The 115,343-nt window shown below is 67.5% G+C and carries 86 protein-coding genes and 2 pseudogenes (2 of these 88 only partly in view); 39 read left to right on the top strand and 49 right to left on the bottom strand.

The window, feature by feature from the left end; all coding sequences use genetic code 11:
• From AC6CR5_RS06765 to AC6CR5_RS06720, 10 genes are all read left to right on the top strand, one after another.
• Positions 1-7,776: the 3' portion of a retention module-containing protein gene (locus AC6CR5_RS06765; RefSeq protein ID WP_498085385.1), read on the top strand. 816 nt of this gene lie to the left of the window's left edge; the window shows 7,776 of its 8,592 coding nt (coding positions 817-8,592); the start codon falls outside the window, past its left edge; the stop codon is at positions 7,774-7,776.
• Positions 7,777-8,654: 878 nt separating this feature from the next.
• Complete coding sequence (locus AC6CR5_RS06760) at positions 8,655-12,542, top strand: autotransporter domain-containing protein (RefSeq protein ID WP_498085384.1); 3,888 nt, start codon at positions 8,655-8,657, stop codon at positions 12,540-12,542.
• Positions 12,543-12,747: 205 nt separating this feature from the next.
• Positions 12,748-13,077: a hypothetical protein gene (locus AC6CR5_RS06755; RefSeq protein ID WP_200221368.1), complete on the top strand. Its 330-nt coding sequence runs from the start codon at positions 12,748-12,750 to the stop codon at positions 13,075-13,077.
• Positions 13,078-13,196: 119 nt separating this feature from the next.
• Complete coding sequence (locus tag AC6CR5_RS06750) at positions 13,197-13,877, top strand: RraA family protein (RefSeq protein WP_049054531.1); 681 nt, start codon at positions 13,197-13,199, stop codon at positions 13,875-13,877.
• A gap of 83 nt (positions 13,878-13,960) precedes the next feature.
• Entirely contained in the window at positions 13,961-15,157 is a 1,197-nt protein-coding gene (locus AC6CR5_RS06745) for an aminotransferase class I/II-fold pyridoxal phosphate-dependent enzyme (RefSeq protein ID WP_498085734.1), read from the top strand.
• Positions 15,158-15,229: 72 nt separating this feature from the next.
• Positions 15,230-16,051, top strand: coding sequence for an ABC transporter substrate-binding protein (locus AC6CR5_RS06740; protein ID WP_049054530.1), 822 nt, complete (start codon positions 15,230-15,232; stop codon positions 16,049-16,051).
• Between the two features lie 16 nt (positions 16,052-16,067).
• The gene (locus AC6CR5_RS06735) at positions 16,068-16,757 is read left to right on the top strand and encodes an amino acid ABC transporter permease (RefSeq protein WP_006386293.1); all 690 of its coding nucleotides are present in this window, start codon (positions 16,068-16,070) and stop codon (positions 16,755-16,757) included.
• Positions 16,750-17,439, top strand: a complete 690-nt coding sequence (locus AC6CR5_RS06730; RefSeq protein WP_006386294.1) for an amino acid ABC transporter permease — start codon at positions 16,750-16,752, stop codon at positions 17,437-17,439. Before AC6CR5_RS06735 ends, AC6CR5_RS06730 begins: the two co-directional genes overlap by 8 nt.
• A gap of 62 nt (positions 17,440-17,501) precedes the next feature.
• The gene (locus tag AC6CR5_RS06725; protein ID WP_498085383.1) at positions 17,502-18,236 is read left to right on the top strand and encodes an amino acid ABC transporter ATP-binding protein; all 735 of its coding nucleotides are present in this window, start codon (positions 17,502-17,504) and stop codon (positions 18,234-18,236) included.
• A 92-nt stretch (positions 18,237-18,328) separates the two neighbouring features.
• Complete coding sequence (locus AC6CR5_RS06720; RefSeq protein WP_498085382.1) at positions 18,329-19,294, top strand: LysR family transcriptional regulator; 966 nt, start codon at positions 18,329-18,331, stop codon at positions 19,292-19,294.
• A 90-nt stretch (positions 19,295-19,384) separates the two neighbouring features.
• Here AC6CR5_RS06720 and AC6CR5_RS06715 read toward each other — a convergent pair whose 3' ends face one another.
• The 6 genes from AC6CR5_RS06715 to AC6CR5_RS06690 form a co-directional block, all read right to left on the bottom strand.
• Positions 19,385-20,125, bottom strand: coding sequence for an RES domain-containing protein (locus AC6CR5_RS06715; protein ID WP_498085381.1), 741 nt, complete (start codon positions 20,123-20,125; stop codon positions 19,385-19,387).
• Positions 20,126-20,138: 13 nt separating this feature from the next.
• Complete coding sequence (locus tag AC6CR5_RS06710) at positions 20,139-20,795, bottom strand: hypothetical protein (RefSeq protein WP_241044544.1); 657 nt, start codon at positions 20,793-20,795, stop codon at positions 20,139-20,141.
• 115 nt (positions 20,796-20,910) lie between these two features.
• Positions 20,911-22,605, bottom strand: coding sequence for a nicotinate phosphoribosyltransferase (locus AC6CR5_RS06705; protein ID WP_498085380.1), 1,695 nt, complete (start codon positions 22,603-22,605; stop codon positions 20,911-20,913).
• Positions 22,606-22,627: 22 nt separating this feature from the next.
• Complete coding sequence (prs, locus tag AC6CR5_RS06700) at positions 22,628-23,500, bottom strand: ribose-phosphate diphosphokinase (RefSeq protein ID WP_054514431.1); 873 nt, start codon at positions 23,498-23,500, stop codon at positions 22,628-22,630.
• Between the two features lie 91 nt (positions 23,501-23,591).
• Entirely contained in the window at positions 23,592-24,242 is a 651-nt protein-coding gene (locus AC6CR5_RS06695; protein WP_054517761.1) for an NUDIX hydrolase, read from the bottom strand.
• 73 nt (positions 24,243-24,315) lie between these two features.
• The gene (locus AC6CR5_RS06690) at positions 24,316-25,188 is read right to left on the bottom strand and encodes an aldo/keto reductase family oxidoreductase (RefSeq protein WP_448685058.1); all 873 of its coding nucleotides are present in this window, start codon (positions 25,186-25,188) and stop codon (positions 24,316-24,318) included.
• A 108-nt stretch (positions 25,189-25,296) separates the two neighbouring features.
• On the opposite strand from AC6CR5_RS06690, the gene AC6CR5_RS06685 reads away from it, so the two are divergent.
• Positions 25,297-26,196 (top strand): LysR family transcriptional regulator, encoded by a 900-nt coding sequence (locus AC6CR5_RS06685; protein ID WP_448685056.1) that lies wholly within the window; start codon positions 25,297-25,299, stop codon positions 26,194-26,196.
• 84 nt (positions 26,197-26,280) lie between these two features.
• On the opposite strand, the gene AC6CR5_RS06680 is transcribed toward AC6CR5_RS06685, so the two are convergent.
• From AC6CR5_RS06680 to imuA, 5 genes are all read right to left on the bottom strand, one after another.
• Entirely contained in the window at positions 26,281-27,309 is a 1,029-nt protein-coding gene (locus AC6CR5_RS06680; RefSeq protein WP_498085379.1) for a MerR family transcriptional regulator, read from the bottom strand.
• A gap of 302 nt (positions 27,310-27,611) precedes the next feature.
• On the bottom strand, positions 27,612-27,992 hold the full coding sequence (locus tag AC6CR5_RS06675; RefSeq protein WP_006386303.1) for an I78 family peptidase inhibitor: 381 nt from the start codon (positions 27,990-27,992) through the stop codon (positions 27,612-27,614).
• Between the two features lie 154 nt (positions 27,993-28,146).
• Positions 28,147-31,374: an error-prone DNA polymerase gene (locus tag AC6CR5_RS06670; protein ID WP_498085378.1), complete on the bottom strand. Its 3,228-nt coding sequence runs from the start codon at positions 31,372-31,374 to the stop codon at positions 28,147-28,149.
• A 7-nt stretch (positions 31,375-31,381) separates the two neighbouring features.
• Positions 31,382-32,851, bottom strand: coding sequence for a Y-family DNA polymerase (locus AC6CR5_RS06665; RefSeq protein WP_070781532.1), 1,470 nt, complete (start codon positions 32,849-32,851; stop codon positions 31,382-31,384).
• Complete coding sequence (gene imuA, locus AC6CR5_RS06660) at positions 32,781-33,479, bottom strand: translesion DNA synthesis-associated protein ImuA (RefSeq protein WP_047990928.1); 699 nt, start codon at positions 33,477-33,479, stop codon at positions 32,781-32,783. The genes AC6CR5_RS06665 and imuA overlap by 71 nt, the downstream gene beginning before the upstream one ends.
• Before the next feature lie 315 nt (positions 33,480-33,794).
• Here imuA and AC6CR5_RS06655 point away from each other — a divergent pair, with 315 nt between their 5' ends.
• The gene (locus AC6CR5_RS06655) at positions 33,795-34,856 is read left to right on the top strand and encodes a methyl-accepting chemotaxis protein (RefSeq protein WP_006384566.1); all 1,062 of its coding nucleotides are present in this window, start codon (positions 33,795-33,797) and stop codon (positions 34,854-34,856) included.
• A 65-nt stretch (positions 34,857-34,921) separates the two neighbouring features.
• Here AC6CR5_RS06655 and AC6CR5_RS06650 read toward each other — a convergent pair whose 3' ends face one another.
• Positions 34,922-36,463: an amino acid permease gene (locus AC6CR5_RS06650; protein WP_045953172.1), complete on the bottom strand. Its 1,542-nt coding sequence runs from the start codon at positions 36,461-36,463 to the stop codon at positions 34,922-34,924.
• A gap of 161 nt (positions 36,464-36,624) precedes the next feature.
• On the opposite strand from AC6CR5_RS06650, the gene ypfH reads away from it, so the two are divergent.
• Together ypfH and AC6CR5_RS06640 are read left to right on the top strand one after the other, a co-directional pair.
• Positions 36,625-37,344 carry an esterase gene (gene ypfH, locus AC6CR5_RS06645; RefSeq protein WP_026383785.1) on the top strand — a complete coding sequence of 240 codons (720 nt, stop codon included), beginning with the start codon at positions 36,625-36,627 and terminating at the stop codon, positions 37,342-37,344.
• Positions 37,345-37,354: 10 nt separating this feature from the next.
• Positions 37,355-38,161 (top strand): IclR family transcriptional regulator, encoded by an 807-nt coding sequence (locus tag AC6CR5_RS06640; RefSeq protein ID WP_020927921.1) that lies wholly within the window; start codon positions 37,355-37,357, stop codon positions 38,159-38,161.
• Between the two features lie 30 nt (positions 38,162-38,191).
• Here AC6CR5_RS06640 and AC6CR5_RS06635 read toward each other — a convergent pair whose 3' ends face one another.
• From AC6CR5_RS06635 to AC6CR5_RS06575, 13 genes are all read right to left on the bottom strand, one after another.
• A complete protein-coding gene (locus tag AC6CR5_RS06635) occupies positions 38,192-38,986 on the bottom strand; it encodes an SDR family NAD(P)-dependent oxidoreductase (protein WP_047990923.1) in 795 nt (264 codons plus the stop codon).
• Position 38,987: 1 nt separating this feature from the next.
• The gene (locus AC6CR5_RS06630) at positions 38,988-39,965 is read right to left on the bottom strand and encodes a Bug family tripartite tricarboxylate transporter substrate binding protein (RefSeq protein WP_006385003.1); all 978 of its coding nucleotides are present in this window, start codon (positions 39,963-39,965) and stop codon (positions 38,988-38,990) included.
• 43 nt (positions 39,966-40,008) lie between these two features.
• Positions 40,009-41,742 (bottom strand): thiamine pyrophosphate-binding protein, encoded by a 1,734-nt coding sequence (locus AC6CR5_RS06625; protein ID WP_006385004.1) that lies wholly within the window; start codon positions 41,740-41,742, stop codon positions 40,009-40,011.
• The gene (locus AC6CR5_RS06620; RefSeq protein ID WP_200221361.1) at positions 41,726-42,589 is read right to left on the bottom strand and encodes a hypothetical protein; all 864 of its coding nucleotides are present in this window, start codon (positions 42,587-42,589) and stop codon (positions 41,726-41,728) included. The genes AC6CR5_RS06625 and AC6CR5_RS06620 overlap by 17 nt, the downstream gene beginning before the upstream one ends.
• A gap of 388 nt (positions 42,590-42,977) precedes the next feature.
• Positions 42,978-44,399: an efflux transporter outer membrane subunit gene (locus tag AC6CR5_RS06615; RefSeq protein WP_269887885.1), complete on the bottom strand. Its 1,422-nt coding sequence runs from the start codon at positions 44,397-44,399 to the stop codon at positions 42,978-42,980.
• 55 nt (positions 44,400-44,454) lie between these two features.
• Positions 44,455-45,375, bottom strand: a complete 921-nt coding sequence (locus tag AC6CR5_RS06610) for an efflux RND transporter periplasmic adaptor subunit (RefSeq protein ID WP_024069026.1) — start codon at positions 45,373-45,375, stop codon at positions 44,455-44,457.
• A 2-nt stretch (positions 45,376-45,377) separates the two neighbouring features.
• Positions 45,378-45,590: a DUF1656 domain-containing protein gene (locus AC6CR5_RS06605; protein WP_020927916.1), complete on the bottom strand. Its 213-nt coding sequence runs from the start codon at positions 45,588-45,590 to the stop codon at positions 45,378-45,380.
• Entirely contained in the window at positions 45,587-47,638 is a 2,052-nt protein-coding gene (locus tag AC6CR5_RS06600; protein ID WP_026383780.1) for an FUSC family protein, read from the bottom strand. Before AC6CR5_RS06600 ends, AC6CR5_RS06605 begins: the two co-directional genes overlap by 4 nt.
• Positions 47,635-48,108 (bottom strand): MarR family winged helix-turn-helix transcriptional regulator, encoded by a 474-nt coding sequence (locus tag AC6CR5_RS06595; protein ID WP_054481537.1) that lies wholly within the window; start codon positions 48,106-48,108, stop codon positions 47,635-47,637. The genes AC6CR5_RS06600 and AC6CR5_RS06595 overlap by 4 nt, the downstream gene beginning before the upstream one ends.
• A 318-nt stretch (positions 48,109-48,426) precedes the next feature.
• Entirely contained in the window at positions 48,427-48,870 is a 444-nt protein-coding gene (queD, locus tag AC6CR5_RS06590) for a 6-carboxytetrahydropterin synthase QueD (RefSeq protein ID WP_047990917.1), read from the bottom strand.
• Positions 48,867-49,499, bottom strand: a complete 633-nt coding sequence (gene queE, locus AC6CR5_RS06585) for a 7-carboxy-7-deazaguanine synthase (RefSeq protein ID WP_006387235.1) — start codon at positions 49,497-49,499, stop codon at positions 48,867-48,869. Before queE ends, queD begins: the two co-directional genes overlap by 4 nt.
• Before the next feature lie 59 nt (positions 49,500-49,558).
• Entirely contained in the window at positions 49,559-50,947 is a 1,389-nt protein-coding gene (gene dbpA, locus AC6CR5_RS06580; RefSeq protein WP_498085377.1) for an ATP-dependent RNA helicase DbpA, read from the bottom strand.
• 131 nt (positions 50,948-51,078) lie between these two features.
• On the bottom strand, positions 51,079-51,840 hold the full coding sequence (locus tag AC6CR5_RS06575; protein WP_020927912.1) for an IclR family transcriptional regulator: 762 nt from the start codon (positions 51,838-51,840) through the stop codon (positions 51,079-51,081).
• Positions 51,841-52,000: 160 nt separating this feature from the next.
• Between AC6CR5_RS06575 and xsc the strand changes: the two genes are divergently transcribed.
• The 10 genes from xsc (at position 52,001) to AC6CR5_RS06525 (ending at position 64,673) form a co-directional block, all read left to right on the top strand.
• Positions 52,001-53,812, top strand: a complete 1,812-nt coding sequence (gene xsc, locus AC6CR5_RS06570) for a sulfoacetaldehyde acetyltransferase (protein ID WP_035182904.1) — start codon at positions 52,001-52,003, stop codon at positions 53,810-53,812.
• A gap of 4 nt (positions 53,813-53,816) precedes the next feature.
• A complete protein-coding gene (locus AC6CR5_RS06565; protein WP_498085376.1) occupies positions 53,817-54,746 on the top strand; it encodes a bifunctional enoyl-CoA hydratase/phosphate acetyltransferase in 930 nt (309 codons plus the stop codon).
• Between the two features lie 98 nt (positions 54,747-54,844).
• Positions 54,845-56,464: an ABC transporter substrate-binding protein gene (locus AC6CR5_RS06560; RefSeq protein ID WP_498085375.1), complete on the top strand. Its 1,620-nt coding sequence runs from the start codon at positions 54,845-54,847 to the stop codon at positions 56,462-56,464.
• A gap of 12 nt (positions 56,465-56,476) precedes the next feature.
• Positions 56,477-57,445 carry an ABC transporter permease gene (locus AC6CR5_RS06555; protein WP_026383775.1) on the top strand — a complete coding sequence of 323 codons (969 nt, stop codon included), beginning with the start codon at positions 56,477-56,479 and terminating at the stop codon, positions 57,443-57,445.
• A complete protein-coding gene (locus AC6CR5_RS06550; RefSeq protein ID WP_026383774.1) occupies positions 57,442-58,344 on the top strand; it encodes an ABC transporter permease in 903 nt (300 codons plus the stop codon). The genes AC6CR5_RS06555 and AC6CR5_RS06550 overlap by 4 nt, the downstream gene beginning before the upstream one ends.
• A complete protein-coding gene (locus AC6CR5_RS06545) occupies positions 58,344-59,975 on the top strand; it encodes a dipeptide ABC transporter ATP-binding protein (protein ID WP_020927905.1) in 1,632 nt (543 codons plus the stop codon). Before AC6CR5_RS06550 ends, AC6CR5_RS06545 begins: the two co-directional genes overlap by 1 nt.
• Positions 59,968-61,644: an amidohydrolase gene (locus AC6CR5_RS06540; protein WP_020927904.1), complete on the top strand. Its 1,677-nt coding sequence runs from the start codon at positions 59,968-59,970 to the stop codon at positions 61,642-61,644. The genes AC6CR5_RS06545 and AC6CR5_RS06540 overlap by 8 nt, the downstream gene beginning before the upstream one ends.
• Position 61,645: 1 nt before the next feature.
• Positions 61,646-62,638, top strand: coding sequence for a CobW family GTP-binding protein (locus AC6CR5_RS06535; RefSeq protein WP_020927903.1), 993 nt, complete (start codon positions 61,646-61,648; stop codon positions 62,636-62,638).
• A gap of 160 nt (positions 62,639-62,798) precedes the next feature.
• Entirely contained in the window at positions 62,799-63,191 is a 393-nt protein-coding gene (locus AC6CR5_RS06530) for a nuclear transport factor 2 family protein (protein ID WP_020927902.1), read from the top strand.
• A 90-nt stretch (positions 63,192-63,281) separates the two neighbouring features.
• Complete coding sequence (locus AC6CR5_RS06525; protein WP_035182932.1) at positions 63,282-64,673, top strand: NAD(P)/FAD-dependent oxidoreductase; 1,392 nt, start codon at positions 63,282-63,284, stop codon at positions 64,671-64,673.
• A gap of 64 nt (positions 64,674-64,737) precedes the next feature.
• On the opposite strand, the gene AC6CR5_RS06520 is transcribed toward AC6CR5_RS06525, so the two are convergent.
• The 4 genes from AC6CR5_RS06520 to pdxR all read right to left on the bottom strand — a co-directional run bounded on the left by AC6CR5_RS06520 (position 64,738) and on the right by pdxR (position 73,796).
• Positions 64,738-65,457 carry a class II aldolase/adducin family protein gene (locus AC6CR5_RS06520; protein ID WP_498085374.1) on the bottom strand — a complete coding sequence of 240 codons (720 nt, stop codon included), beginning with the start codon at positions 65,455-65,457 and terminating at the stop codon, positions 64,738-64,740.
• A 28-nt stretch (positions 65,458-65,485) separates the two neighbouring features.
• The gene (locus AC6CR5_RS06515) at positions 65,486-66,481 is read right to left on the bottom strand and encodes a tripartite tricarboxylate transporter substrate binding protein (protein ID WP_498085373.1); all 996 of its coding nucleotides are present in this window, start codon (positions 66,479-66,481) and stop codon (positions 65,486-65,488) included.
• 169 nt (positions 66,482-66,650) lie between these two features.
• Positions 66,651-72,041, bottom strand: coding sequence for a S6 family peptidase (locus AC6CR5_RS06510; protein WP_498085372.1), 5,391 nt, complete (start codon positions 72,039-72,041; stop codon positions 66,651-66,653).
• A 231-nt stretch (positions 72,042-72,272) separates the two neighbouring features.
• Positions 72,273-73,796 (bottom strand): MocR-like pyridoxine biosynthesis transcription factor PdxR, encoded by a 1,524-nt coding sequence (gene pdxR / locus AC6CR5_RS06505; protein WP_020927898.1) that lies wholly within the window; start codon positions 73,794-73,796, stop codon positions 72,273-72,275.
• Between the two features lie 484 nt (positions 73,797-74,280).
• Between pdxR and AC6CR5_RS06500 the strand changes: the two genes are divergently transcribed.
• Genes AC6CR5_RS06500 through AC6CR5_RS06480 form a run of 5 tightly spaced genes read left to right on the top strand, consistent with a single transcriptional unit; the run spans position 74,281 to position 86,904 of the window.
• Complete coding sequence (locus tag AC6CR5_RS06500) at positions 74,281-74,829, top strand: hypothetical protein (RefSeq protein WP_131726995.1); 549 nt, start codon at positions 74,281-74,283, stop codon at positions 74,827-74,829.
• A complete protein-coding gene (locus tag AC6CR5_RS06495; RefSeq protein ID WP_498085371.1) occupies positions 74,810-81,892 on the top strand; it encodes a calcium-binding protein in 7,083 nt (2,360 codons plus the stop codon). The genes AC6CR5_RS06500 and AC6CR5_RS06495 overlap by 20 nt, the downstream gene beginning before the upstream one ends.
• A gap of 25 nt (positions 81,893-81,917) precedes the next feature.
• A complete protein-coding gene (locus AC6CR5_RS06490; protein ID WP_498085370.1) occupies positions 81,918-84,098 on the top strand; it encodes a type I secretion system permease/ATPase in 2,181 nt (726 codons plus the stop codon).
• 20 nt (positions 84,099-84,118) lie between these two features.
• Positions 84,119-85,525: an HlyD family type I secretion periplasmic adaptor subunit gene (locus AC6CR5_RS06485; protein WP_498085369.1), complete on the top strand. Its 1,407-nt coding sequence runs from the start codon at positions 84,119-84,121 to the stop codon at positions 85,523-85,525.
• An 11-nt stretch (positions 85,526-85,536) separates the two neighbouring features.
• The gene (locus AC6CR5_RS06480; protein ID WP_478220139.1) at positions 85,537-86,904 is read left to right on the top strand and encodes a TolC family outer membrane protein; all 1,368 of its coding nucleotides are present in this window, start codon (positions 85,537-85,539) and stop codon (positions 86,902-86,904) included.
• A 127-nt stretch (positions 86,905-87,031) separates the two neighbouring features.
• Here the strand turns inward: AC6CR5_RS06480 and AC6CR5_RS06475 are convergent, their stop codons facing one another.
• From AC6CR5_RS06475 to AC6CR5_RS06460, 4 genes are all read right to left on the bottom strand, one after another.
• Positions 87,032-87,859 carry an ABC transporter permease subunit gene (locus AC6CR5_RS06475; protein WP_020927893.1) on the bottom strand — a complete coding sequence of 276 codons (828 nt, stop codon included), beginning with the start codon at positions 87,857-87,859 and terminating at the stop codon, positions 87,032-87,034.
• Complete coding sequence (locus AC6CR5_RS06470) at positions 87,852-88,688, bottom strand: taurine ABC transporter ATP-binding protein (RefSeq protein ID WP_020927892.1); 837 nt, start codon at positions 88,686-88,688, stop codon at positions 87,852-87,854. Before AC6CR5_RS06470 ends, AC6CR5_RS06475 begins: the two co-directional genes overlap by 8 nt.
• 93 nt (positions 88,689-88,781) lie before the next feature.
• On the bottom strand, positions 88,782-89,810 hold the full coding sequence (tauA, locus tag AC6CR5_RS06465) for a taurine ABC transporter substrate-binding protein (protein WP_155865989.1): 1,029 nt from the start codon (positions 89,808-89,810) through the stop codon (positions 88,782-88,784).
• Positions 89,811-90,070: 260 nt separating this feature from the next.
• On the bottom strand, positions 90,071-90,922 hold the full coding sequence (locus AC6CR5_RS06460; protein ID WP_498085368.1) for a LysR family transcriptional regulator: 852 nt from the start codon (positions 90,920-90,922) through the stop codon (positions 90,071-90,073).
• A 90-nt stretch (positions 90,923-91,012) separates the two neighbouring features.
• On the opposite strand from AC6CR5_RS06460, the gene AC6CR5_RS06455 reads away from it, so the two are divergent.
• On the top strand, positions 91,013-91,960 hold the full coding sequence (locus tag AC6CR5_RS06455; RefSeq protein WP_316310604.1) for a DMT family transporter: 948 nt from the start codon (positions 91,013-91,015) through the stop codon (positions 91,958-91,960).
• 73 nt (positions 91,961-92,033) lie between these two features.
• Here AC6CR5_RS06455 and folE read toward each other — a convergent pair whose 3' ends face one another.
• The 3 genes from folE to AC6CR5_RS06440 all read right to left on the bottom strand — a co-directional run bounded on the left by folE (position 92,034) and on the right by AC6CR5_RS06440 (position 94,749).
• Complete coding sequence (gene folE / locus AC6CR5_RS06450) at positions 92,034-92,579, bottom strand: GTP cyclohydrolase I FolE (RefSeq protein WP_006387205.1); 546 nt, start codon at positions 92,577-92,579, stop codon at positions 92,034-92,036.
• Between the two features lie 98 nt (positions 92,580-92,677).
• A complete protein-coding gene (locus AC6CR5_RS06445; protein WP_006387204.1) occupies positions 92,678-93,334 on the bottom strand; it encodes a response regulator in 657 nt (218 codons plus the stop codon).
• Positions 93,331-94,749 carry a cache domain-containing protein gene (locus AC6CR5_RS06440; protein ID WP_006387203.1) on the bottom strand — a complete coding sequence of 473 codons (1,419 nt, stop codon included), beginning with the start codon at positions 94,747-94,749 and terminating at the stop codon, positions 93,331-93,333. Before AC6CR5_RS06440 ends, AC6CR5_RS06445 begins: the two co-directional genes overlap by 4 nt.
• 315 nt (positions 94,750-95,064) lie before the next feature.
• On the opposite strand from AC6CR5_RS06440, the gene AC6CR5_RS06435 reads away from it, so the two are divergent.
• Together AC6CR5_RS06435 and AC6CR5_RS06430 are read left to right on the top strand one after the other, a co-directional pair.
• Positions 95,065-97,152, top strand: a complete 2,088-nt coding sequence (locus tag AC6CR5_RS06435) for a carbon starvation CstA family protein (protein WP_020927887.1) — start codon at positions 95,065-95,067, stop codon at positions 97,150-97,152.
• Between the two features lie 17 nt (positions 97,153-97,169).
• Positions 97,170-97,382: a YbdD/YjiX family protein gene (locus AC6CR5_RS06430; RefSeq protein WP_006387201.1), complete on the top strand. Its 213-nt coding sequence runs from the start codon at positions 97,170-97,172 to the stop codon at positions 97,380-97,382.
• Positions 97,383-97,564: 182 nt separating this feature from the next.
• On the opposite strand, the gene AC6CR5_RS06425 is transcribed toward AC6CR5_RS06430, so the two are convergent.
• Positions 97,565-98,428 carry a DMT family transporter gene (locus AC6CR5_RS06425; protein ID WP_020927886.1) on the bottom strand — a complete coding sequence of 288 codons (864 nt, stop codon included), beginning with the start codon at positions 98,426-98,428 and terminating at the stop codon, positions 97,565-97,567.
• A 118-nt stretch (positions 98,429-98,546) separates the two neighbouring features.
• On the opposite strand from AC6CR5_RS06425, the gene AC6CR5_RS06420 reads away from it, so the two are divergent.
• Entirely contained in the window at positions 98,547-99,941 is a 1,395-nt protein-coding gene (locus tag AC6CR5_RS06420) for an aminotransferase-like domain-containing protein (protein ID WP_006387199.1), read from the top strand.
• A gap of 48 nt (positions 99,942-99,989) precedes the next feature.
• Here AC6CR5_RS06420 and AC6CR5_RS06415 read toward each other — a convergent pair whose 3' ends face one another.
• Positions 99,990-101,162 carry an MFS transporter gene (locus tag AC6CR5_RS06415; protein WP_241118280.1) on the bottom strand — a complete coding sequence of 391 codons (1,173 nt, stop codon included), beginning with the start codon at positions 101,160-101,162 and terminating at the stop codon, positions 99,990-99,992.
• A gap of 104 nt (positions 101,163-101,266) precedes the next feature.
• On the bottom strand, positions 101,267-101,968 hold the full coding sequence (locus tag AC6CR5_RS06410) for a DAPG hydrolase family protein (RefSeq protein ID WP_422836812.1): 702 nt from the start codon (positions 101,966-101,968) through the stop codon (positions 101,267-101,269).
• A 113-nt stretch (positions 101,969-102,081) separates the two neighbouring features.
• Here AC6CR5_RS06410 and AC6CR5_RS06405 point away from each other — a divergent pair, with 113 nt between their 5' ends.
• Positions 102,082-102,750, top strand: a complete 669-nt coding sequence (locus AC6CR5_RS06405) for a TetR/AcrR family transcriptional regulator (RefSeq protein WP_498085367.1) — start codon at positions 102,082-102,084, stop codon at positions 102,748-102,750.
• Here the strand turns inward: AC6CR5_RS06405 and AC6CR5_RS06400 are convergent.
• Positions 102,747-103,394 carry a CerR family C-terminal domain-containing protein gene (locus AC6CR5_RS06400; protein ID WP_020927881.1) on the bottom strand — a complete coding sequence of 216 codons (648 nt, stop codon included), beginning with the start codon at positions 103,392-103,394 and terminating at the stop codon, positions 102,747-102,749. The two genes, AC6CR5_RS06405 and AC6CR5_RS06400, sit on opposite strands and share 4 nt — an antisense overlap.
• 111 nt (positions 103,395-103,505) lie before the next feature.
• Positions 103,506-104,762: a M24 family metallopeptidase gene (locus AC6CR5_RS06395; protein WP_498085366.1), complete on the bottom strand. Its 1,257-nt coding sequence runs from the start codon at positions 104,760-104,762 to the stop codon at positions 103,506-103,508.
• Positions 104,763-104,970: 208 nt separating this feature from the next.
• Between AC6CR5_RS06395 and AC6CR5_RS06390 the strand changes: the two genes are divergently transcribed.
• Positions 104,971-105,522 (top strand): Dps family protein, encoded by a 552-nt coding sequence (locus AC6CR5_RS06390; protein ID WP_054444742.1) that lies wholly within the window; start codon positions 104,971-104,973, stop codon positions 105,520-105,522.
• 66 nt (positions 105,523-105,588) lie between these two features.
• On the opposite strand, the gene AC6CR5_RS06385 is transcribed toward AC6CR5_RS06390, so the two are convergent.
• Both AC6CR5_RS06385 and AC6CR5_RS06380 read right to left on the bottom strand, forming a co-directional pair.
• A complete protein-coding gene (locus tag AC6CR5_RS06385) occupies positions 105,589-106,089 on the bottom strand; it encodes a hypothetical protein (RefSeq protein WP_047990898.1) in 501 nt (166 codons plus the stop codon).
• Between the two features lie 164 nt (positions 106,090-106,253).
• Positions 106,254-109,058, bottom strand: coding sequence for an autotransporter family protein (locus tag AC6CR5_RS06380; protein ID WP_498085365.1), 2,805 nt, complete (start codon positions 109,056-109,058; stop codon positions 106,254-106,256).
• Positions 109,059-109,253: 195 nt separating this feature from the next.
• Between AC6CR5_RS06380 and AC6CR5_RS06375 the strand changes: the two genes are divergently transcribed.
• Positions 109,254-109,376, top strand: coding sequence for a hypothetical protein (locus AC6CR5_RS06375; protein ID WP_275255213.1), 123 nt, complete (start codon positions 109,254-109,256; stop codon positions 109,374-109,376).
• A 153-nt stretch (positions 109,377-109,529) separates the two neighbouring features.
• On the opposite strand, the gene msrA is transcribed toward AC6CR5_RS06375, so the two are convergent.
• Both msrA and msrB read right to left on the bottom strand, forming a co-directional pair.
• Entirely contained in the window at positions 109,530-110,216 is a 687-nt protein-coding gene (gene msrA, locus AC6CR5_RS06370) for a peptide-methionine (S)-S-oxide reductase MsrA (RefSeq protein ID WP_058664549.1), read from the bottom strand.
• Positions 110,217-110,249: 33 nt separating this feature from the next.
• Positions 110,250-110,747, bottom strand: a complete 498-nt coding sequence (msrB, locus tag AC6CR5_RS06365; protein ID WP_020927876.1) for a peptide-methionine (R)-S-oxide reductase MsrB — start codon at positions 110,745-110,747, stop codon at positions 110,250-110,252.
• On the opposite strand from msrB, the pseudogene AC6CR5_RS06360 reads away from it, so the two are divergent.
• A pseudogene (locus AC6CR5_RS06360) lies at positions 110,727-111,047 on the top strand (pentapeptide repeat-containing protein); the annotation flags it as partial. The gene msrB and the pseudogene AC6CR5_RS06360 sit on opposite strands and share 21 nt — an antisense overlap.
• On the opposite strand, the pseudogene AC6CR5_RS06355 reads toward AC6CR5_RS06360, so the two are convergent.
• From AC6CR5_RS06355 to AC6CR5_RS06345, 3 genes and pseudogenes are all read right to left on the bottom strand, one after another.
• A pseudogene (locus AC6CR5_RS06355) lies at positions 110,955-111,170 on the bottom strand (pentapeptide MXKDX repeat protein); the annotation flags it as partial. The pseudogenes AC6CR5_RS06360 and AC6CR5_RS06355 overlap by 93 nt on opposite strands.
• Before the next feature lie 42 nt (positions 111,171-111,212).
• Positions 111,213-112,004: a molybdopterin-dependent oxidoreductase gene (locus AC6CR5_RS06350; RefSeq protein ID WP_020927874.1), complete on the bottom strand. Its 792-nt coding sequence runs from the start codon at positions 112,002-112,004 to the stop codon at positions 111,213-111,215.
• A gap of 10 nt (positions 112,005-112,014) precedes the next feature.
• Positions 112,015-112,653, bottom strand: a complete 639-nt coding sequence (locus AC6CR5_RS06345; RefSeq protein ID WP_006387186.1) for a cytochrome b/b6 domain-containing protein — start codon at positions 112,651-112,653, stop codon at positions 112,015-112,017.
• Positions 112,654-112,850: 197 nt separating this feature from the next.
• Here AC6CR5_RS06345 and AC6CR5_RS06340 point away from each other — a divergent pair, with 197 nt between their 5' ends.
• Positions 112,851-113,582: a response regulator transcription factor gene (locus AC6CR5_RS06340; RefSeq protein WP_026383751.1), complete on the top strand. Its 732-nt coding sequence runs from the start codon at positions 112,851-112,853 to the stop codon at positions 113,580-113,582.
• The gene (locus AC6CR5_RS06335) at positions 113,579-115,051 is read left to right on the top strand and encodes a sensor histidine kinase (protein ID WP_498085364.1); all 1,473 of its coding nucleotides are present in this window, start codon (positions 113,579-113,581) and stop codon (positions 115,049-115,051) included. The genes AC6CR5_RS06340 and AC6CR5_RS06335 overlap by 4 nt, the downstream gene beginning before the upstream one ends.
• 28 nt (positions 115,052-115,079) lie before the next feature.
• Here AC6CR5_RS06335 and AC6CR5_RS06330 read toward each other — a convergent pair whose 3' ends face one another.
• Positions 115,080-115,343: the end of a PEP/pyruvate-binding domain-containing protein gene (locus AC6CR5_RS06330; RefSeq protein WP_498085363.1), read on the bottom strand. The gene runs 2,334 nt beyond the window's last position; 264 of the gene's 2,598 nt are visible here — the last part of the coding sequence; its start codon lies beyond the right edge, outside the window; the stop codon is at positions 115,080-115,082.

Below are 115,343 nucleotides of genomic sequence, written 5' to 3'. Positions count from 1 at the left end.
TCCACCGCCACTGTGGAAGTGACCGTGGTCGGGCTCAACGATCCCGCCCAGGTCTCCGCCGCCCAACCGGGGGGCGATGCCGGCCTCGTGATCGAGGATCAAAAGTCCTCTGCCAGCGGCAAGCTCAGCGTGGTCGATGCCGACGATGGCCAGTCCTTCTTCGTGGCCGTGGCCGACCGCCCGGGCCTGTATGGCACGTTCTCGATCGACGCCAGCGGCAACTGGACATACACGCTCAACAACGACGATCCCAAGGTGCAGTCGCTGGCCGTGGGCGAGAAGCTGGTCGAGACCTTCACGGTCACCACCGCCGATGGCACCACCAGCACCGTCACCGTCATGATCGACGGCACCAACGACAAGCCGGATCCAAGCGGCGAGCGCGATGGCGCCGTGGCCGAAGACGGCAGTACCTCCGCCGCCGGCAAGCTGGACGTCGCCGACGTCGACACCAGCGACATCCACACCTGGACTGTCGGCAATGACGGCAAGGGCCAGTACGGCATGTTCGCCGTCGATCAGAACGGCAACTGGAAGTACGAGCTGGATAACGGCAGCGACAAGGTCCAGGCCCTGACCGAAGGCCAGAAAGTCACCGACACCATTACCGTCATGGTTGATGACGGTCATGGTGGCACGGCCACCCAGACCATCACGGTCGCCATCACCGGCACCAACGACGCCGCCGTCATCACGCCGGGCCACCCGGGCGATGACACCGGCAACGTCCAGGGAGACGACCCGCTGAACACTGGCGGGAACGTCGAGGAAGATGGCACCCTGTCCACCGGCGGCAAGCTGGACGTCACCGACAAGGACGCCGGTGAAGCCGCCTTCAAGCCCCAGACCGACGTCAAGGGCGACCATGGCTCGTTCTCGATCGGCGCTGACGGCAACTGGAAGTACGACCTCGACAACGACGATCCCAAGGTCCAGGCCCTGGCCGTGGGCGAGCAGCTGGTCGAGAGCTTCACGGTGACCACCGCCGACGGCACCACCAGCAGCGTCACCGTCACCATTGACGGCACCAACGACGATCCGAAGCTGAGCGGCGAGACCGACGGCGACGTGGCCGAGGACGGCATTACCACCGCCGCCGGCAAGCTGGACGTGACCGACGTCGACGCCAGCGACACCCACACCTGGACCGTCGGCAATCACGGTAAGGGCCAGTACGGCACGTTCACCGTCGATCAGAACGGCAACTGGGAATATGAGTTGGACAACGGCAGCGCCAAGGTCCAGGCATTGACCGAAGGCCAGAAGGTCACCGATACCATCACCGTCACGGTCGACGATGGCCGTGGCGGCACGGCAATCGAGACCATCGCGGTGGGCATCGTCGGCGCCCGTGACGCGGCGGTCATTGCTCCGAGCAAGCCGGGCGACGACCAGGGCGTCGTCCAGGAAGACGCCTTCCAGACCGCCAACGGCAAGCTGGTCGTCACCGACCCGGATGCCGGCGAGGCCATGTTCCGTCCGCAGACCGACTTCGCGGGTCAGTACGGCAAATTCTCGATCGACGCCGACGGCAACTGGGCTTTCAAGCTCGACAACAACGCCGATGCCATCCAGCGGCTGGGCGCCAAGGACAGCCTGACCGAAGCCTTCACGGTGACCACCGCCGACGGCACTACCGGCAAGGTCACCATCACCATCAACGGCACCAACGACGCCCCGACCATCAGCGGCGCGGCCACCGGCGCCGTCAAGGAAGATGGCACCCAGACGGTGACAGGCCAGTTGGCCAAGGCCGACGTCGACGTCACCGACAAGCACGCCTGGTCGCTGAATAATGACGGCAAGGGCCAGTACGGCACCTTCACGCTCGACCAGAGCGGCAAGTGGACCTACGTGCTGGACAACAACAGCGCCAAGGTCCAGGCCCTGGCCGAAGGCCAGAAGGCGACCGACTCCATCGCGGTGATGGTGGACGACGCCAACGGCGCAACGGCGACCAAGACCATTACCGTCGACATCACCGGCACCAACGACGCGCCGACTCTCACCGGTACCCTCATCGGCCAGGTCCAGGAAGGCAGCAACCAGGAACTGACCGGGCAACTGATCGCGCGTGACGTCGACACCAACGACACGCCGGTCTGGTCGCTGGAAAACGATGGTGACGGCCAATACGGCACGTTCACGCTCGATCCGAACGGCAAGTGGACTTACTCACTGGACAATGCCGATCCGAAGGTCAAGGCGCTCAAGGACGGCGAACGCCTGACCGACACCATCACCGTGACCGTCGATGACGGTAACGGCGGCACCGCCACTGAGGTCATCAGCATCACTGTTGTTGGCACGAGCGATGGCGCCATCATCACCCCGAGCAAGCCGGGCGACGACAAGGGCGTCGTCCAGGAAGACGCCTTCCAGACCGCCAACGGCAAGCTGGTCGTCACCGACCCGGATGCCGGCGAGGCCATGTTCCGTCCGCAGACCGACTTCGCGGGTCAGTACGGCAAATTCTCGATCGACGCCGACGGCAACTGGGCTTTCAAGCTCGACAACAACGCCGATGCCATCCAGCGGCTGGGCGCCAAGGACAGCCTGACCGAAGCCTTCACGGTGACCACCGCCGACGGCACTACCGGCAAGGTCACCATCACCATCAACGGCACCAACGACGCCCCGACCATCAGCGGCGTGGCGACAGGTGCCGTCAAGGAAGACGGCACCCAGACGGTGACAGGCCAGTTGGCCAAGGCCGACGTCGACGTCACCGACAAGCACGCCTGGTCGCTGAATAATGACGGCAAGGGCCAGTACGGCACCTTCACGCTCGACCAGAGCGGCAAATGGACCTACGTGCTGGACAACAACAGCGCCAAGGTCCAGGCCCTGGCCGAAGGCCAGAAGGCGACCGACTCCATCGCGGTGATGGTGGACGACGCCAACGGCGCAACGGCGACCAAGACCATTACCGTCGACATCACCGGCACCAACGACGCGCCGACTCTCACCGGTACCCTCATCGGCCAGGTCCAGGAAGGCAGCAACCAGGAACTGACCGGGCAACTGATCGCGCGTGACGTCGACACCAACGACACGCCGGTCTGGTCGCTGGAAAACGATGGTGACGGCCAATACGGCACGTTCACGCTCGATCCGAACGGCAAGTGGACTTACTCACTGGACAATGCCGATCCGAAGGTCAAGGCGCTCAAGGACGGCGAACGCCTGACCGACACCATCACCGTGACCGTCGATGACGGTAACGGCGGCACCGCCACTGAGGTCATCAGCATCACTGTTGTTGGCACGAGCGATGGCGCCCTCATCACCCCGAGCAAGCCGGGCGACGACAAGGGCGTCGTCCAGGAAGACGCCATCCAGACCGCCAACGGCAAGCTCGACGTCACCGACCCGGATGCCGGCGAGGCCGTGTTCCGTCCGCAGACCGGCACCGCGGGGCAGTACGGCACGTTCTCGATCGATGCCAACGGCAACTGGACCTTCAAGCTCGACAACAACGCCAATGCCATCCAGCGGCTGGGCGCCAAGGACAGCCTGACCGAAGCCTTCACGGTGACCTCCGCCGACGGCACCACCGGCAAGGTCACCATCACCATCAACGGCACCAACGACGCCCCGACCATCAGCGGCGCGGCTACCGGCGCCGTCAAGGAAGACGGCACCCAGACGGTGACGGGCCAGTTGGCCAAGGCCGACGTCGACGTCACCGACAAGCACGCCTGGTCGCTGAACAACGACGGCAAGGGCCAGTACGGCACCTTCACGCTCGACCAGAGCGGCAAATGGACCTACGTGCTGGACAACAACAGCGCCAAGGTCCAGGCCCTGGCCGAAGGCCAGAAGGCGACCGACACCATCACCGTGACCGTCGACGACGGCAACGGCGGAACCGCGACCAAGACCATCACGGTCGACATCACCGGCACCAACGACACCGCCGTCATTACCCCACCCAAGCCGGGCGATGACGCCGGAAAGGTCCAGGAAGACGAGATCTACGTGGCCAAGGGCAAGCTGGACGTCACCGACAAGGACGCCGGCCAGGCTTCGTTCACGCCGCAAACCGATTTCGCGGGAAAGTACGGCACGTTCTCCATCGATGCCAATGGCAACTGGAGCTTCAGGCTCGATAACGACGCCAAGGCCGTCCAGCAGTTGGGCGCAAAGGAGCATCTCACCGAAGTCTTCGCGGTCACGACGGCCGACGGAACCGCTGGCAAGGTGGTCATGACTATCGCCGGCACCAACGACGCGCCGACCCTCACCGGCACCGCCACCGGCCAGGTCCAGGAAGGCAGCAACCAGGAACTGACCGGGCAACTGATCGCGCGTGACATCGACGCTAACGACAGGCTTGCTTGGTCATTGAACAATAACGGCAAGGGCCAATACGGCACGTTCACGCTCGATCCGATCGGCAAGTGGACTTACTCACTGGACAATGCCAATCCGAAAGTCACGGCGCTCAAGGACGGCGAACGCCTGACCGACACCATCACCGTGACCGTCGATGACGGCAACGGCGGCACCGCCACCCAGCTCATCAGCATCACTGTCGATGGCACGAGCGATGGCGCCATCATCACCCCGAGCAAACCAGGCGACGACAAAGGAGTCGTCCGGGAAGACGCCATCCAGACCGCCAACGGCAAGCTTGTCGTCACCGACCCGGATGCAGGCGAGGCCGTGTTCCGTCCGCAGACCGGCACCGCGGGGCAGTACGGCACGTTCTCGATCGACGCCGGCGGAAGCTGGACCTTCAAGCTCGACAACAACGCCGATGCCATCCAGCGGCTGGGCGCCAAGGAAAGCCTGACCGAAGCCTTCACGGTGACCACCGCCGACGGCACCACCGGCAAGGTCACCATCACCATCAACGGCACCAACGACGCCCCGACCATCAGCGGCGCGGCCACTGGGGCTGTCAAGGAAGACGGCACCCAGACGGTGACGGGCCAGTTGGCCAAGGCCGACGTCGACGTCAACGACAAGCACACCTGGTCGCTGGACAACGACGGCAAGGGCCAGTACGGCACCTTCACCGTCGACCAGAGCGGCAAGTGGACCTACGTGCTGGACAACAACAGCGCCAAGGTCCAGGCCCTGGCCGACGGCCAGAAGGCGACCGACTCCATCGCGGTAACGGTGGACGACGGCAACGGCGGCAAGGCCACCCAGGTCATCACCATCGACATCACCGGCACCAACGACGCCCCGACCATCGGCGGCACGGCCACTGGCGCGGTCAAGGAAGACGGTACGCTGATCACGACCGGCCAGTTGACCAAGACCGATGCCGACACCAGCGACACGCATATCTGGTCCGTCAGCAACAACGGCAAGGGCCAGTACGGCACCTTCACCGTCGACCAGAACGGCAAGTGGACCTACACGCTGGACAACACCGGCACCAAGGTCCAGGCCCTGAAGGAAGGCGAAACCGTCATCGACACCATCAAGGTCACGGTGGGTGACGGCCATGGCGGCACCGCGTTCAAGGAAATCACGGTCACCGTCACTGGCACCAATGACATCGCCAAGATAACCGGCCAGTCCACCGGCGCCGTGATCGAGGACAAGACGCTGGTCACCACCGGCAAGCTGACGGTCTCGGACGCCGACGCCGGCCAGAGCACGCTGGTCGCCCAGGCCAACGTGGCGGGCAAGTACGGCACGTTCTCGATCGACGCCAACGGCAACTGGACTTACACGCTGAACAACAGCCTGAAGGCCGTCCAGGACCTGCCCGCCGGCAAGGTGCTGAAGGAAACCTTCGAGGTCGTCTCGGCCGATGGCACCGGCAAGCAGCTGATCACGGTCGACGTGGTCGGCACCAATGACGCGCCGGTGGCCGCCGACAACGCTATCAACGTCAAGGGCGGGGGGAGTCACACGTTTACCGCCGCGCAGTTCAACTTCAACGACGGCGCCGAAGGCAACTCGTTTGACAGTGTCATCATCACACGCCTGCCGACCGAGGGCAGTCTGACCCTGAACGGCAAGGCCGTTCTGACCAACGCCGCGGTCTCGGCGGCGGACATCGCCGCAGGCAAGCTGGCCTATGCGGTGTCGGCCGCCGGCCAGGACACCTCGTTCGGCTTCCAGGTGCGCGACAATGGCGGCACTGCCAATGGCGCCAGAGATTCCTCGAGTGATTACAACTTCGCCATCAAGATTAACAACTTCGTCGCGGGAGATAACGATAGCAGTGGTACAGGCACCAAACCACCGTTGAGCGGCGGCGCCGGCGACGATGTCATCCTGGGAGATAGGGGCGGGGCTGTCACCACGGTCGAGCCGGGCAAGAACTACAACATCGCGATCGTGGTCGACACGTCGGGCAGCATGTTGCAAGCATCGGGTACCGCAGGCATGAGTCGGATGGAGCTGACCATCGACGCGCTCAAGAACCTGGCGAACACCCTCAAGGGCCATGATGGCGTCGTCAACGTGGCGCTGATCGGGTTCTCAACGGTTGCCAGCACGAAATACACAATCAACGGCCTCAACGCGAACAATTTCGGCGGCTTGATCAGGGCCATCGAGAAGCTGAGCGCAATCGGGATCACCAACTACGAAGGTGCTTTCGACGAAACCATCAAGTGGTTCAGCAAACAGTCGTCGTCTGGTGGTAAGAAATTCGAAAACCTCACCTATTTTCTGACGGATGGTGATCCGACCGCCAGCAACAGCGGGGCGCACGGCAGCCATGGCTCAGGTCATATAACGACAAATTTCGTCGACATGCAGGATGCTCTCGAAAAGTTCAAGGTCCTGACGGATATGGGCGCGAGGGTGAACGCCATTGGTATTGGCACGGGCATAAACGAGACCTACCTGAAGTTCTTTGATAACTCCAAAGTCACGGGAACGGGGAGCGTTACCTTTGATGTCGGACAGGTCATTGCCGGCGCGACGGGCGAGCCTCAGATTGTCAATACCGCCCAGGAACTTGCTGCCGCGCTGCAAGGCGCCTCGTCCAATACGGACCCGGCCGCCGTGGGCAACGACATCATCAACGGCGGTGCGGGCAACGACATCCTCTTCGGCGATACGCCAAACACTGATGGCAACGTTCTGGACTGGGATTCAGTGGGCGGCCGCCCCGCCAATCTGGCGCCGGGCTCGGGCCTAAAGGCACTGCAGGTGTTCCTGGAGATGCGAGACGGACATGCGCCGTCCAGCGGCGACCTGTATCAGTACATCAAGGACCATCACGCCGACTTCAACCTCGCCGACGACCCGCGTGGCGGCGATGACACGATCCACGGCGACACAGGCGATGACATCATCTATGGCGGCGCCGGCGGCGACAAACTATACGGCGGCGACGGCAATGACGTGTTGCACGGGGGGGCGGGCAACGACGTGCTGGAAGGTGGCAACGGCAACGACCTGCTGATCGGCGGCAGGGGCGACGACACACTGATCGGCGGCGCCGGCAGCGATACTTTCAAATTGGAACTGGGTGACCAGGGCACCACGGCTAAGCCGGCCGTCGATATCATCAAGGACTTCGCGCCGGGCAAGCCCTCCGATGGCGGCGACGTCCTGGATCTGAGGGATCTGCTGGTCGGAGAGAAAGATGGCACGCTTACCGAGTTCCTGAACTTCCACAAGGAAGGCAACAACACGGTCATCGACGTCAACACCCAGGGCAAGCTCGGCTCCCAGGGCGCGGACAAGAAGATCGTGCTGGAGAACGTCGATCTGACGCAGGGCGGCCAACTGAACAACCAGGCCATCATCAATGACCTGTTGCAGAAGGGCAAGCTGAACGTCGACGGCAGCTAGACCGTCTTGGCCGGCCGGGCTGTTCGGCCTGGCCGGTGGAATAGGCGAGCGCGTTCGTAGTCTCCGTCCACGATGGCTTGGGACGGAGACATCCGCCGAGGGTTGTATGACCCGCGCCCGAAAGCCGCGCTTTCTTCCTCGAACTCGTGACGGCGATGAGATACGAGCCAGGAAAGTCCCGCGGTTCACCCATCTCTTAGCGAAATGAATCTCGACGCGCGCCCCGCGTCGGGATGCGCCGTCGCGCGGCGCAGGTTCTCTTCGGCCGGTATGTCGGCCAATTCGATCAAACAGCTCGACCCGCCGCTTGCGCAACGCCGCCGGGGCGGTCGTGGCCAAGAGGGCCAGAGCGCAACGTGGACGTTTGTGCGGGAAATGCGGAACGCGGGCGTGCCGAAAAATGGACGATCAAAAATGCCGCACAGACGATTCTGAAAAGTGACTTCAGGCCTGATCGAAAGCGGCCTGTCCTGGGACAAAATCCGTCGCTTGGGATCGTTCCGACGTTGGCGTGCCCGCGGCTTTTTCAGTGGGCGCGCACGGCGTCAGCCCTGTGCGGGGAAGGCGGCCGCTTCGAATTGACCCGCCCTCCATGCACCGAACCAAACAGGATTGTCGTCCGGGCCCTCGCGCTCGACACGACAGCATAAAAGCTGAACGCCCGGTTGCCGGATATCGCCTGGCCCGAAAGGCGTTGTACTAACCATGGGGAAAGCATGAAAAAAAAGGCGCCACGCCATGAAGTTGGCTCGGTTTCACAACACGCTCGCCTGCGAAGGGTGGCCGCCCACGCCGCAGTGATGGCGCTTGGCCAGGCGGCCGCGGCCCCCTCGTTTGGGCAACCGTATGTTGCCTATGATGGCACCAGGACCCAGAGCATGGATGCGGCGGTCGCGAGTTGGGCGGGCTACCCTGAATTCCGCGCTGACTGGGGGCTCGGCGCGATGAAGGCGCAGTATGCCTACGCCCTTGGCTTGAGCGGCGCGGGCGTGAAGCTGGGAGCGGTGGACTCCGGCTACCTGCCTACGCACCAGGAGTTCGTGGGTAGGGCGGTCACGGGAATTCGCGTGACCGGTACATATCTGAACGACGGCACGCAGATGGATGGATCGGGCCTGGCGTGGCGCGCGGGAGATAGCTTCGACAGAGCTGGAGATTATGTCGGAGGGACGGATCTCTCACGCCTTATCGGCGGAAACGACAACCATGGAAATCACGTCAGCGGGACCATCGCCGCCGCCAAGAACGGCTTGGGGATGATGGGTGTGTCATTCAACAGCAATTACTACACCACCAACTCCAATGGTACCGACGCGTCCGTGTATGGCGCCAACATGGACTACAACTATTTCAAAGCGGCTTACGGCGGCTTGGCGGCGGCCGGAGTTCGTGTCATCAACACAAGCTGGGGCAATCCCCCAAGGGGCGACAACTACGCGACGACGAGCGGCTTTAGCGATGCTTACCGCAGACTCAATGGCGCGGGGAAGAAAACCTGGCTGGACGCCGCGGCAGAGGTATCTCGCGAGAGTGGTGTGCTTCATGTCTGGGCCAATGGAAATGCCGGCGTGGCCAATGCGTCAGTCCGCGCAGGCTTTCCCTATTTTCAACCGGAAATCGAGAAATACTGGATCGCGGTGACGGGCCTGGACCAACGCGGAACTCAGTTGTTCAACCAATGTGGATTGGCGAAATATTGGTGTATCGCGGCCCCGGGTTATGCAATCGCCAGCGCGAACGTGAAGGGCAACGACCAATACAACGAGTCCAGCGGCACGTCGATGGCGGCGCCACACGTGACGGGCGCGTTGGGTGTGCTTATGGAGCGATATCCGTACTTGGGCAACGAAGAGATTCGCACAATCCTTCTGACCACTGCATCGCGTCGCGGCATGGGTTCGCCGGACGTGCCAAACACGAGGTATGGCTGGGGCGTTCCAGATTTGGAGAAAGGCATGAACGGCCCCGCGCAGTTGCTTGGCCGCTTCACCGCAAACCTTTCCGCGGGCGTCTCCGACACATGGACGAATGACATCTCGGAAGCCGCGCTGCTGCAGCGCAGACAAGAAGAGAGTAAGGAAATCTCGGCGTGGCGTTCCGACATGGAAGCGTTGCAAGGGCGCCTCGTCGCGGCCCCTTCGAGCGACCCTGCGGACATGGCCGCTGGCGCGGCGCGGGGACGGGAGTTGCTACGGGAGGTCGCGAAATGGAGTATGCAGGGGAGCTTTGATCGTGCGAAGCGCCAGGCCGCGGTGTTGGCGGCGACAGCGCATCCGTATGGGAAACTCATGCTCAATCTGTATGAGAAGTCCTATCCCAATTCGAAATGGGGCTTGGACGGACCGGCCTATTTCGACAATTTCATTGCGGGGCGCAGCGATGCCGCGCTGGCAAAAGACTACGACAGCGCTCTGCGGGCGGATGTCGTGGAACGCAACGCGCCGCTGCAGGCTGAAATCGATCTGCGTCAAGGCCGAGTCGCCTTGCTGGCCGCCAAGACTGCGGAAAGTTACCGAGGCAGTCTGGTGAAGGCGGGCCAGGGGACGCTCGTGCTAACCGGCAACAACAGCTATTCCGGCGGTACGCAGTTGCGGGAGGGTCCCTTGGGAGTGGGCCACTCAAACGCCGTGGGAAGCGGCCCGCTCGACATCTCGACTGGCGCGACGTTGCTGGCGGTGGCGGACGGCATGGACATGCACAACGCGGTCACCGTGTCTGGATTGGGCAAGGTCGATACGCGCGCCAACACGCTGAGGCTATCGGGCGGCGTTGCCGATGGCGGTTCGGCGGGCGGCCTGGAAAAGCTGGGGACCGGAACGTTGGTGCTTGCCGGCGTCAGTTCATACACCGGGCCGACACTGGTACAGGAAGGGACGCTGCGCGCCGGAGGGGCTAGCGGTTTTTCATCGCGCAGCGCCGTCCTGCTGAATGCCGGCACGCAACTCGAGCTGGCGAACCTGGACCAGGCTGTCGGTTCGCTGGCCGGCAGCGGCGACGTCTCGCTGGGCACGGCGACCCTTACTGTGGGCGCTGACAACCGCCACAGCCTCTATAGCGGACAGATCCGCGGAAGCGGCGGCTTCACAAAAGCCGGCACCGGAATGCTTACCCTTGGAGCGGACAACAGTGCCTATGCCGGCAACGTCAAGCTCGCTGGCGGCGGCCTGTGGCTGTCGGACGGCGCGCAACTGGGCGGCCGCGTATTGGCGCAAAACGGCACCGTCCTGGGCGGTACGGGCACCTTGGGTGCGGCCACCGTCGAGTCCGGCGCCGTGCACATGCCGGGCAATCCCGGTGGCGCCCAGACGATCAACGGCGATTATGCCAACCATGGTTCCCTGCGCATCAGCGGCGCGCCGCCCGCATTCAGCAGCGTGAATGTCATGGGCGGCGTGGATATCACAGGGGGTACGCTGGACCTGGATTTGTCGCCCGGTGACGCAGCCTTCTGGCGGTGGCTCGACGGACCCCACACATTGATCTCCAAGCAAAGCGCGGGCCCCGTGGTCGGAAGCTTCGCGGCCATGAACAACCCGCTGCTCTTCCTGGACGCGCGGGTCAGCACCACGGGCGGCGACGGCAACGACGTTACGTTCGCGCTGGCGCGCAACAACCGCGGGATGAGTAGCCTGGCCGCGACCCCCAACCAGGCCGCAGCGGCTCGGGCGATCGATGGCCTGCCACAGCGTCACGAAGTCTGGCGCGCAATCGCGTTGAGCAACGACGCAGGCGCGCTTCAGTTCGCCTTGAACCGTTTGTCGGGCGACACGCACGCCAACGTTGCTTCCTCGTTGATGGGCATGTTCATGGCGCCCGCGCCACAAAACGGCCTGGCCGCGTTGCGCAATAATCTTTCCGCTCCGATGTTGGCCGGCGCACCCATGGCGGCGGTCGGCAATGGCAGCCCGTCGACCTCTGCCTTGCCGCGCAGCGGCGCTTCTCCCATGTGGGTTCAACTCGGCGGGGAGTGGCGCAACCTCGAAGGCGATGGCAATGCTTCAAGCCTGACGCAACGCAGCACCAATCTGGCGCTGGGCGGGGACGCCGCCATCGGCGACGGCTGGCGCGCCGGCGGCGCTTTTGGCTATACCGACGGACGGTTGAGCGCCGCGCCACGCGACGCCAGCGCCAAGATCCGCAGCTACACCGCCACCGTCTACGGCGGCAAGGGCTATGCGCTTGGCGTCGGCACGCTCAAGCTGATGGCGGGCGGCGCCTATTCGTGGCACCACGTCGACTCGCGCCGGGGCCTGCGCTATGGCAGCCTGGACCAGACCCTCACCGCTGGCTACCGTGGCGCCACCACCCAGCTCTTCACCGAGGCGGGCTACCACGTGGCGCTATCCGACACGGCCATGATCGAACCGTTCATCGGCCTGGCCTGGACCCAGCTGCGCATGCGGGGCTTCTCGGAATCCGGCGGCTCCGCCGCCCTGTCCAGCAACGGGCAGCGCCAGCGCAACGTCAGCAGCCTGGCGGGCTTGCGTGGCAGTTGGCAAGCGCCGGGCTCGGCCATCGCGCTGCGGGGCATGCTGGGATGGCGCCATGTCTATGGCGAGACGCGGCCGACCGTCGCGCTGGCCTTCGACCAGGGCGCCGCCTTCAGCGTGGCTGGCGCTCCCATCGCCCGGGACGCCGCGCGCGTTGAATTGGGCGCGGATCTGATAGCCGTGCGCAACGTGACGGCCGGCCTCAGCTACGGTGGGGAGTTTGGCGGAGGCAATCGCCAGCACACCGGCTCGCTAGATGTGCGTTGGCGCTTTTAAGGCACGCGTGGCGCCGCTTTGAGGCGGCGCCACGCGCACAGGGCCGGGCTGGATACGCGAAATTGTCCTTCCCTCATCCAACACGTCGTCATGGCGCCGTATATTTTATGACTGACACCTCTCCGGTGCCGGTTTGGAAGCCGGAAAGCTATAGGCGGACACCGCAACGATTTGCGGCTTAAATCCCCTATAGGAGGCAGTCCCCATGCTGCACCCCCTCACTCAAAACCCCTGGCAAATCGACACAGACCGCGAATCCGGCCCCGTCTCCCTTTCCCACCTCCATCAACTGGACCGCACCCGCTACGCCATCCAGACCATCGCCCGCATGGTCGGCAACAGCGCGTCCGAACCCGACGCCACCGGCTCCCCACCGCTGGACCCCTGGGCAATCACCGCCCTGATGGGCGGCGTCGAAAGCCTCTGCGAGCACCTCGGCACCCTGACCGAAGCCATGCTCGACCAGGCCCTGCGACCCGACGACGACAGGGAAGCCCCCAACCCCACCCACAACGCTCCCTCCGCGATCCAATAACATCCACGAAAATAATTCCTACATAACCGGGAATTTATATCGTTTTGAGGATTGCCCCGCGAGGCCTTGTAATGCGTGTTCGCTTATTGCCGTTCACGCCTTCAAGAAAATTCCTCGCTATGAATCCCATCGGATACCGCATTCTTCCCCGGCCCGCGCCGGCCGTCGCCGCTGACGTGCTGGCCGGTTTCGCCGCTATCGGCTCGGCCCAGATCAGCGATTGCATGAACCGCCTGTACGGCGTCAGCGGGCTGCGTCCGCTGCACGCCGGCAACCAGCGCACGGTTGGCCTGGCGCTGACCGTGAAGACGCGGCCGGGCGATAACCTGATGATCCACAAGGCGATTTCGCTGGGTGGCGCGGGCGACGTGATCGTGGTCGATGGCGCTGGCGACACCAGCAATGCGCTGGTTGGCGAGTTGATGATGATGGACGCGCAGGGGCGCGGCATTGCCGGGTTCGTGATCGACGGCGCGGTGCGTGACCTGGATGTGTTCGCGCAGGGGCAGTTCGGCTGCTTTGCGCGCGCGGTGTCGCACAAGGGGCCGTACAAGGATGGCCCGGGCGAGATCAATGTGCCGGTGTCGGTGGGCGGCCAGGTGGTCAACCCGGGCGACGTGGTGGTCGGCGATGCCGACGGCGTGGTGGTAATTCCCGCCGAGCATGCGGCGGCGGTGCTGGCGCTGGCGACCAAGAAGGAAGCCGACGAGGCGGTGGCCAAGGAGAAGCTGCGCGCCGGCACCTACACCAAGCCCTGGCTGGAGAAGACGCTGGCCGAGAAGACGGGAGCCGTGAAGTGAACCAAGCCCCGACGCAAACCCCGACCCAAGCCCCGACGCAAACCCCGACCCAGCCGCAAACCCAGCCCCCGCAACCCGCCAGCATCATCGCCGACCGCATCAAGCGCATCAAGCTGTCGCCCAGCGTGGCGGCGCGCGCCATCATCGCCGAACTGCGCGAGCAGGGCCGGCGCATTATCGACCTGACGATCGGCGAGCCGGATTTCTCGACGCCGGAGCATATCCGCCAGGCGGCCACGGCCGCGATGAACCGGGGCGAGACCAAGTATCCGCCGGCCCAGGGCACGGTGGCGCTGCGCAAGGCGGCGCGGACGCATCTGCTGGAAGCGACCGGCGTCGATTACCCGGCGGCGCGCATCATTGTCAGCACGGGCGCCAAGCAGGTGATTTTCAACGGGCTGGCGGCGACGTTGAATGACGGCGACGAGGTGCTGATTCCGGCGCCGTTCTGGGTGTCGTACCCGGACATGGTGCTGGTCAACGGCGGGGTGCCGGTGACGGTGCCGACCACGCCGGCCACGGATTACAAGCTGACGCCCGAGGCGCTGGAGCGCGCCATCACGCCGCGCACCAAGTGGTTGATGATGAACGCGCCCAGCAATCCGACGGGCTCGGTCTACACTGCCGACGAGCTGCGCGGGCTGACCGCGGTGCTCGAGCGCCATCCGCACGTCTGGCTGATGACGGACGATATCTATGCGCGGTTGAACTTCACCGACGAACCGACGGTGCATCCGTTGCAGTTGGCGCCGGCGCTGGCGGCGCGCACGCTGGTGGTCAATGGCGTGTCCAAGGCCTACGCAATGACGGGCTGGCGCATCGGTTACGGCGCCGGGCCGGACGAGCTGATCAAGGCCATGGCGATTCTGCAGTCGCAGAGCACGTCGGGCGCGTCGTCGGTGAGCCAGGCGGCGGCGCTGGAGGCGCTGTCGGGGCCGCAGGACTGCGTGACGGAGTTCGCCCGCGTTTTCCGCGAGCGTCGCGATCTGGCGGTGGCGGAGCTGTCCGGCACGCCGGGGCTGGCGATCGTGGTGCCGCAGGGCGCGTTCTACGTGTTTCCGGATTGCTCGGGGCTGCTGGGCAAGCGCACACCGGCAGGCGTCGAGATCCGCACCGATACCGATCTGACGCATTACCTGCTGCGCGAGGCTGGCGTGGCGGTGATCGACGGCCATGCCTATGGCGCGCCGGGCACGTTCCGGCTGTCGTTCGCGGCGTCGCTGGACGATATCCGGCAGGGCTGCGCGGGCATCCGCGAGGCTTGCGCCAAGCTCGTCTAGTTGTTCCCGGGCCCGCCGACGAGCGGGCCGGTTCCGTTTTTCTGTTCAAACCACAACACAAGGGGAATCACCATGAAACGCCATTCACTTATCGCCGCCTGCCTGGGCCTGGCCGCGTTGTCGCTGGGCGCTGGCGCGCGCGCCGACCAGGTCGCGGACATCAAGGCCCGCGGTGAATTGATCTGCGGCACGCTGGGCACGTCGCAGCCGTTCAGTTTCCAGGACGCGGCGACGCGCCAACTGGTGGGCTATGACGTGGACGTGTGCAAGCTGGTGGCCGACAAGCTGGGCGTGAAGATCAGCTACAAGCTGCTGTCGGTGGCGGCGCGCGTGCCGGAGCTGAACGAGGGCCGCGTCGATATCCTGGCGGCGAACCTGGGCTATTCGCCGGACCGCGCCCAGCAGATCGCTTTCAGCCACGCGTACTACGTCAGCCCGCAGAAGCTGCTGGTGCGCAAGGATTCGGGGCTGGACACGATCGAGTCGCTGAACGGCCGCCGCGTCGGCGCGACCAAGGGTTCCAGTTCGGAGCGCGAGATCAAGCGCATTCTCGACAAGTCGCAGGTGATCGGCTATGGCGACAGCTCGGCCACGTACCTGGCCCTGCAACAGAAGAAGGTGGACGCGCAGTTCGCATCCGAGCTGGTGCTGGTGCGCCTGGTGTTGCAGAGCCCGCCGACGGCGCCGGTCAGCGTGATCGCCAAGTCGGTGTTCGACGAGCCGTGGGGCCTGGGCGTGCGCAAGTCGGAGCCGGGCATGCTGGCGGTAGTGAACCAGGCGCTGGACGAGGCGGAAAGCTCGGGCGTGGCCGCGCAGCTGTTCGACAAATGGTTCGGCGCGCAGACGCCGTACAAGCTCGAGCGCGGTTTCAAAATCGGCCCCATCGCGGGCTGAACGCCGGTACCGCGCAATGAGCCTACTTGACGCTTCGCAATACCAGCTGCTGGCCAGCGGCATGGTGGTGACGCTGCAGTTGTTCCTGGTGTCCTGGGTGATGGCGTTCACGATCGCGGTGACGCTGGTCGTGGTGCGCGCCACCAACCTGGCGCCGTGCCGCTGGCTGGTCGACGCCTATGTGGAATACCACCGCAACGTGCCGCTGCTGGTGCAGGTGCTGTTCTGGTACTTCGGCATGCCCGAGCTGCTGCCGGAGGGTTTCCGGATGTGGCTGTACCAGCACAACGCCGAGATGTCGCTGGCGGCGATCGCGCTGGCGCTGGGGTCGGCCGCCTATATCGCCGAGGACATCCGCAGCGGGCTGCGCGCCATTCCCGGCACGCAGTTCGAGGCGGCCCGGGCGCTGGGCGCCAGCTATCTGCAATGCATGCGCTTCGTGATCGTGCCGCAGGCGGTGCGGATTTCCATCCCGCCGCTGGTGGGCCGCGCCTTGCTGCTGTTCAAGAACACCAGCGTGGCCATGGCCATCGGCGTGATGGAGCTGACCTACCAGGCGCGCGAGATCGAGAACGAGACCTATCGCACCTTCGCCACGTTTGGCGCGGCGACCCTCATGTATCTGTTGGGATCCTTCCTCATCATGCTGATCGGCTCGCGCATCTATGCGCGCTACCGCCTGAACCGGGGAGGCCACGGTGCTTGATCTCCTGTCGCAATACTGGCCGACGCTGCTGGTCGGCCAATACCCCAATGGGCCGCTGGGCGGCCTGGCGCTGACGCTGATCCTGGCGTTGTGCGGCCTGGCGCTGTCGCTGCCGCTGGCGCTGGCCATCGCGCTGGCGCGGGTCAGTCCGTTTGGCTGGCTGCGCGTGGCCAGCAAGACGCTGGTCAATGTGGTGCGCGGCATGCCGCTGCTGATGCTGATCTTCTGGGCCTATTTCGTCATTCCGAAGCTGACGGGGCAGGTGATCAGCGGCTTCTGGACGCTGATCGCGGCGCTGGTGGTGTACGAGAGCGCTTATCTGTCGGAGGTGATCCGCTCGGGCATCGAGGCGGTGCCGCGCGGCCAGATCGAGGCGTCGCGCTCGCTGGGCGTGGGCTACTGGACCACGATGCGCCGGGTGGTGCTGCCGCAGGCGCTGTTCAACGTGCTGCCCAGCATGACCAGCCAGTTTGTCTCGACCATCAAGGAGACCTCGCTGGGGTATGTGATCAGCGTGAACGAACTGACGTTCGCCGCCAACCAGGTCAACAACCTGGTGCTGACCAAGCCGCTGCAGGTGTTCGGCATCCTGGCCATCATCTATTTCCTGGTGTGCTTCAGCCTGAGCCGCGGCCTGTCCTGGCTGGACCTGCGCATCCGCCGCCAGCGCGCCATGGCCTAGGCCTCGTGCGAGGCCCCTTTTAGCAAGAACAGGCCCTGAGCCGGCGCTTATCGGAATTCATCATGATCAAGCTTGAGAAAGTCAACAAATGGTATGGCGCGCATCACGTCCTGAAGGACGTGGACCTGTCGGTCGCGCGCGGCGAGGTGCTGGTGGTGTGCGGGCCGTCGGGCTCGGGCAAGTCCACCATGATCCGCACCATCAACCGCCTGGAACCCATCGAGAAGGGCCGCATCCTGATCGACGACGCCGACATCTACGGCAAGGGCGTCAACCTGAACGCGCTGCGCCAGAAGATCGGTTTCGTGTTCCAGCAGTTCAACCTGTTTCCGCACATGAGCGTGCTGGACAACGTGGTGTTCGCGCCGGTCAACATCCGCAAGCAGCCGCGCAAGCAGGCCACCGAGCTGGCGCGCCAGTTGCTGGCGCGGGTGGGGCTGGAGCACAAGATCGACGCCTATCCCGGTTCGCTGTCGGGCGGCCAGCAGCAGCGCGTGGCGATCGCCCGCGCGCTGGCGCTGCAACCGCCGGTGATGCTGTTCGACGAGCCCACCAGCGCGCTCGACCCCGAGATGGTGGGCGAGGTGCTGCAGGTGATGAAGGGCCTGGCCAAGGACGGCATGACCATGGTCTGCGTGACGCACGAGATGGGCTTCGCGCGGGATGTGTGCGACCGGGTGGTGTTCATGGACGCGGGCGAGATCCTGGAAATGGATACGCCGGAGCGCTTTTTCAGCGCGCCGCGGCATCCGCGGGCGCAGCAGTTTCTGGCGGATATCCTGCATCCGCGCGGGTAGTGCGGGCGCGGAGCCTGCCGTCCGCCCGGCGTTCCTTATGGACCGGACGGCGCGCAGCCGCGCGCCTGTCGACGATAATGCGAGGGTTCTTCATGCATTTCACATCCACCGCCGCGATGTACACCCTCAAACAGTTGGAGGCGTTCTACTGGAGCTCGCAACTGGGCAGCTTCAGCGCGTCCTCGCGCAAGCTGCACACCACCCAGTCGGCGGTCGCCAAGCGGGTAGGGGAACTCGAAGCCTTCGCCGGTGCGCCGCTGTTCGAGCGCCGCGCCAAGAAGCTGGTGCTGACGGCCCAGGGCCGCAAGCTGTTCGAACTGGCGCGCGAGATGCTGGACCTGAACAGCCGCATCGTGCAGAACATGGCCGATCCGGCCAGTTTCGAGGGCGTGGTGCGGCTGGGCGTGACCGAACTGGTCGGCATGACCTGGCTGGCGCGGCTGGTCAGCCAGATCAGCCTGCGCTATCCCAAGGTGCAGCTGATGCCCGAGATCGATGGCGGCATCACGCTGTATGAGCGACTGGAGCAGGACCAGCTGGACCTGGCCATCATGCCGGGACCGTTCTGGAGCTACCAGTACGACTGCGTCCACCTGGGCGCGGTGACCAACGTCTGGATGGCCAGCCCGTCGCTGGACATCGATTTCTCGGCAAGGCTGGCGCCGCAGGACCTGGCGCCGTATCCGGTGATTTCGCAGCCGACCAATTCGGCGCTGTCGCACTTGTACGATGCCTGGTTCGCCGAGCAGGGCCTGTCGGTCAAGCGGGTGCTGACCTGCAACAGCCTGGGCATGATGGCGCAGCTGACCATGCTGGGGCTGGGCATCAGCTACCTGCCGGGGGCGTATTTCGCGCCGCTGGTCGAGCGCGGGGCGTTGTGCCGGCTGGACGTGCGGCCGGATCTGCCGACAATCAATTACTACGCGGTGCACAAGAAGAGCATCGTCAATCCGGTGGTGTCGCGGGTGATCGATATTGCGCGGGAGGAATGCGCGTTCGAGGTGGCGGGGGCGTTTCTGCCGCATGTGCCGCCGGCGGTGGGGGCGGGTGGGGAGTAGGGGGGGCGGCGTTACAACGATCCGTGGCGGCAGTTCCGTTCTGGCAGGCCTGCACGCCTGCCAGAACGGAACGTTCTCCAAGGAACGGGTCTATGTTCCCGCCCTCGGACTCTGCCGTGGCATGGGCCGCGTTGCGCTTGGCGCGGGTTCGTACAGTGCATCGGCGCGCAAGGCTTCATAGGCGGCGCTTTGCCCGAACGGCTCGTGCGTGATCGTTGCGCCGGCCTTGAGATGGGACAGAATGTCGCTTCGGATGGCGATCGCCTGGTGCCCTCGCATCCGTCTGGACGGATAGCAGAAACCATCGGGTATTGCATCCGGTTCACGGCTCATCATAGCTTCGCGAAGACGATGCCCGATCCAATGGCATGCTTCGTAGTCGCTCGATGAAATCGTGTCGTGAATGCCAAGCTTGGCACACGCTTCACCCGACAGGTTCCAAAGGCGGAGATCACGCCCGAAGGCCAGGGTGCCGATGACACCGGTTTCAACGGCCGATGGATGTATATAGAAATGGCCCGCGCGCGTGGCGTCGTGTCGGACCAGTTGGCCTTCCCAGAGAGCGGTGGGGAGGTCCCGAGCGAGGTAGAACCAAGCGTAGGGCAGCGGTTTATCTTCCTGACGCAACGCCATCGGTGGGCCGAACCGATAGGGATTGACCAGGACTTCCGGCAGCAGATATTTTGCGTCGCCGGCCGTGCGGTATAGAACGGTGCCTGCCGCCAGCCGTTCGACGGAATGGGTCAGTGCGGCCAGCAGGGCGGCGGTACTGGGAACTAGTGCCTGTAGGTGAGACGGCGGCTCGTAACGCGCTTGTTCATCGAATTGCATACCACGACCGATTTCAATCAGTCATGCCCCTTCCTGCATACCGTGCAAGCGCCAGAACCCGCTGCAACCGTTCTGCCGTCGACAGCGAAAGCAGTCGCGCCTGTGCGGGCGATACTGCGCCTCGATTTTCAAACGGCAGGCCCGCCAATATTTCCGCGGGCGACAGTTCGTTGAGGTCGTCTTGCTGGGTAACGAAAAAAGCATGAAGCTCGAACTGCAACACTCCACGCAACTCGGTGATGACGTGCGGCAAAAGGCTGGGAACCGGATCAACGAACTGCCAGGCCGGGAACATGCGCCCATTCTGTTTCGCTGACGGCTTCACGCAATAGAGCTTGCCGGCCTTGTCGTATCGATACAGGGTCGTCAACGCGCTCAGCTTTTGCTTCGCAACCACCTCGGCGGGAGACCACATGGTAACTGGCAGAACGGCCGCTTTTTCTTCGGGGAGCGCTACATTTGCGTCACATACCAACCAATCTTCGAGCTGTCGCACAAGGATGTTCAGCAGGTCGTCCGTGCGGCCAGGTTTCTGGAGCGGGGAGAGCTCCTTGGCCAGCGTGGACGCCATGCTTTTGATCACTGCGTGGGGATCGCCTGGATAGCTTCCATTGACAATCGCCCGGACATCTTTGGGAGTTGCCTGGTACTTTCGTGTGGGCAGGCCCATGGTCACCTCCTCAGGCGAACAGTCAGGTTGATTGCCAGCTTAGCCAATTTTTTTCAGTTTTTCCATTTTTCCCAGATTTATCGCGGACGGAGTCCCGGGTGCTTCGTATGCCCCATCAACGCCGTCCCCAATCAATGCTCCCCGGCTCCGGACAAACCCAGGACGCCTGCAACCGTTCCCGGATCTGCGCCAGATCCTGCTCCACCAGCAGAACCCCATCCCGGAACACCGGCACCAGCGCGCCGCCTTCCGCCTGTTCCGGCGTCTGCTGGTCACGCAATACATACCCTGTCGCGGTTTCATCCACCCGCAGCAAGCCCTTGGCCGACCGCTTCACGCCGGAGTCGGTGACCGGGTCCTTGACCAGCTCCTGCGGCTCGCCATTGACCTCGGCATACGTTGCCTTCAATGCCCAGCCGAAGCTGTCGCGGGTCAGGTATTGATAGGTGTACGAGCCGATGCCCAGGACCACGTTGCCCGACGCGAAGCCCTTTCTCTCCAGCCGCACAAGGATGTCGCGGCCACGCGCCAGGGTGATGGAGTCGCCGTAGATCAGGCCGACGTGCGGGTCCAGCAGCTTGTAGCCGCGCTCGGTCACGACGCCGCCGAAGATATTCCACAGGCATTGCACCGCGCCGTTGACTTCGGCCTCGCGCAGCGCCTGGCTGGCGCGGGCGTCGTCGTCCAGGCGCCAGTAGCGGCCAGTCTCGATATCCCGCACCGCTTCGAAGCCGTCGCGGCGGGCGGCGGCCAGGGCTGCGGCGTCTTCCACACTGGGCACGTCGGTGCAGAAGTAGCCAGTCAGGATCTTCACGGGATCGCCGGAGTCCGGGCGGAACACGACCTTGGCGTTGCCGAAGGGATCGGGCTGGCGCGCCAGGATCTCCGGCTTCAGCGCGGCGGCGAAGTCGGTGACCACTTGCCAGAAGTCCCAGGTGTCGGACACCACCGACACGATGCCGGCCGGATAGACCTGCGTGACCAGGCGGCGGATGGTTTCGATTTCGCCTTCCTTGCTGCCCAGGCACATGACCGAGTGTTCGGTGGCGGGCACCGAGCCGCCGACCAGTTCGCGGTCGGAATCGGCGCCGTACAGGTCTTCGAGGTAGTCGATGGCGGGAATGGTGTCGGTGCCGGTGAATGACAGCAGGTGGCCGGCGCCGCTCTTGCGGGCGTCGTACAGGCCGGCCATGCCGCGCATCGAGAAGTCGTGGCCTTGCCAGTTGACGAAGTCCATCGGGCTGCCGGTCACGCGGGCGAAGTAGGTCAGGAGCTTGCGGTACTCGAAGGCGATGGTGGCCACGGTGGACGGCTTCCACGATTCGCAACTGAACAGCGTTTCGATGTAGGTGACCAGCCAGGCGAATTCCGGCCTGGTGTTGACGAAGGTGACGGGCGGCACGCGGATGTCGACGCGGGCGCCTTCGGGCAGGGAACGGATCTCCAGCGGCAGATAGCCCAGTTCGTACAGCGCTTGCAGGTGATCGACGGTGACCGCGCCCTTGCCGAGCGCGTTGTCGACGCGGCGCTGGTACTGGCGCACGGCGGCGCCGGCGGGCTTGCCGAAGAATTCGCGGTTGAACAGGTCGATCAGGATTTCCTTGATGAAGCCTTGCAGGCCGAACCAGACGATCTTGTTGTCGAACAGTTCGGGCAGCACCGGCGCCAGCCGGGCTGAGCGCGGGGTGAAGTTGGCCAGGATCTTGTTGGTGCCCCTGGGGTACTGGAAGGGGTGGCCGGTCTTGTAGAAGTCGGCTTGCAGCAAGGGGTTGATGCCGTTCTTGGTGGCGACGGGGGCGGGGGCATTCATGGTGTGGACTCCTGCTAGATGTTCAGTTGGCCGCGGTGGCGAGCGCGTCGGCGGCTTCGATCGGGTTGACGATGACGGGCGCGCCCGGGCCTTCGGCGGCGGTCCAGTCGTAGGCGGTGTACAGGCCGGCGTAGCGGGCGTTCAGCTCGGCCAGGCCCTTGCTGAAAATGCCGTGGGTGACGTACAGGTAGAGCGGCTGGTCGGTCTTGTCGCGCAAGGCGGCGGCCAGTTCCAGGAAGGTGCGGCCGCCGTCGCAGATGTCGTCCACCACCAGCACCGGTTGCGCGGGGATGTCGTCGGGCACCCGGGTTTCGGTGATGCGGCCGGTCTGCGGGTCGCGGACTTTTTCGGCGTAGCGCACGTCGGCCACGCCCAGCTTTTTGGCCAGGGCCTGCACGCGCTTGCGGGCGCCGGCGTCGGGCGCCATCAGGGTGACGCCGTTGGCGAAGGCGGGGTTGGCCAGCGCGTTCTTCAGGAAGGCGGCGGCGTCGATGACGCGGACGCGTTGCAGCAGGGCGGGGGTGACGTCGCTGTGCGGTTCGACCACGCTGACGGTGGCGTATTGCTGGTCGTTGATGAGCTTGCAGAACACGGCCGCGCCCAGCGCCTCGCCGGGATTGCAGACGCGGTCCTGGCGGGCGTAGGGCACGTAGGGCATGTCCAGGTGCACCGGCGCGGCCGGGTTCAGGCGGCGCAGGGCGTCGGTCAGCATCAGCAGTTGCATGACGTCGTCGGCCGATTTCAGCAGGGCGTGGATGCGGAATTCACTGGCCGCGTCGGCGTGGGCCTGCAGGGCGGCGGGGACCGTGACCTGGCTTTCGCCGCCGGGAAACACGAACGCGCGGGGCGTGTCGGTGTGGCGTTGTCCTTCTACTACCGCTGTGATGGTGAACATGATGCAGCCTTAGTGGCAAAGTAAAACTAAGTGAGGCGAGTATAAGCCTACTTATTGTTTGTTTGCAACTAAGGCGGGATCGGGCGCGGGGTTAGCCGACGCTGCGGTCGAACAGGGCGAAGTCTTTCAGGCGGTACAGGCGGGCGGGACGCTGGGCGCCCAGCGCGTAATCGTCGGTGGCTTCGAGCACGTCCCAGGCTTCCATCTTGCGGCGGAAGTTCGATTTCTCGAGGGTGGTTTGCAGGATGGCTTCGTAGGTGCGCTGCAGCTCGGTCAGGGTGAAGCGTTCGGGCAGCAGGAAGAACGGCAGGGTGGAGTAGCTCGACTTGCCGCGCAGGCGGGTCACGGCGGCGGCGACGATATCGGCGTGGTCGAAGGCCAGCGGCGGCAGCGCGTCCACGCTGACGAAGCGAAAGGCGGCGGGGGCGGCTTCCAGCTCGGCGGCCGGCACCAGCGCCACGTAGGAAACGGACAGCGACCATTTGCGCGGGTCGCGGCCGGGGCCGGAGAAGACCTGCAACTGCTCCAGGTAGCGCGGCTCGAAGCCGGTCTTGTCGCGCAGCACGCGGCGGATGCTGGCCTCGGTGCTGGCGTCTTCGTCCACGTGCACCACGCCGCCGGGCAAGGCCATGGCGCCCTTGAACGGCGCGCGGTCGCGCGGGTGCAGGGCGATTTCCAGGCCGGTCTCGCGCAGGGTGAGCAGGACGGCGTCGACGGTGACGAGGGGTTGTGGGTGGTCCAAGTGGGGGTTCCGGGCGTGGCACTTCGGGGTAAGGTGCCACTATGCGGCGGATTGGTCAACCGCGCCCATAGAACTAGCCCGCGGTGCCGATCCCGTCCAGCTCGGCCACCGCCCGCGGCGACAGCGCCAGGCTGGCCGCGGCCGCGTTCTGCCGCAGGTGCTCGACCGACGAGGTGCCCGGGATCAGCAGGATGTTGGGCGAGCGTTGCAGCAGCCAGGCCAGCGCGGTCTGCATCGGCGTGGCCTGGCACTCGGCGGCCACGCGCTCCAGCGTGGCCGATTGCAGCGGCGAGAAGCCGCCCAGCGGGAAGAACGGCACATAGGCGATGCCGTCTTGCGCCAGTTGCCCGATCAGCGCGTCGTCGGCGCGGTGGGCGATGTTGTACTGGTTCTGCACGCAGACGATGTCGGCGATGCCGCGCGCCTGCGCCACCTGGCGCGCGGTGGCGTTGCTCAGGCCCAGGTGGCGTATCAGGCCCTTGCGCTGCAATTCGGCCAGGGTGGTGAAGGACTGTTCGATGTCGCCTTCGGCGGGGCCGGCCACGTCGAACATGAGGCGCAGGTTGACCACGTCCAGCACGTCCAGGCCCAGGTTGCGCAGGTTGTCGTGCACGGCCGATTCGAGTTCGGCGGGGGAATTGGCCAGCAGCCACGAGGCATCGTCGCCCCGGCGCGCGCCGACCTTGGTGACGATGACCAGATCGTCGCGGTAGGGGCGCAGCGCTTCGCGGATCAGCTGGTTGGTGATGTGCGGGCCGTAGAAGTCGCTGGTGTCGATGTGGTTGATGCCGAGTTCGAGCGCTTCCCGCAGGACCGCCAGGGCTTGCGCCTTGTCCTTGGGCGGGCCGAATACGTGCGGGCCGGCCAGTTGCATGGCGCCGTAGCCCAGGCGGTTGACGGTCAGGTCGCCCAGCGCATAGGCGCCGGCTTGTTGAATCGAGGTCATGACGTGCTCCAGGGAGGGAATGACAGCGAGTCTAGGGCGGCGCGGGGCGTGCGACAATCCCTGGTAATCGCACAGCTTGTGCGGAATATCGAACAATCGGGACCCGCCATGTCCAATCTTCAAGACATCAGTGCCTTTGTCGCGGTGGCCACGCATGGGGGCTTTCGCGGCGCGGCGCGCCAGACGGGGACCAGCGCGTCGCAGCTGAGCGAAGCGGTGCGCCGGCTGGAAGCCCGGCTGGGCCTGCGGCTGCTGAACCGCACCACGCGCAGCGTGGCGACCACGGCGGCCGGGCAGCGCCTGCTGGAGCAACTGGCGCCCGCGCTGGACGCGGTCGAGTCGGCGCTGGACGTGGCCAACAGTTTCCGTGACCGGCCGGCGGGCCGGCTGCGGTTGAATGTGCCGCTGGCGGCATCCCGGCTGGTGCTGCCGCGCATCGTGCCGCCGTTCCTGGCGCAGTATCCGGAGATCCGGCTGGAGGTGATCGTTGACGATCGTTTTGTCGAGCTGCTGCAGTCGGGCTGCGATGCGGGCATCCGCTACGAGGAAAGCATGGACCAGGACATGGTGGCCATCCCGATCGGGCCGCGGCGCCAGCGGATGGCGGCGGCGGCCGCGCCGGGGTATCTGGCCCGGCATGGACGGCCGCAACATCCGCAGGACCTGCGCCAGCACCTGTGCCTGCGCGGCCGTTTCACCAGCGGCGCGATGCCGGCGTGGGCGTTTGAACGCGACGGCCAGTCCGTCACGGTGGAGGTGGATGGTCCGCTGATCGTCAGCCTGGGGGCGGCGGTGGACCTGGCGGTCGATGCGGCGGTGGCGGGCGCCGGAGTGGTCTATCTGTTCGAGGACTGGCTGCAGCCGTACCTGGATCGGGGCGAACTGGAGCCGGTGCTGGCGGACTGGTGGCCCAGTTTCACCGGCCCCTTGCTGTATTTTCCGGGCCGGCATTATCTGCCGGCGCCGCTGCGCGCCTTCGTGGATTTCGTCCAGGCGGCGCGCTGGTAGCGCGGTCGCGGCCGCGACTGTCGCCGCGACCTCGACCGTAACCTCGTCGGCGTCGGCGTCCGTGTCCGCGGACGCCGACGCCGCTTAGCGCGCCGCCGTCAATGCGCCCATCGCCTGGCGCATGAAAGCCAGCGTGGCGTCATCGGCCCAGGTGCCGGCGGTCAGTTCGGGTTCGGTCATCAGGGCGTGGCGGAATTTCGCGTGGGTCGCGGGGTCGTTGCCGGCGTAGCTGCAAAACAGTTCCAGCCATTGCCGCGCGAGCTCGCGGCCGGCGGCCGAGTCGGGGGCCTGCCCGGCATCGATCGCGTCGCGCACCCGCGCCATCAGGGCCGGCCATTCGCCGGCGCGGTCGTGATAATGCGCCCGCATGAACCGGGCCTCGTCCGGCGTCAGGTGTTTTTCGTAGAGGCGCAGCTTGCTTTCGGAGAACGCCCGCACGATGTAGTCGCGCATGGCCGGCGAGATACCGATGTGTTCCTGCATGGCCGGTTCCCGTTCGTGCATCTGGTTCAGCTTCACGAGCAGGCGCGGATCGCCGTTGGTGTCGCGCTGCAGCAGCGTCATCCAGCGCAGGGCCAGCGCCTGCGAACGCGGGTCCTCGGGCGGGGCGCCGTCGTCCATCTGCCGGCGCACGTCGGCGATCAGCGCAAGCCAGCCGGCGTCGTCGTTCGGGCCTCGGCGGTACATGGGCAGACGCGCCAGTTCTTCCTGGGAGAAATATTTGTCGTACATGTTCATCAGTTCCAGAGTGGTCAGCCAATCGGCCAGCTCCGGCTCCGTTCCCATCGCCAACTGGCCTTGCAACTGCGCGAGGCGTTCGCGCAGCCGGGTGGCGTGTTGGATCTGGCTGTCGAGCATCGCGATCTGTCTGGCGATGATCTCGTCCAGCGGTGTGCCGGGCTGGTCCAGGTAGGCGCCGATCTCGGCCAGCGGCAATCCGAAGCGACGCAATGCCTGGATCTGGTGCAGTCGGGCGATGTCGTCGCGGCCGTAGAGCCGGTAGCCGTTGTCGGCGCGCGCCGAAGGCGTCAGCAGGCCGATCGCGTGATAGTGGTGCAGCGTGCGGACGGTCAGTCCGCTGCGCTTGGCCAGTTCTCCTACTTTCAGTCGCATGGGGTTCCTTCGTTGATGGCGCAGGCCGAACTTTTGGGCATGACGTTACGTAAGGGTCAAGCGTTGGCGGATCGATTTGTGGATCGGGCTTGCAGGAAGGCGATCGCGACAGGGAAAGTGTTGCGCGCCAGGCCGGTCCTGGCTGTCGAGCCGGCCGGTCGTTCTCCGGGGGATGGATGTCCGCGTGCGGGGCGGCCGCGGGGAGAATTCCGTGGACGACGCGGGCCGCCGCGCCGTCTGGAAAAAAGCGGGCGCGGGGCGGGTGTGCCCGTTGCGCCCGTCGCGCCGTGAATGGCGGGATTTCAGCCGCAGCGGATCGCCGTCATCACGTCCTTGTCGTCGACGATCAGGTTCAGGCGGGTGTCGTTGTATTCCATGGTGACCAACTGGCCCGGACGCAGGATGCGGGCGGTGGCGGCGCCGCTGCGGGTGCGCAGGTCTTCCAGGACGGACTGGGTGGCTTTCTGGCCGATCTGGGATTGCAGCGGGGCGGCGTCGCAGGTCTTGCGGGCGCCGGCCTGGGTGGAGGGCGATCCGTACGACGCGCCGGAGGAGCTGTCGGACGTGGCGGGCGAGCTGGCGGAACTGGAGGCGGCGGATGAGGATGAGGAACGCGGGGCTCCGGTGTTGGCGCAGGCGCTCAGCGTGGCTACCAGCAGAACGGGAATCAGCTTGCGGATCATGATCACTCCTGAAAAAGAAAACGTTTCCACGGCGCGGCCGGCGCGGGGGCGGGCGGGCGGCGCGGAAAATCCATCATAGACCAGCCGCCCGCGCGGCGCTTGGCCGTGGCGTCCGGTCGATTCCCGGAGCGTCGCCGGCCGCCGCGCACTGCCGTCAGTGGAAATTGCGGCTGGGCATGCTCAAACCACCCAGCAATTCGGACAGGTCCACCAGCCGCTGCGCGATCAGGTGGCGCACGCCGTCCACGCTCTGCCAGGTGCCGTAGACGCCCAGCAGGGTGGAACCGAGCAGTTCGCGACGCTGGCGCTCGATCAGTTCGGGGCGCACCACCACGTTGACCGGGCCGGTTTCGTCTTCCAGGGTGACGAAGATCACGCCCTTGGAGGTCTGCGGCCGCTGGCGCACGGTGACGATGCCACAGGCGCGGGCCACGCGCTTGTCGGGGTAGCCGTTGAGCGCGCTGGCGGGCTGGAAATTGCGCGCCGCCAGTTGCGGCCGCAAGAGTTCGACGGGGTGGCGCCGCAGGGTCAGGCCGACGCTGCGGTAATCGGCCGCCACGGTCTGGCTCTCGCTGGGCGCGGCCAGTTGCGGCATCTCGGTTTCGTGGATGGCGGCGTCGCGCAGCAGGTCGCGGCTGTGGACGCTGGCGGCGGCTTCCCAGCTGGCCTGGCGGCGGTGGCCGGCCAGGGTGCGCAGGGCGTCGCCGGCGGCCAGCGCGTTCAGGTCGTGGCGGGTCAGGGCGGCGCGGCGGGCCAGGTCGCCGGTGCTGGTGAAGGCGGCCTCGGCGCGGGCGGCCTCGATGCGGCGGGCGCTGTCTTGGTGCAGGCCCTGGATCAGGCTCAGGCCGAGGCGCACGGCGGGGCGGATTTCGTCCGGCGAGGGCGCGTGAGGATGCGGCCGGCGCGGCGGCGCGTCGGCGGGCGCGGGCTCCAGCGCCGCGTCCCAGCCGCTGACGGTCACGTCCACCGGCAGCACCCGCACGCCGTGGCGGCGCGCGTCCTGCACCAGTTGCGCCGGGGCGTAAAAGCCCATGGGCTGGGAATTGAGCAGCGCGGCAAGGAAGGCCTCGGGCTCGTGGCGCTTGAGCCAGGAGCTGGCGTAGGCCAGCAGCGCGAAGCTGGCGGCGTGGCTTTCGGGAAAGCCGTATTCGCCGAAGCCTTCGATCTGGCGGAACAGCGCCTCGGCGAATTCCAGCGTGTAGTTGTGGGCCAGCAGGCCGCCGACCAGCTTGGCGCGGTATTTGTCGACGCCGCCCTTGCGCTTCCAGGCGGCCATGGAGCGCCGCAACTGGTCGGCCTCGCCCGGTGAGAAGCCGGCCGCGACCACCGCGATCTGCATCACCTGTTCCTGGAAGATGGGCACGCCCATGGTGCGGCTGAGCACGCCTTTCACCTTGTCGCTGGGGTAGCTTTCCTTTTCCTTGCCCTGGCGGCGGCGCAGGTAGGGATGCACCATGCCGCCCTGGATCGGGCCGGGCCGCACGATCGCCACCTGCACCACCAGGTCGTAGTACTTGCGCGGCCGCAGGCGCGGCAGCATGGTCATCTGGGCGCGCGATTCGATCTGGAACACGCCGATGGTGTCGGCATCGCAGATCATGTCGTAGGTGGGGTCGTCGCCTTCGGGAATGTCCTGCAGCCGCAGCGGCTGGCCGCGGCGCTGGCCGGCCAGTTCCAGGGTGCGGCGCAGCGCCGACAGCATGCCCAGGGCCAGCACGTCGACCTTGAGCAGATTGAGCGCGTCCAGGTCGTCCTTGTCCCACTGCACCACGCTGCGGTCGGCCATGGCGGCGTTTTCGATCGGCACCAGCCGCGACAGCTTGCCGCGCGAGATGACGAAGCCGCCGGGGTGCTGCGACAGGTGGCGCGGAAAGCCCATCAGGGTCTGGGCCAGCGCGGCCCATTGCCGCGCCACCTGCGATTCCGGATCGAGCCCGCAGGCGCCCAGCGTGCGCAGCATTTCCTTCCTGCCGTCCCACCACTGGTGGGCGCGCGCCACGGCGTCGATCACGCCCGGGTCCACGCCCAGCGCGCGGCCGGTGTCGCGCAGCACGCTGCGCGGGCGGTAGGAGATCACCACGGCGGTCAGGGCGGCGCGCTGGCGGCCGTACTTGCGGTAGATGTACTGGATCACGTCCTCGCGCCGCTGGTGTTCGAAGTCGACGTCGATGTCGGGCGGCTCGTTGCGTTCCTTGCTGATGAAGCGTTCGAACAGGTTGTTGCCGCGGCGCGGATCGACCTCGGTGATGCCCAGGCAGTAGCACACGACCGAGTTGGCGGCCGAGCCGCGGCCCTGGCACAGGATGCCGTTGTTGCGGGCGTACAGCACGATGTCGTAGACCGTGAGGAAGTAGGCCTCGTAGTGCAGGTCGGCGATCAGCGCCAGTTCCTTTTCGATCTGCTCGGTGACGTAGTCCGGCGTCCCGTCCGGAAAGCGCCGCGCGGCGCCGGCCAGGGTTTCCTGGCGCAGGTAGGTGGCGGGGGTGTGGCCGCGCGGGATGATCTCGTCGGGGTATTCGTAGCGCAGCTCGTCCAGCGAGAAGGCGCAGCGCCGCGCCACCACCAGGGTCTGCGCCAGCGCTTCGGGCGGATACAGGTTGGCCAGCCGCATGCGGGTGCGCAGGTGCTGTTCGGCGTTGCCCGACAGCGCGTAGCCGCATTGCGACACGCACTGGTGGGTGCGGATGCCGGTCAGGGTGTCGTGCAGCGGCTTGCGCGAGCGCACGTGCATCTGCACCTGGCCCAGCGCCACCACCGGCAGGTCGGCGGCGCGGGCGGCGTGGTCGACGGCGGCGCGGTGCAGGTCGTCGCGCGAGCGGTACAGCAGGGTCAGGCCGACCCAGGCGCGGCGCGGGAAGGTGGCGGCCAGCCAGCGCGCCTGCTGCGCCATGCGGTCGGGGTCGTCGCCGTAGACGGGCGACAGGATCGCCAGGCATTCGGGCAGGTGGCGCAGGTGTTCGTAGCCCGGCGGCGGATGGGTGAAGTCTTCGGGCGCCAGCCGGTATTCGCCCTTGGGAGCGCGGGTGCGGGCCAGGGTGATGAGCTCGGACAGGTTGCCGTAGCCCTCGCGGGTCTGCGCCAGCAAGGTCAGGTCCAGTGGCGCGGCCTCGGGGCCGGCGCGCAGCCGGAAGGTGGCGCCGATGATGAGCGGCAGCTTCTGGGTCTTGGCTTCCATGTGGGCGCGCACCACGCCGGCCAGGCTGCATTCGTCGGTGATGGCCAGGGCGGCGTAGCCCAGTTCGGCGGCGCGGGCGGCCAGTTCCTCGGGGTGCGAGGCGCCCTGCAGGAACGAGAAGTTCGACTGGCATTGCAGTTCGGCGTAGCCGGGCAGTCCGACAGGCGGACCGGGGGCGTCGTCATGCGGATCGTCGGGCGCTTGCATGGCGGAGTCAGGCGTACAGCCCGTGCAGGTGCCAGCGCGCGTGCTCGTCGTCGCGCTCGCGGTAGATCCAGTAGCGCGCGCCGGCGGCGTCCTCGGCCACGAAGTAGTCGCGCACGGTCAGGGCCGGGTCCCACCAGCCGCTTTCGATGCGTTCGGGGCCGCGCATCAGCCGCAGCGCCTGGCCGGCGTATTGCGGCCGGTGGCCGGCGAGTTTGAGCGGCAGCGGCGGGTCCAGCAGCCAGAAGGGGCGGTCCAGGGGTTCGGGCAGCGGTTCGGGGCGCGGTGACGGTTCCAGCGCGTCGCCCCAGGTATTGGCGGCTTCGGGCCGGTGGTCAGGGATGGGGCAGGCGTGGCGCACCTGGTCGCGGCCCAGCCGCGCGGTCAGCAGGTCCAGCAGGCGGGCGTGGTCGGCGGCGGTGCCGCCGGGTTCGGGGAACAGCGTGGTGCTGGCGGCGGGCTGTTCGGTGGTGTCGGGCGCCAGCAGCGTCACCGCGATCACCGGCGCTTCGAGCGTCAGGCGGCCGAGCTTTTCGCGCAGCAGGTTGAGGATCTGCGGCGCCTGCCACACGGGCTGCGCCAGCGCCAGTTCCAGGTCGGTGGGCGGGCGCGCATGGCGGCCGCGTTCGTGGTCCAGGCGCAGCAGCACGCGCCGCACCGCCAGTTGCCGCGCCGCCAGCCAGCCGCCCAGTTGCTCGGCCAGGCGCCGCGCCACGGCCAGCACCGCGTCGGTGTGCTCGAGGTATTCCATCAGCTCGATGCGGCGCTCGAAGCGCGGCGGCGGCTCGATCCAGCGATGAAGTTCGGGCGACTGGCCATAGGCCGCGTCCAGCGCTTGCAGCAGGTCGGGCGCGCTGCGCCGTTGCAGGCCGGCGCGCGGCAGGGCGCGCAGGTCGGCCAGGGTGTGGCAGCCGATGTCGTTGAGCCAGTCCAGGCGCGGCCGGGCCTGGGGCAGCAGGGCCACGGGCAGGGCGTCGAGCCGGCGCGCCAGGGTGCGCGGGGTGAGCACCCGGCGCGCCGGCCGGCGTCCGCCGCGATGCGCCAGCAGCCAGGCGCCGGCGGCGGTGGGCGCCATGCCCAGCGACACGCGCAGGTCCAGCGCGGCCAGCGTGGCGGCCACGCGCCGGTGCAGCGCGCGCGGCCCGCGGAAGAACAGCAGGCTGGCGCCGACGTTGAGCAGCACGGTGTCGTCGCCCGCCAGCGCGACCTCGGGGGTGTATTGCAGCAGCGCCAGCGCCGCGCCTTGCAGGGCGTCGGCCTCGGCCAGCGGGTCGCGCGTCAGCAGCTCGACCGTGGGCGCGATGGCGGCCGCGCCGCCGCGGCGCATGCCCGGGCGCACCCCGGCCTGGCGCGCGGCGGGCGTGAGGGCGGCGACGCGTTCCTGGTCGAGGACCGCGTAGGCCTGCGCCTCAAGCGGCCAGTGCGGGCGCAGGGCGTCCAGCGGCAGGCAGCGCAGGCAGGCGGCGATCCAGAGGCGCATGGCGGGTGGGCGCCAGGACGCCGGGCTCCAGGCCCACGTACAGCGGGGCCTCGCAGACCGGTCCGCGGCGCTTGAGGATATGGACGGACAACCCGCCCGGCGCGGGCGCGAGCGCCAGGCGCAAGGGGGCGGGGGTGGCGTGCTGCGCGGCGCTGGCCGGGCGCAGGGCGACGAACAGCAGGTCGCTGGCCTGGGCCGCCAGGTGCAGCCGGCGCAGCGATTCGGGGCGCACGTGCGGCAGCCAGCAGAGCAGGGCGCCGCAGCTGCCGTTTTTCAGGATCTGCTCGGCGGCCCAGAGGGCGTCCAGGGGTTTTTCGGGGGCGACCCAGAGCAACTGGCGCGGATCGAGCCGCCAGCTCATCCAGCTGGCGATGTGCGGCGCGTGGGGCGGCTGCACCAGGGCGATGGGGCGGCGCGTTTCCAGTTGCGCCAGGGCCGGGCGCAGCAGGCGGATTTCGCCGATGCCGGGTTGCGGGGCCAGCAGCTCGATCAGCGAGCCCAGCGGCCAGCCGCCGTCCGGCAGCTCGGCCGACAGGGTGGGGTGGCCGGTGGGCAGGCTGCGGGCGGCGCCGCGCGCCAACTGGGTGGCGCGCCACAACGCGGGATGGATCTGTTCTGGCGACGGCATGGCGGGCGGGCGACCCGGTTTTCCTGGGTGAAGACTCGGTGGGCGGCGGACGGCCGGGCGGGGAACTCCTGGCCGGAATCGCTTATTGCTGTATGAATATACAGTATTTTACCTGACCCGGAAGGCACCGGATGTATCAGTCGCTTGCACCGTATTGGTGCGCGCCGCAAGGCCCGCTTCGAGGCGCGATGCGCCGTCGTCACCCCCGCCCCGCCCATGGAAGGGGCTGGTCATTAACCCATGCACGACTTGGCACGCTTCCTGCTTGTCTCCCCATGTCACCGTCTCCTCACGCAACAACGTCCAACAAAAGGAGTGCTGAACATGGCCCATCAACCGGAAAGAATCGTCGAACTGTCGCGCCGCGTCGAGCGCATTTCGAACGAGAAGATCGAGAGCATCGTCGATATCAACCAGCAGGCCAAATACCTGTCGCTGAACGCGCGCATCGAGGCCGCGCGCTCGGGCGAGGCGGGGCGCGGGTTCGCGGTGGTGGCCAACCAGGTGCAGTACGTGTCCGAGCAGATCACCGGCATCGCCGACGCGCTCAAGGAGGAGCTGGCCGGTTCCATCGCCGACCTGATCCGCATCGGCGAAAACACCCTGCACGAGATCCGCGGCTACGAGGGCCGCCGCCTGGGCGACCTGGCGCTGAACATGATCGAGACCATGGACCGCAACCTGTACGAGCGTTCCTGCGACGTGCGCTGGTGGGCGACCGATTCGTCGGTGGTGCGGGCCTTGCAGGAACCCGGCGCCGACAGCGCGCGCCACGCCAGCGGGCGGCTGGGCGTGATCCTGGACAGCTACACGGTCTACCTGGACCTGTGGGTGGCCGACGCGCAGGGCCGGGTGGTGGCCAATGGCCGCCCGGACCGCTATCCGCAGGCGCGCGGCGCCAACGTAAGCCATGCCGAGTGGTTCCGGCGCGGGATGGCCGCGGCCGACGGCGGCGAGTACGTGGCCATGGACATCGACAGCGAGCGCCTGCTGGACGGCGCCCACGTCGCCACCTACGCCACCGCGATCCGGCGCGACGCCGACAAGCACGGCGAGCCGCTGGGGGTGCTGGGGGTGTTCTTCGACTGGAGCCAGCAGGCCGCCAGCATCGTCAAGTCGGTGGGGCTGTCGGAAGAGGAATGGGCGCGCACCCGCTGCCTGCTGGTCGACAGCCGCCAGCGCGTCATCGCCGCCTCGGACGGCGCGGTATCGCTGAAAGAGCGGTACGTGCTGCGCCACGACGAGCGGCCGCGCGGCTACTACGAAAACGCCGATCGCGGCCTGGTGGGGTTCGCGCTGACGCCGGGCTATGAAACCTATGCCGGCCTGGGCTGGTACGGCGTCATCACGCAGCGTCCGCGCGACAGCTTCGAATAGGCGGCGGCGCGAGCCGGGCGGCGTCCGGGCGCGTGGCCCAGGATGCCTCCCGGCCCGCACGCGGGTCAGGTCCGCGCGGCCTGGCCGGCGGCTATCGGTTCGTCCTGCGGCACGCCCGCCGCGCGGTCGGCCTCGAAGCCGTAGAACTGCATGTCCTGGTAGCGGATCCAGCGCGACTTCTTCACCAGCCGGTGGCCGATCCAGAACGCCAGGAACAGAGGGATCGCCAGGTAGGTCGAGACCACGCCGATCCAGTCGATGCGCTCGTCCAGGAAGGCCTGGTAGTTCTGGCCCAGCGTGACCAGCAGGCACAGCACGAAGGCCAGCAGCGGGCCGAACGGGAACAGGCCGGCCTTGTAGGGCAGGTTGGCGGTGTCGTAGCCGTGCTTCACGTAGCCCTGGCGGAAGCGGTAGTGGCTGACCGCGATGCTGAGCCAGACGATGAACTCGGTCATGCCGGCGAAGTTCAGCAGCCAGATGTAGACCGCCTTGGGGCTGTAGACCACGCTGAACATGCACAGGCAGGCCAGCGCGGTGGTGGCCAGCAGCGCGTACAGCGGCACGCCGTTGCCGGTCAGGCGCTTGAACACGGCCGGGGCCTGGCCCTCGACGGCCATGTTGAACAGCATCCGCGTGGCCGCGTACATGCCCGAATTGCCGGCCGACAGCACCGAGGTCAGGATCACCGCGTTCATGATGGTGGCCGCCGACAGCAGCCCGGCGTGCTGGAACACCAGCGTGAAGGGGCTGACGGCGATGTCCTCGACCTCGTTGCGCAGCAGCTGCGGGTCGGTATAGGGAATCAGCAGGCCGATGATCAGGATCGCCAGCACGTAGAACAGCAGGATGCGCCAGAACACATGGTTGATGGCGCGCGGCACGTTGCGGCGCGGGTTCTCGGATTCGCCGGCGGCCACGCCCACCAGTTCGGTGCCCTGGAACGAATAGGCCACCACCATGGCCACCCCGACCCAGGTGGCGACGTTGCCGACGAACGGCGCCTCGCCCACGGTCCAGTTGCGCACGCCGACCGGCGCGTCGCTGTGGATGATGCCCACCAGCATGGCCAGGCCCAGCACGATGAAGCACAGCACCGCCACCACCTTGATGATGGCGAACCAGTATTCGGCCTCGCCGAAGCTGCGCGCCGAGAAGGCGTTCAGGCCGAAGGTCAGCGCCAGGAAGGCGACGCTCCAGATCCAGCCGGGGGTATCGGGGAACCAGTACGCCATCACCAGTTGGGCGGCCACCACGTCCACCGCCACCACCGTGGCCCAGCTGAGCCAGAAGTTCCAGCCCAGCGCGAAGCCGAAGCCGCCGTCCACGTAGCGCGAGGCGTAGGTGCAGAACGAGCCCGACACGGGCATGAAGGTGGCCAGTTCGCCCAGGCTGGTCATGATGAAATAGACCATCAGGCCGATCAGCAGGTAGACCGTGAGCGCGCCGCCCGGGCCGGCCTGGGCGATGGCCGCGCCCGAGGCGATGAACAGGCCGGTGCCGATGGCGCCGCCCAGGGCGATCATGGTCAGGTGGCGCGCCTTGAGCACGCGATGCAACTGGTTCTTGCCGGCCGGCGGGGTTCCCGAGTCTGTCGTCGGTGTTTTCATGGAATGCACAGGTTGATGCAAAGCCCCGCGCCGACCGCGAACGCCCCTGGGCGCCTTGTGGACACCGGGGGCAGGAGCCGGCCCGGGGGGCGCTTTGCCTAGGATTGCGTATGACGGGCATTTTACAATGGCGCTATCCAGTGCCTGTCCGGAGCCGTAGCATGGCCACTTCTTCCCCCGCATCCCCCCACGAAATCGAATTCCTGCCCGAACCCGGCACCGAGGTGCGGCAGCTGTTCATCCTGCTGCATGGCGTGGGCGGCACGCCCGACAACCTGGTGCCGCTGGCCGAGGCGGTGCGCGCCGCCTTTCCCGCGTCGGCGGTGCTGATCCCCGAGGGCTTCGAGCCCTTCGACGGCGGCGGCGCGGGCCGTCAATGGTTCTCGGTGCGCGGCGTGTCCGAGGACAACCGGCCCGAGCGCGTGGCCCAGGCCCTGCCGCCGCTGGAGGCCTACGTGAAGGCGGCCCAGGCCCGCTTCGGCCTGTTGCAGTCCGACACCGCGCTGGCCGGTTTTTCGCAGGGCGCCATCATGGCGCTGGAACTGGTGCAGGCGCACGACGGCATGGCCGGCCGCGTGATCGCCTTTTCGGGCCGCTATGCGCAGCTGCCCAAGGCCGCGCCGCAGTACACCACCCTGCACCTGCTGCATGGCGCCGACGACCCGGTCATGCCGGTGGCCTTGATCCAGGCGGCGCAGGCGCGGCTGGACGAGCTGCACGGCGATTCCACCATTGACGTGGCCACGCACGTCGGCCACGAACTGCATCCGGCCCTGATCCAGCGCGCCATCGTGCGCCTGCAGACCTGCGTGCCGCTGCGCAGTTGGGAGGCGGCGCTGGGCCTGAACCAGTCGCCGCCCGATGGCACCACGGTGCATTGAAGGCGCGCCGGTGAGTCCCGCCAAATCCTCCGCCGCCGCGCGCGACGCCGATCCGGTCGGCGGCGCGCAGAGCATCTTCCGCGTGCTGCGCATCCTCAAGTACGTGGGGGCCGCGCCCGCGCGCGGGGTCGGCCTGACCGACGTGGCGCGCGACCTGGGCCTGACGCCGCCCACCGCGCACCGCATGCTGTCGGCCCTGCTGCAGGAGGGCTTCCTGGCGCTCAATCCCAAGCTCAAGACCTACAGCCTGGGGCGGGAGTCGTACATCCTGGGGCTGGCGGCCGAAAGCCGCCACGGCATCAAGGCGATCGCCGAATCGGCGGTGCTGCGGCTGGCGCAATCGACCGGCGACACCAGCTTCCTGTCGGTGCGTTCGGGCCACGAGGCGGTCTGCGTCGACCGCAAGACGGGCGATTTCCCCATCAAGATCCTGACGCTGGAGGTCGGCCACCGCCGCCCGCTGGGCGTGGGGGCGGGCAGCTTGGCGCTGCTGGCGTTCCTGCCCAATGACGATATCGAGCGGGTGCTGGCGCGCTACGACGCCTCGGCCGCGCCCGACCTGCCGTCCACCGCGATGCTGCGCGAGGACATCGCCGCGGCCCGCAAGAATGGCTATGCGCTGAACCCGGGGCGCATCATCCCGGACATGCTGGGGGTGGGCGTGCCGGTGTACGACCGCGAGCAGCACGTGGTGGCCGCGCTCAGCGTGGCCGCGATCCGCTCGCGGCTGTCGGGGGCGCGGTTGCAGGAAGTGGTCGCGGCGCTGCAACGCGCCGCCACGGAACTGGGCGCGGAACTGGCGCCGCGGCCGGCCTGACGCGCGGCGCGAGCCGGCCCGCGCCGCCGGCTATCGCCCCGCGCAGGACTTGCCGCCGTCCACCGGCAGGCACACGCCGGTGATGTACTTCGCTTCGTCGCTCGCCAGGAACAGCGCCGCGTGCGCCACGTCCCAGGCGTCGCCCATGCGGCCCATCGGACTGGCGGCGTTGCGGCGCCGGCGCATTTCCTCCACGTCCTCGAACTGGCCCGCGATCTGCGTGTAGATCAGCGGCGTGTCCATCACGCCCGGCAGCACCGCGTTGACGCGGATGTTGTCGGGCGCATAGCGCACCGCCAGGGCGCGGGTCAGGTGATTCAAGCCGGCCTTGGCGGCGTAGTACGAGGTATACGGGTAGGTATTGACCTGGATCGAGGCCAGCGACGAGATGTTGACGATGCTGCCGCCGCCCTGGGCCAGCATCACCGGCAGCACGTGCTTGCAGGTCAGGAACACGCCGGTCAGGTTGGTATCCATGACGCGGTGCCAGCTCTCCTCGCTGGCTTCGATCGGGTCGCCCATCTCGGTGATGCCGACGTTGTTGTGCAGCACGTCGATGCGGCCGGCCTCGGCCTGCATGGCCCGCACCGCCGCCAGGATCTGCGCGCTGTCGGTCACGTCGGCCGCCAGCGCGGTGCAGCGGCCGCCTTCGTCCAGGATGATGCGGCGGGTTTCCTCGGCCGATTCCGCCCGCAGGTCCACCGCGAACACGTGGGCGCCTTCGCGGGCATAGAGCGCGGCGGCGGCGCGGCCGTTGCTCCAGCCCGGTCCGGACGAGCCCGCGCCGAACACCAGCGCGGTCTTGCCTTGCATGCGCTGGCCCATGTCAGTCCACCGAGATGTGCGCGAACTCGGCCACCTTCTTCCACTTGGCCACGTCTTCCTTGATCATCGCGGCGAAGGCTTCCGGCTTGTCGGCCACCACGTAGGCGCCCACGCCGGCGTACTTGGCCTGCACCTCGGGGTCGGCCAGCGCGCGGCGCGAGGCCTCGCCCAGCTTGGCCAGGATCGGCGCGGGCAGCCCGGCCGGGGCCAGCAGGCCGTTCCACATCTCCGCGTCGTAATCAGGCAGGCCGACTTCGGCGAAGGTCGGCACGTCGGGCAGTTGCGGCAGGCGCTTGCGCGCGGCCACCACGATGGCGCGCAGGCTGCCGGACTGGATGTGCGCCATCGACGAGGCCGCCGTGTCCCACAGGATCGGCACCTGGCCGGCGATGACGTCGTTGAGCGCCGGGCCGGTGCCACGGTACGGCACGTGCATCATGTCCAGCCCCGACAGCGATTTGTAGTATTCCATCGCCATGTGGGTGGCGCCGCCGTTGCCCGACGAGGCGTACGAGTACTTGCCCGGCGCGCCCTTGATCAGCGCCACGAAGGAAGCGTAGTCCTTGGCCGGGAAGTCCTTGTTGACCACGATCACGCCCGGCACGCGGATGATCTGCGTGACCGGGGTGAAGTCCTTGACCGCGTCGTACGGCAGGTTCTTGTAGACCGCCGAGTTGGTGCCGTTGGTACTGGAGGTGCCCAGCAGCAGCGTGTAGCCGTCGGCCGGCGCGCTGGCCACCGCGCGCGAGCCGACCGTGCCGCCGGCGCCGCCGCGGTTTTCCACCACCACGGGCTGGCCGATCTGCTTGCCCAGCGCCTCGGCGAAGATGCGGCCGACCACGTCGGAGGTGCCGCCGGGCGGGAAGGGCACGATCAGGCGGATCGGGCGGTCGGGGTAGTTGCTCTGGGCGCCGGCGGACGGCGCCAGCACGGTGGCCAGGGCGGCGGCCGCCACGGTCAGCCAGGTACGGATCTTCATGGGGTTGTCTCCTCGCTTGGTATGTCTGTGTTGTTATTCGGGCTCAGGCGATGCGGTCGCCCGGCTTGATCTTGGCGGCGCGGCTATCCACGCCGGGCAGCATGTGCGCGGGGTCGCGCGTGACCACCACGTCCAGCACGGTGGGGCGGTCCTTGCAGGCGTAGGCGGCGGCCAGCGCGGCGGGGATCTCGGCCGGGTCCTCCACCCGGATGCCGTTGCAGCCCAGCGCCCGCGCCACGTTGGCGTAGTTGGTCTCGGCCAGGTCGGACGACTGGTAGCTGCCGCTGCCGTACATCAGGTGCTGCAAGGCCTTGATATAGCCCGAGGCGGCATTGTTGACCACCACCAGGGTGAAGGCCAGGCCCATGCGCACGGCGGTCTCCAGCTCGCCCAGCGACATGTTGCAGCCGCCGTCGCCGGTCAGGCTGACCACCTGCCGTCCGGGCGCGGCGGCGGCCGCGCCGATGGCGCCGGGGATGCCGTAGCCGATGGACGCGAAGCCCCGGTCCGGCACGAAGCCGCGCCCGGCGCGCTTGGTGTCGAACAGCAGGCCGCCCCAGTGCGCGGCGAAGCCGCCGTCGGCCACCAGCACGCCGTCTGCGGGCAGGCTGGCGTTGATCTCGTGCATCAGGCGCGCCATGCCGATGGGCCGGTCGGCCGAGGTCAGCTTGGCGCGCACCGATTCGCGCCAGGTATGCATGGCCTGGCCGACTTCGGCGGCGTAGCCTTGCCGGCGGGCGCCGCCGTTGTCGGGCTGGGCGGCCAGGGCCTGGTCCAGCTCGGCCAGCGTGGCGCGGGCGTCGCCCCACAGCCGCAGCGTCGGCGTGGTGGTGCGGTCGAATTCCTCGGCCACGATGTCCAGGTGGATGATGGGCGCGCCGGTGGCCAGCAGGTCGTAGCGGCGCGTGGCCACTTCGCCCAGCTTGCAGCCCACCACGAACAGGCAGTCGGACTTGGCGATCAGGTCGTTGGCGATGCGGCTGTAGCGGCCGAACAGCCCCGCGTTCAGCGGATCGCCGCAGGCGATGGCGCCCTTGCCGCTCATGGTGTGGGCCACCGGGATGTTGTAGCGCCGCGCGAAATCCTGCACCGCTTCGGCGGCCTCGCTGATGTGCACGCCGCCGCCGCACAGCATCAGCGGGCGGTCGGCGCCGGCCAGCATGGCGGCGGCCTGCGCCAGCGCGTCGGCATCCGGGCGGCAGCGCAGCGCGGGCGCGCGACGGTAGGTCTCGCTGGCGTGGAAGGCATCGGCGTCGAAGGCGTGGACTTCATGCGCGATGTCCTCGGGCACGTCCAGCACCACCGGGCCGGGCCGGCCGCTGGTGGCGACCGCGAAGGCGCGCCGCACCAGTTCGGGAATGCGCTCGATCTTCTCGACCCGCAGCACGTCCTTGACCACCGGGCGCAGCACTTCCAGCTGGCGCGCCTCCTGCGTCATGTTCTTCCACGAATGCATGCGGTGCGAGTCGCCCACCAGCGCCACCATGGCGGTGCCGGCGTTGTAGGCTTCGGCCAGGCCGGTGACCAGGTTGGTGGCGCCGGGGCCGAGCGTGGCGTCGCACACGGCGGGGCGGCCGCTGACCTTGGTGTAGGCGTCGGCGGCGAACACCGCGCAGCGTTCGTCGTTGATCAGGTTGTGGTTCAGCTTCAGGCGCCGCACCGCGTCGTAGAACGGCAGCAGCTGGAAGCCGCCCATGCCGAACATCAGGCCGACGTCATGCGCGGCGAACATGCGGGCGATGGCTTCGCCGCCGGTGATTTCAAGGGTTTCCGACATGCGGAGAATGCTCCAGGTGGGTTGCGCGCCCCGCCAGCAGGGCGTCGATGAAGGATTTCAGGGGAGAGCCGACGCGGCAGCCGAGTTCGCGGGCCTGGGCGTTGGCGCACGACACCACGCCGTCCTCGTAGCAGGAGCGGGCATCGCCGATGCGGGCGCTGTGGGCCGACACCGTCAGCGCCGCGATGCCGCGCTGCTGCAACAGGGGCAGGCGGCCGATGCCGGCGCTGTCCTTGCCGATGCCGGCGTCGTTGAAGGTCACCAGCCAGGGGCGGGGGCGCACGCCGTCGGTGGCCAGGCCGGCCAGCCGTTCGCCGTGCGAGGCGGTGACGGCGATCAGGCCGTCGTCGGCCGCTTCCAGCAGCGACACCGAATCGGCGCCGATCACCCGCGGCGCGCCGTCGGCGCCTGCGGCCAGGACCGTGCGCGCTTCGTGGCGCGGCGCCGGCCAGGTCGGCGCCATGTCGGCCGCGGCCAGCCGCTGCGCGGCCTGCGCCACGGCCATGCCGGGGCGGCAGCCAAGCGCGTAGGCCAGATCGTTGACGTGGCTGATGATGCCGTGGCGCGCCATGTCGGCGCCGTCGCCGATGCGGCAGCTGCGGTAGTCGGCGGTGGCGGCGGCCACGCCCCATTGCTGCAGTTCGTCCAGCCCGGCGATGCCGGCCCGCTGCCAGCCGACGCCCGCGTCGTTCAGCACCACCGCGCGCACCCGGCCGCGGGCGGCGCAATAGGCCGCGTAGCTGCCGCCATGGGAGCCGGCGATCACCACGCGGCCGGCGTCTTCGGCGCGCAGCTTGGTGATGCTGTCCATGACGCGGGCAGGTTCGGTGTTGGTTTTTTCTTCCATATTATGGATAAATGCCTTGATTCCTGGAGGCATCCCGGGATGCCTCGGGCGAATCGATCTGTCTCAGCTTGAATTGGAATAATGATGTGAGACTGATTCTAAGAGGCCATGCGCGACGCCAACAATGCTATCTCCATATTGTGGAAACTATTTGGAGATGAGGTGGCCGGCATCACCCGGGACGCTGGCGCGCCGATGCGGGCTGGCACAAGGAGCGCGCACGATCGCGCGTACCGGGCGCGGCGCGATCCATGCGAAAGAGGGAGGGGAAGGACGCGAGGTCCGCTGAAGCGGGCGCGTTTGCTCCGTTCGGGGAGGTCGGCGCCGCGCGCCGGAGGGAAACACAAGGCGGGCGGCCACCTGGCCGCCCGGGTATGGCCCGCCGCGCCTACTTTTCCCAGCCGCCGCCCAGCGCCAGGAACACGGCGATCTGGTCGTTGCTGAGTTCGGCCTGGCCGGCGGCCAGCGCGCTTTCATTGCTGGCCAGCGTGCGTTCGGCGTCCAGCACCGTCAGGTAGTCGGTCTTGCCGTACTGGAACAACTGGCGCGCCTGGGAGGCGGCCTGCGCCGCCTGGTCGCGCGCCGCTTGCAGCGCGGCCTGGCGATCGAGCTGGCGCGCGTACACCACCAGCGCGCTCTCGGTTTCGCGCAGCGCGTTCAGCACCGAGGCGTCAAAGCGGGCCACGGCGGCCTTGGTGTTGGCCTCGGCCTCGGCGATGCGCGCCTGCACCGCGCCGGTGTTGGGCAGCGTCCACGAGATCAGCGGACCGACGCTCCAGCTGAAGGTGCCGCGGTCGCCGAACATGGCGGCCGGGCCGCCCGAGGCGCCCGACAGGCCCAGCGTGATCTTCGGATACAGGTCAGCCGTGGCCACGCCGATGCGCGCGGTGGCGGCGGCCAGCGCGCGTTCGGCCTGGCGGATGTCGGGACGGCGGCGCAGCAGCGCGGCGCCGTCGCCCACCGGAATGGTTTCGCTCAATTGCGGCGCGGCGGCGCATTGCAGCAGCGTGGTCGGAATCTCGGCCGGGGTCTGGCCGGTGAGCGCCGCCAGCCGGTACAGCGCGGTGCGCTGCTGCGCCTGGAACGGCGGCAGGCCGGCGCGCAATTGCTCCAGCTGGCTGCGGGCGCGGGTGACGTCCAGCGCGGTGCCGCGGCCGGCGCGTTGCAGACGGCTGACGGCGTCCAGCGATTCCTGCTGCACCTTCACCGAATGCTCGGCCGAGGCCAGCTGCATGCCGGCCGAGCACAGGTTGGCGTAGGCGCGGGCGGTTTCGGCTGCCACCGTGACGCGGGTGGCGTCGTAGGCGGCCTGGGCCGCCTGGGCGTCGGCGCCGGCCGCTTCCACGGCGCGCCGGATCTGGCCGAACAGGTCCACCTGGTACGACATACTGGCGCCGGCCGAGTACGACCAGCGATTGGGCGGGTCGATGCCCGGCGCCATCTCCTGCAGGCCGGAGACGTGGCCGAAGGTGGGCGAGGCGTTCACGCCCAGGCTGGGCTGCTGCTGCGCCTCGGTCTCGCGCACGGCGGCCTGGGCGCGTTCGAGGTTGGCGCTGGCCACGCGCAGGTCGGTGTTGGCGGCCAGGGCCTTTTCCACCAGGCCGTCCAGCACCGGATCGTTGTACAGCCGCCACCAGTGGCCAGGCACCTGGTCGCGCTGGAACACGCCCTCCCGCGCCTCGGCGAATGGCGCCTGCGCGCCTGGCCGGGCGGCGGCCGCGTCGGCGGGCACCTGGTAGTCAGGGCCCACGGCGGCGCAGCCGGCCAGCGCGGCGGACAGCATCAGCGGCAGGAAGAATCTGGTGTTCATGGCGATTACGGCTTGGCGTTGTCTAAGTGGTTGACGGGTTGGTGAAAGTGCGCGCTCAAGAGGGCTGGCGCGCGTCGGTCCGCGTTTGCGCGGGCGCGGCGGCGGCGCCGACCGCCACGGTGGCGGTCTGGCCGGCCACCAGGCGCACGCCGGCGGGGACTTCGTCGATCTTCACGCGCACCGGGATGCGTTGCGCCAGGCGCACCCAGTTGAAGGTCGGGTTGACGTTGGGCAACAGGTTGGCGCCGGTGCTGCGGTCGCGGTCGGCGATGCCCAGCGCGATGCTCTCGACGTGGCCGCGGATCTGGCGGTTGTCGCCCATCAGCGTGACGGTGGCCGGGTCGCCCTCGTGGATGCCGGGCAGCTTGGTTTCCTCGAAGTAGCCTTCGACGTAGAACGAGCTGGCATCGACCAGCGCCATCACGCCGCGGCCGGCGCTGGCGTACGAGCCGGCGCGCAGGTCGAGGTTGGTGACGCGGCCGTCGGTCACGGCCAGCACGCGGCTGCGTTCCAGGTTCAGGCGGGCGGTGTTCAATTGCACCTCGGCCTGGGCCAGCGCGGCCTCGGTCTGTTGCAGCTTGGTCTGGCTCTGTTCCAGCGCCTCGGCGGCCACCAGCTGGCCCAGCGAGCGGTTGCGCTTGGCGTCGCGCAGCGCCTGTTCGCGCGCCACCTGTTGCGAACGGACCGAGGCCTGGGCCTGGTCGTAGGCCAGCTGGAAGCGGGCGCGGTCGATCTCGAACAGCACGTCGCCGGCCTTCACGTCCTGGTTGTCGTGCACCGGCACGGCGGTGACCAGTCCGGACACGTCGGGCGCCACCTGCACCACGTAGGCCTTGACGCGGCCATCGCGGGTCCAGGGTTCGACTTCATAGTGCACCCACAGTTGCCAGCCGGCGTAGACGGCGGCCGCGACCACGGCGGCGGTCAGCGCGAATTTGCCGATGGCGGCGGGGCGCAGGGCATTGGGAAGTTTCATACCTATCTCTGCAGAAAATAAGGGGAAATCAGGGAGACGCCATACAGCAGCACGATGAACAGCGCCAGGTCGAACAGCGCCGGGTGCCACACCAGGCGATACAGCCCGGCGCGCGCCAGCACGCGGCGCACGGCCCAGGCCACGCCCAGGGTGACCACGCCCAGCACCAGCAGCCAGGGGAAGTAGATGCCATAGAGGTTGAATTCGCCGATCATGGTGTTTCCAGCGTGGGATGGGCGGGTTGGTAATCGGCCGCCTCGGGGAAGAAGGCGCGGCGCAGGCCGACCAGGGCCACCACGGCGCGATCGCGCGCGGCGACGGTGCCGGGCGTGGCGCTGACGCTGGCCAGGGCGCGATCGATCTGCGCCAGCATCTCCGGCGCCTTGTCGCCGCCGCGCCAGTTCGAGCGCTCGCGGAAGAAGCGCGCCAGGCTGTCGAGCACGGGCACGATGGTGGCGTCGGCCATGGGCAGGTGGCGGCGGGCGCGTTGCAGTTCGGTGATGTCGCGGCCCACGCGCAGGTCCTTGAGCGCATCGGCGGCGACCAGGTCGTCGGGGCGCTTGGCCAGCGCCAGGCGCGGTTGCAGCAGGCCGATGCGGTCGAGCATGCGGGCGGCGTAGGTGTGGCGGGCCGGGGCGCGCGGTGAGCTGGCCAGCGTGGCCAGTTCGTTCCAGTTGGCGGCCTGGATGCGGCGCGCGCTCCAGTCGGCGCTGACGGTGCGGAAAATGGCGGCGATGATGGCGGCGGTGGCCACGCCCATGCATTGCGCCACCTGCGTGTCGATGAACGACACCAGGTCGGCGGTATGGGTGTCCTGCAGCGCCATGGTGCCCAGGAAGCCGAACAGCACCGCCATGGCCTTGCCGGTGGACGCCGGCCGCGCGATGAAGATGCCGAGCACGAAGGCGGTGGGCAGCATCGCCAGCGCCAGCATCTCGAACGAATGGATGGCCGGCATGATGCCCAGCAGGTACAGCGCCGACAGCGGGATCGAATACACCGTGTAGGTCAGGAACTGCATGATGCCCGGCACCGGGTTGTCCTGCGAGGCGAAGAAGCAGCTGAAGATGGCGGCCATCAGGGCGGCGGTGGCGCCGTTGCTCCAGGCCGTGCCGATCCAGAACAGGCAGACGACCGAGATGGCGACGCCGGCGGCGGCGGCCGACAGCAGCGCCATGCCGCGGTCGCGGTGCAGGGCGCGGTTGGGCGCGGTGCGGGCGGGAGCGCGCGTGGTGCGCAGCGGCGCGCCGGCCAGGCCGGCGCGGATCTCGCGGCGCAGCGCCAGGCATTCGTCATAGGTGTCGATCAGTTCGCGCAGCCGCGTCATCAGGCTGGCCAGCAGCGCGTCGCGCCAGCCGGAATGGCTGTCGATGGCGGGCGTCAGGCGGGAAACGGCGGCGCGCAGGTGCACGGCGGTTTCATGGGTGGCCTGGGCGCCCGCGTTGATCCATTCGGAGATGTCGGCCAGCACCTGCGAGACAGGCTCGGGCAGCGTCTGGCCGTCGGCCTGCAATGCGCGCATGCGGTCTTCGACGGCGGACACGGCGGGCGTGAGCGCGGCGATCTGGTCCTGCATGGCGCGCACCGCGCCGGCGGTCCAGCGCAGGTTGCCGGTGTCGAACGGCACGTGGGTCGACAGCAGGCGCAGCTGGGTGATGTCGTTGGCCAGTTCGCGGCGGTCGCGGTCTTTCTGCTCGGTGGTCTTGCCGCTCAGGGTGTCGTGGATCCAGAGCTTGGCGTCGCGCACCGCCTTGTCCAGCTGCAGCGTCAGCGCCGGCGCCAGGCCGCGCGGCAGCACGATGCTGTGGACCAGCGTGGCGCAGACGATGCCCAGGCTGATTTCCTCGACCCGCGCCAGCGCGGTGTCGAACACCTGCGACGGATCGGTGACGCTGGGAAAGCCGATCATGGCGGCGGTGTAGCCGGCCAGCATGAACAGGTACGAGCGCGGCGTGCGGTCCAGCACCGACAGGTACAGGCAGAAGCCGACCCAGGCCACCATGGCGGCGGTCATGACGACGGGCGAATTGGACAGGCGCGGCACCATGTAGACGGTCATGGCCGAGCCGCAGAAGGTGCCGACCAGACGGTACAGCGCCTTGGAGCGCACCGCGCCGGACCAGGGCTGGGCCACGATGTAGGCGGTGGTCATGGCCCAGAACGGGCGCGGCAGGCCGATGCTGTACGAAAGATAGAGCGCCATGATGGCGCTCAGGTAGCTCTTGAGGGAGAAGATCGTCTCGCGGACGTTGGGCAGCTTCATGGCCGCGGATCCTCCTGCGCGCCGGCGGCGCTGCGGCCCAGCGCGGCCTTGAGCGCATCGAACACCCGCAGGCAGGCCTGCAGGTCGGCTTCGCTGACGCCGTCGAACAGGCGCCGGCGCAGCTCCACCAGCACGTCCTCGACCTGCTTGCGCAGGGCGTGGCCGGCGTCGGTCAGGTGCAGGGTCTTGGCGCGGCGGTCGTGCGGGTCTTCGCGCCGTTCCATGAGGCCGGCGGCGACCAACTGGTCCAGCACGCGCACCAGCGACGGACCTTCGACCCCCAGGGCCTCGGCCAGCGCGCCCTGGCGCACGCCGTCGCCCAGCCGGCCGGCCAGGATCACGGGCCAGGCGGTGGCTTGCGACAGGCCGTAGTCGGCCAGGGCCTTGTCGGCGGCGCCGCGATAGGCGCGCGACAGCACCATCAGGTTTGCGGTGGTGGCCATGAGTTGGGAGTCGGTGGGGGTGTTCATGGAAATAGATTGTATCCTATCTATTAGCTTACTATTAATTGAAAATGGCGAAGATCTCCATTGATTTTTTCAATCGGGAAAATCAGGGGCGGGGTTTCCGTGGGTGGAAAGCTGAGCGGGGAGGGAGCGGCTTTGGCGCGGCGGGGCGCGTCATGCAGGGCGGCCGGACTGCCGCGAGCCTGGCGTCATCCAACGTCGCCGGCAATCGTCCGTGCCTGCCATGGGCAACAAGCGCCTGGCAGGCGTTGCCGCGCCAGGCGGCAGGCGCATGCTGTCACGTCGATTTGCGGGTGACCATGCCGGCCGCCCATAGGGGCATCAGCCGTTGCAATCGGCCCAGCAATTGGGCGTTTCGTACAGGCGCACGCGGGTCAGGCGCAGGTCGGCGCCGTAGTGGCCGTGGTAGTGGGGGGCCAGGATCTCGAAGATGACGGCGGCCAGGTTCTCGGCGGTGGGGATGCGGTCCAGCACCACGGTCTTGTGGCCGGGCATCGAGTCCAGGAAGCCGCGCACGGCGGTGTCGCCTTCGTAGACCAGGAAGGCATGGTCCCAGACGTCGACGATGTGGGCCTTGGCGATGCGCTTGATGTCGGCGAAGTCCATCAGCATGCCGTTGTCGGATTCGCCCGGGGCCTGGACGATGTCACCGGTCAGGGTGATTTCGAGCACATAGCGGTGGCCATGCAGGTTGCGGCACTGGCTGCGGTGGTCGGGAATGCGGTGGCCGGCGTCGAATTCAAGCCTGCGGGTCACGGAAATCATGGAATGCCTATGTATTTATGGGTCTGCAGGCTCAGGCGCCATTGCGGGTGCTGCATGCAGTATTGGACGGCCTGTTCGGTGTTGGCCAGGCGGGCGGGGCCGTCCATGGGTTGCAGGAAGAAGTGGTCGAAGTCCAGGTGTTCGAAGCGCGGGGGCAGGGCGTTGGCCTGGGGGTAGACCAGCTTGAGTTCATTGCCGCGTTCGATGACGACGGGGGCGGTGCCCTTGGGGCTGACGCAGATCCAGTCGATGCCGGGGGGCGGCTGGACGGTGCCGTTGGTTTCGATGGCGACGGTGAAGCCGCGCGCGTGGACGACGGCCAGCAGCGCTTCGTCCAGTTGCAGCAGCGGTTCGCCGCCGGTGAAGACGATGTAGCGGTTGGCGGTGTCGGGACCCCAGGCGGCCTCGATGGCATCGGCGAGCAGTTCGGGGCTGGCGAATTTGCCGCCGCCGTCGCCGTCGGTGCCGATGAAGTCGGTGTCGCAGAAGGTGCAGGCGGCGCTGGCGCGGTCGCTCTCGCGGCCGGTCCAGAGATTACAGCCCGCGAACCGGCAGAAGACCGCCGCGCGGCCCGCGTGGGCGCCTTCGCCTTGCAGGGTCTTGAAGATTTCTTTGGCGGTGTAGGTCATGACGGGGGGCGCCGGGGCAGGCGGCGCCGGGAATGAGCAAAAACAGACTATTTTAGTCGTTACAGTTCCTCGAGGTAGCGCATGCGGAAGCGCCGGCCCTTGATGTTGCTGTTGGACAGGCGCGAGAAGGCCTGCTTGGCGATCTTGCGGTCCAGCGCCACGTAGGCGTTGAACTCGGTGATGTTGATCTTGCCGACCTGCTCGAAGGCCAGGCCGCCGTCGCCGGTCAGGGCGCCCAGCAGGTCGCCGGGGCGCAGCTTGTCCTTCTTGCCGCCCTGGATGCACAGGGTCACCATGGGCGCGCGCAGGGGCCGGTCGGCCTTGGGGCGCAGCGATTTCAGGTCGCCCCAGGTCAGGGGCGCGCCCTGGTATTGCTCGATCAGGTTGGCCCAGCGCATTTCGTCGGGCGAGCACAGGCTCAGGGCCAGGCCTTTCTGGTCGCCGCGGCCGCTGCGGCCGATGCGGTGCACGTGGACTTCGGTGTCCTTGGTGACGTCGACGTTGATGACCGCGCCCAGGTTCTGGATGTCCAGGCCGCGCGCGGCCACGTCGGTGGCCACCAGCACGGCGCAGCTCTGGTTGGCGAACTGGATCAGGATCTCGTCGCGCTCGCGCTGTTCCAGGTCGCCGTTCAGCGCCAGGGCGCTGATGCCGTCGGCCTGCAAGCGTTCGACCAGGTCGTGGCTGCGGATCTTGGTGTTGCAGAAGGCCAGCGTCGAGACCGGGCGGAAATGCGCCAGCAGCGTGGCCACCGCATCCAGGCGCTCGGCGGGGTCGATCTCGTAGAAGATCTGTTCGATGCGGCTGGCGTCGTGCTGGGCCTCGACCTTGACTTCGGCGGGGTTGCGCAGGAAGCGCGCGCTCAGCTTGCGGATGTTGTCGGGGTAGGTGGCCGAGAACAGCAGGGTCTGGCGCTTGGCGGGGCAATGCGAGGCGATGGCCACGATATCGTCGTAGAAGCCCATGTCGACCATGCGGTCGGCCTCGTCCAGCACTAGCGTGGTCAGGCCGGACAGGTCCAGGCTGCCGCGTTCCAGGTGGTCCTGGATGCGGCCGGGCGTGCCGACCACGATGTGGGTGCCGCGCGCCAGCGATTCGGCCTGCGGGCGGGCCGCGGCGCCGCCGCACAGCGTCAGGATCTTGACGTTGGCGATCTGGCGCGCCAGCCGGCGCAGCTCCTGCGCCACCTGGTCGGCCAGCTCGCGGGTCGGACAGAGCAGCAGCGCCTGCGGCGTCAGGCGGGCGGGATCGAGCTTTTGCAACACGCCCAGGCCAAAGGCAGCGGTCTTGCCGCTGCCGGTCTTGGCCTGCGCGATCAGGTCGCGGCCTTCCAGGATCAGCGGCAGGCTCTGCGCCTGGATCGGCGTCATCTGCTCGAACCCCAGGCTTTGCAGGTTATCGAGCAGGGCGGGCAAAAGGGGCAGGGAAGTAAAGGGCGTCTGGGTCACGGCAGGGGCTCTCGCAGGAACTGCGATAAATACGGATACGGCCGACAGTGTAAGGCCTGCGGGTCCCCAGGGCGCCCGGACTGGCGCACGCACCGGCCGCCGGGCGCGCGTCAATTCGGGGGCGCGTGGCGCTATCCGGCCGAGGGTTCGTAGGTGCCCGCCAGCGCCCGCGCCGCTTCCTGCATGCGCGGCAGCCAGGCGCGCGCGCCGTCGATCGACAGCCGCGCCACCGGCGCGTGCAGCGCCACCGCGGCAATGGCGCGGCGTCCGCGCATGATGGGCACCGCCATGCAGACGATGCCCAGCAGGAATTCCTCGCGGTCGAAGCTGGCGCCTTCCTTGCGGATCGCCAGCAGTTCGCGTTCCAGCGCGGCCGCGTCGCATAGCGTGTTGGGCGTGTAGCGCGGCAGCGGCGCCGCCGCCAGCAGCCGCGCGCGCGCCTCGCGCCGCATGTGCGCCAGGAACAGCTTGCCGCTGGCGCTGCAGTGCAGCGGCACGCGCGAGCCGGGCTGCAGGTTGACGCGCAGCGGCCAGGCGGTCTCGACCCGGTCCAGGTAGATGACCTCGTCGCCGTCCAGCATGGTGCAGTTGCAGGTCTCGCCGATCTCGTCGACCAGGCTGTCCAGGATGCGGTGGCGCTCGGCCCGCAGCGGCGAATTGAGCAGGGTGTCGCGCGCCAGCAGCGCCAGCCGCGGGCCGGTGATGTAGCGCTTGCCTGCGGGCTCGCGCAGCAGCATGCCGGCGTCCACCAGCCGCGACACGATGCGCAGCACGGATGGCTTGGGCAGGCCGGTGGCCTCGGTCAGCGCCGCCAGCGATACCGGCGCCTCGGAACCGGCGACCTGTTCCAGCAGGGTCAGCGCGCGCAGCGCCGCGGAGGATTCGTCTTTCATCTTTCAATATTTGAAGATTTGGCGAAAGGCCGCCAGGTTGGTGCGGATTCTGCAGAAAATGGAACGCTGCAGGGTGGGAAATGCGGGAGTTCTGCTGCAGTATCGGTTCACCCCGGCCAATATGCAATCCAAGCCGCGCCGGTCCGCCAGGAGAGAGACCATGAGCAGCAAACAACACATGACCCCCAGCGAAGCGTTTGTCGAGACGCTGGTGGCGCAGGGCGTCAAGGACGTTTTCGGCATCGTCGGTTCGGCCTTCATGGACGCGCTGGACCTGTTCCCCGCCGCCGGCATCCGCTTCGTGCCGACGGTGCACGAGCAGGGCGCCGCCCACATGGCCGACGGCTATTCGCGCGTCACCGGCCGCCACGGCGTCTGCATCGCGCAGAACGGCCCCGGCATCACCAACTTCGTCACCGGCGTGGCCGCGGCCTACTGGGCCCACAGCCCGGTGGTGGCGATCACGCCCGAGACCGGCACGTCAGGCATGGGCCTGGGCGGCTTCCAGGAAACCGAGCAGCTGCCGATCTTCTCGCGCATCACCAAGTACCAGGCCCACGTCAACCGGCCCGACCGCATGGCCGAATTCACCGCCAAGGCCTTCGACAACGCGCTGGCCGAGCGCGGCCCGACTCAGCTGAACATCCCGCGCGACTATTTCTACGGCGAGATCGACGTGGCGATTCCGGAGCCGCGCCGCATCCGCCGCGGCCCCGGTTCGGAAGAAGACCTGGAAGCGGCCGCCCGCCTGCTGGCCGGGGCGAAGTTCCCGGTGATCGTCGCCGGCGGCGGCGTGCTGTTCTCGGCCGGCCAGGCCGAATGCGTGGCGCTGGCCGAACTGCTGGGCGCGCCGGTGGTCACCAGCTATCTGCACAACGACGCCTTTCCGGCCAGCCATCCGCTGTGGTGCGGGCCGCTGGGCTACCAGGGCTCCAAGGCCGGCATGAAGCTGCTGTCGCAGGCCGACGTGGTGCTGGCGCTGGGCACGCGCCTGGGGCCTTTTGGCACCTTGCCGCAGCACGGGCTGGACTACTGGCCGCAGAACGCGCGCATCATCCAGGTCGATGCCGACCACCGCATGCTGGGCCTGGTGCGGCCGGTGTCGGTGGGCATCTGCGGCGATGCCAAGCCGGCGGCGGCGGCGCTGGCCGCGAAGCTGCGCGATCGCGAGGTCGCCTGCGTGGCCACCAAGGCGGCGCGCGGCGAAGAGATCGCGGCGCAGAAAAGCGCCTGGGAAAAGGAACTGGACGGCTGGTCGCACGAGCGCGACGACTGGAGCCTGGACATCATCGAGCACGGCGGCGGCCGCATGCATCCGCGCCGCATGCTGCGCGAACTGGAGCGTGCCATGCCCAAGCATGTGATGGTGTCCACCGACATCGGCAACATCTGCTCGGTGTCCAACAGCTACCTGCGCTTCGACGAACCGGATTCGATGCTGGCCGCCATGAGCTTCGGCAACTGCGGCTACGCGCTGCCGGCGCTGATCGGCGCCAAGCTGGGCCGGCCCGACCGGCCGGCGGTGGCCTACGTTGGCGATGGCGCCTGGTGCATGAGCTTCCAGGAACTGCTGACCTGCGTGCGCGAGCGCATCCCGGTCACGGCGGTGGTGTTCCACAACGGCCAGTGGGGCGCGGAAAAGAAGAACCAGGTGGACTTCTACGGCCGCCGCTTCGTCGGCAGCAACCTGCAGAACCCCAACTTCGCGGAACTGGCGCGGGCCATGGGCGCCGAGGGCATCCGGGTCGAGCATGCCGACCAGGTCGGCGCGGCGCTGCAGGCCGCGTGCAAGGCGCAGTCCGAGGGCAAGACCACGGTGCTGGAGATGATGGTGAGCCAGGAGCTGGGCGATCCGTTCCGCCGCGACGCGCTCAAGCAGCCGCTGCGCCTGCTGGACAAGTACAAGCGCTACGTCAACCAGCCGTTCCAGCCGGGCGAGGTGCCGCTACCGATCGACCCGGTGCGCGGCTGACGCCATGGCCAGCGACCGCTTGTTCGAGCCGCTGCGGGCCGCGGCGCTGTCGGCCGGGCGGGTGCGCACGGCGGTGGCCTATCCGCTGTGCGCTTCCAGCCTGGGCGCCGCGGTGCAGGCGCGCGAAGCCGGCTACATCGAGCCGCTGCTGGTCGGGCCGGCGGCCCGGCTGGCCGGCCTGATGGCCGAGCTGGGCCTGCGCGCCGGCTCGCTGGAGATCGTCGACACGCCCGACGACGAGGCGCTGGCCGCGCGCGCCGCGGCCGGCCTGGCGCGCGACGGCGCGGTCGGCATGCTGATGAAGGGCAGCCTGCACACCGACCAATTCATGTCGGCGGTGGTGGCGCGCGAATCCGGGCTGCGCACGGCCCGGCGCATCAGCCATGCCTTCGTGATGGCGGCGGCCGCGTATCCCAAGCTGTTCATCCTGACGGACGCCGCCGTCAATATCGCCCCGACCCTGCAGGAGAAGGCCGACATCGCGCAGAACGCCATCGACCTGGCGCATGCGCTGGGCGTGGCGCGGCCCAAGGTGGCGGTGCTGTGCGCCACCGAATCGGTCAACCCGGCGATGCCGGCCACGCTGGACGCGGCGGCCCTGTCGAAGATGGCCGACCGCCAGCAGATCCGCGGCGGCCAGATCGACGGCCCGCTGGCGTTCGACAACGCCATCTCGCGCCAGGCGGCCGAGCAGAAGGGCATCGTCTCGCCCGTGGCGGGCGATGCCGACATTCTGCTGGTGCCCGATATCGAGGCCGGCAACATGCTCTACAAGGAGCTGACCTGGCTGGCTGGCGCGGCCACCGCCGGGCTGGTGCTGGGCACGCGCGTGCCGGTGCTGCTGACCAGCCGCTCGGACGCGGTGCAGGCGCGGGTCGACAGCTGCGCGGTGGCGGCGCTGTATGCGCGGGCGCTGGCGGCCGGCGCGCGTTGAATCGGGTCGCCCGCCGGCCTGGCACCATCAAGTCCGGCGGTTTGGTACTAAGCCGGACCCCCCGGGTTGACTAGGCTAGCGCCATAGCCATCGTTTGAATGGCTCATGCCAACAATGCCAAGGGGTGGATGATGCGCAGCGCGACACGCGGCTTTGCCGCAATACTGACAGCATGGGCCTTGATGGCCGGCACGCACGCGGCGCAGGCCGCCGATGCGCCCAAGCCGGGCGGCACGCTGGTCATCGGCTCGACCCAGGTGCCGCGGCACCTGAACGGCGCGGTGCAGTCGGGCATCGCCACGGCGCTGCCCAGCGCTCAGCTGTTCGCCAGCCCGCTGCGCTACGACGCCAACTGGAAGCCGCAACCCTACCTGGCGCAGTCGTGGGAGCTGGCGCCGGACGCCAAATCGCTGACCCTGCACCTGCGCCACGACGCGCTGTTCCACGACGGCAAGCCGGTGACGTCCGAGGACGTGGCGTTCTCGGTGATGGCGGTCAAGCAGAACCATCCGTTCCAGAGCATGCTGGCGCCCGTCGAAAGCGTCGACACGCCCGATCCCTATACCGCCGTGCTGCGCATGAGCAAGCCGCACCCGGCGATTCTGCTGGCGCTGTCGCCGGCGCTCATGCCGGTGCTGCCCAAGCACATCTACGGCGACGGCCAGGACCTGAAGAACCATCCGCGCAATTCCGCCAACGTGGTCGGCTCGGGCCCGTTCACGCTCAAGGATTTCAAGCCGGGCCAGGAGATCGTGCTGGAGCGCTTTGACAAGTTCTTCGAAAAGGGCAAGCCCTACCTGGACCGGGTGGTGGTCAAGATCAACCCCGACGCCACCAACCTGCTGATCGGGCTGGAGCGTGGCGACATCGGCGCGCTGCCGTACATGACCGAGCCGACCATCCTGCGCCGCGCCAAGGACAATCCGCAGATCGTCATGACCGATCGCGGCTACGAAGGCATCGGCGCGCTCAGCTGGCTGGCGTTCAACACCACCCGCAAGCCGCTGGACGACGCGCGGGTGCGGCAGGCGATCGCCTACGCCATCGACAAGGGTTTCATTACCAAGGCGCTGAACGCCGGCTTCGCCAAGCCGGCGGACGGGCCCATCGTCGCGTCCAGCCCCTATGCGACCCAGGACCTGAAGAAGTACCCGCTGGACCTGAAGAAAGCCGAACAACTGCTGGACGAGGCCGGCTTCAGGAAGGACGGCAAGGGCGTGCGCATGACCCTGACGGTCGACTACATGCCCGGCAGCGACGTGCAGGGCAAGAACGTCGCCGAATACCTGCGCAGCCAGTTGAAGAAGGTCGGCATCGCGGTGCAGGTGCGCGCCTCGCCCGATTTCCCGACCTGGGCCAAGCGCATCGCCAGCCATGATTTCGACATGACCACCGATATCGTCTTCAACTGGGGCGATCCGGTGATCGGCGTGCACCGCACCTATCTGTCGAGCAATATCCGCGACATCATCTGGACCAACACGCAGTCGTACCGCAATCCCAAGGTCGATGAATTGCTGGCGCAGGCCGGCACCGAGACCGACGAGACCAAACGGCGCGCGCTGTATGCGCAGTTCCAGCAGATCGTGACCGAGGACCTGCCGATCGATTTCCTGACGGTCATCCCGTACCACACGCTGTCGTCCAAGAAGGTGCACGGCCTGCCCGATGGGATCTGGGGCCTGCTGTCGCCGCTGGACGACACGTATCTGCAATAGCGGGAGGGTGCCATGTTGCGCTATCTCGCGCGTCGGACCGGCTATGCCGCGGTGCTGCTGCTGGCCGTGGTGACGCTGAACTTCCTGTTGATCCACATCTCGCCCGGCGATCCGGTCGAGACCATCGCCGGCTCCATGGGCGGCATCAGCGAGGACCTGCGGGCCCAGTTGCGCGCCCAGTACGGGCTGGACCGGCCGTTCCTGGTGCAGCTGGGGCTGTACCTGTCGCAGGTGCTGCGCGGCGACCTGGGTTATTCGTACTTCTTCAACCTGCCGGTGGCCCAGCTGATCTGGGAGCGGGTGCCGGCCACGCTGCTGCTGGTGGTGACCGCGGTATCCAGCGCCTTCGTGGCGGGTACGGCGCTGGGCACGCTGGCGGCGCGCAAGCCCAACGGGCCCCTGTCGCAGGGCATCACGCTGCTGTCTATCGTGGGCTATTCCGCGCCGGTGTTCTGGACCGGCATCATCCTGATCATCCTGTTCGCGTCGCTGCTGCCGTGGTTCCCGGTGTCGGACATGCGTTCGGCGGGCGGGCCCGAGGACGGCTGGGCCGGCGCGCTGGACGTGCTGCACCACCTGGTGCTGCCGGCCTTCACGCTGGCGTTCGTGTACCTGGCGCAGTACAGCCGGCTGGCGCGCGCCAGCGTCATGGACGCGCTGTCGGCCGACTACATCCGCACCGCCCGCGCCAAGGGGCTGCCCGAGCGCACGGTGCTGTACCGGCACGCGCTGCGCAACGGCGTGCTGCCGGTGGTGACCATGCTGGGGCTGCAATTCGGCAACGTGCTGGCGGGCGCCATCCTGGTGGAAACGGTCTTCAACTGGCCGGGGCTGGGCCGGCTGGCGTTCGATTCCGTGCTGCGACGCGACTATCCGACCCTGCTCGGCATTCTGCTTTTCGCCTCGTTGCTGGTGGTGGTGATGAACCAGCTGACGGACCTGGCCTACCGGCTGATCGACCCCAGGATAAAGACCTCATGAGCCAAGTTCCTCCCGTCCTGTCTGCCGGCGCCGCGGCGCCGGCCGTCCGGTCGTCGCGGCCGTCGTACGAAGCGCTGCGCGCGTTCGCCCGCAATCCGGGCGCGCTCATCGGCCTGCTGTTGCTGGCCGCCATCCTGGCGGTGGTGCTGTTCGGCCCCCTGGTGATGCAGGCCGATCCGTTCGAGATCGCCAGCGCGCCCATGGAGCCGCCCGGCGGCGAACTGTTGCTGGGCTCCGACTACCTGGGCCGCGACGTGCTGACCGGCATGATCTATGGCGGCCGCGCCACCTTGCTGGTCGGCGTGGTGGCGGCGGTGCTGTCGATGGCCATCGGCATCACCGTGGGCGCGCTGGCCGGCTACTACGGCGGCTGGGTCGATGAAACGCTGATGCGCATCACCGAGTTCTTCCAGGTGCTGCCGGCGCTGTTGTTCGCGATGGTGCTGGTGACGCTGTTTTCGCCCTCGCTGGGCACCATCGCCGTGGCCATCGGCGTGGTCAGCTGGACCGCCACCGCGCGCCTGGCGCGCGGGGAATTCCTGAGCCTGAAGCGGCGCGAATACGTGCTGGCCGAAAGAGTGATCGGCTCCAGCAACGCGCGCATCATCTGGCGCGTGATCCTGCCCAACGCGCTGGCGCCGCTGATCGTCTCGGCCACGCTGGCCATCGGCACCGCCATTCTGTTCGAGGCGGGCCTGTCGTTCCTGGGGCTGGGCGATCCCAACGTGATGAGCTGGGGCCTGATGATCGGCAGCAACCGCCCCTACATCCTGACCGCCTGGTGGGCGGTGACGTTGCCGGGCGCGGCCATCTTCCTGACGGTGCTGGCGGTCAGCCTGATCGGCGACGGCCTGAACGATGCCCTCAATCCCAAGCTGGCCAGCAAACGGAGAAGCTGATGAGCGCCTTGCTTGAAGTCCGCGATCTCGGCGTGTCCGCCGCCCACGGCGGCCCGGCGGTGGTGCGCGGCGTGTCCTACACCGTCAACCGCAACGAAATCCTGTGCGTGGTGGGGGAGTCGGGATCGGGCAAGTCGGTCACCGCGCAGGCCATCATGGGCCTGCTGCCGCCGGATCAGTTGCGCGTGACCCAGGGCCGTATCCTGTACGACGGGCGTGACCTGGTGGGCCTGTCGGCGGCCGAATGGCAGGGGCTGCGCGGCCGCAGGTTCGGCATGGTGTTCCAGGAGCCCATGACGGCGCTCAATCCCGTCATGCGCGTGGGCCGGCAAGTGGAGGAGGTGCTGGCCTGGCACACGGACATGGACGCCGACGCGCGCAGGCAGCGGGTCCTGGAGCTGTTCGGTCAAGTGCTGCTGCCCGATCCCCGCGCCATGTACGCGGCCTTTCCATTCCAGTTGTCCGGCGGCCAGCGCCAGCGCGTGGTGATCGCGATGGCGCTGGCGCTGGAGCCGGACGTGTTGATCGCCGATGAGCCCACCACCGCGCTGGACGTCACCACGCAAGCGCAGATCCTGGCGCTGATCAAGGACATCCAGCGGCGCATGGGGATCGGCGTCATTTTCATTACCCATGATTTCGGCGTGGTGGCCGACATTGCCGACCGCATCGTTGTGATGCGCCACGGCGCGGTGGTGGAGGCGGGCGCGGCCGCCGAGATCCTGAACCGGCCGCAACATCCCTACACCCGTCAATTGATCGCGGCGGTGCCGCACAAGCCCGAGGGCAAGGACGAGGCTGCCGCCACGCCGCCGCTGATGACGGTGGCCAAGCTGTGCAAGACCTACGTCACCGGCGGCCGCCGGGTCGAGGCATTGCGGGATATTTCGCTGGAGATCCGCCAGGGCGAGACCCTGGGACTGGTCGGCGAATCGGGCTCGGGCAAGTCCACGCTGGGCAGCGCGCTGATCGGCCTGGTGGCGCCCGATAGCGGCAGCGTGCGCCTGGACGGCCGCGAACTGGTCGGCATGACGCCAAGGGATTTCCGGCCCTACCGGCGTCAGATCCAGATGGTGTTCCAGGACCCTTACGCTTCGCTCAACCCGCGCCAGCGCGTGGTCGATTCGGTCGCGCAGGGCCCCATCGGCTTTGGCGAGAGCCGCCAGACCGCGCTGCGCGAGGCGCGCGAACTGCTGGCCCTGGTGGGACTGGGGGGCGACGCGGGCGAGCGCTATCCGCACCAGTTCTCGGGCGGCCAGCGCCAGCGGGTCGGCATCGCCCGCGCGCTGGCGCTCAAGCCGCGGCTGCTGGTGGCTGACGAGGCGGTCTCGGCGCTGGATGTGTCGATCCAGGCGCAGGTGCTGGATCTGCTCAAGACCATCAGCGGCCAGTTCGACCTGTCGGTGCTGTTCATCACGCACGACCTGCGCGTCGCGGCGCAGATCTGCGACCGCATCGCCGTGATGCGGCACGGGCAACTGGTGGAGCTGGACCGCGCCGCCACGATTTTCTACCACCCGCGACACGAATACACGCGCCGCCTGATCGATTCGGTGCCGGGCAAGGCCTGGAACAAGCCCGACCTTCAGGCGCTGTCGGACATCACGAACAGGAGCAAGCAGCATGCATGACGCCCCGCATCCGGCACAGGCGCAAGCCGCCGGCACCACCATTTTTTCCGCCCGCGCCATCCTGACGATGAACCCGGCCCAGCCGCGCGCCACGCACATGGCGGTGCGCGACGGCCGCATCCTGGGCGTGGGCAGCCGCGAAGACCTGGCCGGCTGGGGACCCGCTGACCTGGATGAGCGCTATGCCGACCACGTCCTGATGCCGGGGCTGGTGGAGGGGCACTGCCATCTGCCGGAAGGGGGTATGTGGCAGTTTGCCTACGTCGGCTACTACGACCGGCGTGGGCCGGACGGCCGTATGTGGCCGGGCCTGCAAAGCTTCGCGGCGGTGGCCGCGCGCCTGCGTGAATTCGCCGCCGGCCTGGCGCCGGACCAGACGCTGATCGGCTGGGGCTTCGATCCCATCTTCTTCGGCGGCCAGCGCATGAGCGTGCGCGACCTGGACGCGGTGTCGGCCGACCGGCCGGTGGTGGTGATGCACGCCAGCATGCACCTCATGAATGTGAACACGCCGATGCTGGCCCGCGCCGGCATCGACCGCGATACGGATATCGAAGGCATCAGCCGTTTCGCCGACGGCCAGCCCAGCGGCGAGCTGTGCGAGTTCGCCGCCATGTTTCCGGTGATGCGGTTGATCGGCAATCCGTTCCGCACCGTGGGCCTGTCGGAAAACGGCCTGCGCATGTTCGGCAAGGTGGCGCAGTGGGCCGGCGTCACCACCGCCACGGATCTCGTCAACGAGCTGGGCGACGAGGGCCTGGCGACGCTGGCGCGGGTCACGGCCGAGCCCGACTACCCGGTGCGCATCGTGCCGGCGGCGTCTGCACTGACCTACGCCGGCGACCCGGCTGCCTGCCTGGCAAAGCTGCGCGAGGCGGGCCGGCTCAATCATGGCAAGCTGCGCCTGGGCATGGTCAAGCTGGTGGTGGACGGCTCCATCCAGGGCTTCACCGCCAGGGTGCGCTGGCCGGGCTATTACAACGGCGCGCCCAACGGCATCTGGGTCATCGCGCCGGGCGAGCTGGACGCCATGGTGCAGGCCTATCACGACGCGGGCGCGCAGCTGCACATCCACACCAATGGCGACGAGGCCACCGAACTGGCGATCGACGCCATCGACCGCGCCTTGCGCCGCAGCCCGAGGCGCGATCACCGCCACACCCTGCAGCATTGCCAGATGGCGGACGCGGCGCAGTTTCGCCGCATGGCCAGCCTGGGCATGTGCGTGAACCTGTTCGCCAACCACATCTTCTACTGGGGCGATGCCCATTACGCGCTGACCATGGGACCGGATCGCGCCAACCGCATGGACGCCTGCGCCTCGGCCGCGCGCGCGGGCGTGCCGTTCGCCATCCACTCGGATGCGCCCATCACGCCGCTGGGGCCGCTGTTCACCGCCTGGTGCGCCGTCAACCGCCAGACCGCCTCCGGCCGCGTGCTGGGCGAGTCCGAGCGCATCAGCGTCGAGGCGGCGTTGCATGCCATCACCCTGGGGGCCGCCTACACACTCCACATGGACCATCTGGTCGGCTCGATCGAGGTCGGCAAGCACGCCGATTTCTGCGTGCTGCGCGACGATCCGCTGGACGTGCCGCCGTCACGGCTCAAGGACATCGAGGTGCTGGGCACCGTCATCGGCGGCCGGCCGCTGGCGCCCCAGGCAGCCTGACATGGCGCGCATTCCGCTGACGGTGGTGGGCGGCTTCCTGGGCGCGGGCAAGACCACCTTGCTGAACCACGTGCTGGCGCACGGCGCCCGCCGCGCCGCGGTGCTGGTCAACGATTTCGGGCCGGTCGATATCGACGCCGGCCTGCTGGCCGAGCGCGCCGACAACGTGATCCGGTTGGCCAACGGTTGCGTCTGTTGTTCGATGGCGGGCGGCCTGGACGACGCGCTGGCGCGGGTGCTGGCGCTGGACCCCGCGCCCGAATGGATCGTGATCGAGGCCAGCGGCGTGTCCGACCCCGGGCGCATCGCGCAGGTGGGGCTGTCGGATCCGCTGCTGCAACTGGAGGCGGTGGTGGTGCTGGTGGACGCGGGCGCCATCCGCGAGACGCTTGCCGATCCGCTGCTGGCCGACACGGCGCAACGCCAATTGCACGCCGCCGACCTGCTGGTGCTGAACAAGACGGACCTGTTGCCCGCCGCCGCGTTGCCGGCGCTGCGCGACTGGCTGCGGACGCAGGCGGGCGGGGCGTCGATCGTAACGACGCGCGAGGCGCGGGTGGACCTGGGCGCATTGCTTGGCGCGGACGATCGTGGCCATGAAAACTGCGCGGCGCATTGCTGCGATCCGGCGCACCGCCACGCGGCGGCCGGACAGGCACACGCCCTGGACGCCGACGAGCCGCAACATCCATTCCAGAGCTGGCTCTGGTCCGCGCCCGCCATGCTGCATGCCGACCGCCTGGCCGATGCGCTGCGGCAGTTGCCGCGCCATTGGCTGCGGGCCAAGGGCTGGGTGCGCACCGAACGCCATGGCTGGGTGCTGGTGCAACTGGCCGGACGCCGGGTGCGCTTCGATACGCGGGCGGCGCGCCCCGCCGGGACGCGGTCGCCGTCGCTGGTCTTCATCGGCATGCGCGGCATGGCGCAAGGCGGTGAATTGCCCGCGCGGCTGGCGCCTGCCGCCACGTCAGGCGCCACGTCAGGCGCTACGTGAGGCGCTACGTGAGACGTCGTGAAGGCAGGCGCCGCGCCGGCGGGGCCGTTCTGGTGCAAGCGATTTGCCGCGTCTGGTTCTAGACCCTGCCCAGCCCCCCGCGTACCTTGGGCACGGAGCCTGGGCGCACGTCGCGCCCGGCGATCGAGGAGGGTAGGCAATGCAAAAGACCGTCACCGTGGACATGCTGGCCGAGTTCGCGGCCGCCTGGAACCGCCACGATATCGACGCCCTGATGTCTTTCATGAGCGAGGACTGCGTCTTCGAAACGGTGGGCGGCCCCGAGCGCTGGGGCGCCCGGCACAGCGGCCGCGAGGCGGTCCGCGGTGCCTTCGAAGCGGCCTGGAAGAACTTCCCGGATGCGCAGTGGAACAACGGCCGCCACTGGGTGGCGGGCGAGCGCGGCGTGTCGGAAAGCACCTTTACCGGCACGGCCGCGGACGGCTCGCGAGTCGAGGCCGACATGGTCGACGTCTTCACGTTCCAGGACGGCAAGATCCGCGTCAAGAACGCCTTCCGCAAGCAACGCCCGGCCTTGCCGGCCCGCGCCTGAGCCGACGCCGCCACCGGATACCGCCCCATGGATGCCGCTATGTCTTCCGATCCGTCGAATACCGCCGGTACCCTCATCGACCCCGCCGGCATGCCGGCCGCGCCGGCGGCCGCCAGCCCGGCCGTCAGCGCCTACGACCCGCTCTACGATCCGCTGGTGTCGGCGCCGGGACGCGGGCAGGAGTACGCGCCGACCTACTGGGTCGCCACGGCCGGGCCGCCGCCCGCGGACGACGGACCGATCCAGGGCGACATCGAGGCCGACGTGGTCATCGTCGGCTCGGGGTTCACGGGCCTGTCGGCGGCGTTGGCGCTGGCGCGCGACTACGGCGTGCGCGCGGTGGTGCTGGAGGCCAACCGCGCCGTATGGGGCTGCACCAGCCGCAATGGCGGACAAGGGCAGAACGCGTCGGGACGCCTGTACCGCTCGCAATGGATCGAACGTTGGGGGCTGGACACCGCGCGGCGCCTGGATGCCGAGATCCACGAAGGCTTCGACTACTGGAAGAGCCTGGTGGCGCAGATCGACTGCGACGCGCAACCCGGCGGCCATCTGTACACCGCGCATCGCGAGAAGAAGATGGCCTTCCTGCGCAACGAAGCGCGGGTCATGCGCGAGCTGTTCGGCTACGACACGCGCATGCTGACCAAGGAGGAACTGCGCGAGCGCTACGTCGATGATCACGAGGCGGTCGGCGCCCTGCACGAGCCGGACGGCATCGGCGTGCATCCCTTGAAGCTCGCCTACGGCTACATGCGCCAGGCCCGGGCGCTGGGCGCGCGCCTGCATCCGGGCAGCCCGGTGCTGGGCTGGACCGAGGAGGGCGGCGGCTACCGCCTGCAAACGCCCGGCGGCACGGTGCGCGCCAAGCGGGTTGGCTTTGCCACCGGCGGTTATACCGCGCAGGGTGTGAACCGATTGTTGGACAACCGCATCATGCCGATCCTGTCCAATTCCATGGTGACGCGCGTGTTGACGCCGGACGAACGCGCCCGCGCCGGCATCAAGAGCACGGTATTCATCACCGACACGCGCACCTTGAGGTTCTACTACCGGCTGCTGCCGGATGGCCGCATGCAGATCGGCAGCCGCAGCGCCTTGCGCGGCGCCGACGCGCAGCACCCGCGCCACCTGGCGCTGTTGCGCGAAGGCCTGGCGCGCAAGTTCCCGTCGCTGCGCGGCATCGAGCTGGACTATGCATGGACGGGCTGGGTCGACGTCAGCCACGACATGATGCCGCGCATCACCCAGCCGGACCCGGCGCGGCAGGTGTACTACGCCTTCGGCTATGGCGGCAATGGCGTGTCGTTCTCGGCCCATGCCGGCCGCCGCCTGGCGCAGCGCATGATGGGCCAGGACGGCCTGTCGTGGAACCTGCCGATCTACGACTCGCCGCTGCCCGGCCATCTGTTCGCGCCGTTCCGCCGGCTGGGGCAGGCGCTGCTGTATCGCTGGTACTACCTGCGCGACGAAGTGCTGTAGCGGTGGCGGCGAACGGCCGGCGCGCGGGCTCCGCGCCGCCGGCGAGCCCGTCGCCAGGGGGCGATCACGCCTGCGCGGATACCTGCTTCTTCCACAGCTCCCAGGGACGGTTCATGACGCCCGCCATCATGTCGTCGGCCATGGCGGCTTCCTCGTCCGACAGATATGTGATCTCGCCGTTCAGGCCGATGGCTTTCTGCTGGAGCGCGGCGTTCATCTCCGTGTAGATGGCGCGGTAGACTGCCACCGGAATGTCGCCGCCGACCGCGACGAAACCATGTCCGCGCATCAGCGAGACCTTGCTCTGCCCCAGCGTTTGCGCCAGTTCGCGGCCATGGTCACGGTTCCTGACGAGCATGTCGGTGTGGCCGAAGCAGCAACCGATGTCGAACACCGGCGCGCCGGCGCCAAGGAATCCGGCCATGTGGTAGATCGGGCGCAGCCGCACATTCGATCCGGCATAGGGGATGACCGACGGCGAATGGCTGTGGACGATCGCCTGCACGTCGGGGCGCGCGCGGTAGATCTCGCCGTGGATGTAGCGTTCCAGATAGGGCTTGCGCGCGTCCGCGTTGGCGGGTTCGGAGGATTCGTCGAATTCCATGATGTCCTGCGCGGTCACCAGTTCCGGCGCGAGCGAGCGCGATAGCAGGAAGTGCGCGGGATTGCCCGGGTGGCGGACGCTGACATGGCCGAAGCCGTCGAGAACGCCGAAACGCGCCAGGATGCGGTTGGCGGTGACCAGGTCGTCGATGACCTGTTGGTGCTGGATGGGGGTGCTCACGAGATTCTTCCCTTGTGTTGTGTGATGGCTACTGCTGGTCCAGCGAGATGCCCGATTTGCTGGCCAGCGCGCTGTACAGGCCGAGATCGCCGTCAAGCTGCCGCGCCATCGCGGCCGGGCCGGTCTGGACCACCTCGTAGTAGCGGTCGCGGAATTCCTGTTGCACCGCGGGATTCTTCATCGTCTCGGCAACGGCCTGCTCGAACTTCGCTTTCACGTCCGCCGGCAGATCGCGCGGGCCGAGGATGCCGAACCAGACGGAGATGTCGAGGTCGCCGAAAGGCGCGGTCTCGGCGATGGCGGGCACGTTCGGCAGGAACGAGACCCGCTGCCTGGACGCCACCGCGATCATCCGCAGCTTGCCGGCGTCCGCGTGCGGCGCCAGGTTGGGAATGGTGCTGAACAGAACCGGCACCTGGTTGCCCAGCCCGTCGTTGATGGCGGGCGCGCAACCCTTGTAGGGCACGTGGACGATGTCCAGCTTCGCCATCTGCTTGACCGATTCGCCCACGAAATGCTGGGGCGTGCCGTTGCCGCAGGACGAATAGCTCAGCTTGTCCTTGTTCTGCTGAATATAGGCGACCAGATCCGGCACCGTCCTGGCGGGAATGGCCGGGTTCACGCCCAGCGCGACGGGCGCCGAGACCAGCAGCGAAATCGGCGCCAGGCTCTTCTTCACGTCCGGCGTGCCGCGCATCTGCAGGGCGGCGTTGATCGTCAGGGTGCTGTTGGTCAACAGGAAGGTATAGCCGTCAGGCTCCGCGCGCGCCACCTGCTGCGCGCCGATGTTGCCCGAGGCGCCCGGCTTGTTGTCGACGATGACGGATTGGCCGCCCAGCTGCTGCGGCAATTTCGCCGCCACCAGGCGGGCCACGACGTCCGCGCCGCCGCCCGCGGCGAAGGGGACGACCAGCGTGATGGGTTTGGCGGGATAGGGGGCCTGGGCCCAGGCAGAGGAAAAGCTCAGGGCGAGTGCGATGGCGGCGCCCAGCCGCAAGCGCCTCGCCATGCATGGCTTGGTCATCTTGATGTCTCCGTATGGTTTTTTTATGTGGAGCCATTATCTGGACCCGGCCATGCGAGTTCCAATGAAAAAATATTATTTTCCATACGATGTCTCGTATGGCCGGGCCGGAGGCATTGGCCACGGCATGATGCCGCGCATCACGCCGTCCGACCCGGCGCGACCGCGCTCAGAACTGATAGCGCACGCCGACCTGGCCGCTGTAATCGTGCTTGAGCTTTCCGGCGAAGCTGCTTTCGACCTGGCCGTACAGACGCCAGTTGGAAGACAGCCTGGCGTTGAGCGACAGGTTGACCAGATAGCGGCTGTCGTTGCTCATCGGCGTGCTCAACATGTCCCCGGACACACTGTTGTTGAGAATATCGACACTGCCGCCGCGCCGCAGGTTCTGCAGCCGGAACAGCCCCACGGACAGGGCCAACCCGTGTTGTTCATCCGACTGCTGGCTCCAGCCGGCGGCGGCGCCGATCTTGGCATAGACCGGCGTGCTGGCGTTGACCCGGACATCGATGCTGTTTTTATCGCCGTGCAAGGTGTAGGCGCTGGTGTGGCCGGTGGCTACTTCGATCGACGGTTCGATGAATGCGCGGCCATCGAACAGATTCTGCCGCCATCCGGCCTGCACGCTGGCCAGCAGCGACGTGGATCGCACACCCTGCGCGTCGATGTTCAGGTTGGCGGGCAGATGGTAGGTCTGGTTGGTTCTCAAGTACTTGGCGATCACGTCGATGAAGGGGCCGTCCTCATGGATCCAGGCATAGTAGAGGCCGACGCCGCCCGTGGTGTGCTTTTCCGAGAGACTGCCTTCCCCCTGCCCGGAGCCTCGGGTATGGCTTCCCATGATGCCGTACAGCTGCCTGCCAAGCTTGCGGTCAAGACCGAACTGCAGCGTGGTGTGTTTCAGGCGTAGTTGGTCGTAGTCCGCCTGACCATGGTCGGTCTTGAACCATACCCCGGCATCCTCGTTCAACTGGCGCACGTCTCCGAGCCGCTTGTTGAGCTGGTTGGTCTCGAGCACGAAGGCCACGCGCGGCAGGCTGGCGAGCGCGCTGGTGCGGACGATCTGGCTCCGCACCGCGGCAATCTGGTTGACGGTGTCGTCGTCCGCGGCGATCCCGGACTGCGCCAGCCGGTCGATGATTCCCTTGCGCGACTGCAGGGCGTCCAGATCGGACAGTCTCAATGAGAATGGCGTGAATGGCGAAAGGCCGCCAGCGCCGTGCGCAGGGGTACCGGTGCCCGGTGGCGCGGCCGGCGCGGGGGCCGGGGCAGGCGCCGTCTCGGACGGGGGAGCGGCGGGGTCGGCGGGACCCGTGTCAGCGGGGGGAACGACAGGGGCGGTGGGACCCGTGTCTGCCGGGGGGACGACGGGGGCAGTAGGTCCCGTGTCAGCCGGGGGGACGACGGGAGCGGTGGATCCCGTGTCAGCGGGAGGCGCGGCATTGTCGGTCGGCCCGGTGTCCGTGGCGTTGCCGGGCTGGTCTGACGAGCCGCTGTCATGGCCGGCATCCGGGGTATCCGTCGATCCGGAATCCAGCGGGGGATGAGGCTTGCCGTCGGCGCCGGCATCACCCGGCGATGGCGTCGCCGGCGCGCCGTCGGGCGCAGGCGCCTCGCCAGGCGGCAACGCCTCTGGAAGCTTCTTGTACGTCAATTGCCATCTTTTCTGCGTGCCGGTGCTGACGATTTCCAGGTTGGGGGAGTAGACGGTCAGCCCTTGCGTGATGGAGCCGGGCTTGAAATAGCTGTCCGCCGTGGGCAAAGGCGCGGTCGCCAACAGCAGGGCGCCGGCACTGTCCAGCGCCACGGGTTCGTGCAACAGGAGCGTGAGGTCCAGACTGTTGTCGTCGCCCTGGGCCAGGGTGGTGATAAGGATGCTGTCGCTTTCCCCGCTTTGAGGTCGCGCGTTCAGGGCGAAATGCACGCCGCTGGCGATCATGGTGTCGGTTTTCAGCGTGTGCGGCGTCCAGTCCGCTTCGGGCCGAGACAACTCCACGCGTCCCGCCGTTGGCAGATGCAGCAAGTCAAACTGGCGATCTTGCGTCACGCGCCAGGGCGCATCGCTGCGCATGCTGAGCAGCCACCATTGTCGCCGGTCCGCGTCCCGGCTTACCGCAAGGCCGCCCAACCAGGGATCGCCTTGCGCCGGTGTGGCGTCGTTGTGGCTGCTTGCGAAAGCCTGATCCAACGTGAACAGGTTTGCCGGGGTGGAGGAAGGGGCGCTGAGCAGCAGGCTTTCCCTGGCCTGCACGGAGGCGGTAGTTTGAGGGAGGCCGAAATCCGCGATACGCAAGCGGTTGCCGCTGCCGTCCAACCGGGTGGCGACCGTCAACCGGTCATGTGCGCCGCTGTTTGGGTCGACGCGAAAGGCAAACACGCTGTCAGATGCGGTAACGGTGTCGGCCGCCAGGGCATAGGCAATTTTTGGCAACCCGGCCTGGGGCGGATCCAACGGCGGCGGAGAACCGGAACCTGCCTGCGTCAGGAACGTTTGGCGCGTCGCGTTCTTGTCGTCGAAACCCAGGATCGCATTGCTGGCCCGTAGCGAGTTCAGCGTTGAATCGCCCGTGATGATCCAGCGGGAATTGTGGTGGATCTGCATCCCGGCCTGGGCAGCGGTCACGGCGCCGGCGTACACGGTTTGCGGCGAGGCGGTTGCACCCGCGTTGCCCAAAGTGATGACGCTTGCCGCCAGGCCGGAAACATCGCTGAATGAATGACTGCCCGGCGCCAGGTGCACGCTGGCATTGGCGCCGCCCAGATTGATGCCATTGGTGAAGTAATGGGCCGGGTGAATTTCTGTCGTGGACAGGCTCGTGGTGTTGCCGGAGAGCGTCAGTGCCGCGCCGTCGGCTACCGTGATGGCGCTGTCTCCATACCAGCCGGCAGTCCCCTGCAAATGCGCGCCGGCGTGCAGCGTCAATGCGCTGGCGGTGAAGCGGCTGTAGCCCGTCAGCGCCGCCTGATCGGAAAAAACGTTGATGGCGCTGTCGCGCGCGTCAACGGCGCCTGCAAATTTTTCATGGATGTCCAGCGTTGAATGATCGCTCAAGGCCACCGTTCCCTGATAGCGGCTCTTGTCGGCGTCCGTGTTGGCGATGGAGGTGCCCTTGACCGGTTCCTGGGGCAATTCTCCGCCATCGTTCTTGTTCAGATACAGCAGCGGGCTGCCCAGGACCACCCTTGCGCGTTCTGCAACGATGTCGCCCAGCAACGTGGCGTTGCGTGACAAGCGGAAGGTGGTGTCCGACAGCGCGAGCTTCCTGATGGCGAATTTGCGCGATTCCCAATCCGGTTGGTCGAACGACACCGATTGCGTCCTGACGGAATCGTCGCCCAGGTCTAGCAGTTTCCGTGCCTCGTCGGGGGTGTTGATCGCATGGATCACCGGGTGTCCCTGCAACACCAGTTCGCCTTGCCGCTGGGTGAATGTGTTCTCGCCGAGGTCCATGCCGCCATCGGCGATGAAAACCGTTTTCGACGGGCTGGCGACGCCGACGTCGATATTGCCCCGCACGGTTCCCGAGAAGATGAATTCGGTCTGCCCGGGGAAGTACTCCCGCTTGCGCTCGTTCGCCTTTTCCAGCGCAACGGCGAAGGATTGCCCCGCGTATTCCCAGTAGTCGTCGCTGGCCTGGGAGCCGTAGGTCGGGACGGCGCCAAAGCTGTCCTGCTTCAGGACGAAATAGCTGAGCCCCTGTTTGTAAAGGTCGCCCCGTTGCCCGGTGCCCGCTCTGACCGGCATCCGTATGGAATCGCTTACCGTTGGCGGCGGCATGGGCGTGAGGTTGATCGTCATGGCCGCCGTTTTCGTCCCGGTATTGGTGATGGTGGCGCCATGGTCTTTTGCGTTGGCATGCAGCCGGTTGAACGTGATGTCATTGCCATTGAGGTTCAACACCCCGCCGCGCGCGCCCCATTTGATATGGTCGGGATCGACCTGCCTGCCGTCGCCAAGCACGACTTCGGCGCGGCCGCTGGACAGGGTGATGCCGTCGAACGCCTGGACGTGGCCATCGTCGTCGGGCCGCTGCGACAGAATCACCTGGCCGTCGCCCACCTTCAGGCCGCCCGGATTGACGCCTTTTCCTTCGATGGTCAGGGTGCCGGGACCGATCTTGTGCAGGTTGTCCCCGGCCACGCCGTTGACGCGCCAGACCACGGTGGCGCCTTCCCTGACGTCGATGCCGCCGCCCATCCAGGTCTGGTCGGTTTCGGGGGAAACGACGTAGCTGTTGTGGAAGGTCAGCGAACCGGCGCCCTGGTTGACGGAGTCCTGCAAGGTGATCTGGCCCACGCCCTTGCCGCCTTCGCTGCGCAAGGACAAGTTCTTGCCCGCGTCAAGACCGGCGAAGTCGAGCGCGCCATTGCCGCCCGCATAGGCCAGGCCCGGCGTCTTCTTGTAGCCATGCATCGCGAACTGGCGGCCCTGCTGCGTCAGGTGGCCGGCGCCCTGTGCGCTGTCGAATGCCCATCGCAAGGGGCCCTTGCCTTCAGTGAAAATCACTTCGGGATCGTTATCCTTGTCGAAAACGCTGTCGAGAAAGTCCGCCGGCAGGTGCGACCAATAGACATAGCCGGGTTCGTCGGGGGGGATTTTGAGATCCGCCGCCACGCCGGCCAGGACCCAGCGCCTGTGTTCCGCATCCCAGGCAAACAGGGGGGAACCGCTATCGCCGTGCTGCACGAATGAGGGCAGCAGGCCGTTGTCTCCCCGCGCTATGACGAACGTCTCGTTCGACCAGGTCGGCGTGACGATGCCACCCGTCGCCCATTTGTAGGCGTAGCCGAGCTCGTGCAGGCTGGGTTCGAGCGCGCCCGTCATGGGATTGTGGCCGTGTTCGGGATGGTCGCCGACGAACTGGATACCCATCCCGACCCGATAGAACAGGGGAAATTTCTTTTTCTCTTCCTCTGTCCAGAGGTCCGGGTCGCCGAGGGAAAGCAGCGGCGTCGACGTGCGCGGCACCGGAAACGTGGCGATCGGGGTCGCGTCGGTTACCAGCTTGCCCAGGCGGGTGACGTCGAAATCCCACTCCTGGGTCCAGTCCCGTTCCCGATGGTAATCCGGGTGCACGTCTCTCCGGATCTGGGAGTAGGTGGCGCCGGCAAGGCGGGTGCTGTCATGAGGACCGTTGTGCGCCACGCCAACAGTATATTGCGGCGCGACCAGCGTTCCGATCGCGTTGTTGTCGCTGACGCTGGAGAAATCAATGAAGGGGATGACGTCGCTCAAGGTGCCGCGCAGACTGCCGGACTTGTCATAAATCGGGATGCCCAGCGCGCCGGGCCGGAACGCCCCTTTGTTTTCGGCGAAGTCCCGATACGTCTGGTAGGGAATCTCGATGCTGGCGTAGCCTGCGCGGGCGGTGCCGGGGAGCGCGGCGGCAATCAACAGGGGCAGGGCGGTCGATAGCTTGCGGATCGGCGATCCCTGGCGGGGCGGCCGGGCCCCGGCTGTCGTCGGGCCGGGCTGGAGTCTGCCCCATGATCTGGATACCGCGATCAACGGGCGCTGGGGGGTGTGCTTGAGCTGCTTGGGCGAGTGAATCTTGTTCATGATGGGACATGCGCCCAAGGGTCGCCCATCGGATTCAGGCGGCTGGGCATTGCTTCAATCGCAGCGGGCGGTGTTCGCCGGGCTGCTCGTGGGGGATACAGCAAGCGCGCAAGCAGGATTTCCAAGGGAATCCCGCTTGCGCGCACTTGCTGAAATCTGATTGAAGTCGAGTTTGGTGAGCCCGGCGTTAAATCAGCCGATAAATGGGACTGATCCCGTCTCAGCGCCTTTTCAAGCCGCCGCCCGCAAACGGAAACGGCGCACCACCTGGGCCAGTTTCTCTATGCCCGGGCCGATATGCTCGGCGCGGATCGAGGTGAAGCCGACGCGCAGGAAGTTGCGCGGCGCGCCGCTGGCGTCCATGAAGAACACCTGCCCCGGTTCGACCACCACGCCTTCGGCCAGCGCGGCCTGCGCCAGCTCGGTGGCGTCCAGCCATGCCGGGCCTTCGAGCCAGCAGGAGGACGAGCCCGTGATGGGCACGGCGGTGAAGTCGGGCAGCGAGCGCGCCAGCGCCTGCGCCAGTTCCGCGCCGCGCTTTTGATAGGCCTGCGATTGCCGCCGCAGCAGCGAATGGTGGTGGCCCAGCGAGATGAACAACGAGAACGCGCGCTGTATGTAGGCGGACGGATGGCGCAGCATCAGGCGGCGCAGCGCCCGCAGCTCGGCGGTGAGTTCGCGCGGCGCGACGATATAGCCGATGCGCAGGCCGGGCGCGAACGACTTGGCCAGGCTGCCGACGTAGATCACGCGGCCGTCGCGGTCCAGGCTCTTGAGCGCCGGGATGGCGCCGTCGCCCCAGCGGCTTTCGCTTTCGAAATCGTCTTCGATGATGAGGCTGTCGGCCTGACGCGCCAGCGTCAGCAGTTCCTCGCGCCGTGCCGGCGACAGGGTTACGGTGGTGGGGCACTGGTGGCCGGGCGTGACGAACACATAGTCGCAGCCCAGCAGGTGGGTGCCGGTGCGCAGGCCCTGGTCGTCCACCGGCAGCGGCAGCAGGTGGCGCGTGTGGCTGGCGAAGATGTTGCGCGCATCGGGGTAGCCGGGGTCTTCCATGCCGACCACGGTGTCCTCGTTGACCAGCAGGTCCGCCAGCAGATAGAGCGCATGCTGGGCGCCGACGGTGATGACGATTTCCTCGGCATCGGCCCAGACGCCGCGGCGCGGCAGCACCTGGGTGCGGATCTGCTCGATCAGCGCGGGATCGTCATGCGTGATGAGGTCGGGCGCCCAACTGCGGATATCCAGCACCGACAGGGCCTTGATGCAGCATTCGCGCCATTCGGCGGTGGGAAACAGGTCCTGGTCGAACTGGCCGTAGACGAAGGGGTAGGGCTGTTTCTGCCAGTCGCGCGGCTTGACGATGTTGCGCTGGCGGCTGGGGCGAAAGCGCAGCCGCTCGTCCCAGCGCACCTGGTCGGCGGATGGCGCCGCATCCGCTTGCGCCGCGGGCGGCGCGGCGCGGCCTTCCAGCACGCCGTCATGTACAAAATGGCCGCTGCGCTCGCGCGATTCCAGGTAACCCTCGCTGACCAGCTGCTGGTAGGCGAACACGACGGTGTTGCGGGCGATGCGCAACTGGTCCGCCAGATAGCGGCTGGACGGCACCGGCGCGCCCGGCGGCAGGTGGCCGCTGAGGATCGCCGACACCAGCATCTGCCGCACACGGCCCTGCAGGCTGAGGTTGGGGGCGCTTTCCCGTTCAAACAGGCGTTCCCACAACACAGGCTTGAGCATCGAGGCCTGGCTGGACATGGCGGCTCCTTGTAGTGGCGGCGCGTCCCGGCCGGCGCGGGCGCGAAGGCCTGGGCGCGACCAGGGACAGAGCCCCAGGATAGAGGAGCGGCGGCGGCCGAAGGAATGCGGGATTGCCCTGCCGGCGCACGCCATTGGCGCGCGGCTGGCAGGAAATGGAACGGTTCGCCGTGGGTGTCGGACGGCTTCCGCCTGGACGGAATGCGGGCCTGATCGGCTCCGGAGCAGATCTGAATAGGCATCGTGCCGATATTTAGCTAGATAATCGGCGAGGCGGACGTTGGGTGAGAGCCCGTCGTGCGCTAAGCACGCCGGCTTTTTCGCATGTGATCGTGCCATGTTCGTAATGCGCGCGAGGTGTCCGATTGTGACAGCGTTTTCCTTGTTACGTTGGATCTTGTCATTATTCCTTCAATTGCCTTTCGTATCCTCTCCGACCTCACGCGCTGGCTTGTGCGTGTGAGCGATTGCGAGAGGCGAAGTGTTGCAGAGACTGAAAAAAATTCCAAAGAAAATCGGCGGCAGGAATGGCCTGCGGCTGATGTTTCTTTTCGGATATCTCTTCGCCTTTGGCATCCCTTTCGGATACTCCTATTTTGGCAAGCCCCCGAGCCACGAGGAAGTGCTTGAGTCGGAAGGGGCGGCACATTTTCAATACCGGATGAAGCATGGTTACATGCTTCTGATAAATGGAGATGACTACACCTGCGGCGGGCTGTATCTAAATGCGGATCCCAGTTGTTTTCATCTCGCCGAAGGCGTCGAAAGGCGCGAATTTCTGGAAGGGAAGATAGTCACTGTTCTCTGGTTCCACCAGCCCGCTCATTTGTTTGACTCCGTTAGAAGAGTGGTTGACATACGGTACGAAGGGGCCAGTCAATTGCCAGCCGGATATTTGGAGAAAAAGCTTCGATCGGAAAAGGAAAGTGCTAAGGAGGACGCGCTATTTGCGTTCATTCTGATGCTGCTAGGGCTTCTGTTTTGCGAGTGGGTAGATAGGGTGAGGAGAAGAAATGAGCGCGGATTCGGTTAAGGCAGCACTTCGTACGCTGGACTCTTTTCTGGCGTACTACACGACGCCGATAAATATTCTCCCCGTCACGCAGGGGCAAGGCGGTACCAGTTTGGGACTTTACGGTACCGCGACGGGTTTGATCCAGGTGGGGGTCGGCGTCGTGCAGATGATTGGAAAGTCTGTACTTATGCCGGTGAATGCGGGGGCGACCGTTCTTTCCCTTTCCTCCTCTGTCTTGAACATGAGGAAGACATTCACTGACACGGCACCGGGGACCATAAAGGTGTCGGATTTTGCTGCCGCGATGTCCAGCGTGGTGAGTCTTGTCGGGATCGCGGCTGCGGCTGCGGCTGTTCCGGCTGCTCTTCCCCTGGCAGCAACAATCGCGGTCACCTCTGCGGTTATTAGCTCAGCACTGACCGCTTGGGCTGTCGTCGCCGGAGTCTCCGACAAGTCATTGGATTTTCGCGCTGCTGTGGATAGCGTCAAGAATGCCTTTTCCGGTATTCCCGATGCACTGGATTCCGCTTATCAAAAGGCATTGAGCGTATTCAGAGAGCGTACGTTGCCCTCGCTCTCCGACCTGGTCGACATCCAGACCATCGACGACAGGCACGTCGCTTTCACCTCCCTCGCCGACCAGACCAAGGTCGTGGTTGACGCAAGCACCGTGGCCGACTATGGCGTGGATGACTCCGGCCGTGCCTATATCCGCGGTTCGTTGGGTGGAGATCAGGGTCCCGCATTCGAACCCGTCATTCTGTTTTCCAAGGACGGCGCTTCATCCATCGTCGTCCAGGGGGTGCAGGTGGGGTCGATTCCGCCAGGCGCGAATGTGCGCATGGACGGCGAGGGCGTGGTCGTCGAGAGCATGGCGGGCACACTGCGCGGAACGGTGACGATAGACCGGACCGGCATGAAAGTGCGCTGGCAGAACGGTGATGGCTCTGACCTGGCCAAGACCGGTATGGAATGGACCGTCGCACCGGATGGCAACATCTCGGTTTCCGGAATGCAGATGGGCGGCAAGCAGTTTGTTTCGGGCGATCCGGCGGCGTTCATCCAGTCGACTTCAGCCGATTTCGCCGCCCGTACCGTATCGGGCAAGGTAGCGGCGGATGCGCCCCGGATCCAGTCGCGCATGGTAACGGCAGAGGGCGTGGTAGGCGTCAACGACAATGCGCAGAGCCTGGCCTACCTGGCCGACCGGCTGGCGCTGGGCAATGTCAGCGACCGCTGGGCGCCCGTGGTGCTGCAAGGCACGATCCTGAACGGCATGTACGTAAGCTGGTCGCAGAACGGCGCCATAAACCAGGCCCTGGGTTCGATCTACCAGCAACGCTGGTACGACAGCAGGGCGTCGATCATCACTGTCGTGGTCCTCGGCAATGGCACGGAGCCGATACGGCCATTCAGTCTGCGGACGGCCGCTGACGCACAGATCCCGTCGGGCTCTGGCTACGAAGTGCTGAACGGCGCCGCCGCGGTTTATGCGGATTATTTCTTCAAGGGCTATGGGGCGCTGGCGCGCGGCCAGGCGCAAGCGGCCGGCATTGCCTTGAACGCATCCCGGCAGGACTTTTCCGCCGACCTGGCGTCGCTGCGGCAATGGATGCAGACCCAGCGCTACAAGACGACGCAGGGATATCCGAATCCCGTGCTGATGCTGCCCGATACCTCGCTGATCGCGATGTACACCTCGAGCAATGTCCTCTTCGGAAGCACCGCCGGCCGGGACATGGTCAACTGGATCCAGGATAGCGCTGGCACCGATCAGGTCATCGCTTCCGCGGTGGCGCAGGAAGATAGCGCGTTTGGCCGGGCCATCGACGCCGCGTCGGCGGCGATGGTGGCAAACATCACGGGGCAGGATGCGCATCGACTGCAAGCGATCGCCACGGCCAGGTCCGCGGCGTCGAGCCTGAGTGACGCGGTCGGCGCGTTCTGGCAGGCTCATACACAGAATGCGGCGCTGACGGGCCGGCTGGAACAACTGCGCGTCGCCTTGAATGCGCTGGTTCCGGTAAATGCTTCATACACCGGCCATCTTCCTGGTGGCGCGACCTTCCATTCTCCAGGTGACGCGGATTTTGCATCGGCCACTTTCACGGCTTACGGCAAGGCGCTGCAGCACGCTGCGGATCGCAAGATCGTCATTGACGAGTTGTTGTCCGCTTTTGCGCAGTCAGCCGGCTATACCCGCGCCTACCTTGGACGCAGCGGCGAGACGGTGTCCCTGGCCAATGGCTTTAACCTGATGATCGCGGGCGCCGGCGAAAACCACTTCTCGCTGTCAAGCAGCGCCGATCATCTGCTTTTCACGGCGTCCGCCGGGAACGCGACGCTGTACGGCTTTCAGGCCGGGACAAGTGGCGATCAGGTCCAGCTGGCGGGCCTGGGCGATCAGGTCTACATGCGCCGTGTGGCCGACGGCGTCGAACTGACGACGGCGGGTGGCAAGCGGGTGCTCCTGACCGGCGCCGATATTTCCCGGTTCGATCTATACGCGAACCTGACCGGCGTGACCTCCATCTCGTTCGCCAATGACAGCGCGGCGGGCGTGCGCAGCCTGGCGCGGCCGTTGCTGTTCGATGGCCTGGTGCATGCCAACGAATTGATCGCATCGAACTATGGCGATACGTTGATCGGTGGCGCCTGGAAGACGGTGTTGCGCGGCGGCGCAGGCCACGACACCCTGGTGGTGACGGGCACGGGCTATTACATGGACGGCGGCGGCGGATCGGACACGGTGTCCTATGCGCAGTGGCAGCGGGCGGTGTCGGCAAGCCTTGTTTCCGGCTCCGACGACCTGGGATCGACGCTGGCCGGTATCGAGAACCTGGTCGGCTCGGGCTGGGCCGATCGCTTGACCGGCAATGGTGGCGGCAACCGGCTCGATGGCGGAGCTGGTGACGATCTTCTGGTGGGCGGCGGCGGCAATGACGTTTACGTGTTCGGCCGCGGATACGGCTCTGATACCGTGCAGAACGGCATCGCCGCCAACGGCGGGGCGAGTTCAATGATCCGTGTCTCGGCCGGCATCGGCGTTGGCGATCTCTGGTACGAGCGGCGCGGCGATGATCTGTTGATCCGCATCCTGGGCACGAAGGATACGCTCGCCTTGCAAGGCTGGTACCAGGAGGCGTTCCGCAAGGTGGCGATCCTGGAATTGCAGGGCGGTTTGCGTCTGGACGCGGCGGCTATTGAGTCGTTGGTCGAGTCCATGCACGCTTGGCGCCAGGCCAACCCCGGTTTCGATCCGCTTGTCGGCCAGCCGCGCCCTCCATTGGACAGCATCGCGCCGCACTATCGCAGCGATTACGAGCTGCCCGTCGTGGGAGAGCCGGTCGACGTTGCGTTGGAAGCCCGCCAATTGCTCAATAGCGGCAAGATCGCCAGTGCGTTGGCCGACGTGCGTGCGGTGGCCAGCTCCATTGCCTCAGACCGCAATAATCTGAACAGCTACCTTGCCGCTGCGAACCAGCAGGGGGCTGCCGTGACGCCCATCTTCATTCCGGAAGGCTGGCGCCTGTATCGCTACACCTCGTCGCTGGAGGCGGGCGAGTTGATCACGCTGTCCCGTTTTGACTGGAGCAATCCCAATCCGCTGTTGGGTCGCCCGTCGGACGTCACCAGCTATGTGCAACTGTCCGGCGCCGAGGCCGGCCGGTTCTACTACAACGTGCGCCTCACCAGCAACATGACGGGCTACAGCGCCCGCGATTCCCTGAAGGAAGGGCCAAGCGGTCTGGTCAGCGCCTTGCTTGGTCATGGCAACCAGCTCATGAGCAGCATGAATCAGCTGGGCGCGTATACGGCCAGTTACGACAGCGCGTTCACCGCCAGGCAATCAGCGTTGAATGCCGCGGTGGCCTCGAACACGACGCCGACGGCCACGTCTACCGCAGCGGCGGCGCAGGCCGCGCAACAATTCAGCGCGCAGCTTTGGACCGCGCTGTACAACTACCAGGCCTACGGTGCGACGCTTGCCGGGATGCAGTCCCAGCTTGCGGCCTATCGCCAGTACCTGGCCGGCGTGGAGCCGCCGGCGAAGTATCGCAAGACGACGGACAGCTTCTGGATTGACTACGAAACCTCGTTCTATTCGAGCACGGACAGCGCCCGGTACCAGGCTTTTCTCGCCCTGTGGCAGCAGGGCACGAACGCCTACAACAACGCGGTCCGGCTAGCGGGCGGTTTCGTCAATTCGCTGCGCGGCCTGGACAACTGCCAGCAGGCGCACTACGCCGCGGGCGGGCAGACGGTGCAGGCGGGCGCGGGCGGCGACCTGCTGGTTGCCGGCAGCGGCGCCAACCGCCGCCTGGTGGGGGGCGCGGGCCGGGACGTGTTCCTGTTCGCGCAGGCCGCGGCGGGCACCGTCGATGATGTGCTGGGCTTTGGCACCGGGCTGTCAGCCGACCGGATCTGGTTGCTCCAGCCCGGTGGCGATAGCGCCTACGTCACGATCGGCGCGAACGGTGTGGTCCTGTCCTACGCCACGGCGGGCGGACAGGCGGCGCAAGTACGGCTGAACGGCGTGGCGCTGGCGGATCTGTCCTTCTACGACAATCTGCTGGGCGTGCGCACCGTGGATTTCAGCCGCATGGGCGCGGGCGTGTCGATCAAGCTGGACTCGCTGACCACGCGCGCCGCGGACGGCTATCTGCATACGGGCAACCTCACCGGAAGTTCGCACGACGACGTGCTATTGGGCGATTCGCAGAACAATGTGATCCAGGGGGGCGCGGGCAACGACCGCATTGCGGGGGGAGCTGGCAACAACACGCTGGACGGCGGCGCGGGCATCGATACCGTCGACTATTCCGGAGCGGGCGCCGGCGTGGTGATGGATCTGGCGACTGGCAGCGCGCAGAACGGCCTGGGCGGTGTGGACTCCCTCTCGAACTTCGAGAATGTCACGGGTTCGGCCTATGCAGACAAACTGTCCGGCAACGCGCTGGACAACGTGCTCGACGGTGGCAGGGGCAACGACATCCTGGATGGACGCGGCGGTAACGACGTGCTCATCGGCGGCGCCGGCAATGACACGTACCTGTTCGACCTGGGCTATGGCGTGGATCGCATCGTCGAGAATGATCTGACGGCGGGCAATACCGACACGGTGCTGTTCGGCGCTGGCATCAGGGTCCAGCAATTGTGGTTCTCTCGTGCCGGCGACGACCTAATCGTTGCCATGCCCGGCACGGCGGACCGGCTTACTGTCACGAACTGGTTCCTCGGAGCGCAATACCAGGTGGAAATCTTCCAGACGGCCAGCGGCGCGTTCCTGCACGCAGCGGGGGTGTCGGCGCTGGTGGATGCGATGGCCGCGCTGTCGCCGACCGTTCCGCTGGCTGCCCTGACGGCGGAGCAGCAGAGTGCGCTGTGGCCGGCGGTCAAGACGGCCTGGGGCCTAACACGGCCCGAGGCGCTGAAACTGGAGGGTAGTGCGGGCAACGATGTGCTGATCGGCGGCGCCGGAGACGATACGCTGTACGGTCACGGCGGCGATGACAAGCTCCATGGCGGTGATGGCGACGATACGCTGTACGGGGGCGACGGCATCGACCATCTGTACGGAGGCGCGGGCCGGAACACGCTGGTGGGTGGCGCGGGCTCCGACGTCTACCATGTCGACAGCGCCGATGACGTCATCATCGAGTTGCCTGATCAAGGCACGGACCGCGTATTCGCCACCGTGAGTTATACGCTGGCCGACAATGTCGAGCACCTGCATCTGGAAGGCGACCAGGCCATTGACGGCACCGGAAACGGCGGCAACAACCTTCTGCTCGGCAATGGCGCGGCCAACACGCTGAACGGCGGCGGCGGGGACGATACGCTCAACGGCGGCGGCGGCGACGACACGCTGATCGGTGGCGACGGTAACGATAGGTACGTCATTGCGCGTGACAGCGGCATGGACCGCGTCATCGAGGACGACGACACCGCCGGCAACAACGATGTGGTGGCGTTCGGCGCAGGTGTCGCGGCGGACCAGCTCTGGTTCAGCCGATTGGGCAACGATCTGGAAGTGCGCATCATCGGCACCGCTGGCGGCGTGACTATCAGCAACTGGTTCCTGGGAGCGCGTTACCGTGTCGAGCAGTTCACCACCACGCAGGGAGCCATCCTGCGCGAGGACAAGGTGGAAGCGCTGGTTGCGGCGATGGCGGCGATGACGCCGCCGCCGCCCGGGCAGTCCGCCTTGACGGCCGCGCAGGCGCTGGCGCTGAAGACGGTAATGTCGGCAAGTTGGACGGGTGTAGTCAACGGTCCGCTGACGCTGAGCGGCACCGCGGGCGACGATATCCTGGAAGGGGCATCCAACAACGACGTGCTGTGGGGCCTGGACGGCGACGACATCCTCATCGGCAACGATGGCGATGACCATTTGCATGGGGGGACTGGCGCGAATACGCTGATCGGCGGCAAGGGTAATGACGTCTACTACATCGATAGCCCGCTGGACCGGATCATCGAGCTGGCGGGTGAGGGCGGTGATCGCGTGGAGTCGACGATCAGCTTCACCCTGCCGGAACATGTGGAAGGCCTGGCGTTGAAAGGCAGCGGAGCCATAAACGGCACAGGCAACGACGCCACGAACACCTTGCTGGGCAACAACGCCGCCAATGTCCTGAGCGCGGGAAAAGGCAACGATCTCATCAATGGTATGGGCGGCGACGATATCCTGATTGGCGGCCTGGGCAGCGACCGCTATCTGTTCGCCCAGGAGTTCGGACAAGACCGAATCATAGAGACCGAGTCCGATCCCGGTGACATCGACGTGGCCGTGTTGGGTGGCCGCAGCTTTGACCAGCTCTGGTTTCGGCGCGTTGGCGAGGATCTGGAGGTCAGCGTCATTGGCACGCAGAACCGGGTGACGGTGGAGCGCTGGTACGCTGGCGAGCAGCATCGTATCGAGAAATTCCAGGCTGGCGCTCGCTTCCTGCTGGACACCAAGGTCGAAAATCTGGTGAACGCGATGGCCGGTATGGCGCCGCCCGCCAGCGGCGTCACCACGCTGCCGCCGGATTACGCGGCGGCATTGAACCCGGTGTTGGCGGCCAATTGGCAATGACGGAAAGCGGGCGGCAGGCGGCGGCATGAAGCATATCGAAGACGCATCCGGTGGGCCGGGCGGCCCGCCGGCGGACGCCCGTCCGCCTGGCGCGTCAGGTGCGGCGCCCGACACCGGCCTGCTCTGCCTGACCATGCTGGCCCGCTATCACCAGGTGGCAGCCGATGCCGACCAGCTTTCTCACGAGTTCCGCGCCGCCGGCACGCCGTTCGGCGCGACAGAAATCCTCCTGGCCGCGCGCAAGCTTGACTTGCGCGCACGCAAGGCGACGGTGCGGGCGGGCCGGTTGGGCACCACGCCCCTGCCGGCCATCGGTCGCGGCGCTGACGGAAATTTCTTCATCCTGGCGCGCGTGGATGGCTGCAAGGCACTGATCCAGGATCCGCGCCGAAGCGGCCCCACCGAGCTGACGCTGGACGAGTTGGAGCAGGTCTGGACCGGCGAACTCATCCTGATGGCTTCGCGCGCCTCGATCTCTGGCGCGCTGGCGAAGTTCGATTTCAGCTGGTTCATCCCGGCGGTGGTGCGCTACCGCAAGCTGCTGCTCGAAGTGTTCCTGGTGTCCTTCGTCATCCAGTTCTTCGCGTTGGTGACGCCGTTGTTCTTTCAGGTGGTGATGGACAAGGTGCTGGTGCACCGCAGCTTTAAGACGCTCGATGTGATCGCGGTCGGGCTGCTGGCGGTGGTGACGTTCGAAGTCGTGCTGACGGCGTTGCGCAGCTACGTGTTCGCGCACACGTCCAGCCGCATCGACGTGGAACTGGGCGCCCGCCTGTTCCGGCACCTGCTGAATCTGCCGCTGGGCTACTTTCGCGCGCGGCAGGTGGGCGATTCCGTGGCACGGGTGCGGGAATTGGAGAACATCCGTTCCTTCCTGACGGGCAACGCCATCACGGTTGTGCTGGATCTGTTTTTCTCCATCGTGTTCCTGGCCGTTATGGCCTACTACAGCGTCTGGTTGACGTTGATCGTGGTCGCATCCTTGCCGTGTTATATGGTGTTGTCACTTGCCTTCACGCCCACTTTGCGGGCAAGGCTGAATGAAAAGTTCAACCGCGGCGCGGAGAATCAGTCCTTCCTGGTGGAAACGATAAGCGGCGTGGAGACGGTCAAGGCCAGTGCGGTGGAGCCGCAGTGGATACGCAAATGGGATAACCAGCTGGCGGCCTACGTCAAAGCGGCCTTCCGCACGACCGCTATCGGTACCGTGGCCAATGGCGGCGTGACCTTCGTCAGCAAGCTGGTGACCGTGGCAACCATGTGGCTGGGCGCAAGGCTGGTTATCGATGGGCAACTGACCGTGGGGCAATTGATCGCGTTCAACATGCTCTCGGGCAACGTCGCGGGGCCGGTGATGCGGCTGGCGCAACTGTGGACGGATTTCCAGCAGGTCGGGATTTCGATGCAGCGGCTGGGTGACATTCTCAACACCCGTACCGAAGTGCACACGCCCAGGCCGGCCCTGCCGCCGGTGCGGGGCGGCATCGAATTCGACCGGGTCGAGTTCCGCTACCGGCCCGGCGCCCAGCCGGCATTGCGCGGCGTGTCGCTGCGGGTGCGGCCGGGCGAGACGGTGGGCATCGTCGGCCGTTCTGGTTCGGGCAAGAGCACGCTGACCAAGTTGGTACAGCGCTTGTACCAACCCGAGCAAGGCCGGGTGCTGGTGGACGGCGTCGATATCTCCACCATCGATGCCAGCTCGCTGCGCAGGCAGATCGGTGTGGTGCTGCAGGAGAACGTGTTGTTCAACCGGAGCATCCGCGACAATATCGCGCTCAGCGACCCAGGTATTCCCTTGCAGCAGGTGATGCGGGCGGCCCAGTTGGCCGGCGCCCATGAGTTCATCGCCGAGCTGCCGGAAGGTTACGACACCATGGTGGGAGAACATGGCGCCACGCTGTCGGGCGGGCAGCGCCAGCGCATTGCCATCGCGCGCGCGTTGCTGTCGAATCCGCGCATCCTGATATTCGACGAGGCTACCAGCGCCCTGGACTATGAGTCCGAACGCATTGTCCAGCAAAACATGCGGGAGATCAGCCGCGGGCGTACCGTGTTGATCATTGCACACCGCCTTTCCGCCGTGAAGGAAGCGCATCGCATCGTGGTGATGGATCGTGGCGATATTGTCGAGGAAGGTTCGCACGTCGATCTGGTCCAGCGCGAGCAGGGGCAGTACGCCGCACTGTATCGCATGCAGCAGGGATAGTGATGGGACTGGGACATGCAATGGGTGCGTGGCGCGACCTGGCGCGCCGGTATGGCGCGGTGTTCGCGTCTTCCTGGCGCGAGCGAAAATCCCGGGAACGTACGCGCTACCGCGGCGATGAGGCCGAGTTCCTGCCCGCCGCGCTGTCCTTGCAGGAGCAGACGGTATCGCCGGCGCCGCGGGTGGCGATGTGGCTGCTGATCGCCTTTGCGGCGCTGGCGCTGGCGTGGTCCGTGCTGGGGCGGGTGGACATCGTCGCGACGGCGCAAGGCAAGATCATTCCCAGCGAGGGCACGCAGGTGGTGCAGCCCATCGGCACCGCCACCATCAAGGCCATTCACGTGCGCGAGGGGCAGGCGGTGCGGGCGGGCGACCTGCTGATCGAACTGGATGGCACCGTGACGCGGGCCGAGCAGCAGCGCATCGTCAATGAATTGCAGACCTGGGCGCTGCAGGCGGCCCATGCCGAAGCCATGCTGATCGCCATCGACCAAGGCAGCGCGCCCGTGCTGGATCACGTGCCGGCGGATTCGCGTATGACCGAGGACGCGCGGCGGCTGGCTCGCGCGGAGTTCCTGGCGCTGCAGGCCAAGCTCGCCGGCATCGATGCCGAGATCGTACGACGCCAGGCCGAGCTACAGACCACGCAGGCGCTGACACGAAAACTGGAGCGCACGGTTCCCATCGCGCGCCAGCGGGCGGAGTCGCTCAAGGAACTGGCCGGCGATCAATACGTGGCGCGCAATGCCTACCTGGAGCGCGAACGCGAACGCATAGAGCAGGAGTCGGACCTGGTCATGCAGCGCAGTCGCCTGAAAGAGATCGAAGCGACCATCGCCGAGGCCCGGCAGCAGCGAGAGACGGTTCGCGCGGATGCCCGGCACGCCAGCCTAAACCGCCTGAACGAGGCTCGCCAGCGTATGGCATTGCTGGAGCAGGATCTGGTCAAGGCCCGCCAATCCGAGCATCTGACCCGCCTGAACGCGCCGGTGTCCGGCACGGTGCAACAGTTGGCTGTCCGCACGGTGGGCGGTGTGGTGACGGAAGCGCAACCGCTGATGCTGGTGGTGCCACAGGAGCACGTGCTGGAGATAGAGGCCTTCCTGGAGAACAAGGACGTGGGCTTCGTCGTGCCTGGGCTGGACGCCGAAGTGAAGGTGGAGACCTTTCCGTACACCAAGTACGGCATCGTGCCGGGTACGGTCAAGTCGGTGTCCGATGATGCCATCAATGACGAGAAGCGGGGCCTGGTCTATTCAATGCGCATCGAGATGGCGCGCTCGACCATCGCGGTCAATGGCGCCGACATCCGACTGGCGCCGGGCATGGCGGTGACGGCGGAAATCAAGACGGGCAGGCGCAGGGTCATCGAGTATTTCCTGGATCCGCTGCTGCAGTACGGTGCGGAAAGCATCCGCGAGCGCTGATGGAACAGGCATTGACGTCTTTCCCGGGCGGTGTCCGGCCCATATTGGGCAGGTGGTGTGCCAGCCTGCTGCTGGCCCTGTGCGCGCCACCGGTCGGCGCCGCCGGGTTGATGCAGTTCTATGGCATGGCGCTGGAGAACGATCCAGCCTATCTGGCCGCCGGCAAGGAACGTGACGCCGGCCTGGAAGAGCGCAACAAGGGCCGCGCGGGTCTGCTGCCGAACGTTTCATTCCAATACCGCAACGCACGCAATCGCTCGGAGGTGACCCAGCCCACCTTCTTCGGTGAGCAGACCACTGACCGCAACTACCGCAGCAACTCGTCCTCGCTGACGCTGCAGCAACCCATCTTCGACTACGAGGCTATTTCTTCCTACTACTACGGCGTGGCCCAGGCGCGCCATGCCGACGAACGCTTCCGCAGCCGCAGCCAGGAACTGGCGGTGCGGGTGGCGCAAGCCTACATGGATGCGTTGTACGCCATCGACCAGATCGACCTGGTGCGGGTGCAGAAGCGCGCCTACGAGGCGCAGAAGACGCAGAACGAGCGCTGGCTGGCGGCCGGCGAAGGCAACCGCACCGACGTGCTGGAGACGCAGGCTCGCTACGACCTGGCCCTGGCACAGGAAATCGAAGCCCAGGACAACCTGGACGCAGCACTGAATACGCTGGCCGCCATGGTGGGCGAACCGATAGTCGCCGCCGACCTGGACGCGCTGGGCCCGAAGTTCGCGGTGCGCCCGCTGGTACCGAACGACTTCGAACACTGGCGCGCGCAGGCGCTGGCGTACAACCCGGAACTGACCGCACTGCGCTATTCGGCGGATGCGGCGGACCACGCGATCGGCAAGGCCCGCGCCGGTCATATGCCCAAGGTCAGCGCCTACGCCAGCGCCGGTCGCGACAAATCAAGCTCTGAAAGCACCTACGGCCAGAAGTACATGACGAATTCGGTCGGCCTGCAGGTGAATATCCCCATCTTCGCCGGTGGCGGCGTATCGTCGTCGGTCAGGCAGGCCGTGGATAACCGCGACCGGCTGCGTTATGAGAACGACGCCAAGACGCGGGAAGTGCTCAACGAACTACGCAAGCAGTTCAATCTGTACAACAGCAGCGTCGCCAAGCTCCGGGCGTATCAGCTGACAGTGGAGTCCGCGCGCGAGCTGACCGTGGCGGTGCGCAAGAGCGTGGCGGGCGGCGAGCGCGTCAACGCGGACGTGCTGGATGCCGAGCAGCGCTATTTCGATGCCTTGAAGAATCTGGCCCAGGCCCGTTATGGGTACTTGCTGGCTGGCCTGAAGGTCCGGCAACTGACGGGAACGCTGGCCGTGAGCGATGTACGGGAGCTGGATGGCTATTTCATGCGTCCTGGGCAGTAGGCGTGTACATGCATTCATTGCAAGCGTGCGCCATACCCAGATGCCGGGTAGCCTTTCCACTGGCGCAACGCCTGCCGACAGAAGCCCCTTTCCTGGGCATTCCGGATGAACCATGGGCAAGACCGCCCTAAATCCGCCCCTTCCACGGAATCGCGAATTTCTCCAGATACCGCACCAGCAGATCAAAGGCAAAAGCGAACACGCCGATCACGATGATGCCCATGATGACCGTGTCGCTGGCCAGGAACTGCGCCGCGTTCAGCACCATGAAGCCCAGGCCGCGATCCGCTGCCACCATCTCGGCGGCGACCAGCGTGGTCCAGCCCACGCCGATGCCGATGCGCATGCCGGTGAAGATCTCGGGCATGGCGGCCTTCAGGATCACGTGCCAGACGATCTGCATGCGGCTGCCGCCCATGGCGTAGGCGGCGTGGATCTGCTCGATCGACACCGAGCGCACGCCGGCGCGCGCGGCGATCGCCATGGGCGCGAAGATGGCCAGGTAGATCAACAGGATCTTGGGGAATTCGCCGATGCCGAACCAGATGATGATGAGCGGCAGATAGGCCAGCGGCGGCAGCGGGCGGTAGAACTCGATCGGCGGATCGAAGATGCCCCGGGCGTAGCGGTTCACCCCCATCAGGATGCCAACCGGAATGGCGGTGGCGCAGGCCAGGAAGAAGGCCGAGAACACCCGCGTCAGGCTGGCCATGGCGTGCTCGGCCAGGGTCGAGTTGGCCACGCCCTCGGTCATGGCCGACACGAACTTGCCGTACACCGCCTGCGGCGATGGCAGGAACAGCGGCTTGACCCAGCCGGCATTGGTGGCCAAAAACCACAGCGCCAGCAGCGCGATGCTGGTCAGCAGGCTGATGTGGCCGCTGTAGCCGGCGCCCGGCGCGCCATACACCTTGCCCGGCGCGGCGGGCCGGCGGCCGCCCAGGCCGCTAGGCATGGACGGCCTGCGCGTCGGAGGCGGCAAGCTCGTCGCCATAGATGATGCCGAGGACTTGCTCGCGCATCGCGATGAAGTCGGGACTTGATTTGATGCCGCGGCCATCGCGCGTCTCCAGGTAGCGCCGGTTGAAGTCCGGCTGGAAGGTGTGGGTGATGCGTCCTGGGCGCGGCGACATGACGATCAGCCGCGAGCCCAGGAACAGCGCCTCTTCCACGCTATGGGTGATGAAGAAGAACATCTTGCCGGTCTGGCGCCAGATATCCAGCAGCAGCTCCTGGATGGTCTCGCGCGTGAGCGCGTCGAGCGCCGCCATCGGCTCGTCCATCAGCAGCATGGCCGGATCGCAGGTCAGGGCGCGGGCGATGCCGACGCGCTGCTGCATGCCGCCGGACAGCTGGTAGATCATGTGGCGGTGAAAATCCTTCAGGCCCACCAGCTCCAGGTTGCGGCGCGCGCGGGCGCGGCGCGTCTCCTTGTCCACGCCCTGCAGCTTGAGGCCGAATTCGGTGTTCTCCAGCACGTTCAGCCAGGGCAGTAGCGCATGCTTCTGGAACACCACGCCGCGGTCGGCGCCGGGGCCGATGATGGGGCGTCCGCCCAGCGTGATCTCGCCGTCGGTGGGCGACAGGAAACCGGCCAGCAGGCTCAGCAGCGTGGTCTTGCCGCAGCCCGAGGCCCCCAGCGCGACGACGAATTCGCCGGGCTCGATGGTCAGGTTGACGTCCTGCAGCGCGATCACCGGTCCGCTGTCGTGCAGGCCGGGGTAGGTGACGCTGACGTGGTCCGCGCGCAGGGCCTGCGCGGCGGGCGTGGCGGGTGAGGTCATGCGAGGTCCCCTTGCATGGTGCGGCGCCCGCGGGCCAGGCGGGGCGCCGGGACCGGACGCGGCTTGCGGCGCGCGTCCGGCGCGTTGCCGCGGCTATTTGGCGGCCGCTTTGGCGTATTGGTCGGTGACGTGGGCGCTGTAGTCGGCCAGCGCCTTATCGATCTGTTTCTGGTCCTTCAGGAATTTCGCGCTGGCGGCGAAGGCGCGCGCCGCGCCCGATTCCTTGCCGCCGCCCAGCCATTCGGGCGAGGCCTGCTCCTGGGCGGTGGGGAAGGTCAGCAGCTTGAGCGCGGTGGCGACGTCGTCGGGCTTGCCGCCGATCAGCTTGACGATGCTCTTGACCTGGGCCGAGTCGGCGGTCCAGGCGGCGGGGTTGGCGCGATAGGCGGCGTACGACTTGGCCAGCACGGCGGTGAAGGCGGCCATGAATTTGGGGTTCTTGGCGGCCCAGGCGCGGTCGACCACCAGGCCGTCGAAGGTCGGAACGCTGGCGTGGCCGATGGCTTCGGAGTCGGCGATGACCCTGCCCGTCTTCTCGATCTCGGTCAACGCGGGCGGCCAGACGTAGGCGGCGTCGATGTCGCCGCGCTGCCAGGCCGCCACGATCTGCGGCGGCTGCATGTTCAGGATGCGCACGTCGCGCGGGTTGATCTTCCAGACCTGTTCCAGCCCCACCAGCAGGTGGAAGTGCGAGGTCGACACGAACGGCGTGGCGACGCGCTTGCCCTTCAGGTCGGCCGTGCCGTTGATGCCTGAGCCGTTGCGCGCCACCAGCGCTTCCGACTTGCCGATGTTGTCCAGGATCCAGAACAGTTGCAGGTCGACGCCGCGGGTGGCGGCCGAGGTGATGCCGGTGGAACCGAGCACGCCGACCGGCACGTTGCCCGAGGCCAGCGCGGTGGAAATGTCGCCGCCGGAGGTGAACTGGCGCCAGTCGACCTGGTAGCCGGCGTCTTTCAGGGCGGCATCGAAGCTGCCGTCGGCGATGGCGGTCAGGAAGGGGCCGACGATGAGCTGGTAGCCCACGGTCAGGCGGGTCTGGGCGTGGGCGGGCGCGGCCAGCAGGGTGGCGGCCAGGCCGGCCAGGATGCCGCGGCGGATGAGGCGGTATAACGCGTTCATGGTGATCTCCGGGAGAGAATGGGCCGCGCCCCGACGCGACCGGCTTGTGCCGGTGCGGCCTGTGGTGCCAGTTTGCCCGGATGGGGCCACAGCGCTAGGGCCAGATGCCGTATTCGATAGGAGCCAAGGGGGCTGCCCCGCCTTGGGGCGGCGGCCCGGGCGTCCTACGTCTTTTGGGGGAGAGCGGGCGGAAAAAGGGTGCGAGCCGGGCGGACCCTTGCCGGCAGGTCTCGCCGTGACCGGCGATCCCGCTCGTCGCGCTAGAGCCTGAAATGCCGCCGCAGGGTCTGTTCCAGCAGGTCGGTGGCCGGGGCGGTTTGCGCCGAGGCCGCGCGCAGCAGAACGATCTCATGCGCGGCAATGGCCGGCAGCGTGTCCAGCACCCGCATGGCGCTTGTCACCCGCGAGCGATCGATCAGGCTGACGGCCAGGCCCGACTCGACGCAGGCTTCGACCGCCTGGTTCGACGGACTGCTCAAGACCGTCCGCCAGGCCAGGCCCGCGCGATCCAGGCTGGTGGTCATTGCCTCCCGGTAGGGGCAGTGCGCCGCGTGCAGGGCCAAGGGCAGGGGATCGGGCAATGGCGTCCCCAGCCTGGCGCTTCCCACCCACACCGGCGTGGTCCAGGCCAGTGACTGCGGGTCCGGCCGCCGGGCCATCGCTTGCGCCGCCAGCGCCAGATGCAGGCGACCGCGGCCGACCTGGTCGCGCAGCGCCAGGCTGGGCGCCGTCGTCACTTCCAGCACGACGCCCGGCCAGTCCGCGGCGAACAGCGGCAGGATGTCGCGGATGACGTGGGCCGCGTACTCGTCGGGCAGGCCCAGCTTGATACGCCCGGCAAGCGCCGTCCCCTGGATGCCGCCCAGTACCCGGTCGTGCACGCGCAGCAGCTCGGCCGTGCCGCCCAGTACGCGCTGGCCCAGGGGCGTCAGCGTCACCGACTGGTTGTCGCGCTCCAGCAGCCGGCCGCCGACCACGGCCTCCAGCCGCTGGATGTGGACGCTGACCGCCGCCGGACTGCGGTGGACGTGCTCGGCCGCGGCGCGGAATTGCCCCAGCCGGGCCACGGCATGGAACGTGCGCAGCAGGTCGATATCCAGTGATTGGTTCATGATTTCGATTTTGTGAACGAGGCGGCAAATATATTTTGATTTATTTGATTATGGCCTGGCCTTAAGGTCAAGGTCATGAGAAAACCATCGATGCCCCACCTTGCCACGCCCCGCGGGGATGCCTGCAACGCCGCCTCCGCGCCAATCGCGGTTCGGCGCACCACCTCGGCCGCCGTGCCGCTGTTGGCGCTTGAGGCCGCGTTGGTCGTGACCTGGAGCTCGGGGTTCGTCGGCACGCGCTTTTCCATCGACCACGGCTCGGCCTTCCTGGTCGTGTTTTGGCGCTGCGTGTTGGTCGCGCTGGCGCTGCTGCCCTGGGTGGCGGGTCCGTTGCGGCGCACGCCAGCGGCGCTGCTGTTGCGCCACGCCGGCATCGGCCTGCTGGCGATGGCCGGCTACCTGGCGGGCGTCGCCAAGGGCATCGAATACGGCGTGCCGGCGGGGGTGGCCGCGCTGATCGCCGACCTCTTGCCGATCGGCACGGCGCTGCTGGGCGCGGGGCTGCTCGGCCAGCGCCTGAACAGGCGCGCCTGGCTGGGCTTGCTGCTGGGATTGCTGGGCGTGATCCTGGTCACGCGCGATGCCCTGGCCTGGGGCGGGACGCCGCCATGGACCTACGGCCTGCCGTTGCTGGGCATGCTGTCGCTGGCGCTGGCCACCCTGTGGCAGAAGCAGGCCGATTCCCCCGCGTCCATGGGGCTGCTGTCCAGTCTGTGGCTGCAATGCGCGATTTCGGCGGTGGCCTTCGCCGCGCTGGCGGGCAGGGAAGGCAGCCTGCTGCCGGTTGCCAGCGCGGGGTTCGCGCTCAGCGTGCTGTGGACTGCGGTGCTGTCGACGCTGGGCGGCTACGGCCTGTATTGGATCTGCCTGCGGCGCTCGTCTCCCACCCGTGTCGCCAGCGTGCTGTACCTGAGCCCGGCGGTTACCCTGGTGTGGGCCTGGGCCATGTTCGGCGAGCCGCTGTCCTGGCTGATGCTGGTGGGCACGGCCGTGTCGGCGTGCGGCATCTGGATGGTCGTGCGGAACGAACCGCGCTAGCGCTTGCTTCGCGCGCCGACAAAAAAGCCGGTCCCGGAGGGGCCGGCCATTTCCGGGCGACGCCAGGCGCGCTTCAGCGGATCAGGCTGAGGAACTCGGCGCGGGTCGACGGGTTGTCGTGGAATTCGCCCAGCATCACCGACGTGACCATCGACGAATTCTGCTTTTCGACGCCGCGCATCATCATGCACATGTGCTGGGCCTCGATGACCACCGCCACGCCGGCGGCGCCGGTGACGGACTGCACCGCCTCGGCCACCTGGCGGCTGAGGTTTTCCTGGATCTGCAGGCGGCGGGCGTACATCTCGACGATGCGCGCCACCTTGGACAGGCCCAGCACCTTGCCGTTGGGCAGATAGGCCACATGCGCCTTGCCGATGAAGGGCAGCATGTGGTGCTCACAGAGCGAATACAGCTCGATGTTCTTGACCAGCACGATCTCGCGCGTGTCGGAGGTGAACAGGGCGCCGTTGACGATTTCTTCCAGATTCTGGTTGTAGCCGCGGCACAGGTGGCGCATGGCCTTGGCCGCGCGCGCCGGCGTGTCCGCGAGGCCTTCGCGGGATGGGTCTTCCCCCAGTGCTTCGAGAATGGCGGTGTAGTGATTTTCCAATGACATGGGAACTCCTGGGGCTGCGCGCCGGCGATGGCGATGAACACGCAAGTCTACTCCAGCGCGAGCCCGCTTCGCAGCCGGAAACCCGATGGATAGAGGGGTTATACGCCGCGGTTCTCGACCGCGTACTTGATCAGTTCGGCCTGGCCGTCGATGCCCAGCTTGCGCTTGATGTTCAGGCGGTGGGTTTCGACGGTGCGCACCGACAGGCCCAGCGCCTGGGCGATCTGCTTGTTGGCGTGGCCGCTGGCGATGTGGCGCAGCACGTCGCGCTCGCGCTGGGTCAGCAGGGTGGCGGGGGCGCTGGCCTGCGACAGGCGCAGCGACACGGCGGCGCTGAAGTAGGTGCGGCCGGTCATGACCGCGTCGATGGCCGCCAGGATCTCCTGGGCCGGCTCGTCCTTGAGCAGGTAGCCGCGGGCGCCGGCGCGCACCGCCTGCACCATGTATTCGGCGTTGTCGTGCATCGACAGCACCAGCACCGCGATCTGCGGATAGCGTTCATGCAGCTGCGCGGTCAGCTCCAGCCCGCCCACGCCCGGCATGTTCAGGTCCATCAGCACCAATTGCGGCAGGGTGCCGCCCAGCGGGTCCTCGGCCAGGCAGGCCTGCAGGAAGGCCAAGGCGGCGGCGGCGTTGCCGGCTTCGCCCACCACTTGCAGGTGCGGCACGGTCTCAAGGCGCAGGCGCAGGCCGTCGCGCACCAGCGGGTGGTCGTCGATCAGCAGCAGTCGGATGGGGGAGCCAGGGTCGGTCATGCGGGTCTGGAAACGTCGGGGGTGGGCGGCGGCAAGGGCAGCCAGGCCTGCAGGGTGGTGCCCTGGTCGGAGGTATGGAAACTGAGGCTGCCGGACAGCGCGGTCATGCGTTCGCGCATGTTGCGCAGGCCGATGCCGCGGCGCGGATCCTGCTGCACCTCGGCGTAGTCGAAGCCGCGGCCGTCGTCATGGATGGTCAGGCGCAGGTCGCGTTCGGTGTATGCCAGCGTCAGGTCGGCGCGGCGGGCGCCGGCGTGGCGCACGACGTTGGTCAGGGCCTCCTGGGTAACGCGGAACAGGGCGGTGGCGTAGGCGTCGGGCAGCTTGACGGGGCGGCCCTGCGTGGCCAGCCGCACCGTCAGGGGCGCCGCGCCATCCTGGCTGGCGCCGGCGAATTCCCGGCCCAGGTGCTCCAGCGCGGCCGGCAGGCCCAGGTCATCCAGCAGGGTCGGGCGCAGGTTGTGCGAGATGCGCCGCACTTCCCCCACCGCGGTATTGAGGCGATCGAGCGCGCTGCCCAATGGCGTGTCGATGTGCGCCAGCGCGCGCGGCTCGGCCCCCAGGGCCTGGCGTACCCGTTCGCGCGCGGCTTCCAGCGCCAGCTTGATCGACACCAGCACCTGGCTGATGCCATCGTGCAGCTCGCGCGACAGGCGGGCGCGTTCGTCTTCCTGCGACCGCACCAGCTGCTGCGCCATCAGCCGCAGCTTGGCGTCGGACTGGCGGTGGTCGCTGATATTGAGAGCCAGGCCGCAGGCGGCCACGCCCAGGATCGAGACGGCGGCGATGCCGGCGACCCAGGCGAACATGTTGCGGATGTTGGACTGGGCGGCGGCGTCGATGTGCGCCAGGGTCTGTTCGACGTCGTCCAGGTAGATGCCGGTGCCCAGCATCCAGCCCCAGCGTTCCAGCACCACCACGTAGCCGAGCTTTTCCACCATCTGGTGGGTCGAGGGCTTTTCCCACTGGTAGTGCACCGCCTCGCCCTGGCTGCCGCCGCGGCGGGCGGCCGTCAGCAGGTTCTGGATCACCGGCTGGCCGTGGGTGTCGCGCAGGTTCCAGAGGTCGCGGCCGACCAGTTCGGGCTGGCGCGGGTGCATCAGGTTCCTGCCGTGCAGGTCATAGACGAAGAAATAGCCGTCGTGGCCGAATTCCATCTGCGCCAGCAGCGCCAGCGCGCGCTCGCGGGCGGCGTCGCCGTCGCTGGCGTCCTGCAGCGGGGCGATGGCACTGTAGGCCAGGCTGACATAGTGGCGCAGCTCGCTTTCCTTGCTGCCCAGCCAGGCGCTTTCCACCACCTCTTTTTCGCGCTGGGCCAGTTGCAGGCCCTGCACGTAGACGGCCACGGCAATGGCCGCCAGCGCCACCAGCAGGGGGACGGCGGCCAGCAGCAGGATTTTCAGACGCAGCTTCATCAGGGGATTTGTATCAGCGCGGATTGCGCGTGTTGCGGTGCATCAAGAGAAAGGGCCACGCAACTCATGCGGGTTTGCGGTCGATTTTACGATTCCGGCGGCGAATATGCTGCGGCGCATTCGGTAGTAATACGTAGAGAGCTTGCGTAGTTTCGCGCTTGTTGCGGTCAGGCCAAACCGAAATACTAACGCCCGCGTCGACCGGACGCCGCGCGGACGCCTGCGTCCGCCACCCTACAACAACGAGTCTGCCCACCCGCGGGACGAAAAAAGCGTTGCACGCCAAAAGCATGGCGGGAGGCAAGAGGAGCACTTATGCATACCAGCAGTAAGGGACTGGGTCAGCACCTGGTCTGGCTGGCGGTTGCGGTATTGGGCGCGTTCGCGCTCGGCACCGTGGCGCTGGCCAGAGGTGAGACCATCAACGCGCTATGGGTGGTGATCGCCGCCGTCTGCGTGTACTTGATCGCATACCGCTATTACAGCCGCTTCATCGCCAACAAGGTGTTCAGCCTTGACCCGACGCGCATGACGCCGGCCTGGAAGTACAACGACGGCCTGGACTACGTTCCGACCAACAAGCATGTGCTGTTCGGCCACCACTTCGCCGCCATCGCCGGCGCCGGCCCGCTGGTCGGCCCCGTGCTGGCCGCGCAGATGGGCTACCTGCCCGGCATGCTGTGGATCCTGGCCGGCGTGGTGTTCGCCGGCGCCGTGCAGGATTTCACCATCCTGTTCATCTCGACGCGCCGCGACGGCCGTTCGCTGGGCGACCTGGTCAAGTCAGAGCTGGGCAAGGTTCCGGGCGTGATCGCGCTGTTCGGCGCCTTCATGATCATGGTCATCATCCTGGCGGTGCTGGCGCTGATCGTGGTCAAGGCGCTGACGCACTCGCCGTGGGGCACCTTCACGGTGGCCGCCACCATTCCCATCGCGCTGTTCATGGGCGTGTACCTGCGCTACATCCGCCCGGGCAAGATCGGCGAGGTCTCCATCATCGGCTTCGTCGGCCTGATGGCCGCCATCACCTTCGGCCAGGACGTGGCCGCGCATCCGGTCATCGGCCCGATGTTCGACTTCGATGGCAAGGGCCTGACCTGGATCCTGATCATCTACGGTTTCATCGCCTCGGTGCTGCCGGTGTGGCTGCTGCTGGCGCCGCGCGATTACCTCTCGACCTTCCTGAAGATCGGCACCATCGTCGGCCTGGCCATCGGCATCGTGGTGGTCGCGCCCGAGCTGAAAATGCCGGCGCTGACGCAGTTCGTGGACGGCTCCGGTCCGGTGTGGTCGGGCAACCTGTTCCCGTTCCTGTTCATCACCATCGCCTGCGGCGCGGTGTCGGGCTTCCACGCCCTGATCTCGTCGGGCACCACGCCCAAGCTGATCGAGAACGAAACCCAGGCCCGCTACATCGGTTACGGCGGCATGCTGATGGAATCGTTCGTCGCCATCATGGCGCTGGTGGCCGCTTGCGTGATCGAGCCGGGCATCTACTACGCCATGAACAGCCCGGCCGCCGTCATCGGCACCACGCCCGACCAGGTCGCCCAGGTGGTGTCCAGCTGGGGCTTCGTGATCACCCCGGCCGACCTGGTGCAGACCGCCAAGGACGTCGGCGAAAGCACCATCATCTCGCGCGCCGGCGGCGCGCCGACGCTGGCCGTGGGCATGGCGCACATCCTGCACCAGGCCATCGGCGGCCCCAGCATGATGGCGTTCTGGTACCACTTCGCCATCCTGTTCGAGGCGCTGTTCATCCTGACGGCCGTGGACGCCGGCACCCGCGCGGGCCGCTTCATGCTGCAGGACCTGCTGGGCACCTTCGCGCCGTCGCTCAAGCGCACCGAGTCGCTGCCCGCCAACCTGATCGCCACCGGCCTGTGCGTGGCGGCCTGGGGCTATTTCCTGTACCAGGGCGTGGTCGACCCGCTGGGCGGCATCAACACGCTGTGGCCGCTGTTCGGCATCGCCAACCAGATGCTGGCCGCCATCGCGCTGACGCTGGGCACCGTGGTGCTGTTCAAGATGAAGCGCGACCGCTACGCCTGGGTCACCGTGCTGCCGACGCTGTGGCTGCTGGCGTGCACCCTGACCGCCGGCTGGCAGAAGGTGTTCCACGCCGACCCCAAGGTCAGTTTCCTGTCGCACGCGGCCAAGTACAACGCCGCCATCGCCGAAGGCAAGGTGCTGGCGCCGGCCAAGTCGCTGGCGGAAATGTCGCGCGTCGTGATGAACGACTACATCAACGCCGGCCTGTGCGCGATCTTCATGTTCGTGGTGATCAGCACGGTGCTGTTCGGCATCCGGTCGGTCATGCGCGCCCGCGCCGAGAACCAGCCGACCGCGCGCGAGACGCCCTACGAAACCCTGCCGGCCGCCGCGGCCGCCGGCGCGGACTGAGCCCGGGAGGCGCCGCCATGCTGTTTTCCAACATGACCTCGGCGGCCGGCGCCGCCGGCCGCTACCTCGGCCAGACGCTGCGGTTGATGGTCGGCGTGCCCGACTACGAGAACTACGTCGAGCACATGCGGCGCACCCACCCCGACCAGGAGCCGATGAGCTACGAGGCGTTCTTCCGCGAGCGCCAGGATGCCCGCTACGGTGGCAAGAAGCGCATCGGCTGCTGCTGAGGGGACGCGCGCCGCTTGCGGCCGCCATGCAAAAGGCGCCGGCTTTGTCCGGCGCCTTTTCTTTGGCCAAGTGTGTCTGCCGCCCCTGTCTGCCGCCCAGGTTCCGCCGACCGCGTCTTGCCGGCAGTGGCCGCGGGCGGCTGCCACCCACGAGTCGTGGCCTCCGGGGACAGCGCCAGCGGCTAGCGCGCGTGCTTCTTGGCCCCGGCCACGCAGATCACGGCGGCCAGCGTCACCAGCAGCATGCTCCAGCTGACCTGTTCGTGCAGCAGCAGCGCCGCCAGGCCCAGGCCCATGAACGGCTGGAACAACTGCAGCTGGCCCACCGCGGCGATTCCGCCCTGGGCCAGCCCGCGGTACCAGAACACGAAGCCGATCAGCATGCTGAACAGCGACACGTAGGCCAGGCTGATCCAGCCGGCCGCGCTGACATGGGCGAAGGAGGGCGGCAGGGTGAACAGCGCCAGCGGCAGCATCACCGGCAAAGACAGCACCAGGGCCCAGCTGATGACCTGCCAGCCGCCCAGCGTGCGCGACAGCTTGGCGCCTTCGGCGTAGCCCATGCCGCAGACCACGATGGCCGCCAGCATCAGCAGGTCGCCCTTGAACGAAACAGCCAGGCCGCCCATCAAGGCGTAGCCGACCACGAAGGCCGCGCCCGCCACCGAGAACATCCAGAACGCCGGCCGCGGGCGTTCACCGCCGCGCAGCACCGCGAAGATGGCGGTGGACAGCGGCAGCAGCCCCAGGAACACGATTGAATGGGCCGAGGTGACGTGCTGCAGCGCCAGCGCCGTCAATAGCGGAAAGCCCAGCACCACGCCCAACGCCGTCAGGGCCAGCGCGGGCAACTGGGCGCGCCCAGGCCGCGGCTGGCGCAGCAGCCACAGCAGGGTCCAGCCCAGCACGGCGGCAATGGCGGCGCGGGCGCAGGTCAGGAAGATGGGGTCCAGTTCCGCAACCGCCACCCGCGTCGCGGGCAGCGAGCCCGCGAAGATCGCCACGCCGATGAAACCATTGATCCAGCCGCTTGTTGCCTTGTCCATGTACCGCTCCGGTCAAAACGCCAGTGAAGCATTTCCTGCTCGTTTTCCCTAGAGACAGTACAGTACAATTCAAAATAACTGTTATGCAATACGGTCCAGTACGGTGGAAAGGGAAGCCATGAAACAAGGCGGCACGCGGATCGAGGCAGTCATGGCGCAGGTGCGCTCGCGCATCGCGGCGCGCGCCTATCTGCCGGGCGCGCGCCTGCCGTCGGTGCGGGCGCAGGCGGGCGCCATGGGGGTGTCGGTATCGACGGTGGTCGAGGCGTATGAACGCCTGGCGGCGGAAGGCAGCATCACGTCGCGGCCCGGCTCGGGCTTTTACGTCGCCGGCCCGGTGGCGCCGCTGGCGCTGACCGAGATCGGCCCGCGGCTCGACCGCGAGATCGATCCGCTGTGGGTGTCGCGGCAGTCGCTGGAGGCCGCGCCCGACGCGCTGCGGCCCGGCTGCGGCTGGCTGCCGAGCGCCTGGATGTACGAGGCGGGCATCCGCCGCGCATTGCGCGCCCTGGCCAAGGCCGATTCCCTGGCGCTGACCGAGTACGCCACGCCCCTGGGCCACCCGGGCCTGCGCCAGGTGCTGTCGCGGCGCCTGGCCGCCGCCGGCATCGAGACCACGCCCGAACAGGTCATGCTGGCCGAGTCCGGGACCCAGGCCATCGACCTGATCTGCCGCTTCCTGCTGGAGCCGGGCGATACCGTGCTGGTGGACGATCCCTGCTATTTCAACTTCCATGCCTTGCTCAAGGCGCACCGCGCCCGCGTGGTCAGCGTGCCCTATACGGCGCAAGGCCCCGACGTGGCGCGCTTCGAGGCGGCGCTGCGCGAGCATGCCCCGCGCCTGTACATCACCAACTCGGGCATCCACAACCCCACCGGCGCGACGCTGTCGCCGCTGGTGGCGCACCGCTTGCTCAAGGCGGCCGACGGCGCCGGGCTGGTGATCGTGGAAGACGACATCTTCGCCGACTTCGAGAACGCGCCCGCGCCACGGCTGGCGGCCTTCGACGGCCTGTCGCGCGTGATCCAGATCGGCAGTTTCTCCAAGACGGTGTCGGCCTCGCTGCGCTGCGGCTTCATCGCGGCGCGGGCCGACTGGATCGACAGCCTGGCCGACCTGAAGATCGCCACCACCTTCGGTGGCGGGCGCCTGGCGGCCGACGTGGTGTTCCGCACGCTGACCGACAGCGGCTACCGCAAGCACATGGAATGGGTGCGCCAGCGGCTGGCCGAGGAACGCGAACGGACCACCGCGCGTCTGGCAGCCCTGGGCATCGTGCCGTGGCTCGCGCCCAAGGCCGGCATGTTCCTGTGGTGCCGCCTGCCGGCCGGCGTCGACGCGGCGACGGTGGCGCGCGCCTGCCTGCGCGAAGGCGTGGTGCTGGCGCCGGGCAACGCCTTCAGCGTGTCGCTGAGCGCCGGGGACTGCCTGCGGTTCAACGTCGCGCAGTCCGGCGATCCGCGCGTGTTCGAGACGCTGGCGCGGGCGCTGGAGGGCAGCCGGGCGGGCTGAGTGGTCCGGGCGGTTCGCGCCGCGCGGCCGCCCGACGCGGGCCCGGCCTCAGGCCGCCCGCGCGCGCTTTTCCGCCGCCAGCACCAGCGGAATAGCGCAGGCCGCGCACAGCGCCATCACCAGGAAACCGCCCGGCGCGTAGGCGCGATACAGCGCGCCGCCCAGCTGGATGCTGCCGAACATGAACACGCCGCCCGACAGCAGCGCGTACAGCGCAATGGCCGAGGTCTTGCAGGCCGCCGGCACGCGCCGCGCGATGTACCACATGATGGCGGCGTTGTTGCCCGCCAGCGTGAAGCATTGCAGCAGCTGCAGCGCGGCGATCCAGGCCGGGTCGGTGGTGGCCGACAGGCCGGCCCAGCGCAGCGCCGTCATGGCGGCCGAAACCAGGATCAGCCACTGCGCGCCGACCCGCGCCAGCACCTTGGGCGCCAGGAAGAAAAACAGCACTTCGCTGGCCACGCCCACCGCCCACAGCATCGAGATCAGCGCCGTCGACAGGCCGCGATCGGTCCAGTAGAGCGTGGAATACGAATACAGGAAGCCGTTGCTGGCCTGCACCAGCGAGGCGGCGCCGATGCACAGCAGCAGCGGCCGGTCGCGCAGGATCTCGCGCATCGGCAGCCGCGCGCGCTCGGCGGGCGCCTCGTCGGCGGCGGGACGGGCCGCCTGGGGCAGCAGGCGCACGCAGGCCAGGCAGGCCACGATCAGCAGCATCGACAGCCACATCACCCAGTCGGCGCCGAAGGTCTTGATGAGATAGCCGCCGGCCACTGTCACCAACGCGAAGCCGAGCGAGCCGCAGGCGCGGATGATGGTGTAGGAGTTGCCCTGGCCGCGGCCGCTGGCGATCGCCATGCGGTCCAGCAGGGGCAGCACCGCCGGGAACACGGCGTTCAGCAACAGCGTGACGCCGAACAGCCAGGCCGGCGCCTGGCTGAACGGATAGCAGATGAACAGCGCCAGCGAGGCGGCCAGGGCTGCGAAGATCAGGCCATGCGCGCCGCCGCGCTGGTCAGCGACGTGCGCCACCACCGGGGTGGACAGGATCTTGGGCAGGAACGAGGTCGCCACGATCAGGCCGATCAGCGCCGGATCGAGTCCGCGGCCCGCGAACCACAGCGGAAGAAAGGGGATGCTGACGCCCTGCAAGCCGTAGTACAGGAAGTAGAACCCATGCAGGGTGATAGCGCCTTGCCGGGCGTCGGGGTTGCCGCGCATAGGGATGTGACGGGAGTGTGGCCGTTGTGAAGCGCCGTAGCATACTCCTTCCGCCGGGCCGGCTCGGCGGCGCCAGCGGTCCCTCCGCCCGGGGCGCGGCGGCGCTACCAGGGCAGAGGCGCCGCCTCGCCGTTGGCGTGCTCGCCGTAATAGAGCGACGGCAGGAAGCGCGACAGGAAGGTGAACTCCGTATAACAGTGGCGCAGCAGGTTCAGCCCCAGCGCGTCCGGCACGGCCTGTTCCGGCCGTTCGCTCGACAGCCCCAGGTAGAAACGGCTGCGCAGCACGCAGCCGAACGGCGTGTCGCGCGTCAGGTGGATCATCTGGCCGTCCATCGGATCGCCGTCCGGGTCGAGCTGGACGTGGTCGCCAAAGCCAATGCGCGCATAGACGACAGCCGACACGTCCCGGCTGTCCTGCGCCGCGCGCAAGCGCTCGGCGTCGAAGGCCTCGGAGGGCGCATGGAACTTCAGCCTGGCCGCCACCGGCGGCAGGTCGGCCAGCGACTCGACCGCGTGGATCGAGGCGCCGATGTAGTTTTCACCCCGGCGCCAGGCGCTGTCCCAGCCGCGGTGCTCGACGTGGTCCTGCGGATGCCACCACTTGATGTGCTGGGTGGTCTGGAAGAATTTGAACCACCAGTCGAACATGCGGCCCTTGCAGCCGTGCAGGTCGGTGCGCGCGGCCACCACCAGGCCGCCGCCCGGCAGCCGGGTGATGCCGGTCTCGAGCCTGAGCGGCGCGGGGTCGAGCAGACAGTCCATGTCGGCGCGGATGTGCGCCGCGTCGGGATGCGGGGAGGTCATTGCGTAGGCTCCGAGAGAGGGAAAGCGGATTCTACAATAAAGAAACGTTATTCGTTTCCAAAATAAGCGTAGCGTGTAAGATCGCACTTCATTCACAGGAGTTCCTCCCGACCATGGCATCGTCCCCCCCGCCGCGGCCGCGCGGCCGTCCCGCCCGGCCCGACGCCGAATTGCGCGCGGCCGCGCTGGAGGCCGCCACCTGGCTATTGTTGAACCAGGGCTACGCCGCGGCCACGCTGGAAGCGGTGGCCAAGCGGGCCGGCATGGCCAAGAAGACCGTCTACCGCTTCGCGGCCAATCGCGAGGACCTGGTGGCGCAAGTGGTGCGCGGCTGGACCGACACATTCGAGCCGGTGATGGCGCAGGATGTCGGCAGCGCCGCCGATGTGCTGCCGGCGCTGACGCGGGTGCTACAGGCGATCGCCGATCGCGCCCTGTCGGCCGACGCCGTCGGCATGTTCCGCCTGCTGACCGCCGACTTTCCGGCGCGCGCGGCGCTGTTGGCGGTCTACCAGGAAAATGGCATCGAGCGCGGCACCGCGATGCTGGCCGCGTGGTTCGAGAAGCTCGCCGCGCGGGGTTTCATCCGCATCAGGCAGCCGCGCGAGACGGCCGGCCTGCTGCTGGCCATGACCATCGCCGAGCCGCTGCGGCAGATGGCGCTGGGCCTGGCCCAGCCGCTGCCCCAGGGCTCCATCGCGGATCGCATCCAGGCTTGCGTGGCGTTGTTTGCCGGCCAGGGCGAAGTGTTCGCGGTCAGGTCCGGCGCGGCCGTGGACTAGTCGCGAGCGGCCGCCACCGCCGTGGCGCCGACCATGGCGGCGATCTCGGCGACCATGGCGCGGGTCAGGCGGCCGGTTCCCAGGCGCCGCAACAGCGCTTCGCGTGCCACGGCAAAGACAATGGCCTGTCCCAGAATGGCGTGGGCGCGCAGGATGCAGCCGCGGCTGTCGGGCGCTTCCCCCCGGATGACGGCGACGCGCCGCGTCACCGCTTCGTGCAGGGGCATGAACAGCACGGCGTGGATGGCTTCGAATTTGGGCGTGGGTTGCAACTGCTCGCGCGCCAGCAGCAGGCTGCGGGCGGCGGACGCCTCGGAATCCAGCAACGCGGCCGCGAAGCCGCGCATGATCGCTTCCAGTTGCAGCGCCGCGTCGGCTGCTGTGCGGGGCGCGGTATCCGGCCAGTCCAGCCGTTCGGCGATGGCTTGCGCCGTCTGCTCCAGTACGGCTGCATAGACGCCTTCCTTGCCGCCGAAATGATACGGAATGGCGGATTGGTTGACGCCGGCGGCCTGCGCCAGCTGGCGCGTGCGCACGCCTTCGAGGCCCAGCTGGCTGAACAGGGCCAGTCCGGCCCGCAGCAGCCGGTCGCGCGTGTCGGCGGCGCGCTCGGTGGCAGGGGATTCAGTCGTCGATGTACTCATGTGCGTTCTTGCTTCGCGTGTCTTCGGCCTGGGCCGGCACGGGGAAGGCCCCCCGGCCGCGCGCCAGGATAGCAGGGCCTGGGTCCGCGCCGGCGATCCTGGCGGCGAAGGCTAGCCGTCGGCGAGCATCAGCCGGGTCGAATTCCGGTTCAGGGCGATGCCGCCATTTTCACCCACGATCACCGTGCCGCCGATGTTGGCCAGGTGGCGCCCAAAACCGCAATTGGGCTCGAATGCGAAGCACATGCCGGCTTGCAGCGGAAGATCCCGGCCCACGGTCGGCAGGGGCCGCAGTTGCGGATAGCGCGCGGCCTCGGGCAGGGATTCTATCCCCGGCGCGGTGCCGAAGCCCACCGGACCGTAGGGGTTGATGCTGTGGACCAGGGGATGCACGTGCCAGCCGCCGGATTCCAGCAAAGGCGCCTCCATGGCGTCGACCAGATCGCCAAACGTATTGCCCACGCGCAGCGCCGCCAGGCCGCTTTCATAGCAGGCGCGGGCGACGTCGGCGGCGCGATGGATGTCCGGGTGGACCTCGCCGATCGCCACCGCCGCCTGGTGCTGCGTTTCCATCAAGCCATAGAGCGCGAAGATCTCCGACAGCACGATGTCGCCCTCGCGCAGCAGCCGGGGCCGCTGCGACCGGTACTGCCACGCGGGCGGTCCCCAGCCGACATACTTCGGGCCGGTTCCCAGCAGCACTTCGGCGGTGTAGCCGCCCATGGCGAAGCAGGTGGCGGTGACGGCGGCCACCAGGTCGGCTTCGCTGACCCCCGGGCGGGCCGTGGCGCGCAGTGTTTCGCTCATGGTCTCGCCGATATGGGCGGCGTAGCGGACCAGGCCGAGTTCTTCCTCGCTCTTGACCGATGCCAGCCGGAAGAAGGCTTTGTACACGGGGACGAATTCCGCCTTGGGCAAGGCCTGCGCCAGGCCCTGCAGGGTGCGCGCGGGCAGGGCGCCGTCGAAATAGAAGGGCGGATAGGGTTCCAGCCCGATGATGCCGACGCGGCTGCCGTCCAGCCCGCGTTCAGCCAGCCAGGCGCCGACGTCGCGCCCCGTCTTGCCCACGTACAGCTGCTCCGGCGCGATCCATTGCAGGTCGCCGCGCAGCGCCGACTGGATGTGGTCGGCGATCATCAGCGAGGCGAAGGTATAGACCCTGGGCGCTTCGTCGCCGATGAAGACCACCAGCGATCCGGGGCGGTCGTTGCTGAAGTAGCAATCGGGCGAAAAACCGGCGGGCGCGGCCGCTTCGCGGTCGCCATAGACGACCAGCGCCTGCAGGCCTTCGGCCCGCATGAGGTCGCGGGCCAGGTTCCAGCGCCGGTTTCTTTCCGCCAGCGACAGTGGGGCGGGAGGGGTGTTCATGCGTGTTCCTTGTTTTGGGTCGGGATGCGCAGATTAATTCATTCAAATGAATGAATCAAGCCGGCTATCAGGCCCGATGCGACGGCGAGCAGCCGGTTTGCGTTTGTCCCATTGGCAAAGCGCCCGTACGGGATTACCCTGGGGCGTGGCGGCGCGATCGATCGCGCCGCGCGCGTGTTTTCCGAATCATTTCCAGGAGCTGCGATCCATGGCCAAGAAACTGAATGAGAAGACCACCAAGGCGGCAAAGACGCTGCGCAAGCGTCCGCTGGCGACCCCCACCGACCTGGCCGCCGCCGCCACCCGCGACATCTCCGCGGTGCTGAACCAGGTGCTGGCCGACGTGTTCGCGCTGTACCTGAAGACCAAGAATTTCCATTGGCACGTCAGCGGGCCGCATTTTCGCGACTACCATCTGCTGCTCGATGAACAGGGCGACCAACTGTTCGCCATGACCGATCCGATCGCCGAGCGCATCCGCAAGATCGGCGGCACCACGCTGCGTTCCGTCGGCCATATCTCGCGTAGCCAGCGCATCGCCGACAACGACGCCGACTACGTGCAGCCGCTCGACATGCTGGCCGAGCTGCGCGAAGACAACAAGACCCTGGCGGCCACGCTGCGCGAGGCCCACAACGTTACCGACGAACATCGCGACATCGCCAGCTCCAGCCTGATCGAGAACTGGATCGACGAGACCGAGCGGCGCACCTGGTTCCTGTTCGAGGCGAGCCGGCAGGGCGACAGCACCGGCCATTGAACGGCGCTTGCGAGAGCCCGGGGGCGCTCACGCCGCCCGGCGCCCTTCATGTGGCGGGGCCCGGCGTCAGCCGTCCCGCCCAAAACCGCCGCTGGCCCATTCCTGGGCGCGCCGCACGTTCAGCTTGTACGTCGGCGCAACCTGGATCCGGGCCAATTCGTCGCCCGATTCATCGTAGGCGCTGAGCACGGCGTAGGGCTCGTCTTCGTCCGGAACGATGTCCAGCTTGATCGTCAGGCGGCCGTTGGCGCCGTCGATCTTCACGCTCTTGTGCAGCGTGGCGTGCAACTGCTGTTCGTGGCGGCGCAGGACTTCGTTGGCGGTCTTGACCAGGGTGGAGAACGCGGAACCGTCCAGCGGTTTGGGGTTCTTCTTGTCGCGGCCCATGGTCCAGGGCCCCACCAGCGCCGGTTCGGCCTGCCCGTCCAGGGTCATCTCGACGGCCCAGCCGTCGTCGTCCTCGTTCTTGATGATGCGCGCGGTCCAGCCGTCGTCGCGCCATAGCGTGGCGGTCTGTTCCTTGCGGTATTCGGACACGTCGGTGTCCGGCGTGGGGGAGTCATTCACTGCGGTGCTTTTCCTGGATGCATGGATTCAAGGCCGCGGCAGTCATGGATGCCCGCGGCGCCCCCGCACTGTAGCGCAATGGCGGCGCCGTTTCCCCGCGCCAGGCGCGGCGGCGTGCCGCGGACGCCACGATCGCGACGCCCGCGGCCTTGCCTGCGCCGGCGCTAGAAGCGCATGGCCAGCTTGAACAGGCCCGACTGCTGCCGGTTGCCGCCGCCGAACTGCGCGTCGTAGGCAACGCCCGCGGTGGTATTGCGCGTGATGGCCATTTCGGCGCCCAGCCCGACCACGGCGGCGTTCTGCGCGATCGGCACGCCGCGCACCGAGAACGTGCTGCCGCCGTCGAAGGCCAGCTCCTGGCGCGGCTTTACGTCGCCCATGGCGTGGCGCCAGCCCAGCGATGCGGTCAGGCGGCCCGGCGCGCCGTGCGAATCGAAGCGCCATGAGCCGCGCATTCCCAGCGTGGTGCTGGTGATGTCGTCCGAGCCGCCCTTGCCGCGCAGCGCGGCGCTGCCGCCCGATTCCTCGAAATCGCGCGTGCGCAGCTGGTTCCAGGCCAGGCCGGCAAAGGGTTCGATGGCGTAGGCGTCATTGAGCGGCAGGTGGTAGCCGAGTTCGGTGAACACCTGGGTCGACGAGGCGCGATACGACGACTTGAGCTGCTGGTTCAGGCTGCCGGCGGCCACGTTGCGCTTGGTGTCGATGTCGTGCCAGGTGTAGGCCGCGCCCGCCATGAAGCGGACGTGGCCGGGGCCGGCCGCGAAGTTGCGCCCGCCGAACAGGGTCGCGGTGTAGCTGTCGACGTCGGTGCGCGACGCGGCATCGGCGATCGAGCTGTGGCTGCCCGTGTAGCCGAGCGCGCCGCCCAGGCGCCAGCCGCCGCCGACCGCGCCGTCGCCGCCGACGAAAAAGCCGCCGGCCGACTGCTTCACGCTCGATGCGTTGCCGTCGCCGCCGAGCGTGCTCCAGTTGCCGAAGGCCTGGGCCCAGAGCGGCGAGGCGCCGCTTTGCGGCAGGGCGTCGGCGGAAGGCGAGCCCAGCTGGGCGGTGGGCTGGCCGGCGCGCATGGGCGCGTCCAGGTTGCCGCGCAGGTGCTCCAGCGGCAACGCGCGCACGGTGTCCGCCTGGCCTTGCAGCACCGAGGCGGTGCTCGCGTAGGCTTCACCCGCGAGCAGCTTGAGGGCCGATCGCGCTTCGTTCGCCGTCATCGACAGCACCGCCGTGGTCACCTGGCGCGCGCCGGAACCCTGGACCGACGCGTTGCCGCTGCCGATGACGGCCGATCCGCCACCCGGCGACGCGTCATTGCCGTTGGTCGAGGAGCCCGCGCCGTTGGACGACGAGCCAGTGCCGGCCACGGGCGGGTCTTCCTTGTCGAGGGCTTCGCCCACGCTGCTTTCGTTGCCGCCATTGCCGATGCTGCCGATCGGGACGTCATTGCGCGTCAGCGTCATGTAGGCGTTCTTCGTGTCGTAGCTGAGCGTGGGCGTAAGGAAGGCATAGGCGCTGGAGGCGCCCGTGAAGCGGCCCTGGATGCCGCCGTCGGCGGTCAGGATGTTGTAGGTGGCGCGCGGCGCATAGTTGCCGGCCGGCCCGATGTGCGCCACGGTCCCGTCCAGGCTGGCGATGCCGGTGACGTGGATGCGATCGCTCGCGCTGCTGGCCGGGTCGGCGTGCACGCGGTAGATCGTGTCCGCGCCGAAGGTCAGGTTGCCGTTGATCGTCAGCGTGCCGATGGGCGAGCCGTCATTGCCGGGCGCGATGACGGCGGTGGGGTAGAGCGTGGTGGCGCCGAGTTGGCCGACGCCCGCCAGCACGACTTCGCGGCCGATGTCGACGGGGCCGTTCAACTTGCCGTCGATTTCCAGGGCGCCGTCGGCGATCAGGATGGGGCCGCTCAGGCCGCTGCTGTCGGCGGTCAGGATCAGCGACCCCGGGCCGGTCTTGACGAAGCCTTGCGTGCCTTGCAGCGGGTTGTGGATGGTGTCGACGAACTGGCCGGAGGCATAGGTGCCGTCGCCAACCACCAGGGCCGGCGGATTGCCGCCGCTGCCGACCAGGGTGATGGGCGCGCCTTGCAGGGTGTAGCGGTCGGTGGCGAACTGGATGCCGGACACGCGCACGGGGCCGGCGCCGCCATCCACCGTGACGGTGCCGGTCGCGCCCGCGAATATGGCGTAGCCGCCGTCGGGCAGGGCGCCGGTGGCATTGGCCGGGCTGTTCCAGTTGGCGCTGGCGGCGCTCCAGGTGCCGTTGCCGCCGCCCGCGCGGGTCGCCGACGCCACGCCGTTGCCGTTCCACAGATTGGTCGTGCTGGGGCCCAGGATGAGGTTGATCTGCTTGTCGCCGGTGAGCGACTGGATGGTCGCGGCCGGCAGCGAGTCGCCGCTGACCGTGCCCAGCGTCAGGCCGTTGCCGCTCAACGTGCCGCCGTACGACAGGATGCGGTAATAGCCGGCGTTGACGCCCAGGGTGTTGACCGACACGTTCAGCGTGGTGTTGTTCAGGGCGACGTTGCCGCCGACCGTGATGTTGTCGCCGGTGCCGGGTTGCGTGATCGGCAGGCCCGCGTAGCCGGTCTCGAAATCGAACACGGCGTTGTTCATCGACAGGTCGCCCTTGACGACGAGGTTGCCGTTGGACACGCCGGTCGGCGTGCCGACGGGGTAGCCGGGCGCGACGCGCGCGCCCGTCACGTCGAGATTGCCGTCGATCGTGCCGAAGCCCGACACGGTGCCGTTCGACGCGGCGTTGACATTGCCGGCAAGGGTGACGCCGGCGGCGCCGCCGTTGCCGCCGACCACCAGCGTGCCGCCGTTGACGTCAATGCCGCCCGGCAGGCTGGCCGAGCCGTCGAACACCTGCGTATTGCCGGACGCCACCGTCAGGTCGGCGGCCATGGCGGCGCCGCAGCAGGAGGTACTCAATGCGACCGTGGCCGTCAGCCACTTGTTCGTGCGGTAAGTCAAGACTGGGATCCTTTTTGTCGCGGCCCAGCGTGTGGAATCCATGCGTATCCGTCCGCGGAAATACGGTTTCCATGCGCGGAAATATTTTGTATGGATTCGACTGGCCCGTAGAAAAAGGACGCAATTTATACCCCCTTTTTTGCAAAATAAAAAATTATCCCTTAGATACGATCCAAATCGAGGTCATCAATATGAATGGATACCAACCGCCTTGTTTTAATTGAGGTTTTGGATACCGGCCACATTATCAAAATGGCGGGAATTGATACATTAGATATTATGTTTCAGGCACGAAAACTGCTGACTCCGGATTTTTGAAGTCCATTCGTTTTTATTATTTATCCGGCTTGATTGGCTGGCTTGTCGAATTGCCGCGCGGCGGTGGCGGGCGGCGCGCCGCTGGCGGCCGGATGCGGCGGCGCCCGCCAGGCCGACGTGCCGTCGCCAGGCGGGGCCAACGTCGCCGACCGTCTACGGATTCACCAGCACCGGCTTGTCGCGGTACGCCGCCGGGAAGGTCCGGGCCAGGTTCTCCACCTTGGGCACGTCGTTCACCATGATGTACATGCTGTACGGATGCCGCACCAGGTAGTCCTGGTGATAGCCCTCGGCGGGATAGAAGCCCTTGAGCGGCTCGACCGTGGTCGCCAGCGCCTTCGGGTAGACGCCCGACTTGTTCAGTTGCGCGATGTAGGCCTCGGCCACTTTGCGCTGGTCGTCATTGGCCGGGAACACCGTGGACCGGTACTGCGTGCCGCTGTCCGGACCCTGGCGGTTGAGCTGGGTGGGATCGTGCGCCACGGAGAAATAGATCTGCAGCAGCTGGCCATAGCTGACCTGGCTGGGGTCGTAGGTGATCTCGACGGATTCCGCGTGGCCGCTGCGGCCGCCGCTGACGGTGTCGTAGTCGGCGGTGGACGCCTGGCCGCCGGCGTAGCCGGAGACCGCCGAGGTGACGCCCTTGACGTGCTGGAACACCGCCTGCACGCCCCAGAAGCAGCCGCCGGCGATCACGGCCTTTTCCTGGGCCGCGCCGGCCGGCGCGTCGAGCGCGGGCGGCGGAATGACGAAGGCGGTTTCGGCGGCGCCGGCCGAGCCCATGGCGAACAGGGCGCCGGCGGCGGCCAGCGTGGCGCGGGAGAGGGAAAGAAGGGGCATGATGCGCAATCCTCGAAAAAAAGGCGGCCCAGGTCAGGCCTGCGGGGTGAAGCTCATGGCCACGCCGTTCATGCAGTAGCGCAGTCCGGTCGGGCGCGGCCCATCGTCGAAGACGTGGCCCAGATGGCCGCCGCAGTTGCTGCAATTGACGGCGGTGCGGGTCATGCCGAAGCTGCGGTCTTCCAGCGTGTCGACGGCGCGATCCAGCGGTTGCCAGAAGCTGGGCCAGCCCGTGCCGCTGTCGAACTTGGTGGCCGACGAGAACAGCTTCTGGGCGCAGCCGGCGCAGGCGAACGTGCCGGCGCGGTGCTCGTCGTTGAGCGGGCTGGTGTAGGGCCGTTCGGTGCCTTCCTGGCGCAGCACCTCGTATTGCGCCTGGGTCAGCCTGGCGCGCCATTCGGCGTCGCTCAGGGTATAGGGATAGGCGCGGGCCTGCGCGGCACGGGCGCCACGCCCGGCCAGCAGCGGCGCCAGGCCGGCGGCGGCGAATACACCGCTCGCGCCCAGGAAATGCCTGCGTGTCAGTTTCATGGGAAGTTCCTTGGTGAATGGCTCATGGGGGCCGCGTGGCGCGGGCCGGCCGTCGGCGCGGCCGGGCCGGCGCCGACGGGGCGGTCGGCTGGCCTACTTGCCCATGCTGTCCTTGCTCATGGAGCCGCCCTTGGACATGCCGTCCTTCGACATGCCGCCCTTGGACATCCCGTCTTTCGACATGCCATCCTTGGCCATGCCGTCCTTCTTCATGCCGTCGTGCGACACGCCGTCCTTGGACATGGAGTTCTTCGACATGCCATCCTTGGCCATGCCGTCCTTCGACATGCCGTCCTTCGACATGCCATCTTTCGACATGCCGCTCTTGGCCATGCCGTCCTTGGACATGTTGTCGGCCGCGTGCGCGGCAACCGCGCCAAAGGCCAGGCACAGCGAAAATGCGGCGGTGGTGAGTGTCTTCATGATGCGTTCCTCTGGTGTGTCGTGGTGGAAAGAAAAAAGCACCTAGCTGCCGCCGAACCAGTTGTAGCCCTGGTCCTCCCAGTAACCGCCCGGGTAGGTGTTGGTGACGAAAATCGCCTGGATGTGCTTGGGGTTCTTGTAGCCAAGCTTGGTGGGCATCCGCAGCTTCATCGGGAAGCCGTACTCCGGCGGCAGGGTCTTGCCATCGTAGGTCAGCGCCAGGATCGTCTGCGGATGCAACGCGGTCGGCATGTCGATGCTGGTGTAGTAGTCATCGGCACACTTGAATCCCACATATTTCGCGGTCAGGTCGGCGCCCACGCGCTTCAGGAAGGTCGAGAACGGCACGCCGCCCCATTTGCCGATGGCGCTCCAGCCCTCGACGCAGATGTGGCGCGTAACCTGGTCGATCTGCGCCATGGCGCGCAGCTCGTCCAGCCGCCAGCGGCGCTTGTCCGCCACCATGCCGGTGACCTCCAGCCGGAAGCTCTCTTCCTCGACCTGCCGCACCTCGTCGATGCCGTAATAGGCATTGAACGGGAACGGGCGGGTGATCATCGATTCCGGGTAGGTGGGTGCCAGCTTGTTCGGGTCGAAGATCCAGCCCTGCACGCGATCGTTCAAGCGCGACACCGCGGTCAGCGCCTTTTCCACGTTTTCGTCGTCGGACAGCGTGCAGCCGGACAGCATCGCCAGCCCGCCCAGCGTCAGGCTGTTGCGCAGGAAGGCCCGGCGCGAGGGCGCCTCGACCCGCTTGTCCAGGATCTTCACGGCTTCCTTGAGGATCGCGGGGCCGTCCAGGCCCAGCAGCGACAGGCGTCGTTTTGCGCTCACGAGGGTCTCCTTATTTGCCGCGGATCATGGCGATGAGGCTGCGCGGCACCAGCGCCACCATGACCAGGTGCACCGCCACGAACGCCACCAGCAGCGCCATGGCGAAGAAATGGATGCGGCGCGCGAATTCATAGCCGCCCAGCAGCGTGCGCAGCGTGTCGAACTGCACCGACTTCCACAGCACCAGGCCCGACAGGACCAGCACCGTGATATCCGCGATGACGAACAGATAGGCCAGCCGCTGCACCTGGTTGTAGTGGCGCGGGTCGGCATGCGACAGCTTGCCGCGCAGGGCCGCGGCCAGGTCGCGGGCGACGCCGCGCGGGCCGACCGGGAAGAACTTGCGCCACAGGCGGCCGGTGGTCAGGTTCAGCCCCAGGTAGAGCAGGCCGTTGACCAGCAGCAGCCACATGCCGGCGAAGTGCCATTGCAGCGCGCCGCCGAGCCAGCCGCCCAGGGTGGCGCCGTTGGGAAAGGTGAAGTCGAAGAACGGCGCGGCGTTGTAAATGCGCCAGCCGCTGGTCACCATGATGACCACGGCCAGCGCATTGAGCCAATGCATGATGCGCAGCCAGCCGGGATGGACCGGGCCGCGGCTGTCGGGCGCCGGGGCGGCGGGGGCGTCTGGGGTGGCGGGCGTGGCCATCATGGCGGGGCTCCTCGGGGAGGCGGTTGTTGTCGTTGGAGCCATTCTTCCCCGGCGCCGATATCGAAGTCCTCACGCAAACTTAAAATAAATGTGATAACTCGCCGGCCATGGATTGGCGACAATAGCGCTGCCGGGGGCGGATCGCCCGCGCCCGGCGCTGTCCGCGGCCCCGGCCGCCACCCTTGCACCGAGCCCCTATGGATACGCCCCGCCGCGTCCTGATCGTCGAAGACGACGCCCACATCGCCGAATTGCTGCGCCTGCACCTGCGTGACGAGGGCTATGCCGTCGAGCACGCCGCCGACGGCAACGAAGGCATGCGCCGGCTCGAAGAGGGCGGCTGGGACGCGCTGGTGCTGGACCTGATGCTGCCCGGCATCGACGGCCTGGAAATCTGCAAACGCGCCCGCGCCATGACGCGCTACACCCCCATCATCATCACCAGCGCCCGCTCCAGCGAGGTGCACCGCATCCTCGGCCTGGAACTGGGCGCCGACGACTACCTGGCCAAGCCGTTCTCGATGCTGGAGCTGGTGGCGCGGGTGCGCGCGCTGCTGCGCCGCACCGAGGCGCTGGAGCGCAACGCCCGCATCGACGCCGGCAGCCTGCGCCAGCACGGCGTGGCCATCGACCCGATCGCCCGCACCGCCTCGGTCGACGAGCGCCGGCTCGAGCTGACGCCGCGCGAGTTCGACCTGCTGCATTTCTTCGCCCGCCATCCGGACAAGGTGTTCTCGCGGCTCGACCTGCTGAACCAGGTATGGGGCTACCAGCACGAGGGCTACGAGCACACCGTCAACACCCACATCAACCGGCTGCGCACCAAGATCGAGGCCGATCCGTCCAATCCGCAGCGCATCCTCACGGTCTGGGGCCGCGGCTACAAGTTCGCGGCGGCGCCGGGCGCGCCGGCGGAGCCGACGCCATGAAGCGCCTGACCCTGACCCAGCGCCTGTCGGCCGTGTTCGCCTTGCTGCTGCTGGCTTGCTGCGGCGCGTCGGCCTGGCTGCAGATCTCGGCCAACCTGCGCTACGAACAGGAAGTGGTGCAGCGGCTGTCCAGCGGCCTGGCGCAGCATATCGCCGGCACCAACGAGCTGATGGACGCCAACGGCTGGAAGCCGGAGGCGGTGCGTTCGCTGTTCTCGATGCTGATGATGGTGAATCCGGCGGTCGAGGTCTATCTGCTGGACAACGACGGCCGCATCGTCGGCGACGCGGCGCCGCCCGGGCAGATCAAACGCGACCGCGTGGACCTGGCGCCGGTGCGCCGCTTCCTGGCGGGCGGGACGCTGCCGATCGCGGGCGACGATCCGCGCCACCTGGATACCGCCAAGGTGTTCTCGGCAGCGCCGGTGCGGGTGGCCGGGCGCGAGCAGGGTTACGTCTATGTGGTGCTGCAAGGCCAGGCGCACGACGCGCTGGCCATGGCGGCCTCGCGCAGCGCGGTGCTGCGCACCACCCTGTGGTCGATCGCGCTGGTGGCCTTGCTGGGCCTGGTGGCGGGCCTGGCGGCATTCGGCCTGATCACGCGGCCGCTGCGGGGGCTGACGCGCGCGGTGCGCGCCTTCGGCGACGACGACGGTCGCGCGCTGGCCGCGCTGGAAAAGCCGGCCGACGCCGCCGATACCAGCGGCGACGAGATCTCGCTGCTGCGCCGCAGCTTCGTGCAGATGGGACGGCGCATCACCGAGCAGTGGCGCGAACTGACGCGCCAGGACCAGCAGCGGCGCGACCTGATGGCGAACATCTCGCACGACCTGCGCACGCCGCTGACCTCGCTGCACGGCTATCTGGAGACCCTGCGGCTCAAGGACGAGACGCTGGATGCCGGCGAGCGCCGCCGCTACCTGGATATCGCGCTGGCGCAGAGCCGCAAGGTCGGCCGGCTGGCACAGGAATTGTTCGAGCTGGCGCGGCTGGAGTCCGGACTGGTGCGGCTGGAGCCCGAAACGTTCTCGCTGCCCGAGCTGGCGCAAGATGTGGTCCAGAAATTCGAGTTGGCCGCCGAGGCGCGCCAGCAACGGCTTACCACCGCCATCGACCAGGAACTGCCGCCGGTGCGCGCCGACCTGGGCATGATCGAGCGGGTGCTGACCAATCTGCTGGACAATGCCATCCGCCACACGGCCCCGGGCGGGCGTATCGAGCTGCGCCTGGGCGCGGCGCGCGGCGGCGTGCAGGTGCGGGTCAGCGACAACGGCGCGGGCATTCCCGAAGCCTTGCGCGCAGGCCTGTTCACTCGCGCCTCGGTGTTGGCCAACGGGCCGCGCGATGGCGGCGGGCTGGGGCTGGTGATCGTGCACCGCATCCTGCAACTGCACCACAGCGACATCCGGCTGGTGGAGCGGCCCGAGCCCGGCGCGGTATTCGAGTTCGACCTGCCGGCGGCGCGCTGAGCCGACGCCGCCCGGCGGGCGACCTCCGCTAAGGCTGCCGAGGCCGCGGCGGGCCGCCGTCGGGGGTTGCCGCGCTGGCGGGCGCCGGCAGGCGCCGCACCGTGCCTCGCGCGGCGTCGACCTCCAGCCAGTCGCCGCTGGCCACCTGGCGCAGGATGCCCTGCACGTTGACCACGGCCGGTATGCCGAACTCGCGCGCCACGATGGCGCCATGCGAGAGGTAGCCGCCGGCTTCCATGACCACCGCTCCCGCGCGCAGGAACAGCGGCGTCCAGGCCGGATCGGTGGAGGG

Source organism: Achromobacter sp. EG18 (assembly GCF_059759395.1).
The sequence above is the reverse complement of the archived record's forward strand: the minus strand, read 5'-3'. Positions and strand labels throughout refer to the sequence as shown.

Excerpts from the sequence above, each read along its gene's own strand:
- AC6CR5_RS06760 (WP_498085384.1), top strand. The coding sequence starts at position 8,655 with ATGGATGCGGCGGTCGCGAGTTGGGCGGGCTACCCTGAATTCCGCGCT.
- AC6CR5_RS06755 (WP_200221368.1), top strand. The coding sequence starts at position 12,748 with ATGCTGCACCCCCTCACTCAAAACCCCTGGCAAATCGACACAGACCGC.
- AC6CR5_RS06750 (WP_049054531.1), top strand. The coding sequence starts at position 13,197 with ATGAATCCCATCGGATACCGCATTCTTCCCCGGCCCGCGCCGGCCGTC.
- AC6CR5_RS06740 (WP_049054530.1), top strand. The coding sequence starts at position 15,230 with ATGAAACGCCATTCACTTATCGCCGCCTGCCTGGGCCTGGCCGCGTTG.
- AC6CR5_RS06735 (WP_006386293.1), top strand. The coding sequence starts at position 16,068 with ATGAGCCTACTTGACGCTTCGCAATACCAGCTGCTGGCCAGCGGCATG.
- AC6CR5_RS06725 (WP_498085383.1), top strand. The coding sequence starts at position 17,502 with ATGATCAAGCTTGAGAAAGTCAACAAATGGTATGGCGCGCATCACGTC.
- AC6CR5_RS06720 (WP_498085382.1), top strand. The coding sequence starts at position 18,329 with ATGCATTTCACATCCACCGCCGCGATGTACACCCTCAAACAGTTGGAG.
- AC6CR5_RS06715 (WP_498085381.1), bottom strand. The coding sequence starts at position 20,125 with ATGCAATTCGATGAACAAGCGCGTTACGAGCCGCCGTCTCACCTACAG.
- AC6CR5_RS06710 (WP_241044544.1), bottom strand. The coding sequence starts at position 20,795 with ATGGGCCTGCCCACACGAAAGTACCAGGCAACTCCCAAAGATGTCCGG.
- AC6CR5_RS06705 (WP_498085380.1), bottom strand. The coding sequence starts at position 22,605 with ATGAATGCCCCCGCCCCCGTCGCCACCAAGAACGGCATCAACCCCTTG.
- prs (WP_054514431.1), bottom strand. The coding sequence starts at position 23,500 with ATGTTCACCATCACAGCGGTAGTAGAAGGACAACGCCACACCGACACG.
- AC6CR5_RS06690 (WP_448685058.1), bottom strand. The coding sequence starts at position 25,188 with ATGACCTCGATTCAACAAGCCGGCGCCTATGCGCTGGGCGACCTGACC.
- AC6CR5_RS06685 (WP_448685056.1), top strand. The coding sequence starts at position 25,297 with ATGTCCAATCTTCAAGACATCAGTGCCTTTGTCGCGGTGGCCACGCAT.
- AC6CR5_RS06680 (WP_498085379.1), bottom strand. The coding sequence starts at position 27,309 with ATGCGACTGAAAGTAGGAGAACTGGCCAAGCGCAGCGGACTGACCGTC.
- AC6CR5_RS06675 (WP_006386303.1), bottom strand. The coding sequence starts at position 27,992 with ATGATCCGCAAGCTGATTCCCGTTCTGCTGGTAGCCACGCTGAGCGCC.
- AC6CR5_RS06670 (WP_498085378.1), bottom strand. The coding sequence starts at position 31,374 with ATGCAAGCGCCCGACGATCCGCATGACGACGCCCCCGGTCCGCCTGTC.
- AC6CR5_RS06665 (WP_070781532.1), bottom strand. The coding sequence starts at position 32,851 with ATGCGCCTCTGGATCGCCGCCTGCCTGCGCTGCCTGCCGCTGGACGCC.
- imuA (WP_047990928.1), bottom strand. The coding sequence starts at position 33,479 with ATGCCGTCGCCAGAACAGATCCATCCCGCGTTGTGGCGCGCCACCCAG.
- AC6CR5_RS06650 (WP_045953172.1), bottom strand. The coding sequence starts at position 36,463 with ATGAAAACACCGACGACAGACTCGGGAACCCCGCCGGCCGGCAAGAAC.
- ypfH (WP_026383785.1), top strand. The coding sequence starts at position 36,625 with ATGGCCACTTCTTCCCCCGCATCCCCCCACGAAATCGAATTCCTGCCC.
- AC6CR5_RS06635 (WP_047990923.1), bottom strand. The coding sequence starts at position 38,986 with ATGGGCCAGCGCATGCAAGGCAAGACCGCGCTGGTGTTCGGCGCGGGC.
- AC6CR5_RS06630 (WP_006385003.1), bottom strand. The coding sequence starts at position 39,965 with ATGAAGATCCGTACCTGGCTGACCGTGGCGGCCGCCGCCCTGGCCACC.
- AC6CR5_RS06625 (WP_006385004.1), bottom strand. The coding sequence starts at position 41,742 with ATGTCGGAAACCCTTGAAATCACCGGCGGCGAAGCCATCGCCCGCATG.
- AC6CR5_RS06620 (WP_200221361.1), bottom strand. The coding sequence starts at position 42,589 with ATGGAAGAAAAAACCAACACCGAACCTGCCCGCGTCATGGACAGCATC.
- AC6CR5_RS06615 (WP_269887885.1), bottom strand. The coding sequence starts at position 44,399 with ATGAACACCAGATTCTTCCTGCCGCTGATGCTGTCCGCCGCGCTGGCC.
- AC6CR5_RS06610 (WP_024069026.1), bottom strand. The coding sequence starts at position 45,375 with ATGAAACTTCCCAATGCCCTGCGCCCCGCCGCCATCGGCAAATTCGCG.
- AC6CR5_RS06605 (WP_020927916.1), bottom strand. The coding sequence starts at position 45,590 with ATGATCGGCGAATTCAACCTCTATGGCATCTACTTCCCCTGGCTGCTG.
- AC6CR5_RS06600 (WP_026383780.1), bottom strand. The coding sequence starts at position 47,638 with ATGAAGCTGCCCAACGTCCGCGAGACGATCTTCTCCCTCAAGAGCTAC.
- AC6CR5_RS06595 (WP_054481537.1), bottom strand. The coding sequence starts at position 48,108 with ATGAACACCCCCACCGACTCCCAACTCATGGCCACCACCGCAAACCTG.
- queD (WP_047990917.1), bottom strand. The coding sequence starts at position 48,870 with ATGATTTCCGTGACCCGCAGGCTTGAATTCGACGCCGGCCACCGCATT.
- queE (WP_006387235.1), bottom strand. The coding sequence starts at position 49,499 with ATGACCTACACCGCCAAAGAAATCTTCAAGACCCTGCAAGGCGAAGGC.
- AC6CR5_RS06575 (WP_020927912.1), bottom strand. The coding sequence starts at position 51,840 with ATGAAAGACGAATCCTCCGCGGCGCTGCGCGCGCTGACCCTGCTGGAA.
- xsc (WP_035182904.1), top strand. The coding sequence starts at position 52,001 with ATGAGCAGCAAACAACACATGACCCCCAGCGAAGCGTTTGTCGAGACG.
- AC6CR5_RS06565 (WP_498085376.1), top strand. The coding sequence starts at position 53,817 with ATGGCCAGCGACCGCTTGTTCGAGCCGCTGCGGGCCGCGGCGCTGTCG.
- AC6CR5_RS06560 (WP_498085375.1), top strand. The coding sequence starts at position 54,845 with ATGGCTCATGCCAACAATGCCAAGGGGTGGATGATGCGCAGCGCGACA.
- AC6CR5_RS06555 (WP_026383775.1), top strand. The coding sequence starts at position 56,477 with ATGTTGCGCTATCTCGCGCGTCGGACCGGCTATGCCGCGGTGCTGCTG.
- AC6CR5_RS06550 (WP_026383774.1), top strand. The coding sequence starts at position 57,442 with ATGAGCCAAGTTCCTCCCGTCCTGTCTGCCGGCGCCGCGGCGCCGGCC.
- AC6CR5_RS06545 (WP_020927905.1), top strand. The coding sequence starts at position 58,344 with ATGAGCGCCTTGCTTGAAGTCCGCGATCTCGGCGTGTCCGCCGCCCAC.
- AC6CR5_RS06540 (WP_020927904.1), top strand. The coding sequence starts at position 59,968 with ATGCATGACGCCCCGCATCCGGCACAGGCGCAAGCCGCCGGCACCACC.
- AC6CR5_RS06535 (WP_020927903.1), top strand. The coding sequence starts at position 61,646 with ATGGCGCGCATTCCGCTGACGGTGGTGGGCGGCTTCCTGGGCGCGGGC.
- AC6CR5_RS06530 (WP_020927902.1), top strand. The coding sequence starts at position 62,799 with ATGCAAAAGACCGTCACCGTGGACATGCTGGCCGAGTTCGCGGCCGCC.
- AC6CR5_RS06525 (WP_035182932.1), top strand. The coding sequence starts at position 63,282 with ATGCCGGCCGCGCCGGCGGCCGCCAGCCCGGCCGTCAGCGCCTACGAC.
- AC6CR5_RS06515 (WP_498085373.1), bottom strand. The coding sequence starts at position 66,481 with ATGACCAAGCCATGCATGGCGAGGCGCTTGCGGCTGGGCGCCGCCATC.
- AC6CR5_RS06510 (WP_498085372.1), bottom strand. The coding sequence starts at position 72,041 with ATGAACAAGATTCACTCGCCCAAGCAGCTCAAGCACACCCCCCAGCGC.
- pdxR (WP_020927898.1), bottom strand. The coding sequence starts at position 73,796 with ATGTCCAGCCAGGCCTCGATGCTCAAGCCTGTGTTGTGGGAACGCCTG.
- AC6CR5_RS06495 (WP_498085371.1), top strand. The coding sequence starts at position 74,810 with ATGAGCGCGGATTCGGTTAAGGCAGCACTTCGTACGCTGGACTCTTTT.
- AC6CR5_RS06490 (WP_498085370.1), top strand. The coding sequence starts at position 81,918 with ATGAAGCATATCGAAGACGCATCCGGTGGGCCGGGCGGCCCGCCGGCG.
- AC6CR5_RS06485 (WP_498085369.1), top strand. The coding sequence starts at position 84,119 with ATGGGTGCGTGGCGCGACCTGGCGCGCCGGTATGGCGCGGTGTTCGCG.
- AC6CR5_RS06475 (WP_020927893.1), bottom strand. The coding sequence starts at position 87,859 with ATGCCTAGCGGCCTGGGCGGCCGCCGGCCCGCCGCGCCGGGCAAGGTG.
- AC6CR5_RS06470 (WP_020927892.1), bottom strand. The coding sequence starts at position 88,688 with ATGACCTCACCCGCCACGCCCGCCGCGCAGGCCCTGCGCGCGGACCAC.
- tauA (WP_155865989.1), bottom strand. The coding sequence starts at position 89,810 with ATGAACGCGTTATACCGCCTCATCCGCCGCGGCATCCTGGCCGGCCTG.
- AC6CR5_RS06460 (WP_498085368.1), bottom strand. The coding sequence starts at position 90,922 with ATGAACCAATCACTGGATATCGACCTGCTGCGCACGTTCCATGCCGTG.
- AC6CR5_RS06455 (WP_316310604.1), top strand. The coding sequence starts at position 91,013 with ATGCCCCACCTTGCCACGCCCCGCGGGGATGCCTGCAACGCCGCCTCC.
- folE (WP_006387205.1), bottom strand. The coding sequence starts at position 92,579 with ATGTCATTGGAAAATCACTACACCGCCATTCTCGAAGCACTGGGGGAA.
- AC6CR5_RS06445 (WP_006387204.1), bottom strand. The coding sequence starts at position 93,334 with ATGACCGACCCTGGCTCCCCCATCCGACTGCTGCTGATCGACGACCAC.
- AC6CR5_RS06440 (WP_006387203.1), bottom strand. The coding sequence starts at position 94,749 with ATGAAGCTGCGTCTGAAAATCCTGCTGCTGGCCGCCGTCCCCCTGCTG.
- AC6CR5_RS06435 (WP_020927887.1), top strand. The coding sequence starts at position 95,065 with ATGCATACCAGCAGTAAGGGACTGGGTCAGCACCTGGTCTGGCTGGCG.
- AC6CR5_RS06430 (WP_006387201.1), top strand. The coding sequence starts at position 97,170 with ATGCTGTTTTCCAACATGACCTCGGCGGCCGGCGCCGCCGGCCGCTAC.
- AC6CR5_RS06425 (WP_020927886.1), bottom strand. The coding sequence starts at position 98,428 with ATGGACAAGGCAACAAGCGGCTGGATCAATGGTTTCATCGGCGTGGCG.
- AC6CR5_RS06420 (WP_006387199.1), top strand. The coding sequence starts at position 98,547 with ATGAAACAAGGCGGCACGCGGATCGAGGCAGTCATGGCGCAGGTGCGC.
- AC6CR5_RS06415 (WP_241118280.1), bottom strand. The coding sequence starts at position 101,162 with ATGCGCGGCAACCCCGACGCCCGGCAAGGCGCTATCACCCTGCATGGG.
- AC6CR5_RS06410 (WP_422836812.1), bottom strand. The coding sequence starts at position 101,968 with ATGACCTCCCCGCATCCCGACGCGGCGCACATCCGCGCCGACATGGAC.
- AC6CR5_RS06405 (WP_498085367.1), top strand. The coding sequence starts at position 102,082 with ATGGCATCGTCCCCCCCGCCGCGGCCGCGCGGCCGTCCCGCCCGGCCC.
- AC6CR5_RS06400 (WP_020927881.1), bottom strand. The coding sequence starts at position 103,394 with ATGAGTACATCGACGACTGAATCCCCTGCCACCGAGCGCGCCGCCGAC.
- AC6CR5_RS06395 (WP_498085366.1), bottom strand. The coding sequence starts at position 104,762 with ATGAACACCCCTCCCGCCCCACTGTCGCTGGCGGAAAGAAACCGGCGC.
- AC6CR5_RS06390 (WP_054444742.1), top strand. The coding sequence starts at position 104,971 with ATGGCCAAGAAACTGAATGAGAAGACCACCAAGGCGGCAAAGACGCTG.
- AC6CR5_RS06375 (WP_275255213.1), top strand. The coding sequence starts at position 109,254 with ATGGATACCAACCGCCTTGTTTTAATTGAGGTTTTGGATACCGGCCAC.
- msrA (WP_058664549.1), bottom strand. The coding sequence starts at position 110,216 with ATGCCCCTTCTTTCCCTCTCCCGCGCCACGCTGGCCGCCGCCGGCGCC.
- msrB (WP_020927876.1), bottom strand. The coding sequence starts at position 110,747 with ATGAAACTGACACGCAGGCATTTCCTGGGCGCGAGCGGTGTATTCGCC.
- AC6CR5_RS06345 (WP_006387186.1), bottom strand. The coding sequence starts at position 112,653 with ATGATGGCCACGCCCGCCACCCCAGACGCCCCCGCCGCCCCGGCGCCC.
- AC6CR5_RS06340 (WP_026383751.1), top strand. The coding sequence starts at position 112,851 with ATGGATACGCCCCGCCGCGTCCTGATCGTCGAAGACGACGCCCACATC.
- AC6CR5_RS06335 (WP_498085364.1), top strand. The coding sequence starts at position 113,579 with ATGAAGCGCCTGACCCTGACCCAGCGCCTGTCGGCCGTGTTCGCCTTG.